This is a genomic window from Limimaricola hongkongensis DSM 17492, assembly GCF_000600975.2.
Classification (GTDB): domain Bacteria; phylum Pseudomonadota; class Alphaproteobacteria; order Rhodobacterales; family Rhodobacteraceae; genus Limimaricola; species Limimaricola hongkongensis.
Genome location: NZ_KK088649.1, coordinates 356,120 through 466,616, shown reverse-complemented (window position 1 = coordinate 466,616; position 110,497 = coordinate 356,120). Strand labels below are relative to the sequence as shown.

The following is a 110,497-nucleotide window of genomic DNA, read 5'->3' as shown; positions in this document are numbered from 1 at the left end:
CACACCGACATGACCGGCGCGCTCGACGCCAATATCGCGTTGTCGCGCAGGCGGGCGCAGGCGGTGCGGCAACGCCTGCTGGACACCGGCATCGCGCCGGACCGGCTCGGGGCCGAGGGCGCGGGCTGGCTCGCGCCGCGCGCCTCGAATGCCGATGCCGCGGGCCGCGCCGCCAATCGCCGGGTCGAGGCGGTGGTCTCGGGGGGTTGATTTCGCCGCCCCGCCGCTCTCCATTCGGGGACAGGAGGGCGCATGACGGAGCATCGGCACGGGCACGCCCATGGCGGCCATCACCACCACCATATCGACCCGAATGCGGGCGACCGGCGGGTCGCGGGCGCGATCGCGGTCAATCTCGCGCTCACCCTCGTCCAGATCGTGGGCGGGCTCGTCTCGGGCAGCCTCGCGCTGATCGCGGATGCGCTGCACAACCTGTCGGACGCGATGTCGCTGATCATCGCCTTTGCCGCGCGCCGGATCGCGCGGCGCCCGGCGGACGCGGCGATGACCTTCGGCTATGGCCGGGCCGAAGTGGTGGCGGCGCTGGTGAACTACACCTCGCTGATCCTGATCGGGCTCTACCTAGGGTCCGAGGCGATCGCGCGGATCTTTGCGCCCGAGCCGGTCATGGGCTGGATCATGGTCTGGGTGGCGGGGCTGGCGCTGCTCGTCGACCTGATCACCGCCGCGCTCACCTATTCCATGTCGAAGGACAGCGTGAACATCCGCGCGGCCTTTTTGCACAACCTCGCCGACGCTTTGGGATCGGTCGCGGTGATCCTGGCCGGGATCGCGGTGCTGGTCTTCGGCTGGGCCTGGGTCGACCCTTTGGTGACGCTCGCCATCGCGGGCTACATCCTGTGGATGTCGGTCGCCCAGATCGGCGGGGTAATCCGCATCCTGATGCTCGGCGCGCCGCCCGATCTCGACACCGCCGCCGTGCTCGACCACCTGCGCGGCATGGATGGCGTGGCCTCGGTCCACCACGTGCATTTGTGGCAGATGCAGGAAAACACCCCCGCGCTCGACGCGCATGTCGCGGTGCATGAAGGGCGCTGGTCCGAGGCCGACGGCATCAAGTCGCGGATCAAGGCGGCGCTCGGCGAGCGGTTCGGCATCGGCCACGTGACGCTGGAAATGGAATGCGCGGCGCATGCCTGCGAGGGCGCCGCCGCGATCGGCCACGGTTAGGCCGGCCATTGGCGCCAAAAAAGACGGCCCCGAAGGGCCGCCAAGGTCGAAAGCGGGATGCAGAAAACCGCTTTCGGGGCTACCAGATGTCGGGGCCCTTCTCGGCGAAGGCCTCGACGAGGAAATCGATGAAGGCGCGCACCTTGGGCTGGGTGAAGCGGCCCGGCGGATAGACCGCGTAGATGCCCTGCGTCTCCCCGGGCAGGTTCGGGATCGCCTCTTCCACCAGCCCCTTCTTGAGCGCGTCGGCATAGAGAAAGGACGGCAGATACGCGATGCCCAGCCCTCCGATGCAGGCGTTGAGCAGCGACTGCCCGTCATTGACGGTGAGCCATCCGGCGGTGCGCACCTGCCGCTTCTCGCCCGAGGGCGCCGTGAGCTTCCACACCGCGCCGTTCGAGGCGTTGGAGTAATGCAGAAGCTTGTGCTCGTTCAGATCGTCGATCCGCGCGGGCCGGCCATAGCGTTCGAAATAGGCGGGCGAGGCGATCATCTTCTTGGAGGTTTCGGTCAGCTTGCGCGCGCGCAGCGTGCTGTCCTCCAGCTCGCCGATCCGCACCGCCATGTCGAAGCCTTCGGAGATCAGCTCCACGAAACGGTTGTTGAGCACCATGTTGACGGTGATGTCGGGGAATTCCTGCAGGAAATCGCCCAGGACCGGGCTCAGGTGATTGACCCCGAAATCGGTCGCGACCGAGATCCGCAAAAGCCCCGAGGGCGCGGACTGCATCGAGGTGACCAGCGCGTCGGCCTCGCCCGCATCGTTGAGCACGCGCCGCGCCCGGTCGTAATAGGCCAGCCCGATCTCGGTCGGCGATACCCGCCGGGTGGTGCGGTTCAAAAGCCGCGCGCCCAGCCGCGCCTCGAGCGAGGAGACATGCTTGGAGACGGCGGACTTGGAAATGCCCATCTTGCGCGCCGCATCGGTGAACCCGCCCTGATCCACCACCGTGGCAAAGGCCTCCATTTCGGTCAGCCGGTCCATGGCCGTTCTCCACGCTTGTCGTTTCGGTTGTCTCCCTGTGTGACGCCGGATTCGGGCATGATTGGGTCGCCGCCCTGACAATAAAGCGGTTCAGAGGCGACCGATGCGCAGACGGAAACAGCTATAGCCGCGCCGCAAGCCGCGTGCCCTGATCGATGGCGCGCTTGGCGTCGAGCTCGGCGGCCACATCCGCGCCGCCGATCACATGCGTCTCCACCCCCTGCGCGATCAGTGCATCGGCCAGTGTCCGTTCGCTTTCCTGCCCGGCGCAGAGCACGATCGTGTCGGCCTCGATCAGCCGCGGCCCGTCGGCGGTGGTCACGTGCAGCCCCTGCGCGTCGATCCGCTCGTAGCGCACCCCGCCCAGCATCTCGACGGCGCGCATCTGAAGCCCGGCGCGATGCACCCAGCCCGTCGTCTTGCCCAGCCGCTTGCCCAGCTTTTCGGCCTTGCGCTGCAACAGCGTCACGCGGCGCGCCGCCGGGTCGGGGCGCGGGCCGTCGGGGGCGAGCCCGCCGCGCGCCTGCCATGGCGGCGCCACCCCCCATTCGGCGCGCCATGCGGGCGGGTCGATGGTGATGCTGTGATCGGTCACGAGATACTCGGCCACGTCGAAGCCGATGCCGCCCGCGCCGACCACGGCGACGCGGCCCCCCGCCTGCGACCGGCCCGACAGCAGTTCGGCATAGGAGATGACGTTCTCCCCCTCCTGCCCCGGAATGGCGGGATCGCGCGGGCGCACGCCGGTCGCGACGATCACCGCGTCGAATTGCGCGAGGCTATCGGCATCGGGCGTCTCGCCCAGCCGCAGCTCCACCGCGCTCGCCGCGACTTCGGCCTCGAACCAGTCGATCAGCCCGCGGAACTCTTCCTTGCCGGGGATGGCTGCGGCGTAGTGCAGCTGCCCGCCGATGCGGTCGGCGCGGTCGAACAGCGTGACCGCGTGGCCGCGCTCGGCCGCCGCCAGAGCCGCCGACAGCCCGGCGGGCCCGGCGCCGACCACCGCGAGACGGCGCGGCGCGGCCACAGGCTCCAGCACCAGCTCGGTCTCGTGGCAGGCGCGCGGATTGACGAGACAGGAGGTCAGCTTGCCCGAGAAGGTGTGGTCGAGACAGGCCTGGTTGCAGGCGATGCAGGGCGCGATTCGCGCCGCCGCGCCGCGCGCCGCCTTGGCGACGAAATCGGCATCGGCGAGAAAGGGCCGCGCCATGGAGATCATGTCGGCCTGACCGGTGTCCAGGATCTCCTCTGCGAGCTGCGGCGCGTTGATCCGGTTCGAGGCGATCACCGGCACCGACACCTCGGGCCGCAGCTTGGCGGTGAGATCCGCGAAGGCGGCGCGCGGCACCGATGTCACGATGGTCGGCACCCGCGCCTCGTGCCAGCCGATGCCGGTATTGAGCACATCGGCCCCGGCCTGCGTCACCGCGCGGGCCAACGTCACGATCTCGGACCAGTCCTGCCCCTCGGGCACGAGATCAATGAGCGAAATGCGGTAGATCAACAGCTTGTCAGGGCCCAGCGCCGCGCGCACCCGGCGCACCACCTCGACCGGCAGCCGCATCCGGTTTTCCAACGAACCGCCCCAGCGATCCTCGCGGCGATTGGTGCGCGGGGCGAGGAACTGGTTGAGGAAATATCCCTCGGACCCCATCACCTCGACCCCGTCATAGCCCGCCTCGGCCGAGCGCGCCGCAGAGGTGGCGATGTCGGCGATCTGTTTCTCGATCCCGTCCTCGTCGAGCGCGGTCGGGGTGAAGGCGCTGATCGGGGAGCGGATCGCCGAAGGCGCGACGCAATGCTTGGAATAGGCGTAGCGCCCGGCATGCAGGATCTGCATCGCGATGCGCCCGCCCGCGTCATGCACCGCGCGCGTGACGCGAGCGTGGTTGGCGATGTCGTCTTCGGTGAACAGCCCCGCAGCACCCGGATAGACGCCGCCTTCGCGGTTGGGCGCCATGCCCCCCGTCACGATCAGCCCGGCGCCGCCACGGGCGCGCGCGGCGTAGAAGGCGGCGACCCGGTCCCAGTCGCCGGTCTCCTCCAGCCCGGTATGCATCGAGCCCATCATCACCCGGTTGGGCAGGCTCACGGGACCGAGCGTGATCGGCGACAGAAGATTCGGATATTCGGACATGACGGGCCTCCCTCAGGGCGGGAGATTGACCGGGCTTGACCAGCACGTCACCTTCGACGCCGCGTCAACCGCGCCGGCTCAGAGCGCGGCGCGCAATCTCCGGGCGATAACGAGATCGCGAATTTCCATCCGAGCGGGCAGCGGCGCCTCGAAGATCAGGTCGATCCAGCCTTCGTCCACGCGTGCCGGATCGGTCTCGATCGGCCAGAGGTCGAACTCTGTGCCGGTCAGGTCGGTTTCGGGAAGGTCGCGCAGCAGCGCCTCGGCGTTGGGCCCCTGCCGCAGGTTGAGCCGGGCAAAGACGCGCGCTGGGCGGGCTTCGCCGAACGCCACGTCGATGCCGATCAGGTGGTGCCGTCCCAGCCCGGCCCGCGCCGCGGCGGGCAGGGCGATGGCAAGACTGAGAAAGCCGCCATCGAAGCGGGGCAGCTCGATGCCCAGAGGCCGCCCCGCCCCGCTACCGCCCACACGCCGCGCCGCCTGGATGTCGGGCGACTCCGCATCGTGAAACAGCCGCACCCCGTCCCCGAGATCGCAGCCCGCCGGGGCCAGTCGCGCCCCGTTTTCGGGCCCGCCCCCGGCCCAGGGGCCGGGGCGCCACGCCCAATCCGCGCCGGGCAGGCGCAGCGGCGCCGCCGCCGGCCCGGCGCCCGTGGCAGGCGCGCGCCACAGCCGGGCCAGGCGCGCCGCGGCGCGTCTCACTGGTCCATGTAGACGTGGCTTTCGCCGGTCGCACCGGGATGGGTCACCGCGCCCTTGCGGGCCGAGCCCACCAGCTGCGCGTATTTCCACAGCGCGCCGGCGGTGTAGTCATTGGTGCGCGCGCCGGTCCACGCGTCCTTGCGCTCAGCCAGCTCGGCATCCGACAGGTCAACCGAGATCTCACCGCGGGTTGCGTCGATGGTGATCATGTCGCCGGTCTGCAAAAGCGCGATCGGCCCGCCATGCGCGGCCTCGGGCCCGACATGGCCGACGCAGAAGCCGCGGGTCGCGCCCGAGAAACGGCCATCGGTGATCAACGCCACCTTCTTGCCCATGCCCTGCCCCGACAGCGCGGCGGTGGTCGACAGCATCTCGCGCATGCCGGGCCCGCCCGCCGGGCCTTCGTTGCGGATGACGATCACGTCGCCCTCGGCGTATTCGCGGCGGCGGACCGCCTCGAAGGCCTCTTCCTCGCATTCGAACACCCGCGCCGGGCCGGTGAAGACCTGATCCTCGGCCTTCATGCCGGCGACCTTCACGATCGCGCCGTCGGGGGCGAGGTTGCCCTTGAGCCCGACCACGCCGCCGGTCTTGGTGATCGGGTTGGCGACGGTGTGGATGACCTTGCCGTCCGCCTCGCGGTCGATCAGGTCCAGCTCCTCGCCAAGCGATTTGCCCGAGGCCGTGATGCAATCCTCGTGCAGCAGCCCCGCCTTGCGCAGCTCCTTCATCACCACCGGCACGCCGCCGACCTCGTGCAGGTCCTTGGCGACGTATTCGCCGCCCGGCCGCAGGTTCACGAAATACGGCGTGTCGAGGAAGATGTTGCAGACGTCGAGCAGGTCGAAATCGATCCCCGCCTCATGCGCGATGGCCGGAAGATGCAGGCCCGCATTGGTCGACCCGCCGGTGCAGGCCACCACGCGGGCCGCGTTCTCGAGGCTCTTGCGCGTGACGATGTCGCGGGCGCGGATGTTCTTCTCGATCAGGTTCATCACCGCCTGACCGGAGAAATCGCCATACTGGTCGCGGCTTTCATAGGGCGCGGGCGCGCCCGAGGAATTCAGGAGCGCGAGGCCCACGGCCTCCGACACGCAGGCCATGGTGTTGGCGGTGTATTGCCCGCCGCAGGCACCCGCCGAGGGGCAGGCCACGCGTTCGAGGATCGCAAGCTCGGCGTCGCTCATGTTTCCGGCGGCGTGCTGGCCCACCGCCTCGAACACGTCCTGCACCACGACGTCGCGGCCGTTGAGCTTGCCCGGCAGGATCGAGCCGCCATAGATGAACACCGACGGCACGTTGAGCCGGACCATCGCCATCATCATCCCCGGCAGCGACTTGTCGCAGCCCGCGAGGCCGACCAGCGCGTCGTAGCAATGGCCGCGCATGGTGAGTTCCACCGTGTCGGCGATCGCATCGCGCGAGGCGAGCGAGGAGCGCATGCCCTCATGGCCCATGGCGATGCCGTCGGTGACGGTGATGGTGGTGAACTCGCGCGGCGTGCCGCCGCCCTTCTTCACGCCCATCTTCACCGACTGCGCCTGCCGGTTGAGCGCGATGTTGCAGGGCGCGGCCTCGTTCCAGCAGGTGGCGACGCCGACCCAGGGCTGGTGAATCTCCTCTTCGGAGATGCCCATGGCATAGAAATAGCTCCGGTGCGGGGCACGCTCGGGCCCTTCGGTCACGTGGCGGCTGGGCAGTTTCGTCTTGTCGAAACGGGCGTTGGTCATGGGCTGTCCCTTCCGGAGTTGGCTGCGGCAGGGATAGACAGGCCCCGCCCCGACGGCAAGGCGGGATGGCGCATCGGCATCGCCCGATCGCGCAGATTCCGGCGCCGGACGACCCGCCGGGCGCAAGGAACGACCGCGCGGGCACCCCGGCAGGATAGATTGCGAAACCCCGGCGCCGCCTCGGGCTCCATAGGCGCGCGGCAACGCTTCCCTGTCGCACCGGGTCGCGCGCCCCGTGCGGTGCGATCCACCGCCCGAATTGCAATCCGTCGCGCCGGGGCGTATCTCGGGCCCGACCCGACGCGCGCCCGGAGCAGCAAGATGAACTGGATTTCCAACTACGTCCGTCCGCGGATCAACTCGATCTTCTCGCGCCGCGAGGTGCCCGAGAACCTGTGGACCAAGTGCGACGAATGCGGAACGATGCTGTTCCACCGCGAACTCGCGGACAATCTCAACGTCTGCACCAATTGCGATCACCACATGGCGATCACGCCGCGCGACCGGTTCAAGGCGCTGTTCGACGGCGGCGCCTTCACCGAGGTGAAGGTGCCCGAGCCGATCGCCGATCCGCTCAACTTCCGCGACCAGAAGAAATATTCCGACCGGATCAAGGAAGCCCGCCGCAAGACCTCTGAAAAAGAGGCGATGCTGGTGGCCGAGGGCGAGATCGGCCGCACCAAGGTCGTCACCGCCGGTCAGGACTTTTCGTTCATGGCGGGCTCTATGGGCATGTATGTCGGCAACGCGATCATCGCCGCCGCCGAACGTGCCGTGGAGATCAAGGCCCCGCTGGTGCTGTTCTCCGCCGCCGGGGGCGCGCGGATGCAGGAAGGCATCCTGTCGCTGATGCAGATGCCGCGCACCACCGTCGCGGTCGAGATGCTGAAAGAGGCAGGGCTGCCCTATATTGTGGTGCTGACGCACCCGACCACGGGCGGCGTCACCGCCTCCTACGCGATGCTGGGCGACGTGCAGATCGCCGAGCCGAACGCGCTGATCTGCTTTGCGGGCCCGCGCGTGATCGAGCAGACGATCCGCGAAAAGCTGCCCGAGGGGTTCCAGCGCGCGGAATACCTGCTCGATCACGGCATGCTCGACCGGGTGACGCCGCGCGGAAAGATGCGCGAGGAGCTGATTCAGGTGATCCGCATGCTGATGGGCCTGCCCGAAGCCGTCATGGCCGACCTGCCCGCGCCCGAGACGCCCGAGCCCGCCGCCGCCCGCGAAGCCGAGGCCGCCAAGGACAAGCCCGCCGAAACCCCGGCGGCCAAGCCCGCTCCGGCGGCGAAAAAGGCGGAGACGCCCAAGAAATGACGCCCGCACCCGGCTCCGACGCGATTCTCGCGCGGATGATGTCGCTGCACCCCAAGGTCATCGACCTGACGCTCGACCGGGTGTGGCGGCTTCTGGCGGCGCTGGATCACCCCGAGCGGCGACTGCCCCCGGTCATTCACCTTGCCGGCACCAACGGCAAGGGGTCGACCCAGGCGATGATCCGCGCCGGGCTGGAGGCGTCGGGCGACCGGGTCCATGCCTATACCTCGCCGCATCTGGCGCGGTTTCACGAACGCATCCGCCTCGCGGGGGAGCTGATCTCCGAAGAGGCGCTGACAAAGCTGCTCGACCGCACCCATGCGGCGAACGGTCCCGATTCCATCACCTATTTCGAAATCACCACCGCCGCCGCACTTCTGGCCTTTGCCGAAACGCCCGCCGAATGGACGCTTCTGGAAACCGGGCTGGGTGGCAGGCTCGACGCGACCAACGTGGTGGAGCGCCCCGCGCTCACCGTCATTACGCCCATCGATCTCGACCACCAGCAATATCTGGGCGAGACGATCGAGGAGATCGCGGGCGAGAAGGCGGGCATTCTCAAGCGCGGCGTCCCATGCGTGGTCGCCCCCCAGCACGAGGCCGCGCTCGAGGTGATCGAGGCGAAGGCGGCGCGGCTCGGCGTGCCGCTGATGGCGCATGGCCAGCACTGGCACGTGACCACCGAAGCCGGGCGGCTGGTCTATCAGGACGAGCGCGGCCTTTTGGACCTGCCGCTGCCACGGCTGCGCGGGCCGCACCAGATCGTCAACGCGGGCACCGCCATCGCGAGCCTGCGCGCGCTGGGCCGAAACGAGGCGGCGGCCGAGGCGGCGCTGCGCGCCGACTGGCCCGCCCGGATGCAGCGCCTGTCGCGCGGGCCTCTGGTCGATCTCGCGGGCGGGGCCGAGCTGTGGCTCGATGGCGGGCACAACCCGGCGGCGGGCGCCGCTCTGGCGCGCAGCCTGCGCGACATGCCTGGGCGGCCCGCGCAGCTGATCTGCGGCATGCTCAACACCAAGGACATCGCGGGCTACCTGCGCCCGCTTGCGCAGGTGGCCCAAGGCCTGCACGCCGTCTCGATCCCCGGCGAGGCCAACACCATCCCCGCCGCCGACACCGCGCACGCGGCCCGTGCCGCAGGGTTCGACCCGGTGGCCGAGGCGGATGACGTGGCGCAGGCCGTTCGCGACATCACTGCCCGCGACCCGGCGGCGCGGATCCTGATCTGCGGCTCGCTCTATCTCGCGGGGCAGGTGCTGCGCGACAACGGATGAGGCTCTGGCCCGCGCTTCTCGCGGCGCTGGCCGCCGGGCCCGCGCAGGCGGTGGAGCTGCATTTCTGCTGGCGCGGCGGCGCGGGCTACACGATGACCGGGACGATGGCGTTTCCCGACGCGCTGATGGATGCGCCGCTCGTCACCCAAGGCGATGTGACCCGATTCGAGATCACCGGCTGGCGGCATGGCGCGCGGATCGGGGCGTGGCGCCTTGATGCGCTGACGCCCGGCACATCGTGGCTTTTGACCTTCGATCCGCGCGAGAGGCGCTTTCCGATGTCCGGCATCGGCGTGTTCCAGGCGTGGAACGCCGATGGCGGCGTCGCCGATTGCGGGAATCCGGGCTTCGGCTTCAACGCGGGCAATGGCGGTCAGGATGTCTGCGTCGATGGGCGGTTCGTCACCGAATCGACGATTCCGTGGCAGACGCCGCTGCATGCGGGACCTGAGCCGGTTTCGCCAGACTGCGCCGCTCCGCTGGTGGTCTCGGCGATTCGCCCGGCATGAACCTGCGTTCGGCACGACGCGCCGCCGCGCATGCACGCGCGCGGGCCACCCGGCTTTCAGCAACGATCTTTGACACTCCGGAAAGGCTTCGAGACGTTACGAAACTTCGCCCTATGGTTGACCCTGCCCGATCGATCGCGTTTCTTGAAACACAGGGGAACGACGAGAAGATCCTGGCAAACAAGATCGGGACTTCAGTAGGTTAACGGGCAGTGAAGAAGGGGGTCTCGGGATGCGACCCCCTTCGTACCGTTCAGCTTCGCCCCCAGCCTTCGGCCTGCATTTCCTCCAGACGGCTCGCCGTGCGCTCGAACTCGAAGCTGCCCTCGCCCTCAAGGTAAAGATAGCCGGGCGCCGCCGATGCCGAGGCCACCAGCCGTGTCTTTGCCTCGTAGAGCGCGTCGACCAGCGTCACGAATCGCTTCGCCTCGTTGAAGTTCGACCGCGACAGGCTCGGAATGCCGTCGATCATCAGGAGTTTCACCTGTTCGGCCAGCGCAAGGTAATCCGCCGCGCCGAGCGGGCGGCCACACAGCTCGTGGAATCCCGCCCGGGCGATGCCGTTGCGGTATTCCGGCACCGTCACCTCGCGCCCGGAGACCCTGAGCACGAGCGGCTCTCCGTCCGGCGCGCCGGTCAGCTCCGCCCAGATCGCGTCGAGCTTGGCGCGGGCGCGCGAATCATTGGGCATGATCCAGCTTTCAGAGCCCTTGAGTCGCCCCTGCCGGTGGTCGGTCGGGCTTTCCAGCTCCAGCACCTCCATCCGTGCCTTCAGCCTGTCGATGAAGGGCACGAAGAGCTGCCGGTTCAGCCCGTCCTTGTAGAGATCGTCCGGCACCCGGTTCGAGGTGGTGACGATGGTGACGCCCTGCTCGAACAGCTTCTCGAACAGGCGGCCCACGATCATCGCATCGGTGATGTCGGTGATCTGCATTTCGTCGAAGGCGAGGAATCGCAGCTCGCCCGCCAGCCCTTCGGCCACCGGCGCGATGGCGTCATCGACGCCCCGCGCGCGGGCCTTGTTCATGTCGGCATGCACGCGCTGCATGAAGGCGTGGAAATGCCACCGCGCCTTGGGCAGGTCGATCTCGTCATAGAGCAGATCCATCAGCATCGACTTGCCGCGCCCGACCCCGCCCCAGAGATAGAGGCCCTTCACCGGCTCGGGGGCTTTCGGCTTGCGGAACCAGCCGCCGCGCTGCGGCGCGGGCTGGCGGGCGAGGTCGCGGGCCACGCGGTCGAGCGCGGGCAGCACGGCCTCTTGCGCCGGGTCGGGTTTCAGCGCGCCGGTTTCGATGCGCGCGCGGTAGGCGGTTTCGATGCTCATGGAGAGGCGACATAGCCGCCGCCCCGCCCATTGCAAAGATGCGCCGCCCGCGAAACGCCCCTGTCCCGTCGGCGAAACGCCCCCGCCCGGCGCGCTCCGGCAGGCAACTTTGTTCCCCAAATACGCATGCCCCGTCGGTGCCGCCCGAACGACGCTCGAATGACGCCCGAGATTGACACCCCCGCCCCGACGGCGCCTAGATCGCGCATGACCAGACAGCCTCTCTTCACCCCCGTCCTGATCGCCGGTTGCCTCATCGTGATGGTGGGGTTTGCCATCCGCGCGAGCTTCGGGGTGTTCCAGATCCCGATCGCCGAGGAGTTCGGCTGGCCGCGCGCCGAGTTCAGCCTTGCCATCGCGATCCAGAACCTCGCCTGGGGCTTTGGCCAGCCGCTCTTCGCGGCGATGGCGGAGAAGGTCGGCGACCGCAAGGCGATCGTGCTGGGCGCGCTGGCCTATGCGGCGGGGCTGGTGCTGTCGGCGGGGGCCACCTCGCCGATCCAGCACCAGGTGCTGGAGATCCTCGTGGGCTTCGGCATCGCGGGCACCGGTTTCGGCGTGATTCTCGCGGTGGTCGGGCGCGCCGCCTCGGACGACAACCGTTCCATGGCGCTGGCGGTGGCGACGGCGGCGGGCTCCGCCGGTCAGGTGTTCGGCGCGCCGATGGCCGAAATCCTGCTGGGTTACATGACGTGGCAGTCGGTGTTCATGGTCTTCGCGGCGATGATTCTCGCGGTGCTGCTGACGCTGCCGATGATACGGTCCACGCCGCCCGCCACGACTGCAGAACTGCAGGAGAGCATGGGCCACATCCTGGGCCGCGCCGCGCGCGATCCGAGTTATGCTTTGATATTCCTCGGATTTTTCTCCTGCGGCTACCAGCTTGCTTTCATCACCGCGCATTTCCCGGCTTTCGTGACCGAGATCTGCGCGCCGATCGCGGCGGGGGGCGTGCTGGCGTCGATGGGGGTCACGACGACGGCGGGGCTGGGCGCGGTGGCGATTTCGCTCATCGGGCTGGCCAACATCGCGGGCACCATCGCCGCGGGCTGGGCCGGCAAGCGCTACAGCAAGAAATACCTGTTGGCGGGGATCTACACGGGCCGGACGCTGGCGGCGGCGTGGTTCATCCTGACGCCGATGACGCCGACCACGGTGCTGATCTTCTCGGGCGTGATGGGCAGCCTGTGGCTCGCCACGGTGCCGCTGACCAGCGGTCTCGTCGCGCATCTCTACGGGCTGCGCTACATGGGCACGCTTTATGGCATCGTGTTCTTTTCCCACCAGCTGGGCAGCTTCATGGGCGTCTGGCTCGGCGGGCGGCTCTACGATGTCTATGGCAGCTACGAGGCGGTGTGGTGGATCGGCGTCGGTGTCGGCGCGCTGTCGGCGATCGTGCACCTGCCGATCCGCGAGCGCCGCGACCCGGTCGCGGCCCCCGCCTGACGCGGCCTAGCCGCGCGCGCCGAAGATCGCCGCGCCCACCCGCACATGGGTGGCGCCCTGTGCGATCGCGGTCTCGAAATCGCCGCTCATCCCCATCGACAGCTCCGCGAGGCCATTGCGCGCGGCCATCTCGCGCAGCGCCGCGAAATGCGGGGCCGGGTCTTGCTCGGCGGGCGGAATGCACATCAGCCCCATCACCGGCAGGTCGAGATCGCGGCACCGCGCGACGAACCCGTCGGCGTCATCGGGCAGCACCCCGGCCTTTTGCGGCTCGGCGCCGGTGTTGACCTGCACGAACAGCTCGGGACAGGCGCCGCGCTCCTGCGCCAGCCGCGCCAGCGTTTCGGCCAGCCGGGGGCGGTCGAGCGAATGGATCGCGTGGGCCAGCTCCATGGCGGCGCGCGCCTTGTTGGTCTGCAGCGGCCCGATCAGGTGGATCTCGGTGCCGGGGAATCGCGGGGCCAGCGCGCCCCAGCGGCCCTGCGCCTCCTGCACGCGGTTTTCGCCGAACACCCTGTGCCCGGCCTCGAGCACGGGCAGCACCCGCGCCTCGGGCTGGACCTTGGACACGGCGATGAGCGTCACCTCGTCGGGATCGCGCCCGGCCTTCCGGGCCGCGGTGGCAATGCTCTCGCGGATGCGGTCGATCGACATCGGCATCTCCTGAATGGTTCCAAGCGGCTGTCTGACATGTGTGTGACCCGGTTGCATCAATTTTTGGACAGGACCGGGAGGGGGGGCCAAACTCCTTGAGTGTGAAGGGCCTCGTGCGCAATGAAAACGTCAATGCTGGCTCGACTGGCATTCTCGGGAATGCAAATACGAGGGAAATCCATGAAACGCATCCTGCTCGCCTCGGCCTCGATCGTGGCCTTTGCCGGCGCTGCCGCCGCCGAAGTGTCCTTCTCCGGCGAAGCCACTCTGGGCTACAACGACACCGACACCGACAGCGAAACCGACGACGACCGTGGCTTCTACTGGGATGCCGAGCTCGGCATCACCCTGAGCCAGGAGCTCGACAACGGCCTGACCGCCGCCGCGACCGTCACCACCGACCTGGTCGACAACGAGCTGTCCGACGTGGCGCTCGAAGCCGACGGCTACGTGCTGTCGCTGACCTCCGAGACCGCCGGCCTGTTCTTCGGCGACACCGACATGGCCGCCAACCTGCGCTGGGATGGCGTGTCGGAAATGGCCCATGACGGCTTCTCCGAGACCGACGGCGAGACCGTGCTGCGCGGCGACTTCATGGCCTACGGCCTCGACGTTTCGGTTTCGGCCCTCGTGGACGACACCACCGACGGCAACGTGCCGGGCGACGACGACACCCTCGACCAGTACTCGGTCGGCGTAGCGGGCACCTTCGGCGCCTTCGAAATGTCGGCTGGCTACCAGGAAGAAGAGCGCGACTACTCCGAAGCCGTCGAGATCGACAACGGCGACTACAACCCGAACCAGATCTTCGGCATCGCCTTCGGCACCGCCTTTGCCGGCGCCGATATCGACGTGGCCTACGCCCGTGAAGAAGATGCCGCCGGCGACTCCGAGAGCTCGACCGGTATCGAGGTCGCCTACCCGGTCGGCCCCGTCACCCTCGGCGCGTTCTACGTCCACGAGTCGGATGACGAAGGCGACAGCTTCGGCCTGGCCGCCGACTACGTCTCGGGCCCGATCACCGTCTCGACCGCTTACGAAGAAGTTCGTGAAGGCGACGAGGACTGGGCGATCGAAGCCGGTTACGACATGGGCATGGGCCTGAACTTCTACGCCGGCGTCGCCGATGCGGGTGACGACTACTACGTCGCCAGCACCTACGATCTGGCCGAAGGCGCGCAGCTGCTCGTGTCCTTCGCCGAGGACGACGACAACGACTCCGAGGACGAGATCGGCGATCCCGAGTACCAGGACGGCACCACCGTCGAGGTCTCCTTCGAGTTCTGATCCAACCGGATCACGACTTCAGGCAGGGGCGGTCCTTCGGGGCCGCCCTTCGCTTTTGGGGCCCGGCATTTCTGCGCGCGGGAGTGGCACAGCGCGGCGATGTGCAGTATCACCGCCAGCGGGCCGAACCGCCCCGCCAGACCCGTGCCAGACCATCCGAGGAACCCGAACCATGTCGCGCTACACCGCCGCCGAGATCGAAGCCAAATGGCAGGCCGCCTGGGACGAGGCCGGCCTCTTTACCGCGCGGCGCGACGAGAGTCGTCCGAAATACTACGTGCTGGAGATGTTCCCCTACCCCTCGGGGCGGATCCACATGGGCCATGTGCGCAACTACACGATGGGCGACGTGATCGCGCGCCACAAGCTGGCGACGGGCCACAACGTGCTGCACCCGATGGGCTGGGACGCCTTCGGCATGCCCGCCGAGAACGCCGCGATGGCGTCTGGCGGCCACCCCAAGGAATGGACCTACAACAACATCGCCGACATGCGCGCGCAGATGAAGCCGCTGGGTCTCTCGATCGACTGGAGCCGCGAATTCGCGACCTGCGACCCGGAGTACTACGGCCAGCAGCAGGCGCTGTTCATCGACATGCTCGACAAGGGCCTCGTCTATCGCAAGAACGCGGTGGTGAACTGGGACCCGGTCGACATGACCGTGCTCGCCAACGAGCAGGTGATCGACGGCAAGGGCTGGCGCTCGGGCGCGGATGTCGAACGGCGCGAGCTGACGCAGTGGTTCTTCAGGATCTCGGAGTACAGCGACGAGCTTCTGGCGGCGCTGGACGGGCTCGACGACTGGCCCGCCAAGGTCAAGCTGATGCAGGCCAACTGGATCGGCCGGTCGCGCGGGCTGGAAATGGCCTTCGGCCTCACCGAACCCACCCATGGCCATGACCGGATCGAGGTCTACACCACCCGCCCCGACACGCTTCTGGGCGCGAGCTTCATCGGCATTTCGCCCGATCACCCTCTGGCCCGCGCGCTGGAGAGCGAGCGCGCGGACGTGGCCGCCTTCTGCGCCGAGGCCCGCCGCGGCGGCACCACCGAGGAGGCGCTGGAAACCGGCGAGAAGCTCGGCTTCGACACCGGTCTCACCGTGCGCCACCCCTTCGACCAGGGCCGCGACCTGCCGGTCTGGATCGCCAATTTCGTGCTGATGGATTACGGCACCGGCGCGATCTTCGGCTGCCCGGCGCATGACGGGCGCGATCTCGACTTCGCGCGCAAATACGACCTGCCGGTGATCTCGACCTTCGCCCCCGCCAATGATGACGGGCAGGCGCTGGCCGAGGATGGCGGTCCGGCTTTCGTGCCGCCCAAGACCGAGCCCGTGATCTATATCCGCGGCTTCGCGGGCGACACCGAGCAGACCGGCGAGCAGGCGATCGACGCCGCGATCGACTTTTGCGAGGCCAACGGCGTGGGCCGCGGCGTGACCCGCTTCCGCCTGCGCGACTGGGGCCTGTCGCGCCAGCGCTACTGGGGCACCCCGATCCCGATCGTGCATTGCGAGGACTGCGGCGCGGTGCCCGAGAAGAAGGAGAACCTGCCGGTCCGCCTGCCCGACGATGTGAGCTTCGACGTGCCGGGCAACCCGCTCGACCGTCACCCGACATGGCGCGACGCCCCCTGCCCGCGCTGCGGCAAGGCGGCGCGCCGCGAGACCGACACGATGGACACCTTCGTGGATTCGTCGTGGTACTTCGCGCGCTTCACCAGCCCCCGCGCCGAGACGCCGACCGATCTGGCCGAAGCCGAGTACTGGATGAACGTCGATCAATACATCGGCGGCATCGAGCACGCGATTCTGCACCTGCTCTATTCGCGCTTCTTCGCGCGGGCGATGCAGGTGACGGGCCACCTGCCCGAAAAGGCGATCGAGCCGTTCAACGCGCTCTTCACCCAAGGCATGGTCACGCACGAGATCTACCAGACCCGCGACGCCAATGGTCGCCCGGTCTACCACCTGCCCGAAAGCGTCGAGGACGGCGCGCTCAAGGCGACCGGCGAGACGGTCGAGATCATCCCTTCGGCCAAGATGTCGAAGTCGAAGAAGAACGTCGTCGACCCGGATGCGATCCTCGCGCAGTACGGCGCCGACACGGCGCGCTGGTTCGTGCTGTCCGACAGCCCGCCCGAGCGCGACGTCGAATGGACCGCCGCCGGCGCCGAGGCCGCGCACAAGCACCTCGCGCGGGTCTGGCGCATCGCCGACGAGATCGCCGAGGCGACGGGCGGCGATGCGGCGGCCGACGAGGATCTGATGCGCCAGCTGCACCGCGCGATCCGCGACGTGACGCTGGGGCTCGAAAGCTTCGGCTTCAACGCCGCGATCGCCAAGCTCTATGCCTTTACCTCCGTGCTGTCGAAATCGAAGGCCAGCGCCGAAACGCGGCGCGAGGCCGCGCGCGTGCTGGCGCAGCTGATGTCGCCGATGACGCCGCATCTGGCGGAAGAGATCTGGACCCGGCTGGGCGGCGAGGGCTTCGTGGCCGACACGCCGTGGCCGGTGGCCGAGGAGCGCTTTCTCGTCGAGGACAGCGTGACGCTGCCGATCCAGATCAACGGCAAGCGCCGCTCCGAGATCTCGGTCCCCAAGGCGATGGAGAAGGCCGAGATCGAGGCGCTGGTGCTGGCCGACGAGGCGGTGGCCAAGGCGCTCGACGGCGGCAGCCCGAAGAAGCTCATCGTGGTGCCCGGCCGGATCGTCAATGTGGTCGTCTGAGCCGACGCGCCGCGCGGCTTTGCTGGGCGCTCTGGCGCTTGGCGGCTGCGGCTTTGCCCCGGCCTACGGGCCGGGCAGCGATGCCGCGCGGCTGCGCGGCCGCGTCGCGGTGGAGGTGCCCGCCACCGTTTCGGGCTACCTGCTGCGGGCCCGGCTGATCGACCGGCTCGGCCCGGCGCGCGAGGCGGCCTACCGGCTCGACGTCGACACCTCCGAGCAAAGCGAGCAGGCCGCGATCAGCGCCGACGGCGCGGTGCTGCGCTACCGGTTGCTGGGCCGGGCCACCTTCGCGCTGCGCCCCGCCGGTGGCGGCACGGCGCTGGCCGAAGGCACGGTCGAGGCCTTTGCGGGCTATTCCTCCACGCTGGGGACCGTGGCCTCGGGTGCGGCGGAGCGCGATGCGCGCGAGCGGCTCGCGGTGCTGCTCGCCGATCAGGTCATGACCCGGCTGCTGGTCACGCCGGACCTGCCATGAAGCTTTCGGCGCGCGACGCGGCGGCGTTCTTTCGCAAGCCCGACCCCAAGATCGCCGGCGCGCTGATCTGGGGCGAGGACGTGATGCGCGTGGCGCAGCGCCGCGCGGAGGTGATCGCCGGCCTTGCCGGGCCCGACGCCGAAACCGAGATGCGGCTGGCCCGCCTGCCCGCCGCCGACCTGCGCCGCGACGGCGCCGCGCTGATCGACGCGGTAAAGGCGCAGGGGTTCTTTCCCGGTCCGCGCGTGGTCTTCGTCGAAGGCGCGACCGACGGGCTCGCGCCGCTTTTCACGGAGGCCTTCAAGGCCTGGAAGCCGGGCGATGCGCAGATCCTCGCCACCGCCGGGCAGCTGCCCGCCAAATCGGCGCTGCGCAAGCTGTTCGAGGCGCAACCCATGGCGGTGTCGATCGGCCTGTATGACGACCCGCCCGGCCCCGAGGAAATCGCCGCGATCCGCGCCGCGGCGGGCGTCCCCGAGCCCGACCCCGAGGGGCAGGCGCTGTTGCAGGAGCTGTCGCGCGCGCTCGATCCCGGCGCGTTCCGCATGACGATGGAAAAGCTCGGCCTCTACAAGCATGGCGAGACCACGCCGACGAGCGCCGACGACATCGCCGCCGTCGCCCCGCGCTCCACCGAGGCCGAGACCGACGCGCTGCTGGCGGTGGTGGCCGAGGGGCGCGCGCCGCAGATCGCGGCCTTGCTGCGCAGGCTCTACGCGCAGGGCACCACGCCGGTGTCGCTGTGCATCATGGCGCTCAGGCATTTCCGGCAGCTGCACGCCGTGGCGAGCGATCCGGGCGGGCCGGGACAGGGCATCGCGCGGCTGCGTCCGCCGGTCTGGGGCCCGCGCCGCGACGCGATGACCCGGCAGGCCGGGGGCTGGGGCCGCGACCGGCTGGAGCGGGCGGTGACGCTGTTGATCGAGACCGACCTGCAGCTGCGCTCGGCGAGCCGCGCCCCCGCGCAGGCGCTGGTGGAGCGGGCGCTGATCCGGCTGGCGATGATGGCGCGGCGCTGAGATCGCGCGGCCCACGCGCGCCCACCATACCCCCAAACGAAAAACGGCGGACCCGAAGGTCCGCCGTTTCCCGCATCCGGCCCGAAGGCCGGATGGTCCTGAAATCAGGAGTCGTCCGAAGCGGCCAGGGCGACCAGGCCGGCGACGGCGGCCAGCGGCAGAAGGAAGCCGAGGGGGCCGGCCAGCGAACCGCGGGCTTCCTGCTCGGGCTCGACCACGACGACCGGGGGCTCGACGATCTCGACGGCCAGGCCACCGGCGAGAGCCGAGGAAGCGGTCATGGTGCCGACGAGGGCGGCGGCGGCGATGGTCTTGGTGAGGCGCATGTCTCTACTCCAGTTGATAACAAAACGTTAGGTCGGCTATAGCCAAGATAGGTGTATCACACAAGCTGGATGACCAGTCCACGGCGGCGAGAAAGCGAAACTAAAGGCCGCTGCTGCGCAAATATGCAACAGTTTGCGTGACGAACTGACGCGACGACAAGATCCCGCCCGACGCGTCGAGCCAGTAGCGGTTCTCGAAGATCAGGCCGTCGCCCTGGCAGGTCTCGTCGAACCGGCGGGCATTCACCTTGCGGTTGCCCAGATCAATCGTCTCGCCCCCTCTTGCGGAGACCGTGCAATCGAACGTGCTGCGCACGATTCGATCCATCCCGTCCAGCGTTTCGTGCACCCGGCGCGCCGAACCGCCGCCGGCGCGCAGCGCAGCGCGGCTCTGGCGCGCATCGGCGGCCATCAGGTCGTGGCCCAGACCGCGGGTCGCGACCAGCATCCCGTCGCGCAACGTGTAGGTGAAGCCGCCCGGCCCCGAGAAGGTTTCGGAGGCTCCGTTGTCGACCACCCGGGTTGCCGTTCCGGACGCGCCGAGCGCCGCGATCCGGACGCTGCGCGCGGTCGCGGGGTCGACCGGGGTGGCGGCCCCGCCGCCGCGCGCGGCGGGCGCGGTCTGGGTGCCCACCAGCGGCGCGATGGCGCCCTGCACCGCCGCCGTGAGCCCCGCACCGCCGCCGCACCCCGCGAGCAGCACCAGCCCCGCCAGCGCCGCCGTCATCGTGATCCGCATCGTCATTTCCAGAACCGCCCCCAGCCGTCTTCGAGATCGTTCAGATGGCCGTCGCGGACCACCTCGTAGAGCCGCCCGTCGACGCGCAGCTTGGCACCGCCGTCGCGCTGCAGCGAGGCGAGCGCGCTCGACGCCTCGCGCCGGGTCGGCTGGCCCACCACGTAGTCGAGCGGGATCGTCACCCGGATGCCCTTGTCGAAGGAGCCTTCGCCGTAATCCTCGAACGGCACGTCGGTCAGGGTGAAATAGCCGCCGACGCTCCAGCCATTCTCGAATTCGCGGTCGAGCGTGAAGGTCGCGCCCCAATCCCCTGCGAGGTAGCGGCCGACATCGACCTGCCCGTAGAACCGGTTGTCGAAATCGTAATAGGCCGAGGCATGGCCGGTGACGACGTCGTAATCCTGAAAGCCGAAGCCGAGATCGAAATCGCGCTGGCGTGCGTAATTGACCTCGGCACCCAGCCCGAGCCGGCTGTCGGCGGGCTTCCACAGCACCTCGGTCGAAACGCCGCCATACATCTCTTCGAGATAGCCGGCCGTGGCGCGGGCAAAGACGTCCGGCGCGAGCCGGCCATATTGGGCCAGCGTCAGGTCGCGAATGCCGGTGGTGCCCTCCTTGGCATAGAGCGCCGCGTTGCGGCGCACCGGGTAGGGTTCGTCCCCCTCGGCCACGATCAGCTCGGGGTCGTCGCGATTGGTATAGAGCTGCTGGCGCAGCGTGCCCGAGGCGACGAGGCTGTCGGTGATCTCGTAGCTCGCCGTGACCTGCGCGCCGGCCTCGAACTGGAACGGCGCGTCGCCGTCGAACACGGTGATCCGCGCATAGGGCGCGAGCCCCCATGAGAACCGGTCGTCGACGCGCGGCAGCGGCGCCAGCCCTTGCGCCGGGCCCGCATCGTCGAGCACGCGGCGCTCCTCAAGCGCCTGCGTGCCGCCGGCGGTGTTCGCAAGCGCCTCGATGTCGGAGCGGCTCAGCGTCACCGCCGAAAGCGGCAACCCGCGCTGCATCGGCTCCAGCGTGAAACGTTCGATCGAATCGGGCAGGCCGAGGCTCAGCATCCGCGCGATGCGCCCCATCGCCTGCGCCTCGGCGCGGTAGCGGGTGTTGGTATAGCGCAGCCGCACGGCGCGGTCCGACAGCTGGATCGAGGACAGCTCCACCCCCTCGGCGGCGAGCGCCTGCTGCAGCGCCGTGCCGATCTGCGCCTCGGGCAGCGCCGCGCGGTTCCAGGTCTGCGCCGCGCGCGCGTCGCTGGCGCGGATCTTCACCGGCACCGGGGCCGGGTCGAGACCGGGGCCATAGGGCCGTTCGGTCGGGTCGATCAGGAAGGTCCCGGTGAGCGCCAGCTCCGAGCCATGCAGCCACGACGCGCCGAGCTGCACGCCCGGCAGCGGCCGGTAGACCGCCCCGAAATTGAGCGGCGTGTCGCGCTCGATCAGCCCCAGCTCGGTTTCGCGCGCATAGGCGTCCGAGGAATACTCGGCCTTGAGCGTCAGCTTGTCGGTGGGCGCGTATTCGACTCCGCCGAACAGCGCCGCGTCGCCCCGGAACAGCTGGTCGATCTCGAAGGTGCCGCCTTCGCCGAAATCGAGACCGGGCCGGGTGTCGAACTCCGAGGAGATCAGCCCCAGCGGGTTGTCGAAGCCGCCATCCGAGCCAAAGCGCCCCCAGCCCAGCCCCGCCGAGACGCGCAGCGTGTCGCCGAAGGTCTTGGTCGCGACGAGATATTCCGCGCCATAGGCGCCGGTGCCGAGGAAATCCTGCAACCCGATGGCAAAGGCGGGCATCCGCGCGGTTTCGTCGTTGAAGCGGTAGCGCAGATCGAAGCTGCGGTCGAAGTAATCGTCGACCTGTCCACGGCTGCCCGGCAGGGAGTAATCCTCGATCCGGCTGTAGCGGAAGCTGCCCGACAGCTTGGGCAGCAGCTGGAAGGTGAATGTCGTGCGGGTCTGGCCGTCGAAGCCACCGATGGTCGCGGCGATCTGCCCGTCCCTGGCGCTGAGCGCCGAGGGCATCTCGATCAGGCCCGGCGTGCCGTAGAGCGTGTAGCTCAGGCCGCGGTCGGACACCGTCTGGGCGCCCGAGGCCCCCGCCGCCAGAAGGGCCACGAGGCTCACGGCCCCGCCCCGGCGCATCGCTCGGATCGTCATGTCGTGCTGCTCTCCCTGCTCGCTTGCGGCACCCTAGCCGCGCGGCGGGCCGAATGAAAGCCGGGCCCCGGCGCGCTAGGGTCGATGCGCGGTCTTCGCCCAATCCGCGGCGGCGCGGCCCGCATGGCGGCCCGTGGCGAGGCAGGCGGTGATCAGGTAGCCGCCCGTCGGCGCCTCCCAGTCGAGCATCTCGCCCGCGGCGAACACCCCGGGCCGGTCGGCGCAGCATCAGGCCATCGTCGAGCGCATCGAAGCGCAAGCCCCCCGCCGTGGAGATCGCCTCGTCGATCGGGTGCGGCCCGGTGAGCGGTATCTCCAGCGCCTTGATCCGCGCCGCCAGCGCCGCCGGATCGCCCGGCAGGGGGCGGGCGCATTCGTGCAGCAGCGCCATGCGCACCGGATCGAGCCTGAGCGATTTGCGCAGATGGTTCGACAGGCTGGTCTTGCCGCGCGGCCGCGCGAGCCTGCGCGCCAGCTCGGCCGCGTCGAGATCGGGCACGAGGTCGAGCGCGAGCGGCGCACCGTCGCGCAGATCCGCCGACACCGCGTAGATCCCGCCGCCCTCCAGCCCGCGCGCCGAGATCACGCATTCGCCGCGCACCCGCCGCGCCCCGGCGATGAGCGCCACGGGTTTGACCGGCGCGCCGAAATGGGGCCGCATATGCGCCGACCAGTCGACGCCGAACCCCATGTTCGCGGGGCAAAACGGCGCGACCTGCCCGGCCAGCAGCGCCGCCCAGCGCCCGTCCGAGCCGAGCCGCGACCAGCTCGCCCCGCCCAGCGCCAGCACCGTGACATCCGCCGCGACGGCCCGTGCCCCCTCCGGCGTGTCGAACAGCGCCTCGCCATCCTTCCAGCCGTCGAACCGCCAGCGGGGGCGCAGGTCGACCCTCGCCCCCTGCAACCGCGCGAGCCATGCGCGCAGCAGCGGAGAGGCCTTCATGCCCGTCGGAAAGACCCGGCCCGTGGAGCCGGTGAACACCTCCTGGCCAAGGTCGCGGGCCCAGCCCTGCACCGCCTCGGCGCCGAAGGCGTCCAGCGCCGCGCGCAATGCGTCGGGCGTCTCGCCGAAGGCCGCGTCGAACTGCGCGCGCGGCTCGGACTTGGTGAGGTTGAGCCCGGATTTGCCCGCCATCAGCAGCTTGCGACCCATGGTGGGCATCTGCTCGGCCAGCGTCACCTCGCAGCCCGCCGCCGCCAGCTCTTCCGCCGCCATCAGCCCCGCCGGTCCGCCGCCGATCACCAGTGCCCGCGCCATGCACAGCCCTCCTGCGGCCCCGCGCCGCGCTTGCCGGGGCGCGGCCCGCGCCCCATCTGTTCCCCATGCCAAGCCGCCGCGAGAAACGCCAGACCGAGGCCGCCGCCATGGCCACGCCGCGCACCGACCCGGTCTGCGCGCTGTGCCGCCGCCCGATCCCGCCGGGGGTGCCGCAAAGCGCGCATCACCTGATCCCCAAGCTCAAGGGCGGCACGCATGGGCCGCAGGTGCTCTTGCACCACATCTGCCACCGCGAGATCCACGCGACGCTGTCGGAGGCGGAGCTGGCGCGCGCCTACCACACGCCGGACGCCTTGCGCGCGCATCCCCGGCTGGAGCGGTTCATCGCATGGGTGTCGAAGCGCCCGCCCGGCTTTGCCTCGAAGGTGCCGGGCAAGCGGCGCGGGCGCGGCTGAGCCTCAGCGCAGCCCGATACGGCGGCGAATCTCCTCGTCGCGCAGCGAGACCTCGTGGCCGACCTGGTCGTTGGCCTTGTCCGAGCACATCCAGACCAGCGCCTTTGCGGGCCATTCGGGCGGGATATGCACCGACCAGTCGAGCCGGCTCACCGCGTTGATGCCCGACGACTTGATCTCGCGCTGCATCTGGGTGGCGACGGTGCCGGGCGACAGCCCCATGGCGCGGATGCCGCGGCCGCGATATTCGAGATCGAGCGAGGCGGTCAGCATCGCCGCCCCGGCCTTGGAGGCGCAATAGGCCGACCAGCCCTCGACCGCGTTGTGCGCCGCGCCCGAGGACACGGTGATCATCGTGCCGCCGCCCTGCTCGAGCATCTGGGGCAGCGCCGCGCGCATGCCGTTAAAGACGCCCTTAAGGTTGATGTCGACCACCTTGCCCCAGGCATCGGGGTCGAGATCGCCCATCGCGCCGATCGGTTCGATCGCACCGGCGTTGTTGACCATCACGTCGAGCCGGCCGAACTCCTTGACGCAGGCCTCGACCGCCGCCTCGACCTCCCAGTAGCGGCTGACGTCGCAGGGGATCGCGAGACCGGCATCGCCTAGCTCCTTGGCGATGTCCGACAGCGCCTCGGCGCTGCGCGCGAGCAGCGCGACGCGGGCCCCCGCCTTGGCGAATTCACGGGCGCTCGCGGCGCCGATGCCACGGCTCGCCCCGGTGATCAGAACCGTTTTCCCCTGCATCGCACCCTCTCCGCGCTTTGATCTTTCGTCCAGCTTAACGGGGGCCTAGTCTCCGGTCCAGACGCGCAGGGAGAGCCCGCGCGACGGGCCCGGCCCGTGGAATTGCGATTGCGAGGAGGGTCCGAGATGGCCGCATTGTCGAAAACGGCGCCGATCGGCGCGCTGGCGCTGATGGCCGGGGCCGCGCAGGCCGACGTCACCGCCGAGCAGGTCTGGCAGGACTGGCAGGAGGGCGCGGCCCGGCTCGGTGAGACGCGGATCGAAACCGGCGCCGAGCAACGCTCGGGCGACCGGCTCACCATCACCGACCTGGTGCTGACGATGCAGGGCGAGGATGGCGAGCTCGTCGCCCGCCTGCCCGAGATCGTCTTCGCCGAAACCGGCGACGGGGCGGTCGAGGTGACGCTGTCCGACAGCTACCCGATCGAGATCTCGGGCACCGACGAGGATGGCGTGCAGACCGAGATCGAGCTTTCCATGCAGCAGACCGGGCTCGAAGTCACCGTGAGCGGCGATCCCGGCGCGATGCGTTACGACTATGCCGCCGACCGCTACGCGCTGGTGCTGGACCGGCTGGTCGAGGATGGGGAGACGATCCCGGCCGAGGCGATGCTCGCGCTCAATGCCGTGCGCGGCAGCTATTTGTCCGAAACCGCGGCCTCGGGGCTGCGCCGCACCGATTACGACATCACCGCCGAGACGCTCGACCTGATGATCGAAGGCGAGGATAGCGCCGGGGATGCCGGCGGGGACACCGGGGGCAGCATGGCGATCGATGCCAGCGTCGCCGAGATCGCCATCTCGGGCGCGCTGGCGCTGCCCGAGGGCATGGAAGAGGCCGAGGCGCTGCCGGACGACTTCTCGCTCGTGTTCGATTACGCCACCGGCCCGGCGCTGGTGGAGTTCGAGGGCGAGGGCGAAGATGGCCGCGCCGCGGGCACCGCGCGCACCGCGTCGAGCACGGTCGGCCTGTCGCTCGACCCGGCCCGCGTCAGCTATGCCTCATCGACCAAGGGGCTCGACCTGACGCTCACCGACGGGCCGATGCCCTTCCCGGTCGAGATCTCGGCCGCCGAGTACGGATTTGGGCTCGACGCGCCGCTGGCCGCGGGCGAGGCGGCGCAGGATCTCTCGGCGCGGATCACGCTCGACAGCCTGACGCTCGGCGATCCGGTCTGGGCGCTGTTCGACCCCGCCGAGGTGCTGCCGCGCACCCCCGCGACGCTGATCGCCGAATTGTCGGGCACGGCGCGGCTGCCGCAGGATCTCACCGATCCCGGCACCGCCGAGGCCATGGGCGAGGCCGTGGGCGACGGCGAAGGCGCCGCGATGGCCGAGGCCGCGCCCGAGATCGAAAGCCTGACGCTCGACCGGCTGGTGCTGCGGCTCGCCGGGGCGGAGCTTCTGGGCGATGGCGGCTTTACCTTCGACAACTCCGATTTCGAGACCTTCCCGGGCTTTCCGCGCCCCGAGGGCCGGATCGACCTGAAGATCGACGGGCTGAACGGGCTGATCGAGAATCTCTCGACGCTCGGCGTGATCCCGGCCGAGCAGCTGATGGGCGCGCGGATGATGCTGGGGCTGTTCACGACCTCGATCGGCAATGACGAGCTGACCTCGACCATCGAGATCAACCCCGAGGGCCACGTCATCGCCAACGGCCAGCGGATTCAGTGACCGGTCGCGCCCGCGCGCCACGTCGCGCGGGCGCGCCACTTTCCCGCCGGGCGCGGGCGCGCTAGATGCACGGGCGACAGCCCGAAAGGATCCGCCATGACCGCCTCGCTCGCAGACCTGACCGACCGGATGCTCGCGGCGGCCCGCCGCGCGGGCGCCGAGGCCGCCGACGCGGTGGCGGTGGACGGCACCGCGCTGTCGATCGACGTGCGCGAGGGCCGGCTGGAGCAGGCCGAACGCTCCGAGGGCATCGATATCGGCCTGCGGGTGCTGATCGGACGGCGGCAGGCGGTGGTGTCGTCCTCGGATGCGCGCGACGCCACAATCGACACCATGGCCGCCCGCGCCGTCGCCATGGCGCGCGAGGCGCCCGAGGACCCGCATGCCGGGCTCGCCGATCCCGGCCAGCTGGCCCGAGACACCGATTCGTCGCGGCTCGAGATGTACGACCCCGCCCCCGAGCCGGACCCCGCCGCGCTCGAGGAGGATGCGCGCCGCGCCGAGGCGGCGGCGCGCGCCGTCGAAGGCGTGACACAGGTGCAGGGCGCGAGCGCGGGCTATGGCCGCAGGCGCATCCATCTCGCCGCCAGCAACGGGTTTTCGGGCGGCTATGAGCGCTCGGACCGGGGGCTGCACTGCGTCGCGGTGTCGGGCAGCGGCACCGGGATGGAGCGCGACCATGACGGCGATGCCCGGATCTTCCAGTCCGAGCTGCGCAGCCCCGAGGATATCGGGCGCACCGCAGGCGAACGCGCCGCGGCAAGGCAGAACCCGCGCCGCCCGCGCACCGGCAAATACCCGGTGCTGTTCGACGAGCGCGTCTCCTCCTCGCTGATCGGCCACCTGCTGGCCGCCGCCAATGGCGGCGCCATCGCCCGCGGATCGAGCTGGCTATTGGGCCGCGAAGGCACGCAGGTTCTGCCCAAGGGCCTGTCGGTGATCGAGGAGCCGCACCGCCCGCGCGCCCCGGGCTCGCGGCTGTTCGATGGCGAGGGGCTGCCCACCGCCACGCGCGCGCTGGTCGATGACGGGGATCTGTCGGGCTGGATCCTCGACCTCGCCACCGCGCGCAAGCTGGGGCTGCAAAGCACCGGCAACGCTGCGCGCGGCACCTCGTCGCCGCCCTCGCCCGCGATCACCAACATCCGGCTGACCGAAGGCACGGCCACGCGCGACGATCTGATCGCGCAGATGGGCACCGGGTTGCTGGTCACCTCGATGATCGGTTCGACCATCAACCCCAACACCGGCGATTATTCGCGCGGGGCGTCCGGCTTCTGGGTCGAGAACGGCGAGATCATCCACCCGGTCAACGAATGCACCATCGCGGGCAACCTGCGCGACATGCTGATGACGCTGCTGCCCGCCAATGACGCGCGCCGGCATCTGAGCCGCGTCGTACCCTCGCTTCTGGTCGATGGCATGACCCTTGCCGGTGACTGATCCGCGGAACGATCTTCAGGTCGACCTGGCGCTTCTGGTCGCGGCGGCGCGCGAGGCGGCGGGCATCGCCACGGCGTTCCGCGCACCCGAGGTCTGGGACAAGCCCGACGGCGGGGGCCCGGTCTGCGAGGCCGATCTCGCGGTCGACGCGATGCTGCGCGCGCGGCTTGGTGCGGCGCGGCCCGCCTATGGCTGGCTGTCGGAGGAAACGGCGGACGCGCCCGAGCGGCTGGCGGCGGAACGCATCTTCATCGTCGATCCGATCGACGGCACCCGCGCCTATCTCGAAGGCAGCCAGGACTGGGCGCATTCGCTCGCCGTGGCCGAACGGGGCCGGATCGTCGCGGCCTGCGTGCTGCTGCCGCAGCGCGACCTGCTCTATACCGCCACGCTGGGCGGGGGGGCCATGCTCAACGATGCGCCGATCCGCGCCAGCGCCGAGACCGACCCCGAACGCGCGACCCTGCTCGGCCCGCGACTAGCCATGAGCCCCGAACACTGGACCGGCGGCGACGTGCCCCCGGTTCGCCGTGCCTTCCGCTCGGCGCTGGCCTGGCGGCTGTGCCTTCTGGCCGAGGCGAAGTTCGACGCGATGCTGACGATCCGACCCACCTGGGAATGGGACATCGCGGCGGGCAGCCTGATCCTGTCGGAGGCGGGCGGCACCGCCACCGACCGGCGCGGCGCGCGGCTGTCGTTCAACAAGCCGCAGCCGCAAAGCGACGGGGTGCTGGCGGGGGGCGCGCTGCATGGCGTGCTGCTGCCGCTCTTGGAGGCCGGTCCCGCCCCGCCCCCGGCTTGACCCGGACCCTTCGACGCGTAATTTGCCCGCCAAAGCCCCACCCCGCCCCAACCCCGAGGAATCCCATGACCCAGCGCCTGCATCTCGTCTTCGGCGGCGAGCTGACCGACCCGTCCAAGAACGTGTTCCGCAACACCGACGACATCCACATCGTCGGCATGTTCCCCGACTACGCCTCTGCCTACAACGCGTGGAAGACCGAGGCGCAGCGCACCGTCGACAACGCCCACATGCGCTACTTCATCGCGCATATCCACCGGCTGCGCGACGAGGAGGCCGCCGCCTCGCCGACCGAGGAACTCGGCAACTGAGCCCCGCCCGCGACGACCCCGCGGCGCGGCCAGACGGGCCGCTGGTCTGGGTGCATTGCCCGGACCCGGCACGCCGGGCCGCGGTGGTGGCGCTGGCACGCCGCTTCGAGGAGGACCGCGATCCGCTGTCGCTCCTGCTGACGGCGCCGGCGCGGCTGCGCGAGGCGCCGCGCAAGCTCATGCAGTGGCCGCCGCTGCCCGACAGCCGCGCGGCCACGCAGGAGTTCCTGTCGCGCTGGCGGCCCGACCTGCTGGTCTGGATGCGCGGCCCGGTGCAGCTTTCTGTGCTCTCCGAAACCGCCAAGGCCGGGCTGCCCGCGCGTGTGGTCCGATGGCCGAGGCCCGAGGCGATCGCGGTGGCGGGCGGCGGCTGGCGGCCTGGCGCCCGGCGCGCCGCCTACCGGCAGTTCGAGCGGCTGCTCGCCGCCGACGGCACCGCCGCGGCGCGGCTGCGCCGGATCGGCGTCGAGCCCGGCCGCATCGAGATCACCGGCCGGCTCGACGCGACCGGCCCGCTGCCCGAATGCCACGAGCGCGACCGCGAGGACATCGCCCACGCGATCGGGTCGCGCCCCGTCTGGCTCGTCGCGGGCGCGGTCGAGGCCGAGATCGACGCCATCGCCGCCGCCCAGAGACAGGCCAGCAAGCGCGCGCACCGCCTGCTGATGATCGCCGCCCCCGCGACCGAGTCCACGGCCCAGCCGCTTGCCGCCGCGCTGCGCGCGCAGGGCTTCAACGTGGCCGAGCGGCTCGATGGTGTCGAACCGGACGAGGCGACCGAGATCTATGTCGCCGACGGGCCGGGCGAGATCGGGCTGTGGTACCGGCTCGCGCCGATGACGATGCTGGGCGGCACGCTGTCGGGCCAGCCCTGCCGCGACCCGATGGAGCCCGCCGCGCTCGGATCGGCGGTGCTGCATGGCACCGAGGCCGCGACCCATGGCGCGGCCTTCGCCCGGCTCGCCGCCGCCGGGGCCTGCCGCGCGGTGCGCGGTCCCGCCGATCTCGGGCAGGCGGTCGAGACGCTGCTGGCGCCGGACCGCGCCGCGATGCTGGCGAAATCGGCATGGGAGGTGGCGACGGAGGGCGCGGAGGCGACCAACCGGACCGTCGAGCTGGTGCGCGCGGCGCTGGACCGGAACGCATGAGGCCGCCCGTCTTCTGGGATGGCGACCCCGCGCGCCCCGGCCCGCGCGCCCGCGCGCTGGCGCCGCTCGCCGCGCTCTATGCCCGCGCCACCGCCGCCCGCGTGGCGCGGCCCGGCTGGCGCGCGCCGGTGCCGGTGATCTGCGTCGGCAACCTCAACGCCGGTGGCACCGGCAAGACCCCCACCGCCATCGCGCTGATGCAGCACCTGTCCGCACGCGGCATCGCCGCGCATGTGGTGAGCCGCGGCCATGGCGGGCGGCTCGAAGGGCCGGTGCGGGTCGACGAGCGCCGCCACTCCGCCGCCGATGTCGGCGACGAGCCGCTGCTGCTCGCGGCCTTCGGGCCGGTCTGGGTCGCGCGCGACCGGGCGGCGGGGGCGCGCGCCGCCGTCGAGGCCGGGGCCGAGGCGCTGATTCTCGATGACGGGTTCCAGAACCCGGCCCTGACCAAGGATCTTTCGATCATCGTGGTCGATGCGGCGCGCGGTTTCGGCAATGGCCGGGTGATCCCGGCGGGGCCGCTGCGCGAACCGGTGGACCGGGGGCTCGCCCGCGCCGACATGGTGCTGTCGATCGGCGGCGCGGCGCAGCAGGCGCGCTTTGCGGCGCGCTGGGGCGCGGCGCTTGCCGGGCTGCCGCAGCTGACGGGCCGGCTCGCGCCGCTGGCCACGGGGATGGTCTGGGACCGGATGCCGGTTCTGGCCTTCGCGGGGATCGGCCACCCGGAGAAGTTCTTCGCGACCTTGCGCGGGCTCGGCGCCGATCTGCGCCGGGCCGAACCCTTGGGCGATCACCAACCGCTGACGCCGGCGCTGATGGCGCGGCTGGAGCAGGAGGCGCGCGCCCTGCCCGCGCAGCTGGTGACGACGGAAAAGGACGCGGTGCGCCTGCCCGCGTCCTTCCGGTCCAAGGTCCTGACCCTGCCGGTGCGGCTCGAATGGGGCGACGTGGCCCCGCTCGATGCCGCGCTCGACCGGATCGGCCTTACTCCTCGATGAGGCCGTCGATGATCTCGGCCATGTCGGCCCAGGCCATGTTCGAATGCTTTTCGCCGTTGATCACGAAGGTCGGGGTCGAGTTGATGCCGTCTTCCTTGGCGTTCTGCTCGAACCAGCCCACCAGCTCCTGCGCCTTGTCGCCATCGGTCAGGCAGGCTTCGAGCTGTGCCTCTTCGAGACCCGCCTTGAGACCGATCTCGCGCAGCTTGGTCGCGATCGCCGCCGGATCGCCGCCCGCGGCCCAGTCGCGCTGCTGGTCGTAGAGCATGTCGGAAATGCCGAAGAACTTCGCCTCGCCGCCGCAGCGCGCGATCATCGAGGCCCAGAGGCCGGGGCGGTCGAAATAGACCTCGCGGTAGACGAAGCGCACGCGGCCGTCGTCGATGTAGTCCTTGAGCTGCGGATAGCTGGTTTCATGCCAGTCCCGGCAATGCGGGCAGGTGAAGGAGGCGTATTCCATCACCGTCACCGGCGCATCCTCGGCGCCCTGCACCATCTCGACGATGCCTTCCTCGGCGGCGTTTTCGGCGGGGGCGGCTTCCGCCTCGGCGGTGGTGCCGGTCGCGGCCTCCATCCCGGCCGCATCCTCGCCGCCATGGCTGCCCATCCCGGTGGTCGCTTCGGCCTGCGTATCGGTCTCGGCCCCGGCGGCCTCCTGCGCCGAGAGCGGCGCGGCGAGGGCCATCCAGCCCAGCGCGGCGGTGAAGGCGATGGTCGAGCTTGCGAGTTTCATGTGTCTTCCTGTCTCAATTCCGGCGTTTGGACAGGACATTGGCAGCCAAGGCCTCGAGCGCAAGTCGCAATTCCGTGTCCGCCACGCCGTCGGCGGTCTTCGCCGCTTGCGCCTTCAGCTGCGGGTCGGGCCGGGGCGGTTCGGGTGTCGGGGCGGGGGCGAAGGCGGCCTGCCCTTCGGCGAAACCGGTCGGCGCGGTCTGGGTGATCCGCACCTTGGAGATCGCGCGGTAGCCGTAGCAGGCATTGACCCGCTCGCGGATCGTTTCGGCCTGCATCGACAGCATCGGCGCCTGCGCCCCGGTGGTCAAAAGCGTCAGCGTCGCGCCCAGCCCGTCGCGCCCGTAGCCGACCTTGACCGGCTGCGCGATCCGAGCCGTGTCCTCGCCGACGATCTCGGCCCAGTGGGTGAGAAGCCGCGTCACCGCGAATCCCCGCGCCTCGGAGGCGGTGCGGATGCGCGACTGCAACAGGCCCGAGGCCTGCGCAAAACCGCGTGTGGAGGAGTGGCGTCGCTGTTTCATGGCAGCGCCCACCCTACTAGATGGAGGGGGGGCCGGACCAGAGGGGACGACGTGCAGGATACCGAAATGACCGCCGCGCTGCTGGCGTGGTACGACCGCCACGCGCGCATCATGCCATGGCGCACCGGCCCGGCCGATCGCGCGGCGGGCCTTCGCCCCGATCCCTACCGCGTCTGGCTGTCGGAGGTGATGCTGCAGCAGACCACCGTGGCCGCCGTGCGAAAATACCACGAACGGTTCACCGCGCTGTGGCCGACGGTGGCCGATCTCGCCGCCGCGCCGGACGCCGATGTCATGGCCGAATGGGCGGGGCTTGGCTATTACGCCCGCGCCCGCAACCTGCTCAAATGCGCGCGCGCCGTGGTCGCCGAACACGGCGGGCGATTCCCCGACACGCATGACGCGCTGATCGCCTTGCCCGGGATCGGCCCCTACACCGCCGCCGCCGTGGCCGCGATCGCCTTTGACCGGCCCGAGACGGTGGTGGACGGCAATGTCGAGCGGGTCATGTCGCGGCTGTTCGACGTAAAAACGCCGCTGCCCGCCGCCAAGCCCGAGCTCACCGCCCATGCCGCGCGGCTGACCTCGCACGCCCGGCCCGACGACCACGCGCAGGCGGTGATGGATCTCGGTGCGACGATCTGTACGCCGAAGAGCCCCGCCTGCGGCATCTGCCCGCTGCGCGCGCCTTGCCTTGCCCGCCAGCGCGGCACCGAAGCGCAGCGCCCGGTCAAGGCGGCGAAGAAGCCCAAGCCCGAACGGCGCGGCTTCGCCTATGTCGGGCGGCGCGCCGACGGCGCGTGGTTGATGGAGACCCGGCCCGAAAAGGGGCTCTTGGGCGGGATGCTGGGCTTTCCCGGCTCGGACTGGAACGAGGCGCCCCGGCCCGCGCCCCCCGCCCCCGCCGCGTGGCGCGAGGTGGGCGAGGCGCGGCACGTCTTCACCCATTTCGCGCTGACCCTGACCGTCATGGTGGCCGAGCTGCCGCCCTCGAACCCCGAGCGCGGGCATTTCGTGTCGGCCTCCGCGTTCCGCCCCGGCGCGCTGCCCACGGCGATGCGCAAGGTGCACGACGCAGCGGCGCCGCATCTTGCCGTTGAGGGGTCGGGGGCCACTGGCTAGGCTCCGCGCATGAGCACCCTCCCCGCCCCTCGCGCGTCTCTCCTTGCCGCCCTGCCCTACTGGGTGTCGCTCCTGACATTGCCGCTGGCGGCCATCGCCGCGCTGATGGGCGGCTGGTGGGTGCTGCTGCTGCCGGCCTTCGCGTGGCTTTTGTTCGACATCCTCGATCTCGTCGGCGGGCTCGACCGGTCGAACCCCGACCCCGACACGCCCGAGAGCGCGCTGTTCTGGCACCGGCTCATCACAGTGATCTGGGTGCCCGCGCAGGCGGCGATGACCTTCGGCCTCGTCTTCTACGCCACCCGCGCCGGGCATCTGGGCGGCTGGGAGAAGATCGGGCTGTTCGTCGGCCAAGGCGTGATCTCGGGCGCGGTGGGCATCGTCTATGCGCATGAGCTGCTGCACCAGCGCGACCGGGTCGAGCGTTGGCTGGGCGACATCCTGCTCGCCATGGTGCTCTGGTCGCCGTTCCGCTCGCATCATTTGCGGGTGCATCACTTGCATGTCGGCACCCCCGCCGACGTGGTGACGGCGCGCTACAACGAAGGATTTCACCGCCATTTCTTTCGCGTGCTGTGGCAGATGCCGCGCGACGCATGGCGGGCCGAGGCGCGGATGCTGGCGCGCAGGGGGCTGACCATGCGCAGCCGCCAGAACCCGTTCTGGCGCTACGCGGCGCTACAGGCGGGGATGCTGGCGCTGGCGCTGGCGCTCGGTGGCGTCGAGGGGCTGATGTTCTTCGCGCTTCAGGCGGTCGTCGCGATCTGGCAGCTGGAGCTGGTCAATTACATCGAACATTACGGGTTGACCCGGAAGCATCTGGGCGATGGCCGCTACGAGCCGGTGCGCCCGCGCCATTCGTGGAACGCCGAGCACCGCGCCTCGAACCGGCTGCTGATCAACCTGCAGCGCCATTCGGATCACCACTACAAGCCCGACCGCCGCTATCCGCTGTTGCAGACCTATCCCGAGGACGAGGCGCCGCAGCTGCCGCAGGGCTACCCGGTCATGGGCGTCGCGGCGCTGATCCCGCCGGTCTGGCGGCGGATGATGAATGGCCGCGTGCGCGCATGGCGCAGGCGGTTCTACCCGGAGATTGCGGATTGGGGCCCATATAAACGCGGCGAGCTGCCGCGCCCGCGCGGCGCCTAGCCCTCGGCCATCTCCGCGCGGACCTGCTGGCGCAGAAGGTCGATCGGCACCGCCACGCCGTCGCGTTTGAAATGCCAGTAGGTCCAGCCGTTGCAGGAGGGCGCGCCTTCGAGCTGCGCACCGACCTGGTGGATCGAACCCTTGGCCTCGGACGAGACCAGCGTGCCGTCGGCGCGCACCCGCGCCTTGTGACGGCCGCCCAGGCTGTGCAGCACCTCGCCGGGGCGCAGCATGCCGCGTTCGACCAGCACGCCGAAGGCGACACGCGGTTCGGCCCGCTTGGAGGTCGAGACCTGCAGCGCCTCGGCGTCGTAGGGCTGCACGCGCGCAAGACGGGCCTTGGCGACCTTGCGGTAGCTTGCCTCGCGCTCGATGCCGATGAAATCACGGCCCATCGCCTTCGCGACCGCGCCGGTGGTGCCGGTGCCGAAGAACGGGTCGAGCACCACGTCGCCGGGATTGGTGGTGCCCAGAAGCACCCGGTGCAGCAGCGATTCGGGTTTCTGGGTCGGATGCGCCTTCTGGCCGTTCTCGTCCTTGAGCCGCTCGCCGCCCGTGCAGATCGGCAGCACCCAGTCCGAGCGCATCTGCACGCCTTCGTTCAGCGCCTTCAGCGCCTCGTAGTTGAAGGTGTATTTCGCGCCTTCGGATTTCGAGGCCCAGATCAGCGTCTCATGCGCGTTGGTCAGCCGCTTGCCGCGGAAATTCGGCATCGGGTTGGATTTGCGCCAGACCACGTCGTTGAGAATCCAGAAGCCCTGATTCTGCAACTCGGCGCCGAGCCGGAACACGTTGTGATAGGAGCCGATTACCCAGATCGCGCCGCCGGGCTTGAGCACCCGGCGCGCCTGTTTGAGCCAGGCGCGGGTGAAGGCGTCATAGGTCTTGAAGCTGGCGAAGCTGTCCCAGTCGTCATCCACCGCGTCGACGCGGGAATTGTCGGGACGCATGAGATCGCCCCGAAGCTGCAGGTTGTAGGGCGGATCGGCAAAGACCAGGTCGACGCTTTCATCCGGCAGCTTGCGCATCTGCGCGACGCAGTCGCCGGCCAAAACGGTGTTCAGGGGGAGCGTGGCCGCCCCCCGGCTTGTCGTCTTCGTGGTCATGGAAACGCCTCTGATCCGCGGCGGTGGCCCGCTTCGTGGTTGTGGATAAATATGAGTCAGAGGTGAGTCGGTGTCAAAATCTTTTTCGAATCAGTCGCTTGCGATTGCGGCTTGATACAAGATGTTGTGGATGGGCTTGAAACCCCGTCTATGGTGGGGCGTAACCCCCAGATCTAGCAGGGCGGCCTTGTGCTGGGCCGTTCCATAGCCCGCGTTGCGCTCCCAGCCATAGCCGGGATGGGCGCGGGCCAGATCGGCCATGAGCGCGTCGCGCGCCACCTTGGCGACGATCGAGGCGGCGGCGATCGACAGCGACCGGCCATCGCCGCCCACCAGCGTCTCGCAAGGGTGGTTGAGCCCGCGCGGCACCATGTTGCCGTCGACCAGCACGTGGCCGGGCGGTGCGGGCAGCCCGGCGATGGCGCGGATCATCGCGATATGCGCGGCACGCAGGATGTTGTGTGTCTCGATTTCCGCGACGCTGGCATGGGCGATCGAGACCTCGGCCACTTCGGCGATCTCGGCCGCCAGCGCGGCCCGGCGCCGCGCCGTCAGCCGCTTCGAATCGTCGAGCCCTTCGGGAATGCGGTCAGGGTCGAGAATCACCGCCGCAGCTGTGACCGGCCCGGCGAGCGGGCCGCGCCCGACCTCGTCGACGCCGCAGATACGGGAAAGCCCACGTGCGCGGGCGGCGGATTCGGCTGCGTAATCGGGTGGCATGGCGCGCTTCTGGCGCGGCATGGCGCGGCGATCAAGCCTCGTGGCGCGGCGTCGTGAATGAAATGGGGGGCGAAGGACATGACATCCCCCGCCCCCGAAGCGGATGCGGCAACTGGGGCAAAGGCCGCACCCATGCTCGACCGTTTTACCGGACGGCAACCCTGTAGCCACGATCGCGCAGGCACTGCGTGTCGTAGCCGGAAGTGATCCGACCTTCGGCCTGACCGGTGACGGCGCAATCGAGCGGAAAGCTCCGCGCCAGCACCGGGTAGTCGTCGAGACAATCGCCATCGACCACCGAGGCGGCTTCGAAACCGGCCTGCTGGCGGCGCAGGCAGGCAAAGGGGATCTCGCCCGTCGCCACCGGCGTGGTGGTCTCGGGCTGGCGCGGCGCGGGCGCGGGCTCCCAGTCGCGCAAGAGGTCGGCGGTGACCTCGTCGCGCGGCACCGGCGGCAGCGCCTCTGTCGCGCGCGGTGCGCTCCGCGCGTCGAGCCGGGCACGGGCCTCGGCGCGGCGACGCTCTTCGGCGTCGCGGGCAAGCTCGGCCAGCCGCGCCTCTTCGGCCTGCCGCACGATCTCGGCGCGGCGGGCCTCCGCTTCGGCTTGGGCCTGTGCTTCGGCTTCGGCCTGCGCGCGTTCACGCGCCTGCGCCTCGGCCTGCGCATCGCCCGGATCGAGGCCGAGTTCGCGGGTGATCGCCTCGATCCCGCCAGCGGCACCCTGCCCGGCGATGATCGCGCCCAGCGCGCCCAGCGCCGCGCGGGTGCGCGCATCGCCATCGCTGTCGCGCCGGTCCTCCTCGGCGTCGGTCAGCCGCTCGAGCTGTTCGTCGAGCCGCGCCTTGGCCTGTGCGCGGCGCTTCTCTTTTTCCTTGCGGGCTTTCCTTGCGGCCTGTCTCGCCTCCTTGCGCGCCTCTCTTTCCTCTTTCTCGGCGCGCTCTTCCTCTTTCTTTCGGTCCTTTTCGCGTTCGCGATGCGCGGCGGCGCCGATCACGCCAAGCGCCACCAGCCCGCCGATCAGGCGGCCCATGTTCTCGTCGTTCTGCGCCACGGCAGGCGCAGGCGCGAGGCCGGAAAGGCCCAGCGACAGCGAAAGCGTCGCGGCGATGAGGCGTCGTGCCATGGCGGTCTCCGTCATGCGGCTCCCGGGCGGAGCGGATACCCTGCGGCCGGCCGGTCTTGCGGGGCCGGGGGGAACAGGTCTTGCGGGCAAAGTTGGGGCAATGGCCCCGACAGGCAATAACGCGGCGGCGCGTGGGCCGCGTTATTGAATAGCGCGCGCCGACACAGCATGGTGCAGGGCATGAAAACCCTCGCCCTCACCCTTTGTGCCCTCGCCCTCAGCGCCGTTTCGGCGCAGGCGGCCTGCTACGCCGATTACAAGGCCAAGCGCGACGATCCGCTCAGGCTGCATTACGGCGTTGCCGAAATCTCCGCGCCATGCGACCAACCCGACGCCGCCGCGGACGAGCTGCGCCCGCGGCTCGGCTCGGATGGCTGGTCGCTCCTTGCCATCGTGAGCCTGTTCGGCGACGATGGTCTGGAGAAAAGGCGGGACAGTGCAGGCGATTACTACCTCCGCTACTGAAGCGAGACAGGCCGGCAACCGGATCGTGACGGCGGGGCTCGCCGCGATCGCGCTGTTGCTGGTCGGCGCGGCGATCCTGCTGTTCGTCAACCTGCCAGACGCCAACGCCTTCAACGCCCGGGTCGAGCGGCTGTTCGTCGAGAATGACGACCTGACCGCGCGGGCCGAGATCAAGCTTCTGGAAATCCTCGCGCAATCGGGCACCGCCTTTTCCGAGGTGCTGGCGAGCTATCGCTTCGTGATCTTCGTGCTGCTGACCTTCGCGCTGGCGATGCTGGTGGCGGCGGTGGCGTTCTTGCTGATGCTGGTCCAGCTCAACCGCCGCATGGGCCGGATCGAGCGCAAGGGGATCGAGGTCAATTCCCTCGTGATCGCCCGCGACCAGAACGCGGTGCGGCTCAATGATTTCGAGTTCAAGCTGACGGCGGCCGCGATCGAGACGCTGTCGGCGCTGGCCGAGGCGCGGATGGATGACGAGGTGCTGTCGGGGTCGGAGATCGAGGCGGTGATCTCGGGCCGCTCGGCCGCCGATTGCGACGAGGCGGCGGGCGCCACCCGGATCAAGCGGCTGCGCGACAGCCTGGGCAACCAGCTGGTCAGCGAGCTTCTGGTCAAGAACATCGCCAAGCGCGGCTATGTTCTGGCGATCGACAAATCGGTGATCCGGATGCTGTGAGGGCGCCGCCCGATCAGCCCTGCAACAGCCGCGCGTATTCCGCCTCCGGCACGCCGTAGCAGCCGCCGACCATCTGTTCGAGCCCGTCGCGGTCGAGAATGCGGATCAGCCCGCGCGTGGCCCGCACCAGCCCCTGCCCTTCGAGGATGTGCAGCGACACCGTCACCCCGGCGCGGCGCACGCCGAGCATCACCGACAGGAAACCATGCGTCAGCGGCACCTCGTCGCCGTCGATCCGGTCGTGGCACATCAAGAGCCAGCGCGCGAGGCGGGCGTCGAGCTTGAGCTTGGCATTGGCGAGCGCGGTATGCGCGGTCTGCACCGACAGCGCGTGGCAGTAATGCAAGAGCCGCTCGCGCAGCGCGTCCTGCTGCAACGCCGCGCGCAGCCGGTCGGCCTCCAGCCGGTAGCCCGCGCCGCCGATCTGCACCGTGGTCTGGTGCGGCGACCGGTCGGTCCCGAGCGCCAGCATCGCCCCCGACATGCCCTCGCGCCCGACCAGCCCCGCTTCGATCTGCGCGACGGCCCGGTCGCTCATCGCGACGATCGAGATCACGCCGGATGTGGGGAAATAGACATGCTCGACCGGTTCGTTCGGCTCTTCGAGGATCATGCCCTGCGGCAGGTCGACGGGCTCGAGATCGCCGAACACGAGATCGGCCAGCGCCGCGGGCATCCGGGCCAGCAGCTGGTTGCCCGTGTCTCCTGTGCCTTTTTCCTCGACCTTCATCGGCGCCTTCTCGTCGCGGGCGGTCGGACGACAGGTATCGCTCTCCCGGCGGATGCACCCGGTATTGTTTCGCAACCGCGATTTCGTGCTACGATCCCGACGTGGTAAATGCCAGTATGCAACATGGTTCCGTGCGGACCCGCACAATTGCGTGAGCGCGATCTGAAGGGAGGTGGCGACCCCGGCAGGACTCGAACCTGCAACCTATCCCTTAGGAGGGGATTGCTCTATCCAGTTGAGCCACGGGGCCATCCGCCTCTTCCATGCCCGGCTTTGCCCGGCCCGTCAACGCCGCTTGGACAAGCCCCGCGGCGCATCCTATAGCTCGCCCGAAATGCCCCCGATCGGATCCGCGCCTTCATGACCATTCCGCCCCGCCGCCCGCTCACGCTCCGCGACGTCTCCGAAGCCTCGGGGGTCAGCGAGATGACCGTGAGCCGTGTGCTGCGCAACAAGGGCGACGTCAGCGACGCGACCCGCGCCAAGGTGCGCGCCGCCGCCAAGAAGCTCGGCTACGTGCCGAACCGGATCGCGGGCTCGCTCGCGTCGAGCCGGGTCAACCTCGTCGCCGTCATCATCCCCTCCTTGGGCAACATGGTGTTCCCCGAGGTGCTGTCGGGCATCTCGGAAACGCTGGCGGGCACCGGGCTGCAACCGGTGGTGGGGGTGACCGATTATCTCCCCGACACCGAGGAGCGGGTGCTGTTCGAGATGCTGTCCTGGCGGCCCTCGGGGGTGATCGTGGCCGGGCTGGAGCACACCGAGGCAAGCCGGGCGATGCTGATGCGCGCCGAGATCCCGGTGGTCGAGATCATGGACACCGACGGCGCGCCGATCGACGCCTGCGTCGGCATCAGCCACCGCCGCGCCGGGCGCGAGATGGCCGAGGCGATCCTGCGCGAGGGCTATCGCCGGATCGGCTTTCTCGGCACCAAGATGCCCGCCGACCACCGCGCCCGCAAACGCTTCGAGGGCTTCACCCGCCACCTTGCCCGCGCCGGGGTCGAGATCGCCGACCAGGAATTCTATTCGGGCGGCTCGGCGCTCAAGAAGGGGCGCGAGATGACCGAGGCGCTGCTCCGCCGCACGCCCGATCTCGACTTCCTCTATTTCTCGAACGACATGATCGGCGCGGGCGGTCTGCTGTGGCTGCTCGAACAGGGCATCGACGTGCCCGGCCAGATCGGTCTTGCCGGGTTCAACGGGGTCGAGCTTCTGGACGGGCTGCCGCGCCAGCTGGCGACGATGGATGCCTGCCGCCGCGAGATCGGGCGCGAGGCGGCGCGAATCATCGCGGCGCGCTGCGCCAACCCCTCCGAGGGCGGCGCCGAGCGGGTCGAGCTGACGCCGTTGATCACCCGTGGCGAGACGCTGCGCCGGGCCTGATCCCGCCTCGCGCGAAGCTTTTCGCCGACCGGCGACGGAGCCCGCGATCTTTGCTTCGCATGCGCCCCGATTCGGCCTAGCCTCTTATCCACAGGGCCTCCCCGGGGAAGGATGGCCCGCACGAGGGAGACGCGCGCCGTGACGAAGATGCCGTTGCAGCTGTCGCCTCGGGAGGTCGACATGTTCATCGGCTTTCTCGACGATGGCTTTTGCACATGCGAGATGATCACCGATGCCGAGGGCCAGCCGGTCGATTACCGGTTTCTTCGCATGAACCCGCAATTCGAGGCGATGACCGGCCTTTATGGCGCGCAGGGGCGCACCGCGCTCGACATGGTGCCCGGTCTCGAACCGTTCTGGATCGAAACCTATGGCCGAATCGCGCTGCAGGGCGAATCGCGGCGCTTCCAACAGGAATCGGCCGCCATGGGCCGGCATTTCGATGTCTACGCCACGCCGATCGAACCGCATGGGCGCTTTGCCATCGTGTTTCGCGACATCACCGAGACCAAGCGCATCGAAGCCGAGCGGGAGGCGGCGCTGGCCGAGGCGCAGCAGCTGCTCGCCGAGCTGAACCACCGGGTGATGAACAGCCTCGGTACCATTTCGTCGATCATCGCCATGGAATCGCGCGCCCGCGCCGAGGGAGAGGGGCGCGAGGCGCTCGGGCGGATCCGGTCACGGGTCCACGCGGTGGCGAGCCTGTACCGACGGCTCAACGCGTCCGGCTCGATCGAAAGCGTCTGCTCGCGCGATTACCTCGACAAGATCGTCGAGGGGCTCGCCTCCTCGATCGGCCGCGACGGCATCGGGATCGAGGCGCGGATCGCCCCGGTGCGGCTGTCGACGCGAATCGCGGTGCCGCTGGGGCTCATCGTCAACGAGCTGGTGACCAACAGCCTGAAATACGCCTTCGCCCCCGGCACCACGGGCCGCGTGATCGTGGCGCTCGACGTGCTCGACCATGGCCGGTTGCAGCTTTCGGTATGCGATGACGGCTGCGGTCTCGGCCCGGCGGCGCGGTCCGACAGCGGCATCGGCCAGCAGCTGGTGCGCGCCTTTGCCGCCCAGCTCGGGGCCAGCCCCTCGACCGAAAGCGGTCCGGGCGGCACGACGGTGACGGTGCGGTTCGACAGCTAGGCCCGGCGCGGCAGCCCCATCGCCGCAACGCGGCAAGACCGCGGGCCGGATGGTGGCAGCAGGACGGCGGCAGGGGATGGATCAGCCATCGCGCCTCGGGCGCGCAGGATGCCGCGGGAGGGGGAGGCATGCGCTCCTGCCCCATCCGCGATCGATGATCCTGGAGTGATCAGTGGTGAGCCGTGCAGGATTCGAACCTGCGACCCACTGATTAAAAGTCAGTTGCTCTACCAACTGAGCTAACGGCCCACTGGGCGGCTATCTACGGTTAGTGGCGGGGGGGGTCAACCGCAAAATTACGCTTTTTCTGGATAAAGTTCGCGGGCTTTGCTATTGGCCCCGCCATGCAGGACAACACCCCTCCCGGCCTGCCGTTCATGAAGATGCACGGCCTTGGCAACGACTTCGTCGTCATCGACGCGCGCGCCCCCGTGGCCGACGTGACCCCCGACCTCGCGCGGGCCATCGCCGACCGGCATCGTGGCATAGGCTTCGACCAGCTGGCGACGATCCATGCCACCGATGGCGCCGATCTTCACCTTGTCTTCTGGAATGCCGACGGCTCGAAAATCGGGGGGCCTGCGGCAATGCCACGCGCTGCATCGCGGCATGGGAGATGGCGCGCACGGGCAAGACGGCGCTCGGCATCACCACCGAGCGCGGCCGCCTTTCGGCGCGCGCGGCCGAAGACGGGCTCGTCTCGGTCAACATGGGCCAGCCGCAGCTGGCCTGGGACGAGATCCCGCTCGCCCGCGAGATGGACACGCTGACGCTGCCGATCGAGGGCGCGCCGACCGCCACCGGCATGGGCAACCCGCATTGCAGCTTCTTCGTCGCCGATGCCGAGGCCGTCGATCTCGACGCCTTCGGCCCCGCGCATGAGCATCATCCGCTTTACCCCGAGCGCACCAACGTGCAGGTGGCGCAGATCACCGGGCCGGACCGGATTCGCATGCGGGTCTGGGAGCGCGGCGCGGGGCACACCCTCGCCTCCGGCTCGTCCTCCTGCGCCGTGGCCGTCGCCGCCGCGCGGCGCGGGCTGACCGGCCGCCACGTCACCATCGATCTCGATGGCGGCACGCTTCACATCGACTGGCGCGAGGACGGGGTCTGGATGACCGGCCCCACCGCGCATGTCTTCGACGGAGTCTGGAGGCTCTGATGGACCGCAAAGCACCGATCTTCGCCACCATGGGCTGCCGGCTCAACGCCTACGAGACCGAGGCGATGAAGGAGCTGGCGACCAGCGCCGGCGTCGAGGACGCCGTGGTGGTCAACACCTGCGCCGTCACCGCCGAGGCGGTGCGCAAGGCCGGGCAGGAGATCCGCCGACTGCGGCGCGAGAATCCGTCCGCGAAGATCATCGTCACCGGCTGCGCAGCCCAGACCGATCCTGCGCGCTTTTCGGAGATGGCCGAGGTCGACATGGTGATCGGCAACACCGAGAAGATGCAGCCCGAGACATGGAAAGGCATGGCGCCCGACCTGATCGGCGCGACCGAGCCGGTGCAGGTCGACGACATCATGTCGGTCACCGAAACCGCCGGGCACCTGATCGACGGCTTCGGCAGCCGCAGCCGCGCCTATGTGCAGGTGCAAAACGGCTGCGATCATCGCTGCACCTTCTGCATCATCCCCTACGGGCGCGGCAATTCGCGCTCGGTGCCCGCGGGTGTCGTGGTCGAGCAGATCAAGCGGCTGGTCGATCGCGGCTATGAAGAGGTCGTGCTCACCGGTGTCGACCTGACCTCGTGGGGCGCCGACCTGCCCGCGACACCGCGGCTCGGCGATCTCGTCATGCGCATCCTCAAGCTCGTCCCCGACCTGAAACGGCTGCGGATTTCCTCGATCGATTCGATCGAGGTGGACGAGAACCTGATGCAGGCGATCGCGACCGAGCCACGCCTGATGCCGCATCTGCATCTGAGCCTCCAGCATGGCGACGACCTGATCCTCAAACGGATGAAGCGCCGCCACCTGCGTGACGACGCGATCGCCTTCACCGAAGAGGCGCGACGGCTGCGGCCCGACATGACCTTCGGCGCCGACATCATCGCGGGCTTTCCGACCGAAACCGAGGCGATGTTCGAAAACTCGCTCAGGCTGGTCGAGGATTGCCACCTGACATGGCTGCACGTGTTTCCTTATTCGCCCCGCCCCGGCACCCCGGCCGCGAAGATGCCGCAGGTGAAGGGCCCGGCGATCAAGGCGCGCGCCGCGCGGCTTCGGGCGGCGGGTGAGCGGGCGGCGCAGGCGCATCTTGCGGCGCAGGTCGGGCAAACCCACCGCGTGCTGATGGAAAGCCCGCGCATGGGCCGGACAGAGCATTTCGCCGAGGTCGATTTCACCACCGACCGACCCGAGGGGCGGATCGTCGAGGCCGCGATCACCGGCGTCTCGGGCGCGCGGCTGGTCGCGGCCTGAAACGGCTCCGAGCTTCGGACGGGGCGCCCGGTCGCAGCCGGGCGCCATGCGTATTTGCGGAATGGTGAATTGGAGCGCCGCGCTGCCCTTTCACCATTCCAAAAATACGCAAACACCCCGGCTTCTGCCGGTGCGCGGCTCGAAGCATCGCCCTTGCGCCGCCACGCGCCCGCTGGTTGACTGCGCCGGATCAGCCGGAGTGTTCCACATGAAACTTCTCACCTCGCCCGCCTCGCCCTTTGCCCGCAAGGTCCGGGTGGTGCTGCATGAAACCGGTCAGGCCGATCAGGTGACGGAGGTTGCCGCCGCGACCAACCCGCTGGGCGATCCGGCGGAGGTGATGCACGCCAACCCGCTGGGCAAGATCCCGGCGCTGGTGCGCGATGACGGCCCCGCGCTTTATGACAGCCGGGTCATCACCCGCTATCTCGACGCCCGCGCCGGCGGGCGGCTCTATCCCGAGGCCCGGATCTGGGAAGTGCTGACGCTCGAGGCGACAGCCGACGGAATCATGGACGCCGCGCTCGCCATGGTGATGGAGCACCGGGTGCGCGACGAGGCGGCGCGGTCCGAAGCATGGGTCGAGGGCCAGTGGCGCAAGGTCGAGCGGGCGCTCGACGCGATCGAGGCGCGCTGGATCAGCCATCTCGAAGGCCATGTCGACATGGGCCAGATCGCGGTCGGCTGCGCGCTGGACTATCTCGACCTGCGCCATGGCGGGCGCGATTGGCGCGCGGCACGGCCGCAGCTGGCACGCTGGGCCGAACGCTTCGCGGCGCGCGACAGCATGACCGCCACCGCGCCGCCCGCCCCCTGAGGGTCAGAAGTTGAAGCTGACGCCGAGATTGAGCGCGTTGGTCACGATATCCGATTCCAGCGTGCCGCCGCCGACGAGATCGGCCTCGTTCTGGGAATAGGTGCCCTTGTACTCGCCGAACACCGACACGCTGTCGGTCACCGCATAGCTCGCCCCGGCCATCAGCGCGACCGCCGGGCCGGTGATCTGGTACTCGTCGGTGCGGCCTTCGCCGTCGTCGTATTCGACCCGCGGCGCCGCGATGCCCAGACCGCCGCCGACATAGGGCGTGAGACCGTAGGCGGCCTCGGGAAAGCGGCGATAGGCGTTCAGCGTCAGGATGTTGAGCCCGTCGGTGAATTCCAGAGTGTCGAGACCCTGCTCGGCGCGTGTCGAATCGTCGGAATAGACCTTGGCGTGATTGAGATCGACGCCGAAACCGAGATTGTCCTCGCGCCACCAGGTCGCGCGCAGGCCGTAATAGGGCGGCGCATCAAAGGAATTGCCCTCCCAGCCGGCGGTGAAATCGCGGTCGTTCGCGGCGCCGGGCCGGTCGACCTCGACGCCCGAATGTGGCGCGCCCTGCACCCCGCCGTAAAAGCTCAGCTCGACCTCGGCGTGGACGAGGGCGGGGGCAAGGATCATGAGCAGGGGAGCGGCAAGGCGGAACATCGGGCTGGGCTTTCGGACAGGCATGGGCAGAGGGTAGCGGCAGACACGCGCCATTATCACCCGATTCTAGGATCGACAGCGCCAAACTCCAACGCAACGCGAATTCACATCCGCGTTGTCACATCCTCGCAACGCGGCAGGCCGCGTCCCCCCCTTGCCGGACCGGCCCGCACGTCCTAGATGCCTCCGGCTGCGCGGTATTGTCCGCTGGACGGGCGCGGGATTGATGGCTAAACAGCGCCAAAACGCCAAGCGGGTCACGGCCCGCGGTCTTTTGCCGTCCGGGCGACGCCGCCCCAGCCATACCGGAGATCACCCCCCGTGTCACACGCAGACGATCATCAGGGCACCCGCCGCGATTTTCTCTACTATGCCACCGCCGGGGCGGGGGCCGTCGTGGCCGGCGCCGCCGTCTGGCCGCTGGTCAACCAGATGAACCCCTCGGCCGACGTGCTGGCCCTCGCCTCGATCCGGGTCGACGTCTCGGGCGTGCAGCCGGGCACCCAGCTCACCGTGCTGTGGCAGGGCAAGCCGGTCTTCATCCGCGCCCGCACCGAGGCCGAGATCGAGGAGGCCCGCGGGGTCGACATCGCCTCGTTGCCCGACCCGGTCGCGCAGAACGAGAACATCGCCGACGCCGCCCCCGCCACCGACGCGAACCGCGCGCTCGACGAACAGGGCGTCTGGCTCGTGCAGATGGGCGTGTGCACCCATCTGGGCTGCGTGCCCTTGGGCGAACAGGGTGATTTCGGCGGCTGGTTCTGCCCCTGCCACGGGTCGCATTACGACACCGCGGGCCGCATCCGCAAAGGCCCCGCGCCGCGCAACCTGCCCATCCCCGTCGCCGAATTCGTCGACGAGACGACCATCAAGCTCGGCTGAGGAGACCTCTGATGTCCGGTATTCCGCACGATCACTACGAACCCAAGACGGGCGGCGAGCGCTGGCTCAACAACCGCCTGCCGGTCCTCGGCCTGCTCTATGACACGCTGATGATCCCGACGCCCAAGAACCTCAACTGGATGTGGATCTGGGGCATCGTCCTGACCTTCACGCTGGCGCTGCAGATCGTCACCGGCATCGTGCTGGTGATGCATTACACGCCGCATGTCGACATGGCCTTCGCCAGCGTCGAGCACATCATGCGCGACGTGAATGGCGGCTTCATGCTGCGCTACATGCATGCCAATGGCGCCTCGCTGTTCTTCGTGGCGGTCTATGCGCATATCTTCCGCGGCCTCTATTACGGCTCGTACAAGTCGCCCCGCGAGGTGACCTGGATCATCGGCATCCTGATGTACCTGCTGATGATGGGCTCCGCCTTCATGGGCTACGTGCTGCCCTGGGGCCAGATGTCGTTCCACGGCACCGCCGTGATCACCGGCCTGTTCGGCGCCGTGCCCTTCGTCGGCGAAGCGATCCAGACCTGGCTCCTGGGCGCCTCGGCCGTCGGCCAGCCCGCGCTGAACCGCTTCTTCTCGCTGCACTACCTGATGCCCTTCATCATCGCGGGCCTCACCATCGTGCACATCTGGGCCTTCCACTCGACCGGCAACAACAACCCCACCGGGGTCGAGGTGCGCCGCGGCTCGAAGGAAGAGGCCAAGCGCGACACCCTGCCCTTCTGGCCCTATTTCGTGCTCAAGGACCTGTTCGCGCTCGCGATCATCCTGATGGTGTTCTTCGCGATCGTCGGCTTCATGCCGAACTATCTGGGTCACCCCGACAACTACATCGAGGCGAACCCGCTCGCGACGCCGGCGCATATCGTGCCCGAATGGTACTTCCTGCCCTTCTACGCGATCCTGCGCGCCTTCACCGCCGACGTCTGGGTCGTGATGTTCGCCAACTGGATCAGCTTCGGCATCATCGACGCGAAGTTCTTCGGCGTGATCGCCATGTTCGGCGCCATCGCGGTGATCGCGCTCGCGCCGTGGCTCGACACCTCGTCGGTCCGCTCGGGCCGCTATCGCCCGATGTTCAAGTGGTGGTTCGCCCTGCTGGTGGTCGACTTCATCGTCCTGATGTGGGTCGGCGCGATGCCCGCCGAGGGGATCTATCCCTACATCTCGCTGATCGGCGCCGCCTACTGGTTCGCCTATTTCCTGGTGATCCTGCCGCTTCTGGGCGTGATCGAGAAGCCGCTGCCGATGCCGGCGACGATCGAAGACGACTTCAACGCGCATTACGACCCCAAGACCGGCGGCACCCATACCGCCGTCAAGCCGGCCGAGTGAGAAAGGCAAGACACATGCTGAGAACCGTCACGCTTGCCGCAGCCGCGGCGATGGGCCTCGCCGGCACCGCCATGGCCGCCGAAACCGAAGTCCAGATCACCGATTACGACTTCCCCTACGAGGGCCCCTTCGGGGCCTTCGACGAAATGCAGCTGCAGCGCGGCCTGCAGGTCTACACCGAGATCTGCGCCGCCTGTCACGGGCTGCAATACGTCTCCTACCGCACCCTGTCGGACGAGGGCGGCCCCAACCTGCCCGAGGATCAGGTCCGCGCCTATGCCGCGCAGTTCGAGACCTTCGACGAGGAGCTCGACGATTTCCGCCCGGCCACCCCGGCGGACAAGTTCCCGCAAAGCGCGCTGCCCGAGGCGCCCGACCTGTCGCTGATGGCCAAGTCGCGCGCGGGCTTCCACGGGCCCTACGGCTCGGGGATGAACCAGCTGTTCAAGGGCATGGGCGGCCCGGAATACATCGCTTCGCTGCTGACCGGCTACGAAGAGGCGCCTGCCTGCGCCCCCGAGGACTTCCCGGGCTACTACAACGTCGCCTTCGGCACCGGTGGCTATCCCGAGGAATGCATCGACGAGCACGGCCATCACGAGGTGCCCGGCTCCTGGATCTCCATGCCGCCGCCGCTTCTGGGCGACGACGTGGTCTACGAGGATGGCCACGAGACCAGCATCGAGGAGGAGGCCAAGGACGTGACCGCCTTCATGATGTGGACCGCCGAGCCCAAGATGATGGCCCGCAAGCAGGCCGGCTTCACCGGCGTGCTGTTTCTCGGCCTGCTCGCCGTGCTGCTCTACCTGACCAACAAGCGGGTCTGGCACCGCGTGAAGCATGGCCAGCGCGACGAGTGATCGCCGGTCCATGACACCGAGAAAGGGCGTCCCAACCGGGGCGCCCTTTTTTCATGCGCCCCTCCGGCCCGGCGCGGCGGCATCTGCGTATTTGAGGAGCGGTGAAGGCCAAACGCGCCCTCCCCTCTTCACCATTCCGAAAATACGCATGACGACCGGCCCGGGACGCGCGCGCCGACAGGCCGGAACGCGCCCACTGGCGCCCCTAGCGGCCCAGATAGGCCCTGAGCGCGGGCGGCGGGGTCTCCAGCAATGGTCCGGCGGGGGCGGGCGCCGCGGCGCGGCCCGCATCCACCAGGACGATGTCGCTGGCAATGCGCGCGGCGTCCTCGGGGGCGTGGCTCACCATCATGAGCGTCCGCCCCTCCCCCGCCAGCACCTCGCGCGCGAGGTCGAGCATCTCCATCCTGAGCCCCGGCCCCAGCGCGGCAAAGGGCTCGTCCAGAAGCACGAGGGGCCGGTCCATCAACAGCACCCGCGCCAGCGCCGCGCGGCTTTGCTGCCCGCCCGACAGCGCGGCCGGCCTGCGCGCGCCCATGGCGTGCAGACCCACCCGGTCGAGCACCGCCTCGATTTCGCGTCGCCGCGCCGCGTCGAGCCGACCTTTCGGATCGATCCCGAGCGCGAGATTGCGCTCCACCGTCAGGTGCGGGAACAGGTTGTTGTCCTGAAACAGGATCGAGATCGGCCGCGCGGCGGGCGGCAGCGCGGTCAGGTCGCGCCCGTCCCAAGACACCCGCCCCGCCCGCGGCGCGAGAAACCCCGCGATCGCGGCGAGCAGCGTCGACTTGCCGCCGCCCGAAGGCCCCATGACGGCGCAGACCGATCCGTCGGCCAGCGCCCAGTCGGCATCGAGCGCGAAATCGCCCTGCCGGATTTCCAGCCCCTCAAGCCGCAGCATCGGCGCGCCCTCCCCTGTCGAAGATCCAGAACAGCGCGAGGCTGAGCGCCAGCAGCACCAGCGCCACCCCCGCGGCCTGCTCCATCCGGTAGGCCGACATCAGCCGCACCATCAGGAGCGGCAGCGTTGCCTCGCCATCGCCCGCGAACAGCGCGATCACGCCCAGATCGCCCATCGACAGCGCCGCCGTCAGCCCGGCGGCAAAGCCCATGGGCCGCCGGATGCGTGGCAGGATCAGCCAGCGCAGCCGCGCCCAGCCCCGCAACCCCAGCGATGTCGCAAGGCGCCCATGCGCGGCCTCGGCCTGCGCCACCGCCGGTCCCAGCACCCGCGCGGCAAAGGGCAATGCCATCGCCGCGTTGGCCAGCGCCGTCACCGGCAGCGCCAGATCACGCGGCGAGGCCAGCGGATACAGCACGATGAACAGCCCCGTCCCCATGACGAGACTGGAGGCGGCCAGCGGCAACAGCGCCGACAGCCGCGCCAATGTGCCATCGCGCAAGACCAGCGCCAGCGTCAGCACAAGTGTCAACGCCGTCGCCCCCAGCGCCACCGAGACCGAGCGCAGCGCGGCGGCCCAGAGCCCGCCCGGCAGATCGAGCAGCCCAGGCACGCCGCGCGCCACGATCATCGCCAGCGGCGCCATGAGAAACAGCGCCGCCAGCCCCACGGCGCCCGCATCGCGCCAGCGGCCGCCCGTCTCGAACCGCTCGACCACCCGGTCGAGCCCGGCCCCGAGCGTCTCCGGCGCACCCGCCGCCTGCACCATCAGCGCGGCGGCGGCGCACAGGCCGAACTGCACCATCGCCAGCACCGACGCCCGGCCAAGATCGAAATCGAACCTCAGCGACTGGTAGATCGCCAGCTCCACCGTCGTGGCGCGCGGCCCGCCGCCAAGCGTCAGCGCCACGGCAAAGCTGGTCAGACAGATCAGGAAGATGACGGCAAAGGCGCCGGGCGCCACGGCGCGCAGCATCGGCCACTCCAGAAGCCGCCCGACAGGCGCGCCGAGCGACGCGGCGAGCCGGAACCGCTCGGCGGGAATCGCGATCCAGCCCTGCAGGATCAGCCGCACCGCCAGCGGCAGGTTGAAGAAGACATGCGCCAGCACCACCCCGTGCCAGCCATAGACCGACACCGGGCCGAGCCCCGCGAGGCCCAGCGCGTCGTTGAGCAGCCCGCCGCGTCCGAACACGCCGATCAGCCCGATCACCGCGACGATCACCGGCAGGATGAAAGGCGCGCCCAGAAGCGTCACCAGCGCGCCGCGCCCGGCAAAGCGCCGCCGCGCCAGCGCGCGCGCCACCGGCACGGCGAAGGCCACCGAAAGAGCCGCCGACAGCGCCGCCTGCCAGGTGGTGAACCAGATCGCCGAGAGATCCGCAGGGCCGAGCCGCAGCGCGAAGCCCGCGCGCCACGCCACCGCGCCGAGCGTGCCCAGCGTCAGCGCCAGCACCAGCCCGGCGGCGATCCCGCCGGGCCACCGTGCCATCGCGACTATTGCGACAGCCCCTGCCGCCACGCCTCTATGGCGGGCGCGCGCTTGGCGGCGGCGGCGTCCTCGGGCAGCCAGATCGCCTTTTCGGGCATGGCGATCTCGCGGAACCCCTCTGGCCAGTCGCTTTCGGGCAGCGCCGCCGGATAGGACCAGTTCGAGGTCGGGATCAGCGACTGGAAGGCCGGGCTCGTCACGAAGCGCATGAACTCCTGCGCGAGATCAGAATCATCGGTCCCCACCAGCTGCGCCGCCAGCTCGATCGTCATGTAGTGCCCTTCCTCGAAGATCGCCGCCGACACGCTGTGATCGCCCTCCGCGATCGAATGGTAGGCAGGCGAGGTGGTGTAGCTCAGCACCATGTCGACCTCGCCTTCGGTGAACAGCCCGTAGGATTCCGACCAGCCCGGCGTGACGGTGGTGATCTTGGGCGCAAGCTCGGCCCATTTGGCCTCGGCCTCGTCGCCGAACACCTGATCGGCCCAGAGCACCAGCGACAAGCCCGACACCGAGCTGCGCGGATCCTGGATCGCGATGCGCAGATCGTCGGGCGCGCTGACCAGCGCCTCGAAGCTGGTCGGCACGTCGTTCAGTGCCTCGTTGTCGTAGACAAAGGCGAGATAGGACCAGTCGAAGGGCAGGAACACCTCGTCCTGCCAGTCGATCGGCAATGTGAGATCGGCGGTCTCGACGCCATGCGGGGCGAACAGCCCGGTTTCGCGCGCCTTCTTCATCTCGGTCGAATCGAAGCCGATCGCGACATCAGCCTCGCTGCGCGTCCCTTCGAGCAAAAGCCGCGGCAGCAGGTCGCCGGTCTGGTACTCGAGCGTGCAACCGCAGTTTTCCTCGAAGACCTGCTTGATCACGGGGCCGGGCCCCCATTCGGAGGCGAAGTAATCGGGCGCATAGACGGTGAGGGTCCGGTCCTGCGCGAGGGCCGGGCTGGCCAGAAGCGCAAGAGCGAGACCCGCAGGCAGGCGATGGGTCATAGTCGTCCTCCAATGCGGGCGAAGAGCAAGGAGGAGCATGTGTCCCGTACCTTCCCTCCGCCGGTGTGATCCGGTTCAGGTTCAACGGGTCCGCGCGACGCGCATCTCAGCCAGTGGCCCCCCGAGGTGGGCGCGACACTACGCCATCGCGGGCCGCGCGCAAGCCCCCCGCCCTTTCCCCGGCGCGCGCCCCGCGCTACACCGGCCCCGCCACAAGGAGAGCGCCCATGTCCCTCAACAGCTTCGGCCACCTGTTCCGCGTCACCACATGGGGCGAAAGCCACGGGCCCGCGCTCGGCGCCACGGTCGATGGCTGCCCGCCGGGGGTGGAGATCACCGAGGAGGCCCTGCAGGTCTGGCTCGACAAGCGCCGCCCCGGACAGAACAAGCACACCACGCAAAGGCGCGAGCCCGACGCGGTGGAGATCCTGTCGGGCGTGTTCGAGGGCAGATCGACCGGCACGCCGATCCAGCTGATGATCCGCAACACCGACCAGCGCTCCAAGGATTACGGCGACATCGCCGAAACCTTCCGCCCCGGCCATGCCGACATCGCCTACCACCTGAAATACGGTCTGCGCGATTATCGCGGCGGCGGCCGGTCGAGCGCACGCGAGACGGCGGCGCGTGTCGCGGCGGGCGGCGTGGCGCGCGCGGCGCTCTCCGCGCTGCTGCCGGATCTGAAGATCACCGGTTACATGGTGCAGATGGGTGAGAAGAAGATCGACCGCACCCGGATCAACATGGACGAGGTCGCGCGCAACGACTTCTGGTGCCCGGACGCGACCGCCGCCGCCGAATGGTCCGATTATCTCGACGCGCTGCGCAAGGATCACAACTCCGTCGGCGCGATGATCGAGGTCACGGCCTCGGGCGTGCCCGCGGGCCTCGGCGCGCCGGTCTACGGCAAGCTCGACACCGATCTCGCGGCGGCGATGATGTCGATCAACGCCGTGAAGGGCGTCGAGATCGGCGAGGGCATGGCGGCGGCGGCGCTGACGGGCCGCGACAATGCCGACGAGATCTTCATGGGGCCGAACGGGCCGGAATACGGCTCGAACCACGCGGGCGGGGTCTTGGGCGGGATCAGCTCGGGGCAGGATGTGGTGCTGCGCTTCGCGGTGAAGCCGACCTCCTCGATCCTGTTACCCCGCCGCTCGATCAAGCTCGACGGCAGCGCGACCGAGGTGGTCACCAAGGGCCGCCACGATCCTTGCGTCGGCATCCGCGCGGTGCCGGTGGCCGAGGCGATGATGGCCTGCGTGCTGCTCGACCATTACCTGCTCGACCGCGGCCAGACCGGGAGCAAGCGCGGCACCATCGGCTGAGGCGTCGCGCCGCTGGCCCCGCGCCACCAAGCTGCTAGGCTCGGGGCGTGCCGCATGGGGGCCAGCGCCGTGATGATCACCGATATCGAGGACTTCTTTTCCAAGGGGTGCGGACGCTGCGCCCGCTTCGACACGCCCGATTGCGCGGCCCTGCGATGGCAGGCGGGGTTGCGCGACTTGCGTCGGATCTGTCTCGACATGGGGTTGGTCGAAACCGTGAAATGGGCGCATCCGTGCTACATGCATGCCGGTCGCAACATCGCGCTTCTCGGGGCGCTGCGCGCGGAAATCCGGCTCGGCTTCTTCAACCCGGCGCTTCTGAGCGATCCCGAAAAGGTGCTCGAGCGCAACGGGCCGAACACCCGCCATCCTGACATGATCCGATTGCGGAGCAGCGCAGAGGTCGCCGGGATGGAGCCGGTCATCCGCGCCTATCTGGCAGAGGCGATGCGCCATGCCGAGCTTGGAACACGCCCTCCCAAGGTGCAGGACGATCTGGAGCTGCCCGAGGAGCTGCGTGCGGCGATCGACGCGGACCCGGAGCTGGCCGGGGCGTTTTCCGACCTGACGCCGGGGCGACGGAAAAGCTACGTGATCGCTCTCGCCTCCGCCAAGAAACCCGAAACGCGGATCGCGCGCATCGAGAGATTTCGCGGCAGGATCCTCGCGGGCAAGGGCGCGCAAGAGCGCTAGAAGCCGGATAGAGTCGGGGCCACCTCCGCAGCGCCCCGGCTCGCGACGCGTGTTTCAGATCCAGTAATAGGGCGCGCCGTAATGGGCATAGGCCGCCTCCTCCCAGCGCCGGTCCTCGTACCAGCGCTCAGGCCGCTCGGGCGCGCCCCTGAGCTGCTCCTCGGTGATGTCGGTGCGGTAGCCATTGAGCCCGGTGTCGTAATCGAGCTTGGCCCAGGGGATCGGGTGATGCTCTTCGCCCATGCCGAGAAACCCGCCAAAGCCCATCACCGCGTAGGTGATCTTGCCGGATCTCTTGTCGATGACGAGGTGGTCGATATGGCCGACCTTCTCGCCGCCCTTGCCATAGACCTCGGTGCCGTTGACGCGGTCGGACGAGATCGTGCTGTGACTGTCGCTGTAGTCGAACATGATGTCCTCCTGTGCTGTGGGAGCAAAACCAGCAGCCCCGCCCGGCTGTTCCACCGGCTGCATCGCTCGGCCATCTTTCGCCGCTGGCTTGCGCGCGCGCTGCACCGCGAGGATGCCCGCCGCCACCACGGCGACGCCGAGCGCATCGGTGCCGCCCAAGGTTTCGCCCAAAAGCACGGCGGCGATGACGACACCGAAGACCGGGTTGAGGAAATGGAAGGTCGCCGCCTTCACCGCGCCGATCCGTTCGACCAGCACGAACCACACCAGCGTCGCCAGCACGCCGGGCACCAGAACGGTATAGGCGAAGGCCACGATGAGCGGCCATGACCAGTCGACCGCCCATGTCTCCAGCGCCAGCGCCGGCAGCGCCAGCGCCGCCGCCCCGACCAGCATCTGCAGCCCGACCACCATCATCAGGTTGCCGCCCGAGGCCGCGCCGCGCACCGCCAGCGTGGCCGTCGCCAGCGCCAGCGCCGCCACCGCGCAGAGCGCCACCGCCACGAGATCGAGCCCGCCCGCCATCCGGCCGCCCATGATGATCGCCACGCCCGCGAACCCCGCCACGAGCCCCGCCGCCGCCACCGGCGGCAGCCGGTCGCGCAGCAGCGCCCAGCCGATCAGCGCCACCAGAAGCGGCATGGTCGAGGCGATGATCGAGGCGACCGAGGCGCCGATCCACTGCATCGCCACGAAGTTCAGCCCCAGATAGAGCGCGTTCTGGCACAGGCCGAAGATCACCACGCCGCGCCACTGCGCAGGGCTGAGCCGCGCCGTCTGCCGCAGCGCCAGCGCGATGGAAATGGCGATGGCCCCGGACACCACGAAGCGCAGCGTCAGCGCCGTGAGCGGCGGCGCATGGGCCACCACCACCCGCGCCGAGGTGAAGGCCGAGGACCACATCAGCGCGAAGGCGAGACCGAGCCCCAGTGACCTGACATCCATCGACAGCCTCCGCATGCAATCAGAGGGCGCAAACGAAAAGGGCCGCCCCTCCGGGGCGACCCTTTCCGCAAATCGTCCGAACCGCAAGAGCGCGGCCCGCGGCGGCGTCACTCCTCGTTGACGCTGTCCTTGAGCGCCTTGGCGATGGTCATCTTGACCACCTTGTCGGCGTCCTTCTTGATCTGCTCGCCCGTCGCGGGGTTGCGGACCATGCGCTCGGGGCGCTCGCGGCAATAGATCTTGCCGACATTCGGCAGGGTCACGGCGCCGCCTTGCGACACTTCGCGGGTGATGATGGCGACCAGCGCGTCCAGATGGGCGCCGGCGGTCTTCTTGTCGCCGCCGGTCTCGTCGGCGATGGCGCTGACGAGCTGCGCCTTGGTCATCGGTTTGGCCATTCCAGGTCTCCTTACCACAGCCCGCTTGGGGCGTATTCCTGCGCCGCTTGGGACGGCGTGTTGCCTAGACCCACAATGAAAACAGCATCATTGCAAGCAAAAACCGCTATTTCCTTACGGTATCGGCGGAATTCAGAGAAAGGCCGTCTCCTCGAAGCTACGCAGCTTGCGGCTGTGAATGCGCTCCAGCGGCATCTCGCGCAGCCGCTCCATCGCCCGGATCCCGATCATCAGGTGGCGCGCCACCTGCGTCTTGTAGAAATCCGATGCCATGCCCGGCAGCTTCAGCTCGCCATGCAGCGGCTTGTCCGAGACGCACAAAAGCGTGCCGTAGGGCACCCGGAACCGGAACCCGTTGGCCGCGATCGTCGCGCTCTCCATGTCGAGCGCCACCGCGCGCGACTGCGAAAGCCGCTGCACCGGGCCCGACTGGTCGCGCAACTCCCAGTTGCGGTTGTCGATCGTCGCCACGGTGCCCGTCCGCATGATCCGCTTGAGCTCGTAGCCCTCCAGCTCGGTGACCTGCTCCACCGCGTCCTCGAGCGCGATCTGGATTTCGGCCAGCGCCGGGATCGGCACCCAGACCGGCAGGTCGTCGTCGAGCACGTGGTCCTCGCGCAGATAGCCATGCGCCAGCACGAAATCCCCGAGCCGCTGGCTGTTGCGCAGCCCGGCGCAGTGCCCGACCATCAGCCAGGCATGCGGGCGCAGCACCGCGATGTGGTCGGTCGCGGTCTTGGCGTTGGAGGGGCCGACGCCGATATTGACCAGCGTGATCCCCTGCCCGTTCGCCCGCTTCAGGTGATAGGTCGGCATCTGCGGCATCTTGGCGGGCACGTGCATCGCGCCCTCGGGGTCGGTGATCACCTGGTTGTTCGGGCCGACGAAGGCGGTGTAGCCGCTGTCGGGATCGGCCAGCACGTGCCGGGCATAGGCCTCGAATTCCTCGACGTAGAACTGGTAGTTGGTGAACAGCACGTGGTTCTGAAAATGCGTCGGGTCGGTCGCGGTGTAATGCGCCAGCCGCGCCAGCGAATAATCGATCCGCTGCGCCGTGAAGGGCGCAAGCGGCATCGCCCCGTCGGGATAGGTGAAGCCGTTGCCATTGACGATGTCGTCATGCGTGGTCGCAAGATCCGGCACGTCGAACACGTCGCGCAGGTGGAACTCCATCGCCCCGTCCTGCGGCACCGTCACCGACGGGTCATTGGCCACCGCGAAATGCACCGGCATCGGCGTCTCCGACGCGCCGATCACCACCGGCACGCCGTGGTTCTCGATCAAAAGCCGCATCTGCTGCATCAGGTAATTGCCGAACAGCCCCGGCCGCGTCACGGTCGTCGAATAGGTGCCCGGCCCCGCCACATGGCCAAAGCTCAACCGGCTGTCGGCCAGCGCGAAGGTCGCGGTCGAAAAGCGGATCTCGGGGTAGAAGGCGCGAAACCGCGCCTCGGGCACACCGCCACCCAGCGTTTCGGTGAATTTCTCGCACAAGAAGCGCGAGGCGGTGTCGTAGATCTCCTTGAGCCGCGCCAGCGCCGCCTCCGGGTCGGTGAAGGCTTCGGCCGCGGGGACCGGCGGCGTCTGGAGTCTCAGCGTCTTTTCCATCTGGTTCAGTCCTGTCCCTCGAAAAGTGTCGTGATCTCGAACCGGCTGACATCCACCAGCCCCAGATCCGAGATGCGCAGCTCGGGGATCACCACGAGCGCGAGCAGCGAATGCTGCATGTAGGCGTTGTTGAGCGTGCAGCCAGCCTCGCGCATCGCCGCGACCATGCCATCGGCGGCCGCCGCGACGTCACGCGCCGGTGCGTCCGACATCAGCCCCGCGATCGGCAGCCGCACCAGCGCCCGCTCGGCCCCGTCGCGCCAGACCGAAACACCGCCGCCGACCTCGCCCAGCCGGTTCGCCGCCGCCGCCATCATCTCGGCGTCGGTGCCGACCACGATCATGTGGTGGCTGTCATGCGCGACCGTGGAGGCGATCGCCATGTGCCCCTCATAGCCGAACCCCTCGACAAAGCCGTTGGTCACGCCGCCGGTGCCGCGATGCCGCTCCACCAGCGCGATCCGCGCCACGCCGTCCGCGGGCATCACCGCGCCATCCTCTACGGGAAGCGCGCGGATGAGCGCCCGTGTCGGCGCCTGGTTCTCGACCACGCCGATCACCTTCGCCCGGATCTCCTTCGCGCCCTCGGGCGCTGCGACGCGGAAATCATGTGCCACCAGCTCCCGACCCAGATGCACGGTCTGCCGTGCGCGTTCGGGCCAGTCGTAATGCGGGCATGTAACACGCAGATCACCGTTTTCGGCCACAAGCTGGCCCCGCGCGAAGACCGTCTCGATCGGCAGGGTCTTCAGGTCGGATGTCAGGATCACGTCGGCGCGCCGCCCCGGCGCGATGGAACCCAGCTCGCGCTCCATGCCGAAATGCGTGGCCGAGTTGATCGTCGCCATCTGCAGCGCCACCACCGGGTCGCAGCCGCAGTCGATGGCGTGGCGCACCACCCGGTCCATGTGGCCGTCATTCACCAGCGTGCCGGAATGGCAGTCATCGGTGCACAGCACGAAGTTGCGCGGATCGAGCCCCTTTTCGGTGACGGCGGTGATCTGGCTTTCGACGTCGTACCACGCCGAGCCCAGCCGCAGCATCGAGCGCATGCCCTGCCGCACCCGGTCGATCGCATCGCTTTCGCGCGTGCCCTCGTGGTCATCCGCCGGGCCGCCCGCCACATAGGCGTGGAACGGCACGCCGCGATCGGGGCTGGCGTAATGCCCGCCCACGGTCTTGCCCGCGCGCATGGTGGCCGCGATCTCGGCCAGCATCTTGGGATCGCCCGCGACGACGCCGGGATAATTCATCATCTCGCCAAGGCCGACGATGCCGGGCCATTGCATCGCCTCGGCCACGTCCTCGGGAGAAATCTCGTGACCCGTCGTCTCAAGCCCCGGCGCGGAGGGCGCGCAGGACGGCATCTGGGTGAAGATGTTCACCGGCTGCATCAACGCCTCGTCATGCATCATCCGCACGCCGTCGAGCCCGAGCACGTTGGCGATCTCGTGCGGGTCGGTGAACATCGTCGTGGTGCCGTGCGGGATCACGGCGGCGGCGAATTCGGCCGGGGTGAGCATGCCGCTCTCAATATGCATATGCGCGTCGATCAGGCCGGGGATCAGGTAGCGGTCGCCGGCGTCGACAACCTCGGTGCCCTCGCCGATGCAATGGCTGGCATCGGGGCCGACATAGGCGAACCGCCCCTCGGCCACCGCCACCTCCCAGCCATCGAGGATCTCGCGGCTCTGCACGTTCACCAGACGCCCGCCGCGGATCACGAGATCGGCGGCGTCGCGGCCCGCGGCCACGGCGACGAGACGGGGGGCAACCTCGGCCCAGGGTCTGAAGGCATGTTCCATTTTCGGATTTCATACCAACCGGCGAAGCGCCGCAACCCCCGCCCCGCCGCATGGCGTCGGCGCCGCGCCCTGCGTATTTGCGGAATGGTGAAACAGGGCGCAGCCATGGCCGCGACACCTCGCCCGGGAACGGCGCGGGGCCGATGCGCGTTTCGAAGACCGAGGAGATCCGCTATGCCGCCCCCCGCCAGCCTCGTCTATTATCCCGATTCCGAACCCGGCATCACCCGCCGCCGCCGCGGGCGCGGCTTTACCTATACCGCGCCCGACGGCACCACCATCGCGCGCGGCCCCGAACGGCGGCGGATCGAGGCGCTGGCCGTGCCGCCCGCCTATGAAAAGGTCTGGATCTGCCCCGCGCCGCATGGCCACCTGCAGGCCACCGGTCTCGACGCCCGCACCCGCAAGCAGTACCGCTACCACCCCGACTGGCGCGCCTGGCGCGAGGCGCACAAGTTCGACCATCTCGCCGAATTCGGTGCGGCCCTGCCCGCGATCCGCCGCCGCATCCGCCGCGACCTGTCGGGCGAGGCGGGCGAGCTCGATTTCGCCATCGCCGCCGTGCTGGCGCTGATCGACCGGGTGTCGATCCGCGTCGGCAACCCCGAATACGCCGCCGAGAACCGCACCTATGGCGCCACCACCCTGACGGGGCGGCACATCCGGCTCACCGGTGACGAGATGCGGCTGCGCTACAGGGCCAAGGGCAACAAGCAGGTGAACCGCAGGCTGAAGGACAAATCGCTGATGAAGGTGCTGGGGCAGTTGCACGACCTGCCCGGAAAGGAGCTGATCGGCTGGATCGACGAGGACGGCACGCCGCGCGGCGTCTCCTCCGGGCAGGTCAACGACCGGCTCGCCGAGATCACCGGCTCGGACCACATCACCGCCAAGACCTTCCGCACATGGGCGGGCTCGGAGGCGGCGCTGTCCTGCGCGCTGCGCGAGGAGGAGCTGACCATCAAGAGCATGAGCGAGGCCGCCGCCGAACGGCTGCACAACACGCCCACCATCGCGCGCAACAGCTACATCCACCCCCGCGTGATCGCGCTGCACGAGGCGGATGCCAGGGACCGCGCCGCGTTGCTCGACGACCTGCCCGAAACCGCCGGGCTGCGGCAGGCCGAGCGCGCGTTGCTGAGGCTACTGTCATGAGCCTCGATCGCTTCGTCAACGCGCAGAAGGACAGCTACGCCACCGCTCTCTCCGAGATCGAGACGGGGCGAAAGCGCAGCCACTGGATGTGGTATGTCTGGCCGCAACTGCGCGGCCTTGGCCGCTCGCCCATGGCGCAGCATTACGGCATCGCGGACGCCCAAGAGGCACGCGCCTATCTCGCCCATCCCGTCCTCGGACCGCGCCTCGTCGAGATCAGCCGCGCCATGCTCGCCCATCGCGACCGCGCGCCCGAGGAGATCCTCGGTGGCATCGACGCGCTGAAACTGCGCAGCAGCGCCACGCTCTTTGCCGCGCAGCCCGGCACCGACCCGGTCTTCTCGAAAATCCTCGACGCCTTCTATGACGGCCCGGACGCGCGCACCCTCGCCCTGCTGGACCGCTAGCGCCGCATCGGGCACATATCCCTCATGAAAACGCTGCTCTCCTTTGGCCACGGCTATTCCGCCCGCGCCCTCGCCCGCCTCCTGCCCGACGACTGGCGCGTCATCGGCACCACCCGTTCGGACGACAAGGCCGAGGCGCTGCGCGCGACGGGCGTCGAACCTGCGATCTGGCCCGGCAGCGACCTGACGCCCGCGCTCGACGCGGCCACGCACCTGCTGATCTCCGCCGCGCCCGACGCGGATGGCGACCCGGTGCTGCGCGACTGGCAGGGCGCCATCGCGGCGCGGGCAAACCGCCTCGCATGGGTGGGCTACCTCTCCACAACCGGCGTCTATGGCGACCGCGACGGCGGTTGGGTCGACGAGGACAGCGAGCTGCGCCCGGCGACCAAGCGCGGCAAGGCCCGCGTCGAGGCCGAGGCCGCATGGCGGGCGGTCCCCGGCCTGCCTTTGCACATCTTCCGCCTTGCGGGCATCTACGGCCCCGGCCGCGGTCCCTTTGCCAAGGTCCGCGCGGGCACGGCCCGGCGCATCGTCAAGCCCGGCCAGGTCTTCAGCCGCATCCATGTCGACGACATCGCGCAGGTGCTGAAGGCGAGCATCGACCGCCCGAACCCCGGCGCGATCTACAATTTGTGCGACGACGACCCCGCCCCGCCGCAGGACGTCATCGCCCATGCCGCCGAGCTGCTCGGCCTGCCGGTGCCGCCCGAACTGGACTTCGAAAAGGCCGAGATGACGCCGATGGCGCGCAGCTTCTACGCGGAATCGAAAAAGGTTCGAAACGACCGGATCAAGGACGAGCTGGGCGTGCGGCTGATCCATCCCGATTACCGCTCAGGGCTCGCCGCGTTGTTATCGCGAAAGCCGGAGAAATAGCTGGACCCGGCTTGGGCAGGCAACCTAGGGTAAACCTGTGTTGCAAGCTTTCCCCTAGATCTGGTTACCGGCCATGCGTTTGTTTTCGGTTGGCTTCGGCGGGACTTTCTCGCCGTCTCGGTCGCAGCGCTCCGATCCGCATTCTCGCGACCGGGTTTTCGACATCGCGCGCGGCCTCGCGATTCTGGTCATGGTGTCAGGACATATCCTGCCACAGCCCTACTCGCTTCTCGCCTATGTTCTGAACATGCCGTTCTTCTTCTTCGTGGGCGGCTATCTCTTCCGTGGGCACGAACCGTTTGGCGAATTCCTTCATCGGAAAGCGCATCAATTTCTGGTGCCCTATTTCGGCCTGCTGCTGCTGCTGCACGCGGTGAAAATCGCTCTCGACGGGGGCACGGATGACCTGCACACCCTGACCTGGCGCATGCTCTATGGCGGCGAGCTGTTGCAAGGATGGTTCGCGGTCTTCTGGTTCCCGCCTTGCTACTTTGCGACGTTGGTCTGCTACCATTGGCTCAACCATCGCGTCTCCAGCCGCGCGCTCTGGGCGATCATGGCGGGCAGCACCGGCCTGGCGCTGTTGAACCAATGGGCCGCGCCTGCATTTCACCTGCCACTGGCGCTCAACGTCGTCGCGATGGCGCTGCCCATCTATCATCTCGGCGCGATGGCTCGAAGGCTGCGCATTCACGCCACCAGGCAGGGCGTGCTTACCCTTCTGGCGGCCCTGATCACTCTGGCCTACATCGCCGCGGCGCTGCACTTTCAGGCGCCGCCCCTTGCCATGAAACGGGCCAGCTATGGCTGGCCGCTGGTGTCGGTGCTGGCGTCGCTCAGCGCCTGCCTGCCTTTGCTGTTCATTGCGCATGTCGCGGCTCAGCTGCCCGGCCTGAATTCGCTGCTCCAGCAGGTCGGCGTGGCGGCGCTCACGGTGATGTACCTGCACCAGCCGCTACAATACGTGATCGCCGATCATTTCGGCCTGCATCACCCATTCGCCCGGTACTGCCTGTCGGTGGCGCTGGCGCTGGCCGCACACCGGCTGATCGAACGGAACGAAGCCGCACGCTGGCTGTTTCTCGGCACGCGGCGGGCGCCGGTACTGGCGACAAGCGCGCCCCCCGTGAAACCGGGTTGAAGCCGGGTCAGGCGCGCTTGCCGATCACCTCGACACCCAGCACCGAGAGCACCTTTTCCTCGATGTGCCGCGCCGAAAGCTGCGCCGTTTCGTACATGTCCGCCGGGCTGGCCTGATCGATGAAGATATCGGGCAGCACCATGGAGCGGAACTTCAGGCCGTGGTCGAACACGCCCTCATCCGCGAGAAGCTGCGCCACATGGCTGCCAAAGCCGCCGACGGCGCCTTCCTCGATGGTGATCAGCGCCTCGTGATCCGCCGCCAGCCCCAGGATCATCTCGCGATCCAGCGGCTTGGCGAAGCGGGCATCCGCAATGGTCGGCGTGATGCCGCGCGCGGCCAGCGCCTCGGAGGCCTTCGTGACCTCCGACAGCCGCGTGCCAAAGGACAAAAGCGCCACGCGGCTGCCCTCCTGCACGATCCGGCCCTTTCCGATCTCGATGGGCTGCGCCTCGGCGGAGATCTCGACGCCGACGCCTTCGCCGCGCGGAAAACGAAAGGCGATCGGGCCTTCGTCATGCGCCGCCGCCGTGACCACCATGCGCGCCAGCTCCGCCTCGTCGGCGGCGGCCATCACCACCATGCCCGGCAGGTTGGCCATGAAGCCCACGTCGAACGATCCGGCATGGGTCGCGCCATCGGCCCCGACGAGACCCGCGCGGTCGATCGCGAAGCGCACCGGCAGCCGCTGGATCGCCACGTCATGCACGACCTGATCGTAGCCGCGCTGCAGGAAGGTCGAGTAGATCGCGCAGAACGGCTTCATGCCCCCCGCCGCGAGACCGGCGGCAAAGGTCACGGCGTGCTGCTCGGCGATGCCGACGTCGAAGCAGCGGCTGGCATAGCGGTCCATGAACCGCGCAAGCCCCGTGCCGTCGGGCATCGCCGCCGTCACGGCGACGATCTTGTCGTCGGTCTCCGCCAGCTTGACGAGGCTGTCGGAAAACACCGAGGTGTAGGAGGGTGCGTTGCTCTTGGCCTTGGATTGCTTGCCCGACACCATGTCGAACTTGGCGGTCGCGTGACCCTTGTCCGAGGCCGTCTCGGCAGGGGCATAACCCTTGCCCTTGCGGGTGATCGCGTGGATCAGCACCGGCCCGTCGGCGCGCGCCTTCACGGTGCGCAGCACCGAAAGCATCTGCTCCATGTCGTGCCCGTCGATCGGACCGATATAGGAAAAGCCCAGCTCCTCGAACAGCGTGCCGCCGACGGTCATGTGCTTGAACACGTCCTTGGCACGCTTGGCCCCCTCCTGGAAGGGCGGCGGCAGGAAGCTCACCGCCCCCTTGGCCAGCGCCTTGAACTCCTGGAACGGCGCGCCGGCGTAGAGCCGCGAGAGATAGGAGGACATCGCGCCCACCGGCGGCGCGATCGACATCTCGTTGTCGTTGAGGATGACGATGAGCCGCTTGCCCAGATGGCCCGCATTGTTCATCGCCTCATAGGCCATGCCCGCGCTCATCGCGCCGTCGCCGATCACCGCGATGCAGTCGCCGACGCTTTCGCCCTCGATCCCGCGCCCGCCGAGATCGCGCGCCGTCGCCAGCCCCAGCGCCGCCGAGATCGAGGTGGAGCTGTGGGCGGCGCCGAACGGGTCATAGGCGCTCTCCGAGCGCTTGGTGAAGCCCGACAGACCGCCCTTCTGGCGCAGGGTGCGGATCCGGTCGCGCCGCCCGGTCAGGATCTTGTGCGGGTAGGACTGGTGGCTCACATCCCAGATCAGCCGGTCGCGCGGCGTGTCGAACACCGCGTGCAGCGCCACGGTCATCTCGACCACGCCGAGGCCCGCGCCCAGATGCCCGCCGGTCTCGCTCACCGCCGAGATCGTCTCGGCGCGCAGCTCGTCGGCGAGCCGCTTGAGCTCGGCGTCGCTCAGCCGCTTCATGTCGGCGGGGATCTTCACCCGGTCGAGGATGGGCGTGACGGGGCGGTTCGGCGTCTGGGTCATGGCGAGCCCCCTGATGTTCAGTTGTCGCGCGCGATAACGAAGCGGGCCGCCTCGCGCAAGGTTGCCGCGCCCGCGCCATAGGGCGACAGCGCATCGCAGGCGGTCTCGACCAGATCGCGCGCGCGGGTTTTCGCCGCGCCGAGCCCGAGCAGCGACACGAAGGTCGCCTTGCCCGCGCCCGCATCCTTGCGCACCGCCTTGCCCATCCTGACCGCGTCCCCCTCCACGTCGAGGATGTCGTCCGCGATCTGAAAGGCAAGGCCCAGAGCCGCGGCATAGCGCCCCAAGGGCCGGGTATCGGCCCCGGCCATCACCGCGCCCGCCTCGGCCGACCAGCGGATCAGCGCCCCGGTCTTGCCCTGCTGCAGCTCGGTGATCTGCGCCAGATCGAGCGGTGTCTCGGCGCTTTCGGCCATGATGTCGCGCGCCTGCCCGCCGACCATCCCCGCGATGCCACCCGCCCGCGCGAGCGCGAGGCACAGATCGGCGCGGTGCGGCCCGACCGCCGGATCGGCGCAGAGCTCGAAGGCAAGGCTTTGCAGCGCGTCGCCCGCGAGGATCGCGGTCGCCTCGTCCCACGCGACATGCACGGTGGGCCGGCCCCGGCGCAGATCGTCGTCATCCATGGCGGGCAAATCGTCATGCACGAGGGAATAGGCGTGCAGCGCCTCGATCCCGGCGGCGGGCAAAAGCGCCGCCTCGCGCGCCACGCCGTGCAGCTTCGCGCCTTCGAGCACGAGAAAACCGCGCAGCCCCTTGCCGCCGGTGACGGCGTGCTCCATCGCGCGGGCCACGGGCAGGTCATGCCGCCCGAGCCGCGCCGAAATCAGCGCCTGCGCATCGCGCCCCGCCTGCGCCAACGCGGCGCGGAACGCCTCAGCCATCGAGCGGCGCGGTGCCCTGCGCCTCGCCATCGGGGCCTTGGGTGATCTTGGCGACCTTCTCCTCGGCATCGGCGAGCTGCTTTTCGCAGCGCGCCTTCAGCTCGGCGCCGCGCTGGTAGAGCGCGATGGAATCGTCGAGCGCGACATCGCCGCGCTCCAGCTTGCCCACCACCTGCTCCAGCTCGCGGATCGCCGCCTCGAAGCTCATCTCGTTCACGGGTGTCGCGTCGCTCATCGTCCGCGTTCCTCCAATATCCTGACATGGGCCGCCGCCGAGGCGCCCAGCGCGTTCAGGTCATAACCGCCTTCGAGCGCGGAGACCACGCGCCCCGCACACAGATCGTCGGCCAGATCGCAGATCCTGGACGTGATCCGCGCGAAATCCTCGGTCTCGAGCATCAGCCCGGCCAGCGGGTCTTCGCGGTGCGCGTCGAACCCGGCAGAGACGAGGATCAGTTCGGGCCGATGCGCCGCGACCCTCGGGAATACCTTGTCCTCCAGAGCCGCCAGCAGCCCCGCCCCGTCCGTGCCCGCGCGCAGCGCCACGTTGACCACCGTGCCATGCGGGCCGGTCTCCGACGGATCGCCCGTGCCCGGATAAAGCGGCATCTCGTGGGTCGAGCAGAACAGGATGCGCGCATCATCCTCGACCAGATCCTGCGTGCCGTTGCCGTGATGCACGTCGAAATCGACGATCGCCACGCGGTCCAGCCCGTGATGGTCGAGCGCGTGCTTCGCCGCCGCCGCGACATTGCCCAGAAGGCAGAACCCCATCGCGGTCTCACGCTCGGCGTGGTGGCCGGGCGGGCGCATCGCGCAAAAGGCGTTGGCCGCCTCGCCCCCGAGCACCATGTCCACCGCCCGGATCGCCGCCCCCGCGCCGCGCCACGCCGCGCCGAGGCTGCCGGGCGAGAGCCAGGTGTCGGCGTCGAGCTGGCGGCGGCCATGTTCGGGCGCATCATTGCGCAGGTCGTCGAGATAGGGCTTGGGGTGCACGCGCAGCAGGTCGGCCTCGGCCGCGAGCGGCGCCTTGACGCGCAACAGCTCGATGCCGCCGAGCGCGTCGAGCACGGCCTGCAGCCGGGCGACCTGCTCGGGATGGCCGGGCGGGGTGTCGTGGTCAAAGCCGTCGGGATGGGTGAGAAGCGCTGTGGTCATCCCCGCAGGCAAGCGCAGATCGGGGCCAGGTGCAAGCGCGGGACGATCACCGTCGCGCGGGCCGAAACGGGCGGGATTTGCGTATTTGCGGAATGGTGAAAGGCAAATGGCGCGCCCGGCTGTTTCACCATTCCGCAAATACGCAAATCCCGCCGCGTCAGTCCGGGGCCAGCATGTAGCCCTCGCCGCGCACCGTCTGCAAATAGCGCGGCTGGCGCGGGTCGGCTTCGAACTTGCGCCGGAGCCGCGTGATCTGCACGTCGACCGCGCGCTCCTGGCTCTGGCCGCCGCCGCGGCCCAGCTCCTCGACGAGGCTGGCGCGGCTCACCGCTTCGCCGGGGCGGGCGGCGAAGATCCGCATCAATTGCGATTCGGTCGCGGTCAGCCGGATCCGGCTCTCGCCCTCCCACATCTCGCCACGGGTCACGTCGTAGCGCACCGGGCCGAGCTCCAGCGTGGTGGGCCGCTCCGGCACCGGGTCGGGCGCGGGCTGGCGGCGCAGCACCGCGTTGATCCTGAGCAGAAGCTCCTTGGGATCGAAGGGCTTGGCGATGTAGTCGTCCGCCCCGGCTTCGAGCCCCATGATGCGGTCCTCGGTCTCACCGCGTGCGGTCAGAAGCAGGATCGGCACCGGCAGCTTCTCGCGCAGGGCCCGGCACAGCGTGATGCCATCCTCGCCGGGCATCATCACGTCGAGCACGATCAGGTCGAAATCGAGCCCGGTCAGCAGCCGGCGCGCATGGGCGGCGTCGCGCGCCCCGGTGACGAGATAGCCGTGCCGGGCAAGGAATTTCTGCAACAGCGCGCGCAGCCGCGCGTCGTCATCCACCACGAGAATATGCGCAAGCTCGGTGCTCATCAGCCGCCCCTCCCGGCCAACGCCTCGTATTGACGGCGGCTTTCCTCGTCCATCATCGCCTCGAGCACCTGCCGGAATCCGGCCACGGCCACCGGCCCGGCGGTGCGGTAGGCGGCGCGCATCCGCTCGCGCTGGGCATCCGACAGCTCGCGCTCCAGCGCCGCCCCCTCCGGCGTCAGGTGCAGGTTGCGCTCGCGCCGGTCGCGCCGCCCGACCCGCACCTCGACCAGCCCTTCGGCGATCAGCGCCCTGAGCACCCGGTTCAGCGACTGCTTGGTGACGCCCAGAAGCGCCATCAGGTTCGACACGGTGGTGCCGGGGGAACGGTGGATGAAATGGATCGCCCGGTGATGGGCGCGGCCCATCTCGCGTCCCTCGAGGATGCGGTCGGGATCGGCGGTAAAGCCGCGATAGGCAAAGAACATCGCCTCGATGCCCTTCCTGAGCTGTTCGTCCGTCAGGAAGAGAAGGCTCGATCCTCCCTGCGGCAGCGGTGCCTCGGCCATGCGGTCTGTCCCCTTCGGTCTTGCCCTTCGGGACACAATACGTCAGCCTTGTTGACATTCCAAGGGCGAAGGTCTAGCGATTTGCCCCATGAGGCGCAATTTTCGGTCTCGAGGTCCGAATCCGCGCCCGGCATCTTGACAGGGAGGCACGCCATGGCGGGCGGCTACGACGATCGCGACGGGAAGATCTGGCTCGACGGGAAGCTGGTGGAATGGCGGGAGGCCAATGTCCACATCCTGACCCACGCGCTGCACTATGCCTCCTCGGTGTTCGAGGGCGAGCGGTGCTACAATGGCCGGATCTTCAAGGGCATGGCGCATTCCGAACGGCTGCGCCGCTCGGCCGAGCTTCTGGATTTCGAGATCCCCTACACGGTCGACGAGATCGGCGCCGCGAAATACGCGGTGCTCGAAGCCAATGGCTGGAAGGACGCCTATGTGCGCGCCATCGCCTGGCGCGGCGCCGGCCCCGACATGGGCGTGGCCTCGCAGCGCAACCCGGTCCGGCTCGCGATCGCGGCGTGGGAATGGGGCAGCTATTACGGCGACGCCAAGATGAAGGGCGCCAAGCTCGACATCGCCAAGTGGAAGCGCCCCTCCCCCGAGACCGCGCCGTCCCAGGCCAAGGCCGCCGGTCTTTACATGATCTGCACCATGTCCAAGCACGCCGCCGAGGCCAAGGGCTGCTCGGACGCGCTGATGTTCGACTATCGCGGCTACGTGGCCGAGGCGACCGGCGCCAACATGTTCTTCGTCAAGGATGGCGAGGTGCACACGCCGCTGGCCGACTGCTTCCTCAACGGCATCACCCGGCAGACCGTGATCGGCATGCTGCGCGAAAAGGGGCTGACCGTGCATGAGCGCCACATCATGCCCGAGGAACTCGAAGGCTTCGAGCAGTGCTGGCTCACCGGCACGGCGGCCGAGGTCACGCCGGTGGGGCAGATCGGCGATTACAATTTCGAGGTCGGCGCGCTGACCCGCGACATCGCCGAAAGCTACGAGAAGCTGGTCCGCGCCTGACCGGCCCGATCCGTTCGAACGTGCCTTCATGGGGGGCGGCGCCACGCGGCGTCGCCCCTTTTTCGTGCCGCCGCACGCCGGGGCGGGACCCGCGCGGGCACCGCCCCCGCTTTCCTCGGGCCGGTCGCGTCATAGCTGTACCGTCAACGCCCCCCTCGAGGAGACCGCATGACCGACGCGCACCGCAGCACCGACAAGGACAGGACCGCCCCCGCCCAACCGCGAGAGAGCGCCCCGACCGCGAAGGTCCGCAGCCATCAGGAGGACGAGGCCGTCTCGCGCGCGGGACACCTGTCGCCGCGGCTCGTCTATCACGTGGTGTTGCGCGCGGGCGAAGAGGAGCTGATGCGCCCGACCTCTTCTCTGGTGTTCTCGGGCATCGCCGCGGGCATGCTGATCTCGATGTCGGTGCTGGCCGAAGCGGTGTTTCGCGCCTACCTGCCCGAGGCGGGCTGGCGGCCCCTGGTCGAGAATATCGGCTACACGATCGGGTTTCTGCTGGTGATCCTGAGCCGGATGCAGCTGTTCACCGAGAACACGATCACCACCGTCCTGCCGCTGCTGACCCGTCCGGGCCCGCGCTGCGCCCGTGGGCTGGCGCGGCTGTGGGGCATCGTGCTGGGCGCCAACTTGATCGGTTGCTTTGCCGCCGCCGCCTTCTATGCGCTGACCCAGGCGATCCCGCCCGAGGTCGCCGCGGCCATGGCCGAGCTGTCGCATCACGCCACCGGCGCGGGCGCCGCCGCGGGTTTCGCCAAGGCGATCCCGGCCGGCATCCTGATCGCGGCGCTGGTCTGGATGCTGTCCTCGGGCGATCAGGAGCATTTCTGGATCATCTTCATCTTCACATGGCTGATCGCCGCGGGCGATTTCACCCATATCGTCGCCGGCGCGGTCGAGATGGCCTACCTGCTGATCCTCGGCGAGCTGGCGCCGGGTCCGGCGATCCTGTCGTTCTTCCTGCCGGTGCTGGCGGGCAACGTGGTCGGCGGCACGGTGGTGTTCACGCTGACCGCATGGGGGCAGGTGCGCGAGGAGATTGCACCGGACACCGCCCAAACCCGCGCCGATGACCGCCGCGCCCGGTGACCGGACGGGCAACCGGGCCCCGGGCCACGGACCCCGCTCCCCCGGACACGGGCCCGCGCAGGGCAGGCGCCGCGCGGCCGACGGGCAATGACAACCCGGACCGGTCGCTCTGCGCCGCGCCGACCACCTCCGGGACACATCGCACGGCTCGGAGAATCATCCGTTAACGTGTAGGCTATGATGGCGCATCGCATGTCTCATTGTTTCCCGTTGTTTTTGTTGAAAGGTCTCCCATGAGCGTGATTTCCGTATCCGGCACGTCGCTTGCCGAGGGGCAAAGCAGCTACCAAGCCCTGATCTTCAACCTGACTCTCGACCGGATCTCGACCGATACGATCACCGTGCCATGGCAGATCACCGGCGGATCGGTCACCGGGAAGACCGATCTTTTCTCGGGCGGCAGCTATTCGAGCGGGGTCGTCACCTTCCGTCCCGGCGAAACGCTCAAGGAGGTCAGGGCCTATCCCTTCGGCGATGCGCTGGTCGAATCCGACGAAAGCGTCGTGATCGAGCTGCTCACCCCGTCGCGCGCCACGCTCGAGGATGGCGCGGCTTCGCTGCGGGCCGTGGGCTGGGTGCTCGACGATGACGGTCTCGCCATGCCGCGGGCGATCTCGGTCAGCGATCCGCGCATGAACGAAACCGGCACCGCGGAGTTCGAGCTGTCGCTGTCGCGCCCGGCGATGTCGGAGCTGCGCATTCCCTACAGCTTTGGCGGGTCCGCCCGCGCCGGCGAGGATCATGCCGGCAAGGCGGGCACGCTGGTCATCGCGCCGGGCGAGACCGAGGCGCGCATTCGCGTGCCCCTCAAGGGGGATCGCGTCCTGGAATCGCTCGAGACCATCGAGCTGCAACTCGACCTGCCGGACGGGATCAGCCAAGCCGATGGCGGCCGGGCGCTGTTGATCGACGACGACGCGGGATCGGGCCCCTATGTGCTGGCGCGGGGCGGCAGCCTGACCGAGGGCGACAGCAGCTACAACACGCTGACATATCTGGTCAGCCTGACCGAACCCAGCAGCGAAACGGTCACGGTGGGCTGGCGGCTCGCGGCGGGTCTGGCCCAGCCCGGCACCGACCATTTCAGCGGCGGCAGCTACTCGGCGGGCACACTGACCTTCCGCCCCGGCGAAATGGTCAAGCAGGTCTCGGTCTTTCCCTATGGCGATCTCGACCCCGAAACCGATGAAAGCGTGGTTCTGGAATTGCTCGAACCGACCGGGGCGCTGCTGCCGGGCCGGGCGACGGTCACGCAGGCGGTGGGCTGGGTTCTCGACAATGACAGCGCCGGCAACACGCTTGCGCTGCATGTCTCCGACCCGACGGTTCTCGAGCATGACGACGCCCGCGTCACCGCCAGCTTCGAGATGGAGCTGTCCCGACCGGCGCCCTTCGACATCGACATCTCCTACAGGACCCGCGGCGACGGCGCCACGGCCGGGCGCGACTTCGTCCAGACCAGCGGCACGGTGACGATCCACGAAGGCCAGCGCACCGCCACCGTCGGCGTCGAGGTGATCGGCGACAATGGCTACGAGGCGGACGAAGACTTTTCGCTCGGCCTGTTCGTGCCGGGGGTGATCGAGGCGTATTCGGGGGGCCGTGCGACGATACTCAACGACGACGCGTTGACCGACGTGCTGCGCCTGTCCGGCACCGGTGGCAATGACCGCATCTCGGGCGAGGCCTATAACGACCGGATCGAGGGCCGCGGCGGCAATGACCGGCTTCTCGGGCTGGCGGGGGATGACACCCTTCTGGGGCAGAAGGGCAACGACGTGCTGCTCGGCGGCGGCGGCGACGACACGCTGCTCGGGGCGAGCGGCGGCGACGTTCTGACCGGCCAGGGCGGTCGCGACACGCTCAAGGGCGGCGGCGGCGACGATGTCCTGAACGGGCAGGCCGGTGTCGACATCCTCAAGGGCGGCGGCGGCAACGACCGGCTGACCGGCGGCAATCGCGGCGACCTTCTCGACGGCCAGGGCGGGCGCGACACCCTGATCGGCGGCGGCGGCGGCGACGTGCTGACCGGCGGCAAGGGCAATGACAGGCTGACCGGGAATGCCGGTCGCGACATCTTTGTCTTTCACAAGGGGTCGGGAACGGACGCGGTGACGGATTTTCGTGTCAATATCGACCTGATCGAAATCCAGAGCGGCGCCAACGGCTTTCGCAAGCTCGATCTTTCGCAGGCCGGGGACGACACGATCATCGCCTTCGGCGACCAGTCGATCCGCCTGCTCGACGTGGCGCAAAAGCGGATCGATGCGGATGATTTCCTGTTCACCTGACCCCGGCGGCGGCGCGACCGCTCAGCCGTTCGGGCTCATCGCGCGCCGCCCGCGGCCCCGCTCCAGCCCGAGCCTGCGTTCACGCCAGATGATCGCGATGCCCGCCGCGATGATGATCGCGGCGCCGCCCAGCATCGCCCATGTCGGCACCTCGTCGAAGACGAAATAGCCCACGCCCAGCGCCAGCAGCATCGAGGCGTATTCGAACGGCGCGATCAGCGAGGCGTCGGCATAGCGGTAGCTCGACGTCAGGAAGATCTGCCCGATGCCGCCCAGTATCCCCGCCAGCACCAGAAGTGCGGCGGTGCCCGGCCCCGGCAGCACCCAGCCGAAGGGCAGCGTGAACAGCGCCAGCACGCTCGCCGTCATGGAAAACCAGAACACGATCGCCGCGGTGCCCTCGGTGCGGGTGAGCTTGCGCACGAAAACCTGCGCCAGCGCCGCGCAGAGCGCGCCGCCCAGCGCCACCACCGCGCCCAGCGTTTCGGCCATGCTGAGCGGATCCGACGTCACCGACAGCCGCGGCGACATGACGATCAGCACGCCGATCAACCCCACCCCCACCGCCGAGAGCCGGAACAGCCGGACGTTTTCCCCCAGGAACATCGCCGCCAGCACCACCACCATCAGCGGCGCGGCATAGCCGATCGCCGTCACCTCGGGGAAGGGCAGCAACCCCAGCGCCGTGAAGCCGAGCCCCATCGCGGCGGTGCCGACGAGCCCGCGCCACAGATGCCCCATCGGGTTGGGCGTCTTGAGCCCGTGGCGCAACTCGCCGCGCCAGACCAGCCATGCGACGATCACGGGCAGCGCGAAAAAGGATCGAAAGAACACCGCCTCGCCGGGCGGCACGACGCCGGAGGTCGCCTTGATGATCGCGGCCATGGCGACGAAGACGCAGACCGAGGCGACCTTGAAGGCGATGCCGCGCATCGGCTGTTGCGGCGGCGGGCTGGCCGCGGCCTGCGAAGGGGTGGGGCGGGACATGGGGCTTCCTTTCGCCCCGACCCTAACCGCGCGCGCGGCAAGGGCAAGCGCGGCGGCGCGCCGCCCGGCCCGCCGCCTGCCTTCGCCCGTCTAGAGGGTCGAAACCGTCAGGCCTCGTGACCGCGCTCGATCCGCAGAAACTGGCGCAGCCGGGTGGCGCCGCGGGCGCCGAGGCTGCGGGCATGCAGCCGCCTGACCGAACGATGCAGCCCGCCCTCGCGCTCGAGCCGGGCGTATTCGCGGGTCTTGATGGCAGAGCGGTCCTTGGGCTTGTCGATCACGTGCTTGGTCATCGATATGTCCTCCCTTGGGGATATCGCGGACCCGCAACCTAGCCGATCACGGCGATTCGATCTGCCCCTTTCGTGCCGCGCCCCGACATAGGCCATCCGGCGCCGGGACGCGGTCCTTCAAAGATCAGGATTTCGGCGACATGCGCAGGATCGCGCCCGCCTCGCTGTCGATCAGGAACAGCACCGATCCGTCCCCGGCGATCTCCACGTCGCGCACCCGGCCATTGCCGCTTGCAAGCGCCTCCTCGCCGGCCACGCGGCCCGCGTCGTCGATGTCGAGCCGCACGATTTCGCCGGGCGCGAGCGAGGCGATGATCAGGTCGCCTTCCCACCCCTCGAAGGCGTCGCCTTCGTAGAACGCCATGCCGCCGGGCGCGATCACCGGATCCCAGTAATAGACCGGCTCCTCCATGCCTTCGGCCCGCGGCGCGCCGGTGCCGATCGGGGCGCCGTCATAGCGGATGCCGTAGCTCACCTCGGGCCAGCCGTAATTGGCGCCCGGCTGCGGCCGGTTGAGCTCGTCGCCGCCAGCGGGCCCGTGCTCGATCGCCCAGTAATCGCCGGTGGCAGGCTGGATCGCCGCGCCCTGGATGTTGCGGTGACCATAGGACCAGATCGCGTCCTCGCCGTCGCGGCCCACGAAGGGATTGTCCTCCGGCACCGAGCCGTCGGGGTTGAGCCGCACGATCTTGCCATAGGTGTTGTCGAGCTTTTGCGCGAGCTGGCGGTTCTCGTCGGTGAAATGCTCGCCCGTGGTGATGAAGACGTGGCCTTCGCCGTCGAAGGTGATGCGCGAGCCGTAATGCATCGGCGCGTCCGAGGGCGGCCCCTGGACAAAGATGTCCTCGACGCTGTCGAGCGCGGTCATGTCCTCTGAGAGCGTGCCGCGCGCGGCCGCCGTGGCGACGCCGCCATCGACCGGCTTGGCATAGGTGAAATAGACCATGCGATCGGTGCCGAAATCGGGAGAGAGCGTCACGTCCAGAAGGCCGCCCTGCTTGCGCGCATCGATCTCGGGGAGGCCGGTGATCGGCTCGTGCACCTCGCCCGTGGCCGAGACGTGGCGCAGCCGCCCGGGGCGTTCGGTGACGAGATAGCCGCCTTCGGGCAAGGTCGCGATGCCCCATGGACGTTCGAGCTCTTCGGCGAAGGTTTCGATGGTGACCTCGGTGGCCTCCATCTGCGGCGCCATTTCCTGTTCGGGAAAGGCGGGCTCGTATTCGGCGTTGGGCGGGCCGCGATCGACCGGCTTGGACTCGGTGTGCTGTTCGGCGAAGGCCGCGCCGGGCAGCAGCGCCGCGAGCACGATCGGGGAAAGCGTTCTCATCTCGGTCTCCTCTCCTGATTGTCAGGAAAGCGAGCTAGCCCCGTCCCCCTGCCCTTCCAGCCGCCTCACGGCCCATTGACCGGCCTCGGCCAGCACCGGGTCGGGCTCGGCCGCGAGATCGCGGGCCGTCGGCAGCAGGCCCGGATCGCCGGAATTGCCGATGGCATAGGCGACGTTGCGCAAGAACCGGTCGCGCCCGATCCGCTTGATCGGGCTGCCCGAAAACATCTCGCGGAAGGCCGCATCGTCGAGCCGTGCCAGGTCGGCCAGCGGTGGCGCGTCGACCTTGCCGAAATAGCGCATCTCGGTCGCGTCCTGCGCGAACTTGTTCCACGGGCAGACCGCGAGACAGTCGTCGCAGCCATAGATGCGGTTGCCCAAGGCTTCGCGGAATTCCTCGGGCACCGGCCCCTTGTGCTCGATGGTGAGGTAGGAAATGCAGCGCCGCGCATCGAGCTGGAACGGCGCCGGAAAGGCGCGGGTCGGGCAGATGTCGAGACAGCGCGTGCACGAGCCGCATTTTTCGCGCGCGGGCGCGTCGACGGGCAGCTCGGCGGTGGTGAAGATCGCGCCCAGGAAGACCCAGTTGCCGACCGTCCGGCCCAGAAGATTGGTGTGCTTGCCCTGCCAGCCGAGGCCTGCGGCCTGCGCCAGCGGCTTTTCCATGACCGGCGCGGTGTCGACGAAGACCTTGATCTGTTCTTCGGGCAGCTGTTCCAGCAGCCAGCGCCCGACCCGCTTCAGCCGTTTCTTGACGAGATCATGGTAGTCGCGGCCATGGGCGTAGACACTGATCGCGGCGCGGTCGGGGTGACCGAGCACCTCGAGAGGGTCATGCCGGGGCGTATAGGCTTCGGCCAGCATGATGACGGAGCGCGCCTCGGGCCAGAGCGCGGCGGGATCGCCGCGCCAGTGCATCCGCTCCTCCATCCAGCCCATCTGGCCGTGGCGGCCTTCCTCCACATAGGTGGCGAGCCGCCCGGCGGCCTCGGGGATGGCATCGGGGCGGCAGATTCCCATCTCGGCGAATCCCTCGGCCAGAGCCGTCTCGCGCAGCCGGTCCTTGAGCGATGCTGGGGTCACCGGAACCTCCCGGAACATGGATGGCGGCGCCCGGTGGACGCGGCGGGATCTGCGTATTTGGAGAATGGTGAAACAAGGGCGCGCGCCCCCCCTTTCACCATTCCCCAAATACGCATTCGAAGCATCGGCCCCGAGCGATCCGCTTCAGAAATCGAGATCCGCGTAATGCGCGGGCTGCGGAAAGCCCGGCAGCTGATCGGCGAGCAGCGAGCGGAAGGCCGGGCGCGACTTGATCTTGGCGTACCAGTCCTTGACCGTCTCCGAGCGGTTCCAGTCCACGTCCGAGATGTAGTCGAGGCAGGACAGGTGCGAGGCCGCCGCGAAATCGGCGAGCGACAATTCGTTGCCCGCGAGCCAGCGGCGCTGATCGAGCAGCCACGCCATGTAGTCGAGGTGATACTTGATCGCCCGTGCCCCGGCCTTGACGTTGGTGCTGTCGGGATAGCCGCCGCCCATGACCTTCTTGAACACCCGCTCGCCGAGGAGCTTGGAGGTCACCTCTCGGTTGAACTTGTCGTCGAACCAGCCGACGAGACGGCGCACCTCGAAGCGGGCATCGACCGATTGCGGCAAAAGCGGCGGATCGGGCTGCACCTCTTCGAGGTATTCGCAGATCGCCGTGCTTTCGGACATCATCCGGTTGCCGAGCTTGAGGACCGGCACCTTCCCCGCCGGGTTGCGGCGCATGAACTCGGGATCCTGTTCCCAGTAGCGCTCCTCCACCAGCTCGACCTCGATTCGCTTCTCGGCAAGGCTGAGCCGCACCTTCCGCGAGAAGGGCGACAGGGGGAAATGATAGAGGCGATGGGTGGCGGGACGGGTGTTTTGCATGCCCCCTATCTGCCGCAACTGCCGTGCCGCTTCAATCCCGCGCGGATCACTCGAAGCAGTCGTCGCGCCCGTCCCGGCGGATCGTGGCCGCGCCGTCGAGGATCTGCGCGGCACGCCCGCGCACGAAATCCGACGGGTTGGCCGCCGAGCGCCCCTTGGGGTCGGGCAGGATCGCGGCGAGCCGCGCGGCCTGCACGTCGCTCAGATCGGCGGCGGCGACGCCGAAGTAATGCGGCGCGGCGCGGCCCACGCCGAACACGCCCTCGTCGAACTCGGCGACGTTGAGATAGGTCTCGAGAATGCGCCGCTTGGTCCAGACCGCCTCGACCGGCGGCGTCATCGCGGCCTCCAGCGCCTTGCGCAGCCAGCTGCGCCCCTGCCAGAGATAGACGTTCTTGACGACCTGCTGGCTGATGGTGGAGGCGCCGCGATTGCCGCCCTGCGCCATCGCGGTGCGGATCGCCTTGAGATCGAGCCCCCAGTGCAGGCAGAAATTCGCATCCTCGGCGGCGACGGCGGCGCGGGCCATGACCGGGGCGATCTCCTCCATCGGCACCCAGTCATGGGCGATCTCGCCCAGCCGCGCGCGTTCGGACATCATGTAGGGGGTGATCGGCGGGTTCACGGTCGAAAACAGCAGGATCGCCGCCCCCGCGAGGCCGACCAGCCCGAGCCCGGCCCAGAGCAGGACGCGCGTGATGCGCGCGGCCAGCCGGGCGCGCGGCGCGGCAGAGGCCGGTTTGGCGGCGCGGGCGCCCTTGCGGCCCCGGCGGGCGGCGGGGCCGGATCTGGAGGTGTTCACGGGCTTGGCCATGCCGTCATAGACCGCGCCCGCCGGGGGTGGGTCAAGCCGAACATGGCGGCGCGAAAAAGGGCCGGTGCGTCACCGCACCGGCCCTTTCGCGTCGGCTTCCCTGACCGGGGATCACTCGGCGGGCAGCGCCACCTCCTCGACCGTGAGCGGGTGCGGGATGTGGCGCAGCATCTCCTTGGGGCAGACCTGCAGGAAATTGTGCTTCTCGCTGTCCCAGTGCTGCAGGATCTCGGCGGCCTTGCGGGAGCCGGTCTCCAGCTGGTGACGCTCGATCAGCCCGTGCAGCTCGGCCTCCCAATGATCGACGGTGACCGGGCAGGTGACGAGCGTTTCGGTGTTCATCAGCGGCTCGGCGAGGCCTTCGGGGTCGTAGAGATAGGCCATGCCGCCGGTCATGCCCGCGCCGAAATTGGCGCCGATCGAGCCGAGGATCACCGCCACGCCGCCGGTCATGTATTCGCAGCCATTGGTGCCGCAGCCCTCGATCACCACATGCGCGCCCGAGTTGCGCACGCCGAAGCGTTCGCCCGCGCGACCGGCGGCAAAGAGGTAACCGGCGGTCGCGCCGTAAAGCACGGTGTTGCCGATGATGGTGTTCTCGGAGGCGACCAGCGGGCTGGCCATGGCCGGGCGCACCACGATGGTCGCGCCCGACAGGCCCTTGCCGACATAGTCGTTGGCGTCGCCCGAGACCTCGATCTTCAGCCCCGGCGCGCCGAAGGCGCCGAGCGACTGCCCCGCCGAGCCGGTCAGCTTGACCGTCAGGTGGTCGGGCTGCAGCTGGTTGCGCATCCCGAAATTCTCGACGATGTGCGCCGAGATGCGGGTGCCGATGGTGCGGTGCGTGTTCTGCACCGCGTATTGCAGCTGCATCTTTTCGCCGTCTTCGAGGAAGCGCTTGGCATCCTTGACGATTTCGGCGTCGAGCGTGTCGAGCACCTCGTTGCGCGGCTTGGCCCGGTCGTAGCGGATGCTCTTGGTGCCATCGACCTTGGTGCCGTCGACGGTGATCAGCAGCGGGTTGAGGTCGAGATCGTCGAGATGCGCCGAGCCGCGCGACACCTGCGTCAGCAGGTCGGCCCGGCCGATCACCTCATCGAGCGAACGCGCACCGATGCTTGCCAGGATCTCGCGCACTTCCTGCGCGTAGAAGGTGATCAGGTTCACCACCTTGTCGGCGTTGCCGGTGAACTTGCCGCGCAGCTCCTCGTCCTGCGTGCAGACCCCGACCGGGCAGGTGTTGGACTGGCACTGGCGCACCATGATGCAGCCCATGGCAATGAGGGCCGCGGTGCCGATGCCGTACTCCTCGGCCCCCATCATCGCCGCCATGACGATGTCGCGCCCCGTCCGCAGACCGCCATCCGTGCGCAGCGTGACGCGGCTGCGCAGGTTGTTCATCGAGAGCACCTGATGCGCCTCGGTGAGACCCATTTCCCACGGCAGGCCCGCATATTTGATCGAGGTCGCGGGGCTGGCCCCGGTGCCGCCATTGTGGCCCGAGATCAGGATCACGTCGGCCTTGGCCTTGGCCACGCCCGCCGCGATGGTGCCGACGCCCGACGACGACACCAGCTTCACCGTCACCTTGGCGCGCGGGTTGATCTGCTTGAGGTCGTAGATCAGCTGCGCGAGATCCTCGATCGAGTAGATGTCGTGATGCGGCGGCGGCGAGATCAGCGTCACGCCTTCGGTCGAATGCCGCAGCCGCGCGATCAGCTTGGTCACCTTCATGCCCGGAAGCTGGCCGCCCTCGCCGGGCTTGGCGCCTTGGGCCACCTTGATCTCAAGCTCTTCGCAGGCACCGAGATATTCGGCGGTGACGCCAAAGCGGCCCGACGCCACCTGCTTGATCTTGGCGCTGGGGTTGTCGCCATTGGCCTCGGGCAGGAAATGCGCCGGATCCTCGCCGCCCTCGCCCGAATCCGACTTGGCGCCGATCCGGTTCATCGCAACGTTGAGCGTCTTGTGCGCCTCGGGAGAAAGCGCGCCCAGGGACATGCCGGGCGTGACGAAGCGCTTGCGGATCGCGGTGATGCTTTCCACCTGCTCGATCGGGATCGCCTCGCCCATCGGCTTGATCGCCAGAAGGTCGCGCAGATGGATCGGCGGGTTGGCCTGCATGGTCGAGGCGTATTGCTTCCACAGCTCGAAGGAGGCGCGGTCGCAGGCGGCCTGCATCATGTGCATGGTGGTCGCTTCCCAGGCGTGCTTCTCGCCCGAGCGGCGCGACTTGTAAAAGCCGCCGATCGGCAGCGCGCCGAGATCGGCGCCGGGCTTGGTCCAGCCCTGCGCGTGCACCTCTTCGAGCTTCTTCTGGATGCCGGTCAAGCCGATACCGGAAATGCGGCTGTGCATGCCGGGGAAATATTCGGCGCACATGGCGCGCGACAGGCCCACGGCCTCGAAGTTGAGACCGCCGCGATACGACGAGATGACCGAGATGCCCATCTTGGCGATGATCTTCAGCAAGCCCGCATCCACCGCGTCGCGGTAGCGGCGCATGATGTCGGTCAGCGTGCCTTCGAGCAGGCCGCGGTTCAGCCGGTCGGCAAGGCTGTCCTGCGCCAGATAGGCGTTCACCGTGGTCGCGCCCGAGGAGATCAGCACCGCGAAGTAATGCGGATCGATGCATTCGGCGGAGCGGACGTTGACCGAGCAGAAGGTGCGCAGACCCTTGCGGGTCAGCCACGAATGCACGGCGGAGGTGGCGAGGATCATCGGCATGCCGATGCGGTCCTCGTCCTGGTGCTGGTCGGTGAGCACGATGTGCCCCGCGCCCGAACGCACCGCGTCCTCGGCCTCGGCGCGGATCCGCTCGAGCCCCGCGCGCAGCCCGTCGGCGGCGCCGCCCGCCGGGAAGGTGCAGTCGATGAAGGCCACCTGGTCGCCGAACTGCTCGACCATGGTGTCGAACTCGGCATTGGCGATGAACGGGCTTTCCAGCACCAGGATCTCGGCCTGGCTGGAGCTTTCGTCGAGCACGTTCTTGAGGTTGCCGAACCGGGTCTTGAGCGACATCACCCGGCTTTCGCGCAAAGAATCGATCGGCGGGTTGGTGACCTGGCTGAAGTTCTGCCGGAAGAAATGCGACAGCGGGCGGTACTTGGTCGACAGCACCGCCGAGGGCGTGTCGTCGCCCATCGAGGCGATCATTTCCTTGCCGTCCTCGGCCATCGGCGCCAGCACCTGCTCCAGCTCCTCGATCGAGTAGCCGGCGGCGATCTGGCGGCGGCGCAGCTCGGGGCCTTCGAACAGCGGCTCCTCGGGGATCTCGCGCAGGATGTCGTTGAGGTTCACGACCTTCTCGATCCACTCGCCGAAGGGCTGGGAGGCGGCGAGCTTGTCCTTGATCTCGCCGTCGTGGAACAGCTTGCCCTCGGCCATGTCGACGGCGATCAGCTGGCCGGGGCCGAGCGCGCCCTTCTCGATCACGCTGGCCTCGTTTACGGGGACCATGCCTGCCTCGGAGCCCGCGACCAGAAGCCCGTCGCCGGTGACGACGTAGCGCATCGGGCGCAGGCCGTTGCGGTCGAGACCGGCGCAGACCCAGCGGCCATCGGTCATGGCCAGCGCCGCGGGGCCGTCCCACGGCTCCATCACGGCATTGCAGTAGGAATACATGTTCTGCCACGCCTCGGGCATCTCGACCCGGCTCTTGGACCAGGCCTCGGGCACCAGCATGGTCTTGGCCATCGGCGCGTTGCGACCCGCGCGCACCAGCACCTCGAACACCGAATCGAGCGCGGCGGAGTCCGAGCTGCCCTGCGGTACGATCGGCTTGATGTCCTCGGCCATCTCTCCGAAGGTCGAAGAGGCCATGCGGATCTCGTGGCTCTTCATCCAGTTGACGTTGCCCTTGAGCGTGTTGATCTCGCCGTTATGGGCGAGCATGCGGAAGGGCTGGGCCAGCCACCATTGCGGGAAGGTGTTGGTGGAATAGCGCTGGTGATAAAGCGCGAAGGCGCTTTCGAAGCGCGGGTCCATCAGGTCGGGGTAGAACACCGCCACCTGCTCGGCCAGCATCATGCCCTTGTAGATCACGCTGCGGCACGACAGCGAGGCGAGATAGAGCTCGCGCACGCCCGCGGCGACCGAGGCGCGCTCGATCCGGCGGCGGATGATGTAGAGCTCGCGCTCGAACTGCTCCTCGTCGATGTCCTTTTCGCAGCGGATCAGGATCTGTTCGATCTCGGGGCGGGTGGCGTTGGCCTTTTCGCCGAGACAGGTCACGTCGACCGGCACGTGGCGCCAGCCATAGATGTAGTGCCCCATGCGGAGCACCTCGGTCTCGACGATGGTGCGGCAGGTTTCCTGCGCGCTGAAATCGTTGCGCGGCAGGAAGACCTGCCCCACCGCGATGCGGCGCTCGGCCATCGGCTCGTGGCCGGTGCGGCGGATCTGGTCCTCGAAGAAGGCGCGCGGGATCTGCACGTGGATGCCTGCGCCGTCACCGGTCTTGCCGTCGGCATCGACCGCGCCGCGGTGCCACACCGCCTTCAGCGCGGCGATGCCCTTTTCGACCACCGAGCGCTGCGGCTTGCCGTCGATCGACACGACGAGGCCGACGCCGCAGGAAGCGTGCTCGTCGTCTTCGCGGTAGAGGCCGTGCTCGGCCATGTAAGCGCGCTTGGCCTCTTCCGAGGCGACCCAGGCGTCATCATAGGTGGTCATGGAAGAACTCCTTCGCGGTGGAGGCGGGCGCCGACGACATGGTCGCGCCGCAGCCGTGTTTGGGGTTGGGCGACAGGAAACCCGTCTCGCCCGGGAACATGAATTCGACGGGGCTGTCATCGGAGGTGAAGCTGCCTTCGGCGTTCGTCACCTCGCTGGTCCCCGACAGGAAGATGCGGCGGTCGCGGTCGATGAACTCGGAGCCGGCGCTGCGCCACAGCGGTTCGCCATCGGGGCCGATGGCGCGGACCTCGTATTCGGTGCGCTCCAGCTCGACGCCGTCGATGGTGACGGTCTCGCCGGTCAGGCTGTCGAAACCGACATAGCGGGTCCGGCCCACCTGCTCCGAAAGGGTGGCGAAATCGAAGCTGTCGGCGCCGGTCTCGACCAGCTCGGTGAAGGAGGCCGGATCGGCGGGATCGGGGCCGAGACGCTCGGCCCGGTCGGCGCGCGGATAGACGCTCTCGACCCATTGGGCCTCGCGGTCGATCGCGCCGAAATAGCTGACCCCGTCGAGGTCGAGATCGACCCGGCGGCGCCAGCCCTCGGGATCGGCCTCGCAGGTGAAATGATGCGACACGGTGCAGCTGGAGGCCTGCACGGTCATCTCGGCGGTGCAGCCTTCGGGCAGCGTCACCTCTCTGGGCGCCTGCGCCGCGGCCATGGCGGGCCATGCGCAGATCAACAGGGCGATGGGCGTCTTCATGGATGTCTCCGTGATCGGGACGTGAATGACGGGGTCGAAGCGCCCCGCCGCCCCGGCGGGGGCGAGGCGGATGCGGGGCGCCCCACCGGGGCGGCCCGCGCCGGGTCTCACTCGGCGGCGACGCCGGCGCTGGCGCTCTCGTCGAGATACTGCACGATCGCGGCCGCGCTGTCGCGCCCGTCGCGGATCGCCCAGACCACGAGCGAGGCCCCGCGCACGATGTCGCCCACCGCGAACACCCCGTCGAGCGAGGTGGCACCGGTGCCGAACTCGGCCCGCACCGTGCCCCAGCGGGTCACCTCGAGCGCGTCCACGCCCCACAGCGTCGGCAGGTCCTCAGGCTCGAAGCCGAGCGCCTTGATCACCAGATCGGCCTGTTCGACGTAATCGGCGCCCTCGATCTTCTCGGGCATGCGGCGGCCCGTCGCGTCCGGCGTGCCGAGCCGCATCTTGTGGACATGCACGCCCTCGACGCCGTTCGCGCCGCAGTCGAAGCCCTTGGGGGCCGAAAGCCAGACCAGCTCGACGCCCTCTTCCTCGGCGTTCGCCACCTCGCGCTGGGAGCCCGGCATGTTGGCGCGGTCGCGGCGATACAGGCATTTGACGCTTTCGGCGCCTTGCCGGATCGCGGTGCGCACGCAGTCCATCGCCGTGTCGCCGCCGCCGATGACGACGACCTTCTTGCCCGCCGCGTTCAGCTCGCCACTGTCGAATTCGGGCACGTCGTCGCCGAAGTTGCGGCGATTCGAAGCGGTGAGATAGTCGATCGCGCGGACCACGCCGCCATGATCGCTGTCGGGCAGGTCGCGCGACTTGTAGACGCCGGTGGCGATCAGCACCGCGTCGTGCTTGCCGCGGATCGCGTCGAAGGAGATGTCCTCGCCGACCTTGCAGTTGAGCACGAACTCGACGCCCGACTCCTCGAACTGCTTGGTGCGGCGGTCGACGATCTCCTTTTCGAGCTTGAAGCCCGGAATGCCGTAGGTCATCAGCCCGCCGACCCGGTCGTAACGGTCATAGACCGTGACCTGCACGCCGGCGCGGCGCAGGTAATCCGCCGCCGCGAGGCCACCGGGGCCCGCGCCGATGATGCCGACGCTTTCGGGGCGCTCGCGGGCGGCGCGGATCGGCTGGACCCAGCCCTCCTCCCAGGCGGTGTCGGTGATGTATTTCTCGACCGAGCCGATGGTGACGGTGCCGTGGCCCGACTGCTCGATCACGCAGTTGCCTTCGCAGAGCCGGTCCTGCGGACAGATCCGGCCACAGATCTCGGGAAAGGTGTTGGTGGCCTGGGAGACCTCGTAGGCCTCCTGCAGGCGGCCCTGCGCGGTCAGGCGCAGCCAGTCGGGGATGTTGTTGTGCAGCGGGCAATGCGTCTGGCAATAGGGCACGCCGCACTGGCTGCAGCGGCTCGACTGCTCGGCGGCCTTGTCGCGCGCGAACTCGGCATAGATCTCGTTGAAGTCCTCGCGCCGTGCGGCCGCCAGACGCTTTTCCGGCATGTCGCGCGGCACCGACACGAATTTCAGCATCTTGTTTTCGGCCATGGCTCGTCTCCCTCTGGCTGGGCTTGACGAGGGGATAGCCAATGGCCGGCGGCATGAAAAGTCAGCACGACTGACCTATTAGCTGCTTTTCCGGGGTTTGCCGCGAAAAACTCCGACTGCAGGCGATAATTTAGGTCAGCAATAGATACCTATCACCTCACCCGGCCAGAAAAAGCCCGGCCAGGGCGATGCCGCCGATCACGATTCGCCACCAGCCGAACAGCGCGTAGCCATGCCGGGACACGTAGCCCAGCAGCCATTTCACCACGACCGCCCCCGCCACGAAGGCCATGGCAAAGCCGATGGCGATCTCGTGGATCGCCGACAGGTCGAGCACGGCGCGGTTCTGAAACAGGTCGTAGGCCACCGCCCCGGCCATGGTCGGCATCGACAGAAAGAACGAGAATTCCGCCGCCGCGCGCTTGTCCACGCCCATCAGCAGCCCGCCGACGATGGTCGCGCCCGAGCGCGACACCCCCGGCACCATCGCCAGGACCTGGAAGAAGCCGATGGTCAGCGCGGTCGGGACCGGCAGCCGCATCGCGTCGCCATGGCGGGGCGTCGGCGCCATGCGATCGACGAACAACAGCACGATGCCGCCCAGCACCAGCATGACGGCGATCAGCATCGGCGTCTCGAAGAGCACCGTCTTGATGATGTCATGCGCCATCACGCCGATCACCGCCGCGGGCAGAAACGCGATCAGCACCGCGGCGACGAAGCGCCGCGCCTGCGGATCGCGCGGCGCGGCGCGCAACACGCCCCACAGCCGCCCGAAGTAAATCGTCAGCAGCGCCAGGACCGCGCCGAGCTGGATCACCACCTCGAAGGTCTTGCCCGCGCTTTCGAAGCCGAGAAAATGCCCCCCCAGCAGCAGGTGGCCGGTCGAGGAGACCGGGATGAACTCCGTCAGCCCCTCCAGAAGGCCAAGCAGGAGCGGCAGGAGAATCGTTTCTCCGGTCATGGTGAACCCCGTTGCTCGGTGGTCAGTGCTTGCGCAGGTGCTGCGCCGATTCCTTGATCGCGAGATACTGCCCCGAGGGACGGAAGCGCCACAGGTAGTCGGGCAGCACCGCCTCCATCGCAATCGGGCTGACGCCGAGATCGGCGAATCCCTTGGCGCCGGGGCTCACGACGTTGTCGCGCTGCAAATTGGCGACCTGGTCGGCGGTGATCGGCGCGCGCACCAGCCCGAGACTCAGCGCCTGCACCATGCCGCCGACAGCCGCCATCAGCCGGCCCACCCCGAAGGGCAGCGACAGCACCAGACGGCGGCGGCGGATCATCTGCAGCATCTGCGAGATCAGCTCGCGGAATGTATGCACGTCCGGCCCGCCCAGCTCGTAGACGCCCGGCGCCGCCTTGCCCTCGATCGCCAGCGCCGCGGCCTGCGCCACGTTGTCGACATGCACCGGCTGGAACCGCGTGTCGGCGCCCACCACCGGGATCACCGGCGAGATCTGCGCCATGGAGGCGAAGCGGTTGAAGAACGCGTCCTCGGCCCCGAACAGGATCGACGGGCGCAGGATCACCGCCTGCGGCATGTGCCGCAGCACGCCCGCCTCGCCCGCCGCCTTGGTGCGGGCATAGGCGCTCGGGCTGTCGGCATCGGCACCGATCGCCGAGACATGCACCATCCGCGCCACGCCTTCGGCGGCGGCGATCCGGGCGATCCGCTCGGGCCCGTCCTCCTGCACCGCCTTGAAGGTGTTGCGGCCGTTCTCGGCCAGCACGCCGACGCAGTTCACGACCGCGTTGGCACCCAGCATCGCCGCGCGCACGCTGTCATCGTCGCGGATGTTGCAGAAGATCGGCTCGACCTGCCCCACCACGCCATAGGTGCGCACGAACAGCGCCTCTTCGGGCCTGCGGCAGGCCACGCGGATCCGCCAGCCCTGCTGCGCCAGCCGGCGCGCGATATAGCGCCCGAGGAAGCCCGATCCGCCGTAGATGGTCACAAGTCCGGTCATCGGCCCCGCCCTGATAAGGTGAATTGACGCCTCGCGGTTTACCCGCCGGGGCGGGCGCGGACAAGCGCCGATCCGGGACCGGGTCACGCGCCATTGCCACATGCGTCACCGCGCTCCCCTCATACGCGCCTCCGCACGCCCTCCCCAGCTCCTCCACGCGCGCCCGCCCGGCATCATCCTTCCGCGCACCGTCCGACCGGCTTCCGCAGCGGCAAGCGAAAATCATGTGCATTTGCCCGTTGACACCCCCCGCGGCATTCCGTAGATCGCCCCTCACACGACCTGCCCAGGTGGTGGAATTGGTAGACGCGCTGGCTTCAGGTGCCAGTGTCCGCAAGGACGTGGAGGTTCGAGTCCTCTCCTGGGCACCATCCCTCCTCGTAGATCGAAAGCGAGGAGCGCCGTGGCAAACCATCTCTACCAGAGCGACATTCCCGACGATCTCGACCTCGGCCCGGTCGTGGCGATCGATTGCGAAACCATGGGGCTCAACCCGGTGCGCGACCGGCTGTGCCTCGTGCAGATGTCGGGCGGCGACGGGCATTGCCACATGATCCAGGTCAGGCCCGGCCAGACCCGGGCGCCCAACCTCGTCAGGCTTCTGGAAAATCCCGACATCCTCAAGCTGTTCCATTACGGCCGCTTCGACATCGCCGCGATGCGCCACGCCTTCGGCGCCACCGCCCGGCCCGTCTACTGCACCAAGATCGCCTCGAAGCTGGTGCGCACCTATACCGACCGGCACGGGCTCAAGCAGCTGTTGCAGGAGCTGGTCGGCGTCGACATCTCCAAGCAGCAGCAGCAATCCGACTGGGGCGCCGAGGAGCTGACCAACGCCCAGCTCGACTATGCCGCCTCGGACGTGCTGCACCTGCACCGCCTGCGCGACGCGCTCGATGCGCGGCTGGCGCGCGAGGGCCGCGCCGAGATGGCGCAGGCCTGCTTCGATTTCCTGCCCGTTCGGGCGACACTCGATCTCGCGGGCTGGCCCGAGACCGACATCTTCTCGCACTGACATGGCCGCCCCCGCCCAACGCCCCGACGATCTCGACACCGCGCGCCAGGTGATCGCCGACGAGGCCGCCGGTCTCGCGGCGCTGTCGCGCGGGCTCGATGGCGGTTTCCTGCGCGCCCTCGAGGCGATCCGCGCGGCACCGGGCCGGGTGATCGTGTCGGGCATGGGCAAATCGGGCCACATCGCCCGCAAGATCGCCGCCACCCTCGCCTCCACCGGCACGCCCGCCTCCTTCGTGCACCCCGCCGAGGCCAGCCATGGCGATCTGGGCATGATCTCGCGCGGGGACGTGGTGCTGGTGCTGTCGAATTCGGGAGAGACGCCCGAGCTGGCCGATCTCGTGGCGCATACGCGGCGCTTCGGCATCCCGCTGATCGGCGTCGCGGCGCGGCCCGACAGCACGCTGATGAAGCAGGCCGATATCGGCATCGTGCTGCCCGCGCTGGCCGAGGCCTGCGGCATCGGCGTGGTGCCTACCACCTCGACCACCATGACGCTGGCGCTGGGCGATGCCATCGCCATCGCGCTGATGCGCGGGCGCGGCTTCACCGCCGAGGATTTCCGCGCCTTTCATCCCGGCGGCAAGCTCGGGGCGCGGCTGGCGCGGGTGCGCGACCTGATGCACGGCGCCCACGAGCTGCCGCTCGTGGCCCATGACGCGCCGATGGCCGACACGCTGCTGGCGATCACCGGGGCGGGCTTCGGCGTGGTCGGCGTCACCGATGCGGATGGCGGGCTCATGGGCATCGTCACCGATGGGGATTTGCGCCGCCACATGGAAGGGCTGCTCGATCACGTGGCCGGCGAAGTCATGACCCCGCGCCCGCGCACCATCCGCCCCGACGCGCTCGCCGCCGAGGCGCTGGCGCAGATGAACGAACGCAAGATCACCTGCCTGTTCGTCGTCGACGAGGCCGATGCCGGGCGCCGCCCTCTCGGCATCCTGCACATCCATGACTGCCTGCGCGCCGGCGTGGCCTGAATGCACGCGCGCGACAACGCCTATTCGCGCTTCATCGGTCTCGCCAAGGTGCTGTTGCCACTGGTCGGGCTGGTGCTGCTGTCGACGCTGTTCCTGATCGCGCGTGGTCCGGGCGGGTCGGGCGAGATCCCCTTTGCCGAGATCGAGGCCATCGCCGCCGAACAGCGGGTCAGCGCCCCGCGCTTTGCCGCCCGCACCGAAAACGGCGCCTCGATCGCGCTGGCCGCCGACACGGTGCGCCCGCGCGACGGCGCCGAAGGGGTCTTTGCCGTCGAAGCGCCGCGCGGCACCATAGACGGCCCCGGCGACGCCCGGATCGAGCTGCGCGCCGGGCGGGGCGAGGTCGAGCCGGGGCGCAGCCTGCTGCGGCTCGACGGGCCGGTGTCGGTGCACAGCACCAATGGCTACAGCGTTGAGACGCCCACGCTCGAAGCCGACCTGTCGACCGGCGGGCTGGTCTCCACCGGCGAAATCGCCGTGACGGCCCCCTTTGGCGATCTCACCGCCGGGGCGATGCGCACCGCCCTGTCGGAGACCGGCGATCCGCGCATGGTGTTCTCCGGCGGCGTCAGGCTGCTATATGATCCGGCGAACCAAGGAGTGCGCCGATGACCCGCCTGACCGCCCGCCTGCCGCTGATCGCCCTGCTTTTGGCCGCCTTCGTCCCCGGCCTCGCCGCCGCCCAGACCCAGATGGCGCTGGGCGGGCTCGACGCCGACCCCGACGCCCCGGTCGAGATCACCGCCGAAAGCCTCAGCGTCGATCAGGCCACGGGCCGCGCCACCTTCACCGGCGAGGTGCTGATCGGACAGGGCGGCATGAAGATCTCGGCCGCCACGGTCGAGGTGATCTATGACGAGGCCAGCGGCGACATCTCGCGGCTCGAAGCGATGGGCGGCGTCACCTTCGTCACGCCCACCGAGGCCGCCGAGGCCGACCGCGCGGTCTATGACATCGCGGGCGGCAATCTCACCCTCACCGGCGACGTGCTGCTGACGCAGGCGCGCACCGCGCTGTCGTCGCAAAGCATGGTGATCGACCTCGCGGCGGGCACGGCACAGCTCGACGGCGAGGTCCGCACCGTGATCGAGCCCGCGCAGTGAGCGCGGCGCAGGATCTCGGCGTGACGCCGGGCACGGGCGGGCTGCGCGTCACCGGCCTGCGCAAGAGCTACCGCAAGCGCCCGGTGATCCGCGACGTGTCGCTGCATCTCGACCGCGGCGAGGTGGTGGCGCTTCTGGGCCCCAACGGTTCGGGCAAGACCACCTGTTTCTACTCCATCGCCGGGCTGGTCAGCCCCGAGGGCGGGCAGGTGACGATCGACGGGCGCGACGCGACGCTTCTGCCGATGTATCGCCGCGCCCGGCTCGGCATCGGCTACCTGCCGCAGGAGATGTCGGTGTTCCGCGGGCTCAACGTCGAGGACAACATCCTCGCCGTGCTGGAAATCGCCGAGCCGGACCGCACCTCGCGGCGCGAGCGGCTCGAGGAGCTCTTGTCGGATTTCTCGATCGCCCATCTGCGCCGCGCCCCGGCGCTGGCGCTGTCGGGCGGCGAACGCCGCCGGGTCGAGATCGCGCGCTGCCTCGCGGCAAACCCGCGCTACGTGCTGCTCGACGAGCCCTTTGCCGGGGTCGATCCGATCGCGGTGGGCGACATCCGCGATCTCGTCGCGGCGCTCAAGACGCGGGGCCTGGGCGTGCTGATCACCGATCACAACGTGCGCGAGACGCTCGGCATCGTCGATCGCGCCTATATCCTGCATGATGGCCGGGTGCTGATGTCGGGCACCACCGACGAGGTGGTGCGCGACGAGAACGTGCGCCGCGTCTATCTCGGCCAGGGCTTCCGCATCGGCTGAGCCGCGCTGCAACGGCAGCGTTGACAAGCGGGCCGGCGATCGGGCGAGATGGGAGTCGATGACGCAGGCCCACCACCCTTGCCCACAGAACCGGACGGCCCCGACGCGACGGGCCGGGCGCCTCTTGGACAGGCGGGCCGCGGCCCATCCCCACCCCCTGCCGGACCCGGACCGCCGCCCATCGCGGGCGCGCGTCGCGGTGCCGTGCCTCTGAAGGAGACGTCCATGCGCTACCAGATCACCGGCAAGCAGATCGAGATCGGCGAGGCGCTGCAGACCCATGTGCAGACCGAGCTTGGCAGCACGCTGGGCAAATATGCCGGCCGCCCGACCGACGCCAATGTCGTGTTTTCGCGCTCGGGCCACGAGCATGTCTGCGAGGCCGTGGTGCATCTGTCGACCGGTCTCAACGCCCAGGCCTCGGGCCGCGCCAACGAGATCTACGCCGCCTTCGAGGCCTGCTGCGAAAAGATGGACAAGCAACTCCGGCGGTACAAGCGGCGACTGAAGGACCACCACAAGGCACGCGCGAACCCGGTTGAACAATCCGCCGCGGGCTCCTATATCCTCGCCGCATCGGGTGAGAACGACGAATCCGAGCAAGATGGCCTGGCCCCGATGATCGTGGCCGAGATGGAATCGAAGATTCCCGAGCTCTCGGTCGGTGAAGCGGTGATGCAGCTTGAACTGGCGGATGCGCCGGTCCTGGTGTTCCGAAACGAGAAGCATAGCGGGATCAACGTGGTCTATCGCCGCGACGACGGCAATTTCGGGTGGATCGACCCGCGCAACATCGGCTAGGAGGGCGCCAGATCCTGGCTCTCCGAGCCTGCCTCGCAGACAGGGGACTCCCTATGCAGATTTCCGAGATCCTGCCGTCGGACGGCGTGAAGATGCTGGCCTCCACCAGCTCCAAGAAACGCCTGTTCCAAGATCTCGGGGATCTCGCCGAGAGCTGCTACGGCCTCGCGCCCGCGCGCGTGGTCGAAGCGCTTCTGGACCGCGAGGGGCTCGGCCCGACCGGCGTCGGCCATGGCGTGGCGCTGCCGCATGCCCGGATGGAGGGGCTCGAGCAGGTGCGCGGGCTGTTCATCCGGCTCGAAAAGCCGCTCGAATTCGATTCGATCGACCGCCAGCCCGTGGATCTCGTGTTCTGCCTGCTCGCCCCCGATGGCAGCGGCGTCGAGCATCTCAAGGCGCTGGCGCTGGTGTCGCGCACGCTGCGCGACGCCGCCATCTGTCAAAAGCTGCGCGCCAACGGCGAAATCGGCACGCTGCACGCCATCCTGACCGAAGGCCCGGCGATCCAGGCCGCCTGATCCGGCCGGCTTCAGCCGGTCAGCGGGCGCCAGTCCTCGAAGCCGAATCGCTCGTAATCGCGCGCATAGGCCGCGCGCGCCGCCCGTTCGACCTGCGCGTCGTAAATCGCGGCGAGCGCGTACTGCCGCGGCCCCGTTTCGGGCACCCAATCGGGCGCCGCACGGCCCATCTGCCCCGCGATCCACGGCAGGTCGCGCGCCAGATCCGCCTCGCGCAGCACCGCGTCGGGGCTGTCGACCCCGGCCACGCCCTGCAGCAACGCGCTCTGGCTGGCCCAGGCGGCATCGACCCGGATCGCGGTCTGCCCGCCGAGATTGGACTTGAGAAACTCCAGAAAGCTCAGGAACGCCGCGCGGTGGCGCGCGGGGTCCGGGTCGGGGCCGCTGGCCCGCGCGTCGATCGGCAGCGCGTGGCGGCGGCGCAGCGTCTCGCGGATCTCGCCAAAGCGGCCCGGCCCGTCCGACAGGATGCGCTCGCAAAACGCCGCATGGGCGCGCGCCACCGGGTGGCGCAGCACCGCGAAACTGCGATGGCCGGGATGGCGCCCGCGCCAGTCGCGCAACGTCTTTTGCGTGAACCCGTCCAGCACCGGCGCCCCGTCCAGCGCCGCGAGCCAGCGCCGAAGCCCCGCCTCGGGTCCCGAGGTCAGCGGCAGGCAGATCAGCCCGGTTTCGGCGGCGGCGATGTAGCGCGGCACCATCGCGCCGCGCCGCGGTTCGACATTCGGGCTGCGGCCAAGATCGAACCGGTCGATCCGCGACAGCGCCTGCTGCATCTCGTCGAAATTCTCGACCTTCTCGGAGAGCTGGCCGGGGTTCTGCTTCTTGAGGCTGCGATCGAGCCCGTCGAGCCGCGCCGCCGCCCCGAGCCACGCCGCGAGACCGTTGAGCACCTCCACGTCGCGCAGATCCTCGTAATCGACGTAGAACGCCGTCTGCCCGCTTTTCTGCAGCGCGCCCATGATGCGGATCTGCGTGTCCTGAAGCCGCTGCAGATGCGCCTCGAACCCCTCCGGCTCGAACCGGATCCGCGCCGCGCGGGCGTGGCGGGCCTCGGTCAGCTTCCATTGCCCGGTGGCCGCGGCGATGCGGTGGCTGACGTAAGAGTCGAGCGGGTTGCGGGTCAGCACGATCTTGGCGATGCCCGGCGCGGCCATGATGGGGGCGAAGATCCGCGGGTCGTGATCGCCGAAATAGCGAAACCCGTTGAGACCGGGTGCGGCGCGCAGCCGCGCCAGAAGCGCCAGCGGATCGGCGTCGCGCGTCTCCCGGTCGATGCCGAGGATCGGCGCGTCACCGGGGCTGCCGATGAAATGCGGGTTGAACGCCTCGCCATGGCAGCGCAGCCCGTCGAGCGCGTTGAGATTGGCTTCGAGGAAGTTCGAGCCGGTGCGCATCTCGGCGAGCACCACGAAGCTGTCGAAGTCAGGCATGGGGTCTCACGAGATAGGGCCGCGGCGCGGACGGGCGCTGCGCGGGCGGCGTGGCGGGAATGTCGCCGGTCAGGTACGGGTGCATGCCGAGATTGCGCATGTCCTGCAAGAACCGCCCGAACCCGTCGAGCGGCACCAGAGGCGGCGGCGCGGGGGCGGGCCCGTCCCGGCCCGGCGCGATATCCGACAGCATCAGCGCCAGCGCCGCGGCGGGGGCTTCGAGAAATTCGGCCAGCGTCCAGATATGCACCCGCGCCTTGGCATGGGGCGAGCGCAGCGCCGCGAGGTGGTCGGCCTCGATCTTCTGCAGCTCCGCCGCCCGGTCGCGCAGCCGCGCCACCGGCAGGCCCGAGGCAAAGAGCGGCACCGCCCATGCCCCCGTGATCACGCCGATCCGGGCGTTGGGGTCCTTGGCGATGTCCCAGCTCACATGCTGGCTGTCGCGCGGGCCGAACTGGAACACCTGCCGCTCACCGCGCCCGTTCCAGATCAGGTTGGTGAGAAAGCGCCGCGCGTCGTGGTCGCGCAAGGCCGGTGCCGCCGAGAGCGCGCCGCGCCAGACCGGCCCGGCCCCGGCGAATTCGGCGCCCTCGGGCGCGAAGAGATGGCCATGCACCACCGCGCCGCTGGCGCGCGCGAACCACGCGGCGAAATCCTCGTGCAGCTCGGCGAAACCTTCGAGCACGCCGTAAGGTGCGGCCGAGACCCCGTTTTCCCAGCCCTCACGCGGCATCCGGCCCTGCATGTAGAGCCCCGACCGGCCCCGCACCCGCCGCTCGGTCGCCTCGGCAAAGACCCGGTCGATGCGCGCGGGCGCGGGCTCGGCCGCCCCCGCCGGGTGGCCGCCCGCCTCCATCTGCGCATAGATCGCCTCGGCCCGCGGCCAGATCTTGCGCGCCACGAAACACTCCGAACGGCGCAAGCAGCGGCAGGTGATCATTGTAGAACAGGTGCGGCTTGCCCTGGAAATCGAACTTGCACATGGTCAGCGACCGGCTTTCGATCCGGGCCGACCAGCGCCGCGCGAGGCTCTGGAAATAGCTTTCGTCGGGGATCCAGACCCGCGCGAAATAGCGGTCGAGCGCGGGCCGTTGCGGGTCGGTCAGGATCGCGCGCAGCGTCGCCGCCGTCAGGCACCACCATTGCGACCCCATATGCGGCTCCAGCCCCGAAGGCAGGCGGCGGCGCACCCGCAGGCGGCGCTGCAGCGCGACATGACGGTCGAACAGCCAGCGCTGCCGCTTCCACGAAAACGGAAAGCGCAGCGTGAACCGTTCCTCCGACAGCCCGCCGACGGTCCACGGCACCTGCGACACGCGGGCGCTTTCGATGAAATCGGTGCCGGGGCGCGCCGCGAGATAGGCGCCGAGCTCGGCCACCGGGCGCAGCGGCACGCAAGAGCCCGAGGCGAGATAGACATGGCCCAGATCGGGAAACCGGTCGAGCAGCAGCGACGCCCCCGACTGCGTTGCCGCGACGATGCCCCAGCCGCCCCATTCGCAGCGGTGCCGGTCGCAAAACAGCACCCTGTCGGCAATGTCGTCGAAGCCCGCGCGGAACCGCTGGTACCGGGCGGGACGCATGGCCGCATCGACATGCACCACCACCGGGCAGCCCGCCTGCGCCCAGTGCCGGATCACCTGCGCCGCCCGCCCCAGCGCGGTGTGCACGAGGATCACGACGCCAAAGCTCATGTCCAGTTGCCGCGCGACATCAGCCCCAGCGCTTCGAGCTGTCGCCAGTTGATGTATCTTTCGCTCCATGGGCACCACAGCTCCGGGTCCGCCTCCAGCCCGGCGGCATAGGCCTTGTACTCGGCGCTTGCGGCGTAATGTTGGCGGCGTTGCAGCTCCTCTCGGGCCTTGTGTGCAAAGCCGTCGAGAAACTTGGTATGCAGCAGCATCCCGCAGGTCTTCTCGCCGCCCCATTCGTCGTAGACGAGGTTGAGCCCGCGCGGCAGCAGCATGTGGGTCGAGCTGACATAGGCGTAGCGGCGGTCCCATTTCACCAGCGGGATCTTGTTAAGCGCGGGCGCGCGGTCGGGGCGGTCGGGAAAGAACACCCGCGCCCGCGGCCCGCCCTGGATCCACAGGTTGCCGTAACGGGCATTGCGCGACTGGCTGTAATTGCCCGGATCGAACCAGCAGGCGATGTCGAGCGGGTCGTCGCCGCGCGCGTAAACCTGCGCCCCGATCGGCCCCTTGGGGTAAAGATCGAGCAGCATCGCCCCGAAGCTGCGGATCGACGAGGCGTCGAGCCAGTCGGTCAGCGCCTTGAGCGGCCGCGTGTCGCAAAACGGGTAGACCAGCAGCTCGTCGGGATCGACGGTAAGACACCAGTGCCCGTGGCCATGCCGGCGCATCAGCCAGTTGAGCCAGTCGACCCCGAAGCGGGCGCGCCTGTAGCTCGCCTCGCTGCGCCACAGCGACACGTCGGGCTGCGCGGCGAGAAACTCCGCCCCGCCATCGTCGCTGCCATTGTCGACCATGAGGAAATGCTGCACGCCCATCCGGCGGTAATGATCGAGAAAATGCGGCAGCCGCGCGTTTTCGTTGCGCAGCGTGGTGAAGACGAGGATATCGGCGGGCCGGATCTCGGTCGTGCGGTCGCGCACCACCGACAGCTCGCGCCGCTTGCGCCGGGCCCGAAGCCGCCAGCGCTGGCGCTGCAGTCTGAGCTTGTAGGTCTGCCAGGCCTTCACGCGCCGGTTCCTTTTCGCGGCCCGTGCGTCACAGCCCGTCGAGGGCGCGGGCGACATGCGTGTCCCAAGAGGGCGGGGTCATGGGGGACGGTCTCGCGATGCGCGCCTGCGCCCGGATCGCCTGCTCCCACTGGTAGCGGTCGGCCGGATCGCAGTAAACGGCCCGGTCCCCGAGCAGCTCGCGGCAAATGGCAAGATCGCCACAGATCACCGGGCAGCCCAGGGCCAGCGCCTCGAGCGGCGGCAGGCCGTAGCCCTCGGCCAGCGACGGAAAGACCAGCGCGCGGGCCCGCGACAAGAGCGCCGCCACCGCCCCGTCCGGCAGGCCGGGCAGCTCGGTCACCCCCGCCACGCCGCGATCGAGCCGGTCGAACACCGCCGCGTTGTTCCAGCCGCGCGCGCCGCAGATCAGCAGGCGCGGCGCCGCCGTCCCCATCCGCTCCCACACGTCGAGCAGCAAGGCATGGTTCTTACGCGGCTCGATGGTGCCGAGCGCGACCATGTAGGGCCGGTCGAGATCGAGCCCCGGCGGCAGCGCGCCGAAATCGGGCCGGGCCGGGGTCACGCCGAGCGGGGCGACGACGATCCCGGGCAGCCGGCCCCGCGCCGAGAGCCGCGCTTCGATGGTGTCGGCGGTGGCCCGTGCCGTGGCGATCACCCGGTCGGCATGGCGCGCCACGACATCGAGCCGGTCGGCAAAGCTCTCGACCGTGCCGGGCCGCGCCGCCCATGGCAGGTCGAGCGGGATGGTGTCGTGCAACAGCACGGCCACGCGCGCGCGCGCGCCGTGCACCGCGCGCATCACCTGGTCGTCGAGATTGGCATGGCCGGTGTTGAGATACAGCGCGCCGGGGGCGAGATGGCGGCGCAGCATCCGCCCCAGGCCGGGCCGCGCGGCGCGGGCGACCGCGCCCCGGCGCAGATGGCCCTGCGCCGCGCGGCGCGGCGGGTCGAGCCTGCGGTAAAGCCCCGCCACGGCCCCCGGCGCGCCCCAGTCATCGGCGTCGAAAGCGGCGGCGAACCCCGCCATGCCGTCCCGGTCGAGCAGCACGAAACCCAAGGGCGTGCGCGCAAGGCCGAAGACCGGTCGCGGATCGGCGAGGCAGGCCGCGAGCCAGGCCCGTTCGACCCGGTCGACACCCGTGCGGGTGCGCCCCGCGCGGCTCGCGAGCCGGGTCAGGTCCAGCAGGAACGCCGATGGGGCGGGCAACCGCTTACTGGGCGGCGTCGCGGACGGCCATGACCTCGTGCAGATACTGGCTGAACTCGTCGCGCAGCTCGTCGCGGGCGAGACCGAAGGCCACGGTGGCCTGCAGGAAGCCCGCCTTGGAGCCGCAATCGTAACGCTCGCCCGAGAAGCGGTAGCCATGAACGCCGCGCGGGCCCGCGATTTCCTTGGCGATCGCGTCGGTGAGCTGGATCTCGCCGCCCGCGCCCTTTTCGCCCGAATCGAGATGGCCCATCACCTCGGGCGACAGGATGTAGCGGCCGATCACCGCGAGATTCGACGGCGCCTCGGCGGGGTCGGGCTTTTCGACCATGCCGCGCACCTTCATCGCGTCGCCCTGCCCCGGCTCGACATCGAGCACGCCGTAAGACTTGGTGCGCTCGTTGGGCACCTCCATCGCCGCGACCATGCAGCCCCCGGTGTCGCGATGTGCCTCGACCATCTGCTGCAGACAGGGCTTTTCGGCGGCGATCACGTCATCGGGCAGGATCACCGCGAAGGGCTCGTCGCCGATCAGGTTGCGCGCGCACCACACGGCATGGCCGAGCCCCAGCGCCTGGTGCTGGCGGATATAGGCGATGGCGCCCGAGGGCATGTAGGTCGATTTCAGCGTCTCGAGCAGCTGCGCCTTGCCATCCTCCTCGAGCCGCGATTCCAGCTCGGGGGCGTGGTCGAAGTAATCCTCGAGCGCCGATTTGCCGCGCGCGGTGACGAAGATGAATTCCTCGATCCCGGCGGCGCGGGCCTCGTCGATCGCGTATTGAATCAGCGGCTTGTCCACGAGGGTCATGATTTCCTTCGGCACCGACTTGGTCGCCGGAAGGAAACGTGTTCCAAGTCCTGCCACGGGAAAAACGGCCTTGGTCACGCGTTGTGTCATCTGTCCTGGTCCTTTGAGTCGCGGCTCCGGCATAACGGAGGCGTATACAACTTTACGGTGTTTCTTGAACACGATTTGATGGCGTCTTGAAGCGCATTATTCACAATTCAACACGGCATGACCATGCGGGTTTCAGTCTTTCGGCGGCGCGGCGCTTGCGTTCGATAGCGCACTGGGATCGCGCAGGCCACGCTGCCGGGCCTCCTCGAAGGCCGCCCTTTCGTCGAAGCGCCAGTAGCGAACCCTCGGATCGCCCGGCAGTGCGGGACCGTACAGCCCGCCCGACTGCACCCAGACGCCGGGCGGATCAAAGCGCAACCTGTGGCGCCGCGCATCGGGCCACAGCACCAGAAGCGTCGCCACGTGCCCCTGAGCGGCCAGCGCCGCCGCCTCGGCCATCCGGGCCCGCGCGGCCTGCGGCCAGGCGGCCATCCAGACCGCGGGCCGGTCCGGCATCTCGTCGTGAAAGGTCGCAAAGGGCGGCGGCGGCTCGTCGAGCGGCACCAGCCGCTCCAGCGGCCTGAGCCGCCCCTCGGAGACGCCCGCATCGAAGCTCGCCATCAACCGCCCCACATCGCCCGGCGCGATCCGGCCCCAATGCAGATGATGCAAGAGCCGCCGCCGCTGGGTCGCGCGCTCGGCCTCGATCCGGGCATTGCCGTCGAGCCGGGCGCCATGGCGGCGCAGGAACACCGCGAGGCTCGCGCCGATATCGCCCAGATCGCGCGGCACCCGGTCGGCCCGGCGGCGCGGGCTGGCGAGATAGCCGTGATGCACCTGCGCCAGCGGCACGATCGCGGTGCGCGCGCCCTGCGCGGCCAGCCGCAGGTTCAGGTCGGTCTCGTCGAGATAGAACCGGTAGGCCGGATCGAAACCGCCCAGCGCGGTCAGCACCGAACGGCGCACCGCCATGTTGGTGCCCTCGGTCTTGATGCCGCGCCCGAGCCGGGCGCGCAGCACCACCGGCGCATCGCCCTCCAGCACCAGATCGCGGCTGCTGCCATCGGCAAAGGCCGCCCGCGCCCGCCATTGCCAGCCCAGGTGACCGGGGCCGCGCACATAGCCGCCCGCCGCCGCGACATCCTCGTCCTCGAACGGCGCGGTGAGCGCGGCAAGCCAGCCCGGCTCGGGCAGCGCGTCATCATCGAGAAAGGCGACGATCGCGCCGGCGGCCGCCTCGATGCCGATGTTGCGGGCGCGGCTGATATTGGCCTCGTCGCAGCGCCGCAGCCGGATCCGGTCGCCCCACGGCGCAAGCGCAGCCTCGCCTTCGGCATCGGTGACGACGATCACCTCGAAGGCGGGGTGGCGGTTTTGCGCCAGCGCGGTCAGGCACAGCCGCAGCGCGCCGGGGCGGCCGCGGCTGACGATGACGACGCTGACGCGGATCGGCGTCACGCCACCTGCATCTCGGCCAGCATCGCCTCGATGCGTGGCACGTCCGAGGGGTTGTTCAGCTCCCAGAACTGCCGCCCGCGCGCCTCCACCTCGACGCACAAAAGCGGCACCCGGCGTTCGAGAAAGCGCAGCTGCTCGAGCCCTTCGAGCGTCTCCAGCGGTCCTTGCGGCCAGCGCGCATAGGCGCCCAGCGCCGAGGGGCGGTAGGCATAGACGCCGACATGGTGGAACACCGGGGTGCCCTCCTCCGCGCCGTAATCCTCGCGCCCCGTATAGGGAATCACCTCCTTGGAGAAGTAGAGCGCGGTGTTGTCGGCGCCGAACACGGCGGTGGTGCCGCCGACCCGGCCCGCGCGCCGATCCTCGCGGAACCCCGCGAGCGCGGCGGCATCGGCGCGCAGCACCGGCGTCGCCACCTCGGCCACCTCATGCGCGCGCAGATCCTCGATCAGCCGTTCGACGAACCAGGGCGGCGTCAGCGGCGCGTCGCCCTGCAGGTTGACGACGATCTCGAAGCCGCCGCCCAGGGCGTCGAACGCCTCGGCGCAGCGCTCTGTGCCGTTGCGGCAGGTTTGGGAGGTCATCACCACCTCGGCGCCGAAGCCCGCCGCGTGGTCGCGGATACGGTCGTCATCGGTGGCGACGACGACGCGGGGATTGCCCGACACCTCGCGCGCCGCGTCCCACGAGCGGCGGATCAGGCTGCGCGCCTCGCCCGTGGCGCCCGTAAGCTCGACCAGCGGCTTGCCGGGATAGCGGGTCGAGGCATAACGGGCGGGAATGACGATCAGGACCGACATCAGGGCTTGGCCAGGTCGACGCCCGGCGCATGGGCGATGAAGAACGGGTTCTCGAAGCCCGGCTTGCCATAACCGAGCGGGGTATGGTCGTCGAAGCGCACGACATGACCGCCGGCGCCCGAAAGCACGGCATGGCCCGCGGCGGTGTCCCACTCCATCGTGCGCCCGATCCGCGGATAGAGATCGGCCTCGCCAGTCGCCACCAGACAGAACTTGAGCGAGGAGCCCGCGCTCTTGAGGTCGGCGATCTGGTATTTGCCGATATAGGCGTCGGTGGCGGCGTCGCGGTGGCTCTTGGAGGCGACGACGCGCAGCGCGGCCTCGGGCGCCGCGACCCGGATCGGCACGGTGGCGCCGGGGGTAGCGGCGTCGAACGGGCCCTGCTCCTCGACCGAAACGCCCGCGGCATCGGTGTAGAACAGCCGTTGCTTTGCGGGGGCATAGACCACGCCGCGCGTCGGGCGGCCATCCTCGACCAGCGCGATGTTGACGGTGAAGTCGCCGCGGCGCTGCACGAATTCCTTGGTGCCGTCGAGCGGGTCGACGATCAGGAAGGTGGAGACAGATTGCGCGTGGCTGTCGGCCTGCTCCTCGGTGACAAGCGGCAGATCCGGGAAGGCCGCGCGCAGCCCTTCGGAGATCAGCGCGTCGGCAGCCTCGTCGGCGGCGGTGACGGGGCTGTCATCGCCCTTGGCGCGCACCTCGAAATCGGGGCCGTCATAGATCTCCATGATCTTCTCGCCCGCCTCGATGGCGAGCTGGCGCATCACCTGTGCCAGCCTGTCGAAATCCATAACGCACCCATCCCTATCTGCCTTGTGCCGCCCCGAAATCGCCATCTGCGCCGTGCAATATTGATCGGCGGGGGCGATCTCCTTATGGTATCCCACCTTGGGATCGGCAAGGAATTCGTCGCCCATATGCCGACCGCAAAGCGAGGTCAGATGTTCCAAACCGAGCGCCCCCGCGGCACGGGACGACGCGCGGCCGGGCTGGCCGAGCTGGTCTACCACACCACCGTGCGCGAGATCCGCAAGGATCACCGCAACGCGCTGGCCGGGCTGGCGATGAACATCGCGCAGACGGTGATCTTCGTGCTGGCCTTCTATCTGATGTTCACCCTGATCGGGGCGCGCGGCGCCGGGCTCAGGGGCGATTTCCTGCTCTACCTGATGTCGGGGATCTTCCTGTTCCTGACCCACACCAAGGCGGTCGCGGCGGTGGTCCGGGCCGATGGCCCGGCCTCGGCGATGATGAAGCACGCGCCGCTGAACACCGCCGTGACGATCTCGGCGGCGGCGCTGGGATCGCTCTATGTCCAGGTGCTGTCGCTTCTGGTGGTGCTGTTCTTCTACCACGTGCTGGTGACGCCGGTGGTGATCGACGATCCGGTGGGCGCGATGGCGATGGTTCTGGTGTCGTGGTTCTCGGGCGTCGGCGTCGGCATGATCTTCATGGCGATCAAGCCATGGCTGCCCGAACTCACCCAGATCGGCGTATCGGTCTATTCGCGCACCAACATGATCGCCTCGGGCAAGATGTTCGTCGCCAACACGCTGCCGGGCTACATGCTGCCGGTGTTCGACTGGAACCCGCTGTTTCACGCGATCGACCAGGCGCGGGGCGAGATCTTTCTCAACTACACGCCGCATTTCACCTCGGCGCTCTATCCGCTCTGGGTCGGGCTGGCGCTGGTGGCGATCGGCCTGATGGCCGAGTTCTTCACCCGCCAGCGCGCGTCGGTGAGCTGGGGCGCGGGGCGGTGAAACGGCTGGCGCTGGTCCTGCTCGTCTGGGCCGCGCCGGCAGCGGCCACGGTCGAGGGCTGGCCCGCGCTGTTCGACGTGGCGCGGGTCGCCGGGAATGACACGCTCAACATCCGCTCCGGTCCGGGCACGGGCCACGCCATCCTCGGCCGGATCGAGCCCGATGCGCGCGGCATCGAGGTGATCGAGATGTCGCGCGACGGGCGTTGGGGCCGGGTCAATGTGGGCGAGGGCACGGGTTGGGCCGCGCTGGCCTTTCTCGACCGGCGCCCCGGCCAATGGCACGGCGCGATCCCGCCCCTCGCCGCCTGCTTCGGGACCGAGCCGTTCTGGCGGCTGGAGACAGGCGCGGCATGGCGGATGCAAACGCCGGAGGGGACGCTGTTCGAGGCGCCCGCCCCGGCGCTGATCGGCAGCCCGTCGCATCGCGGCCATTTCGCCGGGGCGGCGATCGCGGGGGGCACCGCCTGGACGCTGTCGGTGATCAACCGGCATTGCTCGGACGGCATGTCCGCGCGTCGCTACGGCTTCGAGGCGCTGCTGCTGCGCGCGGATACCGAGCCGCAACTCTGGTCCGGCTGCTGCACGCTGGCCGAATAGGCCGCATTCCTTGCAAGGAATGCGACGAAACTCTTGCAAGAGTTTCGCTACCGCACCACCCGCAGCGTCACGTTGATCCGCCCGCCGCCCGGGATCAGCGTCGATGACCCTTCGCGCAGCCGGTCGATGCCGTGATGCACCAGCCGCGCCGCGCCGCCCATCACCGCCACGTCGCCCGAGCGCAGCCAGATCGACGCCGTCCTGCCGCCCTTCTCGACCGACCCCACCCGGAACAGCGCCTCGTCGCCGAGCGAGATCGACACCACCGGAAAGCCGAAATCGCCCTCGTCGCGATCCTGGTGCAGGCCCATCTTCGCGCCGTCGCGGTAAAGATTGACGAGGCAGCTGTCGGGATCGACGCGCGTGTCCGAAACCGCACGCCAGACCGCGAGCACGCTGGCCGGAATCGGCGGCCATGGCGCGCCGGTCTCGGGGTGGCGGGGCTCATAGCGGTAGCCGCGCCGGTCCGCGACCCAGCCCAGCCGGCCCGCGGAGGTGATCCGCACGCTCATCGGCCCGGCCCGCGTGACGGGGCGCATCACCGGTGCGGCGCGCGCCACCTCGCGCAGATCGGCGAGCATGGCCGCCTGCGCCTCGGGGCCGAGCAATCCCGGCAGCACGCGCACCCCGCGCAGGTCGATCTCGGGTTCTGCCATGTCGCGGCTCCGGTTTGCGGTTCCTATCCGGGGGCAAAATGGCGCCTCTGTGCCACCTCTGCCAGTTGCAGCCCGAAAACGCCCTCCCTATATAGCCCAGTGATCCGCGGCGGGGCCTGCTTCGCCGCAAAACTCCTGTCCGGGGCTGATGCCTCAACGGGTCCGCACCGGAAAACCGCCTAGAGCTAGAGGGTTTTGAACATGGCTAAAGTAATCGGCATCGACCTCGGGACCACCAATTCCTGCGTCGCGATCATGGACGGCTCGCAGCCCCGCGTGATCGAGAACTCCGAAGGCGCGCGCACCACCCCGTCGATCGTCGCCTTCACCGACGATGAACGGCTCGTCGGCCAGCCCGCCAAGCGGCAGGCCGTCACCAACCCGTCCAACACCATCCACGCGGTCAAGCGTCTGATCGGCCGCCGCATGTCCGACGCCGCGGTCGAAAAGGACCGCAAGCTGGTCCCCTACCAGATCGTCGATGGCGGCAATGGCGACGCCTGGGTCGAGGTGAAGGGTGAGAAGTACTCCCCGTCGCAGATCTCGGCCTTCACGCTGCAGAAGATGAAGGAGACCGCCGAGTCCTATCTCGGCGAAGAGGTGACGCAGGCCGTCATCACCGTCCCCGCCTATTTCAACGACGCCCAGCGTCAGGCCACCAAGGACGCCGGCAAGATCGCCGGTCTCGAGGTGCTGCGCATCATCAACGAGCCGACCGCCGCGGCGCTGGCTTACGGTCTCGACAAGAAGGACAGCAAGACCATCGCCGTCTACGACCTCGGCGGCGGCACCTTCGACGTCACCATCCTCGAGATCGATGACGGGCTGTTCGAGGTGAAGTCGACCAATGGCGACACCTTCCTCGGTGGCGAAGACTTCGACATGCGGATCGTGAACTACCTCGCCGAGGAGTTCAAAAAGGAGCATGGCAGCGATCTCACGCAGGACAAGATGGCCCTGCAGCGTCTCAAGGAAGCCGCCGAGAAGGCCAAGATCGAGCTGTCCTCCTCGAACCAGACCGAGATCAACCAGCCCTTCATCTCGATGGACGGCAAGACCGGCACGCCGCTGCACCTCGTGATGAAGCTGACCCGCGCCAAGCTGGAAAGCCTCGTCGGCGACCTGATCAAGGCCTCGATGAAGCCCTGCCAGGCGGCGCTCAAGGATGCCGGCATCTCGACCTCCGAGATCGACGAGATCGTGCTGGTCGGCGGCATGACCCGCATGCCCAAGGTGGTCGAGGAAGTGACCAAGTTCTTCGGCAAGGAGCCGCACAAGGGCGTGAACCCCGACGAGGTCGTCGCCCTCGGCGCCGCCATCCAGGCCGGCGTGCTGCAAGGCGACGTCAAGGACGTGGTGCTGCTCGACGTGACGCCGCTTTCGCTCGGCATCGAGACGCTGGGCGGCGTGTTCACCCGGCTGATCGACCGCAACACCACCATCCCGACCAAGAAAAGCCAGATCTTCTCCACCGCCGAGGACAACCAGAACGCGGTGACGATCCGGGTCTTCCAGGGCGAGCGCGAGATGGCCGCCGACAACAAGATGCTCGGCCAGTTCAACCTCGAGAACATCCCGCCCGCGCCGCGCGGCATGCCGCAGATCGAGGTGACCTTCGACATCGACGCCAACGGCATCGTGTCGGTCTCGGCCAAGGACAAGGGCACCGGCAAGGAGCAGAAGATCACCATCCAGGCGTCGGGCGGTCTGACCGATGACGACATCGAGAAGATGGTGCGCGAAGCCGAGGAGAACGCCGAGGGCGACAAGAAGCGCCGCGATCTGGTCGAGGCCAAGAACCAGGCGGAGAGCCTGATCCACTCGACCGAGAAGTCGATGGAAGAGCACTCCGACAAGGTCGACCCCTCGACCATCGAGGCGATCGAGCTGGCGCTGGCCGCGCTCAAGGACGAGCTGGAGGGCGACAACCCCGACAAGATCCGCGCCGGCATCCAGAACGTCTCTGAATCGGCGATGAAGCTGGGCGAGGCGATCTACAAGGCGACGCAGGCCGAAGCCGGCGAGGAGGAGCCCGCCGAGGCGGACACCAAGTCGCGCGACAATGACGATGACGGCATCGTCGATGCCGACTTCGAGGATCTGGACGACGACAAGCGGGGCCGCTGAGGCATCGCGATCGCTCTAGTCCAAGGAGCCGGCCCGTCGACCGGGTCGGCTCCTTTCCGTTTCTGATAGATGGACGATCCCATGGCAAAACGCGACTACTACGAAACGCTCGGGGTCTCGAAGGGCGCGTCCGCCGACGAGATCAAGAAGGCCTATCGCCGCAAGGCGAAGGAGCTGCACCCCGACCGCAATTCCGACAATCCCAACGCCGAGGAACAGTTCAAGGCCGCCAACGAGGCCTATGACGTTCTGAAGGACGCCGACAAGAAGGCCGCCTATGACCGCTATGGCCACGCCGCCTTCGAAGGCGGCATGGGCGGGCGGCCGGGCGGCGGCGCGGGCGGCTTCCGCGGCCAGGGCGATTTCGCCTCGGCCTTCTCGGACGTGTTCGACGACCTGTTCGGCGATTTCATGGGCGGCCAGCGCGGCGGCGGCCGCAGCCGCGCCGCGCGCGGCAACGACCTGCGCTACAACCTGCGCATCAGCCTCGAGGACGCCTTTGCCGGGCTGCAGAAGACCGTCACGGTGCCGACCTCGGTCAGCTGCGACAAATGCCAGGGTTCGGGCGCGTCCGACGGCTCCGAGCCCGCCACCTGCCCGACCTGTTCTGGCATGGGCAAGGTGCGCGCGCAGCAGGGCTTCTTCACCGTCGAGCGGACCTGCCCGACCTGCAACGGCATCGGCCAGATCATCAAGGATCCCTGCCGGGCCTGCCAGGGCGCGGGCCGCGTCGAGAAGGAGAAATCCCTCTCGGTCAACATCCCCGCCGGCGTCGAGACCGGCACCCGCATCCGGCTCGCCGGCGAGGGCGAGGCGGGGCTGCGCGGCGGTCCCTCGGGCGATCTCTACATCTTCATCGACGTGGCCGAGCACCAGCTGTTCAAGCGCGACGGTCACGATCTTTACTGCCGCGTGCCCGTTTCCATGGCGGCGGCGGCGCTGGGCGGCGACATCGAGGTGCCGACCATCGATGGCGGCAAGTCCCGCGTGAAGATCCCCGAGGGCAGCCAGTCGGGCCGGCAGATGCGCCTGCGCGGCAAGGGCATGCCCGCCCTGCGCGGCGGCCAGCGCGGCGACATGTTCATCGAGCTTGCCGTCGAGACACCGGTGAACCTCACCGGGCGGCAGCGCGAGCTTCTGCGCGAATTCGACGAGCTGGGCGAGAAGAACAACCCGCAAAGCTCGAACTTCTTCTCCGCCGTGAAGGGGTTCTGGGATTCGATGAAGGGCTGAGACGCTCTTAACGCCGCCTTAACCATGCCCGCGACAGGCTCGCGGGCATGGCCCCCGATCCCTCCTTCGCCGAACGCCCCCTGCCCTTCGATCATGACGAGGTGGCCGAGGCCGTGCCGCTGCCGAAGGGGCGCATTCCCTCCTACATGGCCGATCACCGCCGCCGCCTGCGCGAGCGGTTCCTGTCGGGCGGCGCCGACGCCATGCCCGATTACGAACTGCTGGAGCTTTTGCTGTTCCGCGCCATCCCGCGGCAGGACGTGAAGCCGCTGGCGCGGCGGCTGATCGACGCCTTCGGCGATCTCAACCGCGTGCTCGCCGCCCCCGCCCCCCGCCTGACCGAAATCGACGGGGTCGGCCCCGCCGTGCTGTGCGAGATCAAGGTGGTCGAGGCCGTGGCGCATCGCATGGCACGGGCGCGGGTGATCGCGCGGCCCGTGCTGTCGGGCTGGGAGCCGCTTCTGGATTACTGCCGCACCGTGATGGCGCATCGCGACACCGAACAGTTCCGGGTGCTGTTTCTCGACCGGCGCAACGTGCTGATCGCCGACGAGGCGCAGGGGCGCGGCACGGTCGATCACGTGCCGGTCTATCCGCGCGAGGTGGTGAAACGGGCGCTGGAGCTCAACGCCTCGGCGCTGATCCTCGTGCACAACCACCCCTCCGGCGACCCGACCCCGTCGGAGGCCGACATCGCCATGACCGCGCAGATCGACGCGGCGGCGCGGGCGCTGAACCTCACGCTGCACGATCATCTCGTGATCGGAAAATCGCGCGAGACCAGCTTTCGCGCCGACGGGCTGCTCTAGCGCAGCGGCCCTTCCCACAGCTCGACCCGGCGGTTGATGCCGCGGCCCGTCTCGGTGTCGTCGCAGCCCATCGGCATCGCCTCACCGAAGGCCGCCACCTCGAGCGTCACGTCGGGCGGCAGGGCACCGCCGAGCAGCGCCAGCACCGAGGCGCGCACCGCGCGGGCCCGCTCCAGCGACAGGTCGTGATTGGCCATCGGTCCGCCACGTCCGTCGCTGAACCCCGCCAGAAGCAGCGAATGCCCGGCATGGCGCCCGTCGCGGATCGCCTGTGCCAGCTGCACCACCCGGCTGCGCGACACCGCGTCGAGCGCCGCCTCTCCCGCCTCGAAGCGGAAGGTGGTCGACAGCCGCAGCCGCGGCTCCAGCACCCGCAGCATGCGCTGCAGCTCCGCCAGCCCGACATCCTCGCCCGCCGACAGCACCGCCCCCGCGAGACGGCGGCCCTGCGCCTCGATCGGGATGGGCAGCGGCGCGAGACCGGTCACCCCCGCCCGCCGCAGCACGAGCTGCGCCTCGGCGGTGGCGATCCAGCCGAGAAAGGCCTCCGCCCGTTCGGGCAGGCGGCGCATCGGGCGATAAAGCACCAGCGGCAGGGTGATCGGGAAATCCCCTGTCACCACGGTCTCGGGCGCGGCATGGCTGCGCAGCCCGCACGGCCCCCCAAGCGCCAGCGGCTGCGCCACACCGGTGCGCCCGAAGGGCAGCATGCCGATCGCGCCGGGATCTGCGGCGACGGCAGCGGCCAGCCTTTCGGTGTCGGGATGGCGGGTCACCTCCGCCGACAGTTCTTTTCCCGCCAGCCCCCGCATCATGGCCTCGAAGCCCTGCATCTGGCCGCTCGCCTCGGGGCCCAGATGCAGCCGCACCGGCAGCTCCGGCCCGCCCAGCCCGGACCAGTCGGCAATCTCGCCGCTATAGAGACGCGCCAGCTGCGACGGCGACAGCGCCTCGATCCGCCGTCCCGGCGCCACCACCGGCACCAGCGCGTCGAGCCCGATCAGCTGCAGCCGTCCCGGCGCGTCGAGCCGCCCCAGCCCCGCATCGCGCGCCAATGTCAGCTCCTCGGCGTCGAGCAGCCGCTCGGCCATGGCAAGATCGGCCTCGTCGGCCAGAAGATCGGCGAAACCATCCTGCGTCGAGGTCAGCCGGAACGACACCCGCAGCCGCGTCGCGCCGTCCTCGGGAGAGACAAGGCTGTAGGTCCGGTGCGTGCTGTCGGTCTCGGCGATCTCCAGCGCCAGCCCCCGGTCGCGCGCATAGCCGTCCACCAGCGCCGGCAGCACCAGCTCGCCCATCCGCGCGGCCCCCGACAGCCGCAGCTCGGGCACCCAGGTGTCGGGGTCGGGACAGGCCGCGCCCTCGCAGACCACACCGGCCAGCGGCAGCGTCAGTTCGCCATGCTCGGTGGCGACCCGCAGGTAGCGGCCATCATAGCCCAGAAGGCTGCCCGACAGGGCGAGCGTGCCGCTGCGCGAGGTCAGCCGCACCTCGCGGTCGGGCGCCTGCGCGGTACTGATCGTCGGCGCAACGGCCAACGCGGCCCAGAAGGCCGCGCCGGACAGGATCGAGAAAAACGGGAAGGTTGCGGATCGGTTGGGCGTCATCTCGCCGCGAGTGTCCGCCCCGCTTCGAGGTTTTGCAAGACGAGAAGCTCGCCCACCGCGTCACAGCCCGGAAGCGTGACCTCGAGGTCGGTGCTGGTGAGCCCGCCCGCCGCATCGGCCTGCACCAGCTCGGCCATCACCGCCGCGCCGCAATTGCGCGCGGCCACGTCGATCTCGACGCTGAGCGTGGCGGCGTCCTGCGCCGGGGCGCTGTAGATTTCGGCCAGCCGCGCCTCCGGCACCGCCGGGTGCCCCAGCGCCACCATCGAGGGCCCATTGCCCGCGGCGACCGGCGTGGCACGGCTGACATGGCCCGCGGCGCCATGGCGCGCGCCCGGCGCCAGCGCATGCAGCGACAGCCCGTCGCCATCGCGCCATTGCAGCGCCACGCGCCGCCACTGCGCCATGTCGGGCAGCACCGTCCGGGCGACCGCCGTGACGCCCGCCGCCTCGGCCATGAACACCGCCTCGCGCGACAGCGCCGGGAACAGCGCCTCGGCTTCGCCCTCCGCATCGGTGAGCAGCGTCACGGTCAGCCCCTGATGGTGCAGCGTGACGCGGGCCTCGGGCGCGCAGGGCGCGGTGAACCGCAGCGCGGCGATGGCGCCGGGGCGCGGCGTCGCGGTCAGACGGCTTTGGCAGCCATCGGCGGCGGAGGTGGCGACATGGGTGTCGAGACCGGGCAGCCGGTCGGGGCTGCGCGACAGGTTCGGCCGGTCGAAGACCGCCGTGGCGACCGGGGCGGGCTCCGTCGCCGCGGCGATCAGCATGGGCGCTTCGGCAAAGGTCTGCGGCAGGTCGACCGGCGTCGCGGCGGCGCGCGAGACGCCGCTTTCCATGAAATGCCCGATGGCGAAGGCCGCGCCCGCGCAGGCGGTCGCGGTGGCGAGAAAACGCAAGACGGCCATGACCCGATCCTTATTCAACTCGCCCGATCATGACCGGGCGACAAGGCCCGCGCGCGACCGCAACCCGGCAGCACGGGGGAGTCATCCGGGCACAAATGCGGCATGCGCCTTGGCCCGGATGTCCGCGGCAGGATCAGAGCTTGCCGTGGCAGTGCTTGAACTTCTCCCCCGAGCCGCAGGGGCAGGGACCGTTGCGCGAGGGCGAGCCCCAGCTCGACGGGTCGGTCTCGTCGAAGCCGGGCGCCGGGGCGGCGGCGGCTTTCGGCGCCGCCCCGGCGGCGGCCAGCTCGGGCGCCTCGCGGCGCGGAGCCGGGGCGGGCTGCGCCGCGGCACCGCTGGCGGCGGCCCCCGTGGCGGCACCGCCCG

The 110,497-nt window shown here is 69.3% G+C and carries 102 protein-coding genes, 3 tRNA genes, 4 pseudogenes and 1 riboswitch (2 of these 110 cut by a window edge); of the genes and pseudogenes, 51 read left to right on the top strand and 58 right to left on the bottom strand.

What is annotated here, in order from left to right; genetic code table 11:
• Together LOKHON_RS04285 and LOKHON_RS04280 are read left to right on the top strand one after the other, a co-directional pair.
• Nucleotides 1–210: the final stretch of an OmpA family protein gene (locus LOKHON_RS04285; protein ID WP_017927634.1), read on the top strand. The gene continues 714 nt to the left of window position 1, outside the view; 210 of the gene's 924 nt are visible here — the last part of the coding sequence; its start codon lies off the left edge, out of view; it ends in the stop codon at nucleotides 208–210.
• 42 nt (nucleotides 211–252) lie between these two features.
• Nucleotides 253–1,191: a cation diffusion facilitator family transporter gene (locus LOKHON_RS04280; RefSeq protein ID WP_017927635.1), complete on the top strand. Its 939-nt coding sequence runs from the start codon at nucleotides 253–255 to the stop codon at nucleotides 1,189–1,191.
• 79 nt (nucleotides 1,192–1,270) lie between these two features.
• Here the strand turns inward: LOKHON_RS04280 and LOKHON_RS04275 are convergent, their stop codons facing one another.
• From LOKHON_RS04275 to ilvD, 4 genes are all read right to left on the bottom strand, one after another.
• On the bottom strand, nucleotides 1,271–2,176 hold the full coding sequence (locus LOKHON_RS04275; protein WP_017927636.1) for a LysR family transcriptional regulator: 906 nt from the start codon (nucleotides 2,174–2,176) through the stop codon (nucleotides 1,271–1,273).
• A gap of 121 nt (nucleotides 2,177–2,297) precedes the next feature.
• Entirely contained in the window at nucleotides 2,298–4,313 is a 2,016-nt protein-coding gene (locus LOKHON_RS04270; RefSeq protein ID WP_017927637.1) for an NADPH-dependent 2,4-dienoyl-CoA reductase, read from the bottom strand.
• A 78-nt stretch (nucleotides 4,314–4,391) separates the two neighbouring features.
• A complete protein-coding gene (locus LOKHON_RS04265; protein WP_017927638.1) occupies nucleotides 4,392–5,015 on the bottom strand; it encodes a DUF6478 family protein in 624 nt (207 codons plus the stop codon).
• The gene (gene ilvD, locus LOKHON_RS04260; RefSeq protein WP_017927639.1) at nucleotides 5,012–6,745 is read right to left on the bottom strand and encodes a dihydroxy-acid dehydratase; all 1,734 of its coding nucleotides are present in this window, start codon (nucleotides 6,743–6,745) and stop codon (nucleotides 5,012–5,014) included. The genes LOKHON_RS04265 and ilvD overlap by 4 nt, the downstream gene beginning before the upstream one ends.
• A 321-nt stretch (nucleotides 6,746–7,066) precedes the next feature.
• Here ilvD and accD point away from each other — a divergent pair, with 321 nt between their 5' ends.
• Genes accD through LOKHON_RS04245 form a run of 3 tightly spaced genes read left to right on the top strand, consistent with a single transcriptional unit; the run spans nucleotide 7,067 to nucleotide 9,845 of the window.
• The gene (gene accD, locus LOKHON_RS04255; protein ID WP_017927640.1) at nucleotides 7,067–8,062 is read left to right on the top strand and encodes an acetyl-CoA carboxylase, carboxyltransferase subunit beta; all 996 of its coding nucleotides are present in this window, start codon (nucleotides 7,067–7,069) and stop codon (nucleotides 8,060–8,062) included.
• Nucleotides 8,059–9,336, top strand: a complete 1,278-nt coding sequence (locus LOKHON_RS04250; protein WP_017927641.1) for a bifunctional folylpolyglutamate synthase/dihydrofolate synthase — start codon at nucleotides 8,059–8,061, stop codon at nucleotides 9,334–9,336. Before accD ends, LOKHON_RS04250 begins: the two co-directional genes overlap by 4 nt.
• The gene (locus tag LOKHON_RS04245; RefSeq protein ID WP_017927642.1) at nucleotides 9,333–9,845 is read left to right on the top strand and encodes a hypothetical protein; all 513 of its coding nucleotides are present in this window, start codon (nucleotides 9,333–9,335) and stop codon (nucleotides 9,843–9,845) included. The genes LOKHON_RS04250 and LOKHON_RS04245 overlap by 4 nt, the downstream gene beginning before the upstream one ends.
• Before the next feature lie 253 nt (nucleotides 9,846–10,098).
• On the opposite strand, the gene zapE is transcribed toward LOKHON_RS04245, so the two are convergent.
• Entirely contained in the window at nucleotides 10,099–11,172 is a 1,074-nt protein-coding gene (zapE, locus tag LOKHON_RS04240) for a cell division protein ZapE (protein WP_017927643.1), read from the bottom strand.
• A 207-nt stretch (nucleotides 11,173–11,379) separates the two neighbouring features.
• Here zapE and LOKHON_RS04235 point away from each other — a divergent pair, with 207 nt between their 5' ends.
• Nucleotides 11,380–12,618 (top strand): MFS transporter, encoded by a 1,239-nt coding sequence (locus LOKHON_RS04235; RefSeq protein WP_017927644.1) that lies wholly within the window; start codon nucleotides 11,380–11,382, stop codon nucleotides 12,616–12,618.
• A 6-nt stretch (nucleotides 12,619–12,624) separates the two neighbouring features.
• On the opposite strand, the gene LOKHON_RS04230 is transcribed toward LOKHON_RS04235, so the two are convergent.
• Nucleotides 12,625–13,272: a YggS family pyridoxal phosphate-dependent enzyme gene (locus LOKHON_RS04230; protein ID WP_017927645.1), complete on the bottom strand. Its 648-nt coding sequence runs from the start codon at nucleotides 13,270–13,272 to the stop codon at nucleotides 12,625–12,627.
• A 180-nt stretch (nucleotides 13,273–13,452) separates the two neighbouring features.
• Here LOKHON_RS04230 and LOKHON_RS04225 point away from each other — a divergent pair, with 180 nt between their 5' ends.
• The 4 genes from LOKHON_RS04225 to holA all read left to right on the top strand — a co-directional run bounded on the left by LOKHON_RS04225 (nucleotide 13,453) and on the right by holA (nucleotide 18,784).
• Nucleotides 13,453–14,559: a porin gene (locus tag LOKHON_RS04225; protein ID WP_017927646.1), complete on the top strand. Its 1,107-nt coding sequence runs from the start codon at nucleotides 13,453–13,455 to the stop codon at nucleotides 14,557–14,559.
• Nucleotides 14,560–14,731: 172 nt separating this feature from the next.
• Entirely contained in the window at nucleotides 14,732–17,290 is a 2,559-nt protein-coding gene (gene leuS, locus LOKHON_RS04220) for a leucine--tRNA ligase (protein ID WP_017927647.1), read from the top strand.
• Complete coding sequence (lptE, locus tag LOKHON_RS04215; RefSeq protein ID WP_017927648.1) at nucleotides 17,277–17,765, top strand: LPS assembly lipoprotein LptE; 489 nt, start codon at nucleotides 17,277–17,279, stop codon at nucleotides 17,763–17,765. The genes leuS and lptE overlap by 14 nt, the downstream gene beginning before the upstream one ends.
• Nucleotides 17,762–18,784, top strand: coding sequence for a DNA polymerase III subunit delta (gene holA / locus LOKHON_RS04210; protein ID WP_017927649.1), 1,023 nt, complete (start codon nucleotides 17,762–17,764; stop codon nucleotides 18,782–18,784). Before lptE ends, holA begins: the two co-directional genes overlap by 4 nt.
• 104 nt (nucleotides 18,785–18,888) lie before the next feature.
• On the opposite strand, the gene LOKHON_RS04205 is transcribed toward holA, so the two are convergent.
• The 4 genes and pseudogenes from LOKHON_RS04205 to LOKHON_RS04190 all read right to left on the bottom strand — a co-directional run bounded on the left by LOKHON_RS04205 (nucleotide 18,889) and on the right by LOKHON_RS04190 (nucleotide 23,257).
• The gene (locus tag LOKHON_RS04205) at nucleotides 18,889–19,110 is read right to left on the bottom strand and encodes a hypothetical protein (protein ID WP_017927650.1); all 222 of its coding nucleotides are present in this window, start codon (nucleotides 19,108–19,110) and stop codon (nucleotides 18,889–18,891) included.
• 100 nt (nucleotides 19,111–19,210) lie between these two features.
• Entirely contained in the window at nucleotides 19,211–19,849 is a 639-nt protein-coding gene (locus tag LOKHON_RS04200; RefSeq protein WP_051059635.1) for a YjbF family lipoprotein, read from the bottom strand.
• Nucleotides 19,850–19,851: 2 nt separating this feature from the next.
• Nucleotides 19,852–21,999, bottom strand: a complete 2,148-nt coding sequence (locus LOKHON_RS04195; protein WP_033315437.1) for a YjbH domain-containing protein — start codon at nucleotides 21,997–21,999, stop codon at nucleotides 19,852–19,854.
• A 75-nt stretch (nucleotides 22,000–22,074) separates the two neighbouring features.
• Nucleotides 22,075–23,257 (bottom strand): annotated as a pseudogene (locus LOKHON_RS04190) (TIGR03862 family flavoprotein).
• A 65-nt stretch (nucleotides 23,258–23,322) separates the two neighbouring features.
• On the opposite strand from LOKHON_RS04190, the gene LOKHON_RS04185 reads away from it, so the two are divergent.
• Nucleotides 23,323–23,673: an HNH endonuclease family protein gene (locus LOKHON_RS04185; protein WP_017927654.1), complete on the top strand. Its 351-nt coding sequence runs from the start codon at nucleotides 23,323–23,325 to the stop codon at nucleotides 23,671–23,673.
• A 3-nt stretch (nucleotides 23,674–23,676) separates the two neighbouring features.
• Here the strand turns inward: LOKHON_RS04185 and LOKHON_RS04180 are convergent, their stop codons facing one another.
• Nucleotides 23,677–24,420, bottom strand: coding sequence for an SDR family oxidoreductase (locus LOKHON_RS04180; RefSeq protein WP_017927655.1), 744 nt, complete (start codon nucleotides 24,418–24,420; stop codon nucleotides 23,677–23,679).
• Between the two features lie 126 nt (nucleotides 24,421–24,546).
• Here LOKHON_RS04180 and LOKHON_RS04175 point away from each other — a divergent pair, with 126 nt between their 5' ends.
• From LOKHON_RS04175 to lpxK, 6 genes are all read left to right on the top strand, one after another.
• Entirely contained in the window at nucleotides 24,547–26,097 is a 1,551-nt protein-coding gene (locus LOKHON_RS04175; RefSeq protein WP_017927656.1) for a DUF2125 domain-containing protein, read from the top strand.
• Nucleotides 26,098–26,193: 96 nt separating this feature from the next.
• On the top strand, nucleotides 26,194–27,540 hold the full coding sequence (locus LOKHON_RS04170; RefSeq protein ID WP_017927657.1) for a TldD/PmbA family protein: 1,347 nt from the start codon (nucleotides 26,194–26,196) through the stop codon (nucleotides 27,538–27,540).
• Entirely contained in the window at nucleotides 27,533–28,342 is an 810-nt protein-coding gene (locus tag LOKHON_RS04165) for a 3'(2'),5'-bisphosphate nucleotidase CysQ (RefSeq protein ID WP_017927658.1), read from the top strand. Before LOKHON_RS04170 ends, LOKHON_RS04165 begins: the two co-directional genes overlap by 8 nt.
• 65 nt (nucleotides 28,343–28,407) lie before the next feature.
• Nucleotides 28,408–28,653: a DUF4170 domain-containing protein gene (locus LOKHON_RS04160; RefSeq protein ID WP_017927659.1), complete on the top strand. Its 246-nt coding sequence runs from the start codon at nucleotides 28,408–28,410 to the stop codon at nucleotides 28,651–28,653.
• Nucleotides 28,650–29,801, top strand: a complete 1,152-nt coding sequence (locus LOKHON_RS04155) for a 3-deoxy-D-manno-octulosonic acid transferase (RefSeq protein ID WP_281177644.1) — start codon at nucleotides 28,650–28,652, stop codon at nucleotides 29,799–29,801. The genes LOKHON_RS04160 and LOKHON_RS04155 overlap by 4 nt, the downstream gene beginning before the upstream one ends.
• Nucleotides 29,798–30,799, top strand: coding sequence for a tetraacyldisaccharide 4'-kinase (lpxK, locus tag LOKHON_RS04150; protein WP_017927661.1), 1,002 nt, complete (start codon nucleotides 29,798–29,800; stop codon nucleotides 30,797–30,799). The genes LOKHON_RS04155 and lpxK overlap by 4 nt, the downstream gene beginning before the upstream one ends.
• On the opposite strand, the gene LOKHON_RS04145 is transcribed toward lpxK, so the two are convergent.
• Both LOKHON_RS04145 and LOKHON_RS04140 read right to left on the bottom strand, forming a co-directional pair.
• Nucleotides 30,786–31,532 carry a DsbA family protein gene (locus LOKHON_RS04145; RefSeq protein ID WP_017927662.1) on the bottom strand — a complete coding sequence of 249 codons (747 nt, stop codon included), beginning with the start codon at nucleotides 31,530–31,532 and terminating at the stop codon, nucleotides 30,786–30,788. The genes lpxK and LOKHON_RS04145 overlap by 14 nt on opposite strands.
• Before the next feature lie 13 nt (nucleotides 31,533–31,545).
• On the bottom strand, nucleotides 31,546–32,055 hold the full coding sequence (locus LOKHON_RS04140; RefSeq protein WP_026147373.1) for a DUF721 domain-containing protein: 510 nt from the start codon (nucleotides 32,053–32,055) through the stop codon (nucleotides 31,546–31,548).
• A 66-nt stretch (nucleotides 32,056–32,121) separates the two neighbouring features.
• Here LOKHON_RS04140 and mutY point away from each other — a divergent pair, with 66 nt between their 5' ends.
• Together mutY and LOKHON_RS04130 are read left to right on the top strand one after the other, a co-directional pair.
• Complete coding sequence (mutY, locus tag LOKHON_RS04135) at nucleotides 32,122–33,177, top strand: A/G-specific adenine glycosylase (protein ID WP_017927664.1); 1,056 nt, start codon at nucleotides 32,122–32,124, stop codon at nucleotides 33,175–33,177.
• 9 nt (nucleotides 33,178–33,186) lie between these two features.
• Nucleotides 33,187–34,329, top strand: a complete 1,143-nt coding sequence (locus tag LOKHON_RS04130; RefSeq protein ID WP_026147374.1) for an alkane 1-monooxygenase — start codon at nucleotides 33,187–33,189, stop codon at nucleotides 34,327–34,329.
• Here LOKHON_RS04130 and LOKHON_RS04125 read toward each other — a convergent pair.
• The 3 genes from LOKHON_RS04125 to LOKHON_RS04115 form a co-directional block, all read right to left on the bottom strand.
• Nucleotides 34,326–35,435 (bottom strand): site-specific DNA-methyltransferase, encoded by a 1,110-nt coding sequence (locus LOKHON_RS04125; RefSeq protein ID WP_017927666.1) that lies wholly within the window; start codon nucleotides 35,433–35,435, stop codon nucleotides 34,326–34,328. The genes LOKHON_RS04130 and LOKHON_RS04125 overlap by 4 nt on opposite strands.
• A 90-nt stretch (nucleotides 35,436–35,525) precedes the next feature.
• Nucleotides 35,526–36,176 carry a ribonuclease HII gene (locus LOKHON_RS04120; protein ID WP_017927667.1) on the bottom strand — a complete coding sequence of 217 codons (651 nt, stop codon included), beginning with the start codon at nucleotides 36,174–36,176 and terminating at the stop codon, nucleotides 35,526–35,528.
• Between the two features lie 124 nt (nucleotides 36,177–36,300).
• Nucleotides 36,301–37,278 (bottom strand): hypothetical protein, encoded by a 978-nt coding sequence (locus LOKHON_RS04115; protein WP_162561752.1) that lies wholly within the window; start codon nucleotides 37,276–37,278, stop codon nucleotides 36,301–36,303.
• A gap of 180 nt (nucleotides 37,279–37,458) precedes the next feature.
• Between LOKHON_RS04115 and LOKHON_RS04110 the strand changes: the two genes are divergently transcribed.
• On the top strand, nucleotides 37,459–37,743 hold the full coding sequence (locus tag LOKHON_RS04110) for a hypothetical protein (RefSeq protein WP_017927668.1): 285 nt from the start codon (nucleotides 37,459–37,461) through the stop codon (nucleotides 37,741–37,743).
• A 25-nt stretch (nucleotides 37,744–37,768) separates the two neighbouring features.
• Complete coding sequence (locus LOKHON_RS04105) at nucleotides 37,769–38,419, top strand: winged helix-turn-helix domain-containing protein (protein ID WP_017927669.1); 651 nt, start codon at nucleotides 37,769–37,771, stop codon at nucleotides 38,417–38,419.
• A 13-nt stretch (nucleotides 38,420–38,432) separates the two neighbouring features.
• On the opposite strand, the gene LOKHON_RS04100 is transcribed toward LOKHON_RS04105, so the two are convergent.
• Together LOKHON_RS04100 and LOKHON_RS04095 are read right to left on the bottom strand one after the other, a co-directional pair.
• The gene (locus LOKHON_RS04100; protein WP_017927670.1) at nucleotides 38,433–39,149 is read right to left on the bottom strand and encodes a Crp/Fnr family transcriptional regulator; all 717 of its coding nucleotides are present in this window, start codon (nucleotides 39,147–39,149) and stop codon (nucleotides 38,433–38,435) included.
• A 173-nt stretch (nucleotides 39,150–39,322) separates the two neighbouring features.
• Nucleotides 39,323–39,399 (bottom strand) — tRNA-Arg (locus LOKHON_RS04095).
• Nucleotides 39,400–39,509: 110 nt separating this feature from the next.
• On the opposite strand from LOKHON_RS04095, the gene LOKHON_RS04090 reads away from it, so the two are divergent.
• Together LOKHON_RS04090 and LOKHON_RS04085 are read left to right on the top strand one after the other, a co-directional pair.
• Nucleotides 39,510–40,535 carry a LacI family DNA-binding transcriptional regulator gene (locus LOKHON_RS04090; RefSeq protein ID WP_017927671.1) on the top strand — a complete coding sequence of 342 codons (1,026 nt, stop codon included), beginning with the start codon at nucleotides 39,510–39,512 and terminating at the stop codon, nucleotides 40,533–40,535.
• Between the two features lie 147 nt (nucleotides 40,536–40,682).
• Complete coding sequence (locus LOKHON_RS04085; protein ID WP_245631428.1) at nucleotides 40,683–41,675, top strand: PAS domain-containing sensor histidine kinase; 993 nt, start codon at nucleotides 40,683–40,685, stop codon at nucleotides 41,673–41,675.
• Between the two features lie 173 nt (nucleotides 41,676–41,848).
• On the opposite strand, the gene LOKHON_RS04080 is transcribed toward LOKHON_RS04085, so the two are convergent.
• Nucleotides 41,849–41,924, bottom strand: a tRNA-Lys gene (locus tag LOKHON_RS04080).
• A gap of 47 nt (nucleotides 41,925–41,971) precedes the next feature.
• Complete coding sequence (locus LOKHON_RS16430; protein WP_245631430.1) at nucleotides 41,972–42,214, bottom strand: hypothetical protein; 243 nt, start codon at nucleotides 42,212–42,214, stop codon at nucleotides 41,972–41,974.
• On the opposite strand from LOKHON_RS16430, the pseudogene dapF reads away from it, so the two are divergent.
• The 3 genes and pseudogenes from dapF (at nucleotide 42,107) to LOKHON_RS04065 (ending at nucleotide 44,916) form a co-directional block, all read left to right on the top strand.
• Nucleotides 42,107–42,837, top strand: a pseudogene (gene dapF / locus LOKHON_RS04075) (diaminopimelate epimerase). The gene LOKHON_RS16430 and the pseudogene dapF overlap by 108 nt on opposite strands.
• Nucleotides 42,837–44,099, top strand: coding sequence for a tRNA (N(6)-L-threonylcarbamoyladenosine(37)-C(2))-methylthiotransferase MtaB (gene mtaB, locus LOKHON_RS04070; RefSeq protein WP_017927674.1), 1,263 nt, complete (start codon nucleotides 42,837–42,839; stop codon nucleotides 44,097–44,099). Before dapF ends, mtaB begins: the two are co-directional and overlap by 1 nt.
• A gap of 208 nt (nucleotides 44,100–44,307) precedes the next feature.
• On the top strand, nucleotides 44,308–44,916 hold the full coding sequence (locus tag LOKHON_RS04065; protein WP_017927675.1) for a glutathione S-transferase: 609 nt from the start codon (nucleotides 44,308–44,310) through the stop codon (nucleotides 44,914–44,916).
• Nucleotides 44,917–44,919: 3 nt separating this feature from the next.
• Here the strand turns inward: LOKHON_RS04065 and LOKHON_RS04060 are convergent, their stop codons facing one another.
• Nucleotides 44,920–45,567, bottom strand: a complete 648-nt coding sequence (locus LOKHON_RS04060) for an outer membrane protein (RefSeq protein ID WP_017927676.1) — start codon at nucleotides 45,565–45,567, stop codon at nucleotides 44,920–44,922.
• Nucleotides 45,568–45,888: 321 nt separating this feature from the next.
• Here LOKHON_RS04060 and petA point away from each other — a divergent pair, with 321 nt between their 5' ends.
• From petA to LOKHON_RS04045, 3 genes are read left to right on the top strand one after another with little or no spacing between them, the layout of a single operon-like run.
• Nucleotides 45,889–46,449: a ubiquinol-cytochrome c reductase iron-sulfur subunit gene (gene petA / locus LOKHON_RS04055; protein WP_017927677.1), complete on the top strand. Its 561-nt coding sequence runs from the start codon at nucleotides 45,889–45,891 to the stop codon at nucleotides 46,447–46,449.
• An 11-nt stretch (nucleotides 46,450–46,460) separates the two neighbouring features.
• Entirely contained in the window at nucleotides 46,461–47,804 is a 1,344-nt protein-coding gene (locus tag LOKHON_RS04050; RefSeq protein ID WP_017927678.1) for a cytochrome b, read from the top strand.
• Nucleotides 47,805–47,818: 14 nt separating this feature from the next.
• On the top strand, nucleotides 47,819–48,664 hold the full coding sequence (locus LOKHON_RS04045; protein WP_017927679.1) for a cytochrome c1: 846 nt from the start codon (nucleotides 47,819–47,821) through the stop codon (nucleotides 48,662–48,664).
• 205 nt (nucleotides 48,665–48,869) lie between these two features.
• On the opposite strand, the gene LOKHON_RS04040 is transcribed toward LOKHON_RS04045, so the two are convergent.
• Genes LOKHON_RS04040 through LOKHON_RS04030 form a run of 3 tightly spaced genes read right to left on the bottom strand, consistent with a single transcriptional unit; the run spans nucleotide 48,870 to nucleotide 52,049 of the window.
• Entirely contained in the window at nucleotides 48,870–49,565 is a 696-nt protein-coding gene (locus LOKHON_RS04040) for a thiamine ABC transporter ATP-binding protein (protein WP_017927680.1), read from the bottom strand.
• Nucleotides 49,552–51,057: a thiamine/thiamine pyrophosphate ABC transporter permease ThiP gene (locus LOKHON_RS04035; RefSeq protein WP_017927681.1), complete on the bottom strand. Its 1,506-nt coding sequence runs from the start codon at nucleotides 51,055–51,057 to the stop codon at nucleotides 49,552–49,554. Before LOKHON_RS04035 ends, LOKHON_RS04040 begins: the two co-directional genes overlap by 14 nt.
• 5 nt (nucleotides 51,058–51,062) lie before the next feature.
• Nucleotides 51,063–52,049 (bottom strand): thiamine ABC transporter substrate-binding protein, encoded by a 987-nt coding sequence (locus tag LOKHON_RS04030; protein WP_017927682.1) that lies wholly within the window; start codon nucleotides 52,047–52,049, stop codon nucleotides 51,063–51,065.
• 35 nt (nucleotides 52,050–52,084) lie between these two features.
• Nucleotides 52,085–52,183: riboswitch (TPP riboswitch) on the bottom strand.
• Nucleotides 52,184–52,276: 93 nt separating this feature from the next.
• Between LOKHON_RS04030 and aroC the strand changes: the two genes are divergently transcribed.
• Both aroC and LOKHON_RS04020 read left to right on the top strand, forming a co-directional pair.
• A complete protein-coding gene (gene aroC / locus LOKHON_RS04025; protein WP_017927683.1) occupies nucleotides 52,277–53,377 on the top strand; it encodes a chorismate synthase in 1,101 nt (366 codons plus the stop codon).
• Nucleotides 53,378–53,431: 54 nt separating this feature from the next.
• The gene (locus LOKHON_RS04020) at nucleotides 53,432–54,070 is read left to right on the top strand and encodes a YdeI/OmpD-associated family protein (RefSeq protein WP_017927684.1); all 639 of its coding nucleotides are present in this window, start codon (nucleotides 53,432–53,434) and stop codon (nucleotides 54,068–54,070) included.
• Between the two features lie 54 nt (nucleotides 54,071–54,124).
• On the opposite strand, the gene LOKHON_RS16295 is transcribed toward LOKHON_RS04020, so the two are convergent.
• The 5 genes and pseudogenes from LOKHON_RS16295 to ade form a co-directional block, all read right to left on the bottom strand.
• Nucleotides 54,125–54,481: a PRC-barrel domain-containing protein gene (locus LOKHON_RS16295; protein ID WP_169333463.1), complete on the bottom strand. Its 357-nt coding sequence runs from the start codon at nucleotides 54,479–54,481 to the stop codon at nucleotides 54,125–54,127.
• A gap of 78 nt (nucleotides 54,482–54,559) precedes the next feature.
• Nucleotides 54,560–55,426, bottom strand: a pseudogene (locus LOKHON_RS04015) (DMT family transporter); the annotation flags it as partial.
• 107 nt (nucleotides 55,427–55,533) lie between these two features.
• Nucleotides 55,534–55,824 carry an HU family DNA-binding protein gene (locus LOKHON_RS04010; protein WP_017927686.1) on the bottom strand — a complete coding sequence of 97 codons (291 nt, stop codon included), beginning with the start codon at nucleotides 55,822–55,824 and terminating at the stop codon, nucleotides 55,534–55,536.
• A gap of 132 nt (nucleotides 55,825–55,956) precedes the next feature.
• Nucleotides 55,957–57,432, bottom strand: coding sequence for an AMP nucleosidase (locus LOKHON_RS04005; protein WP_017927687.1), 1,476 nt, complete (start codon nucleotides 57,430–57,432; stop codon nucleotides 55,957–55,959).
• Between the two features lie 5 nt (nucleotides 57,433–57,437).
• Nucleotides 57,438–59,237 (bottom strand): adenine deaminase, encoded by a 1,800-nt coding sequence (gene ade, locus LOKHON_RS04000; RefSeq protein ID WP_017927688.1) that lies wholly within the window; start codon nucleotides 59,235–59,237, stop codon nucleotides 57,438–57,440.
• Nucleotides 59,238–59,411: 174 nt separating this feature from the next.
• Between ade and LOKHON_RS03995 the strand changes: the two genes are divergently transcribed.
• The 4 genes from LOKHON_RS03995 to LOKHON_RS03980 all read left to right on the top strand — a co-directional run bounded on the left by LOKHON_RS03995 (nucleotide 59,412) and on the right by LOKHON_RS03980 (nucleotide 62,819).
• Nucleotides 59,412–60,392 (top strand): DNA topoisomerase IB, encoded by a 981-nt coding sequence (locus LOKHON_RS03995; RefSeq protein ID WP_017927689.1) that lies wholly within the window; start codon nucleotides 59,412–59,414, stop codon nucleotides 60,390–60,392.
• Complete coding sequence (locus LOKHON_RS03990; RefSeq protein WP_017927690.1) at nucleotides 60,389–60,799, top strand: DUF1810 domain-containing protein; 411 nt, start codon at nucleotides 60,389–60,391, stop codon at nucleotides 60,797–60,799. Before LOKHON_RS03995 ends, LOKHON_RS03990 begins: the two co-directional genes overlap by 4 nt.
• A gap of 24 nt (nucleotides 60,800–60,823) precedes the next feature.
• On the top strand, nucleotides 60,824–61,678 hold the full coding sequence (locus LOKHON_RS03985) for an SDR family oxidoreductase (RefSeq protein WP_017927691.1): 855 nt from the start codon (nucleotides 60,824–60,826) through the stop codon (nucleotides 61,676–61,678).
• A 73-nt stretch (nucleotides 61,679–61,751) separates the two neighbouring features.
• Nucleotides 61,752–62,819, top strand: coding sequence for an acyltransferase family protein (locus LOKHON_RS03980; RefSeq protein ID WP_017927692.1), 1,068 nt, complete (start codon nucleotides 61,752–61,754; stop codon nucleotides 62,817–62,819).
• Nucleotides 62,820–62,826: 7 nt separating this feature from the next.
• Here the strand turns inward: LOKHON_RS03980 and dxs are convergent, their stop codons facing one another.
• The 6 genes from dxs to LOKHON_RS03950 form a co-directional block, all read right to left on the bottom strand.
• The gene (dxs, locus tag LOKHON_RS03975; protein ID WP_017927693.1) at nucleotides 62,827–64,767 is read right to left on the bottom strand and encodes a 1-deoxy-D-xylulose-5-phosphate synthase; all 1,941 of its coding nucleotides are present in this window, start codon (nucleotides 64,765–64,767) and stop codon (nucleotides 62,827–62,829) included.
• Nucleotides 64,768–64,784: 17 nt separating this feature from the next.
• Complete coding sequence (locus LOKHON_RS03970) at nucleotides 64,785–65,651, bottom strand: polyprenyl synthetase family protein (RefSeq protein ID WP_017927694.1); 867 nt, start codon at nucleotides 65,649–65,651, stop codon at nucleotides 64,785–64,787.
• Nucleotides 65,644–65,886 (bottom strand): exodeoxyribonuclease VII small subunit, encoded by a 243-nt coding sequence (locus tag LOKHON_RS03965; protein WP_017927695.1) that lies wholly within the window; start codon nucleotides 65,884–65,886, stop codon nucleotides 65,644–65,646. Before LOKHON_RS03965 ends, LOKHON_RS03970 begins: the two co-directional genes overlap by 8 nt.
• Nucleotides 65,883–66,809, bottom strand: coding sequence for a histone deacetylase family protein (locus LOKHON_RS03960; RefSeq protein ID WP_017927696.1), 927 nt, complete (start codon nucleotides 66,807–66,809; stop codon nucleotides 65,883–65,885). The genes LOKHON_RS03965 and LOKHON_RS03960 overlap by 4 nt, the downstream gene beginning before the upstream one ends.
• A gap of 157 nt (nucleotides 66,810–66,966) precedes the next feature.
• Nucleotides 66,967–67,668, bottom strand: a complete 702-nt coding sequence (locus LOKHON_RS03955; protein ID WP_017927697.1) for a response regulator — start codon at nucleotides 67,666–67,668, stop codon at nucleotides 66,967–66,969.
• Entirely contained in the window at nucleotides 67,668–68,174 is a 507-nt protein-coding gene (locus tag LOKHON_RS03950) for a MarR family winged helix-turn-helix transcriptional regulator (protein WP_017927698.1), read from the bottom strand. Before LOKHON_RS03950 ends, LOKHON_RS03955 begins: the two co-directional genes overlap by 1 nt.
• A gap of 153 nt (nucleotides 68,175–68,327) precedes the next feature.
• Here LOKHON_RS03950 and LOKHON_RS03945 point away from each other — a divergent pair, with 153 nt between their 5' ends.
• The 3 genes from LOKHON_RS03945 (at nucleotide 68,328) to LOKHON_RS03935 (ending at nucleotide 72,577) form a co-directional block, all read left to right on the top strand.
• The gene (locus tag LOKHON_RS03945; protein WP_017927699.1) at nucleotides 68,328–69,197 is read left to right on the top strand and encodes a branched-chain amino acid aminotransferase; all 870 of its coding nucleotides are present in this window, start codon (nucleotides 68,328–68,330) and stop codon (nucleotides 69,195–69,197) included.
• A 168-nt stretch (nucleotides 69,198–69,365) separates the two neighbouring features.
• A complete protein-coding gene (locus tag LOKHON_RS03940; RefSeq protein WP_017927700.1) occupies nucleotides 69,366–70,286 on the top strand; it encodes a formate/nitrite transporter family protein in 921 nt (306 codons plus the stop codon).
• Between the two features lie 233 nt (nucleotides 70,287–70,519).
• Nucleotides 70,520–72,577, top strand: a complete 2,058-nt coding sequence (locus LOKHON_RS03935) for a Calx-beta domain-containing protein (protein ID WP_017927701.1) — start codon at nucleotides 70,520–70,522, stop codon at nucleotides 72,575–72,577.
• A gap of 21 nt (nucleotides 72,578–72,598) precedes the next feature.
• Here the strand turns inward: LOKHON_RS03935 and LOKHON_RS03930 are convergent, their stop codons facing one another.
• The 11 genes from LOKHON_RS03930 to LOKHON_RS03880 all read right to left on the bottom strand — a co-directional run bounded on the left by LOKHON_RS03930 (nucleotide 72,599) and on the right by LOKHON_RS03880 (nucleotide 86,809).
• Nucleotides 72,599–73,564 carry a DMT family transporter gene (locus LOKHON_RS03930; RefSeq protein WP_017927702.1) on the bottom strand — a complete coding sequence of 322 codons (966 nt, stop codon included), beginning with the start codon at nucleotides 73,562–73,564 and terminating at the stop codon, nucleotides 72,599–72,601.
• Nucleotides 73,565–73,671: 107 nt separating this feature from the next.
• Nucleotides 73,672–73,857: a hypothetical protein gene (locus LOKHON_RS03925; protein ID WP_017927703.1), complete on the bottom strand. Its 186-nt coding sequence runs from the start codon at nucleotides 73,855–73,857 to the stop codon at nucleotides 73,672–73,674.
• Between the two features lie 124 nt (nucleotides 73,858–73,981).
• Entirely contained in the window at nucleotides 73,982–75,184 is a 1,203-nt protein-coding gene (locus tag LOKHON_RS03920) for a PQQ-dependent sugar dehydrogenase (protein ID WP_017927704.1), read from the bottom strand.
• A 21-nt stretch (nucleotides 75,185–75,205) separates the two neighbouring features.
• Complete coding sequence (queG, locus tag LOKHON_RS03915; protein WP_017927705.1) at nucleotides 75,206–76,285, bottom strand: tRNA epoxyqueuosine(34) reductase QueG; 1,080 nt, start codon at nucleotides 76,283–76,285, stop codon at nucleotides 75,206–75,208.
• Between the two features lie 126 nt (nucleotides 76,286–76,411).
• Nucleotides 76,412–77,098 carry an FtsZ-binding protein FzlA gene (gene fzlA / locus LOKHON_RS03910; protein WP_017927706.1) on the bottom strand — a complete coding sequence of 229 codons (687 nt, stop codon included), beginning with the start codon at nucleotides 77,096–77,098 and terminating at the stop codon, nucleotides 76,412–76,414.
• Between the two features lie 46 nt (nucleotides 77,099–77,144).
• Nucleotides 77,145–77,912, bottom strand: a complete 768-nt coding sequence (mtgA, locus tag LOKHON_RS03905; protein WP_017927707.1) for a monofunctional biosynthetic peptidoglycan transglycosylase — start codon at nucleotides 77,910–77,912, stop codon at nucleotides 77,145–77,147.
• Nucleotides 77,913–78,023: 111 nt separating this feature from the next.
• The gene (gene gltB / locus LOKHON_RS03900) at nucleotides 78,024–82,586 is read right to left on the bottom strand and encodes a glutamate synthase large subunit (protein WP_017927708.1); all 4,563 of its coding nucleotides are present in this window, start codon (nucleotides 82,584–82,586) and stop codon (nucleotides 78,024–78,026) included.
• A complete protein-coding gene (locus LOKHON_RS03895) occupies nucleotides 82,573–83,292 on the bottom strand; it encodes a hypothetical protein (protein ID WP_017927709.1) in 720 nt (239 codons plus the stop codon). The genes gltB and LOKHON_RS03895 overlap by 14 nt, the downstream gene beginning before the upstream one ends.
• Before the next feature lie 107 nt (nucleotides 83,293–83,399).
• On the bottom strand, nucleotides 83,400–84,839 hold the full coding sequence (locus LOKHON_RS03890; RefSeq protein WP_017927710.1) for an NAD(P)-dependent oxidoreductase: 1,440 nt from the start codon (nucleotides 84,837–84,839) through the stop codon (nucleotides 83,400–83,402).
• A gap of 157 nt (nucleotides 84,840–84,996) precedes the next feature.
• Nucleotides 84,997–85,803: an undecaprenyl-diphosphate phosphatase gene (locus tag LOKHON_RS03885; RefSeq protein ID WP_017927711.1), complete on the bottom strand. Its 807-nt coding sequence runs from the start codon at nucleotides 85,801–85,803 to the stop codon at nucleotides 84,997–84,999.
• 22 nt (nucleotides 85,804–85,825) lie between these two features.
• Nucleotides 85,826–86,809, bottom strand: a complete 984-nt coding sequence (locus LOKHON_RS03880) for a complex I NDUFA9 subunit family protein (RefSeq protein ID WP_017927712.1) — start codon at nucleotides 86,807–86,809, stop codon at nucleotides 85,826–85,828.
• 284 nt (nucleotides 86,810–87,093) lie between these two features.
• Between LOKHON_RS03880 and LOKHON_RS03875 the strand changes: the two genes are divergently transcribed.
• The 8 genes from LOKHON_RS03875 to LOKHON_RS03840 all read left to right on the top strand — a co-directional run bounded on the left by LOKHON_RS03875 (nucleotide 87,094) and on the right by LOKHON_RS03840 (nucleotide 91,986).
• Nucleotides 87,094–87,180 (top strand) — tRNA-Leu (locus LOKHON_RS03875).
• 32 nt (nucleotides 87,181–87,212) lie between these two features.
• Nucleotides 87,213–87,824 (top strand): ribonuclease D, encoded by a 612-nt coding sequence (locus tag LOKHON_RS03870; RefSeq protein WP_017927713.1) that lies wholly within the window; start codon nucleotides 87,213–87,215, stop codon nucleotides 87,822–87,824.
• A 1-nt stretch (nucleotide 87,825) separates the two neighbouring features.
• Entirely contained in the window at nucleotides 87,826–88,806 is a 981-nt protein-coding gene (locus tag LOKHON_RS03865; RefSeq protein WP_017927714.1) for a KpsF/GutQ family sugar-phosphate isomerase, read from the top strand.
• Nucleotides 88,807–89,418, top strand: a complete 612-nt coding sequence (gene lptC, locus LOKHON_RS03860) for an LPS export ABC transporter periplasmic protein LptC (protein WP_017927715.1) — start codon at nucleotides 88,807–88,809, stop codon at nucleotides 89,416–89,418.
• Nucleotides 89,415–89,909, top strand: coding sequence for an LptA/OstA family protein (locus tag LOKHON_RS03855; RefSeq protein WP_017927716.1), 495 nt, complete (start codon nucleotides 89,415–89,417; stop codon nucleotides 89,907–89,909). Before lptC ends, LOKHON_RS03855 begins: the two co-directional genes overlap by 4 nt.
• A complete protein-coding gene (gene lptB, locus LOKHON_RS03850; protein ID WP_017927717.1) occupies nucleotides 89,906–90,667 on the top strand; it encodes an LPS export ABC transporter ATP-binding protein in 762 nt (253 codons plus the stop codon). Before LOKHON_RS03855 ends, lptB begins: the two co-directional genes overlap by 4 nt.
• Nucleotides 90,668–90,892: 225 nt before the next feature.
• Nucleotides 90,893–91,468, top strand: coding sequence for a ribosome hibernation-promoting factor, HPF/YfiA family (gene hpf / locus LOKHON_RS03845; RefSeq protein WP_017927718.1), 576 nt, complete (start codon nucleotides 90,893–90,895; stop codon nucleotides 91,466–91,468).
• A 53-nt stretch (nucleotides 91,469–91,521) separates the two neighbouring features.
• Nucleotides 91,522–91,986, top strand: coding sequence for a PTS sugar transporter subunit IIA (locus tag LOKHON_RS03840; RefSeq protein WP_017927719.1), 465 nt, complete (start codon nucleotides 91,522–91,524; stop codon nucleotides 91,984–91,986).
• Nucleotides 91,987–91,997: 11 nt separating this feature from the next.
• Here the strand turns inward: LOKHON_RS03840 and LOKHON_RS03835 are convergent, their stop codons facing one another.
• From LOKHON_RS03835 to cysQ, 8 genes and pseudogenes are all read right to left on the bottom strand, one after another.
• The gene (locus LOKHON_RS03835) at nucleotides 91,998–93,419 is read right to left on the bottom strand and encodes a hypothetical protein (protein ID WP_017927720.1); all 1,422 of its coding nucleotides are present in this window, start codon (nucleotides 93,417–93,419) and stop codon (nucleotides 91,998–92,000) included.
• A pseudogene (locus tag LOKHON_RS03830) lies at nucleotides 93,412–95,113 on the bottom strand (DUF5927 domain-containing protein). Before LOKHON_RS03830 ends, LOKHON_RS03835 begins: the two are co-directional and overlap by 8 nt.
• Nucleotides 95,110–96,120, bottom strand: a complete 1,011-nt coding sequence (locus tag LOKHON_RS03825) for a glycosyltransferase family 2 protein (protein WP_017927722.1) — start codon at nucleotides 96,118–96,120, stop codon at nucleotides 95,110–95,112. The pseudogene LOKHON_RS03830 and the gene LOKHON_RS03825 overlap by 4 nt, the downstream one beginning before the upstream one ends.
• Before the next feature lie 28 nt (nucleotides 96,121–96,148).
• Entirely contained in the window at nucleotides 96,149–97,330 is a 1,182-nt protein-coding gene (locus tag LOKHON_RS03820) for a glycosyltransferase family 4 protein (protein WP_017927723.1), read from the bottom strand.
• A 4-nt stretch (nucleotides 97,331–97,334) separates the two neighbouring features.
• Complete coding sequence (gene galU / locus LOKHON_RS03815; protein WP_017927724.1) at nucleotides 97,335–98,228, bottom strand: UTP--glucose-1-phosphate uridylyltransferase GalU; 894 nt, start codon at nucleotides 98,226–98,228, stop codon at nucleotides 97,335–97,337.
• Between the two features lie 132 nt (nucleotides 98,229–98,360).
• On the bottom strand, nucleotides 98,361–99,626 hold the full coding sequence (locus LOKHON_RS03810; protein ID WP_017927725.1) for a glycosyltransferase family 2 protein: 1,266 nt from the start codon (nucleotides 99,624–99,626) through the stop codon (nucleotides 98,361–98,363).
• The gene (locus tag LOKHON_RS03805; RefSeq protein WP_017927726.1) at nucleotides 99,623–100,426 is read right to left on the bottom strand and encodes a 3-deoxy-manno-octulosonate cytidylyltransferase; all 804 of its coding nucleotides are present in this window, start codon (nucleotides 100,424–100,426) and stop codon (nucleotides 99,623–99,625) included. The genes LOKHON_RS03810 and LOKHON_RS03805 overlap by 4 nt, the downstream gene beginning before the upstream one ends.
• Entirely contained in the window at nucleotides 100,426–101,220 is a 795-nt protein-coding gene (gene cysQ, locus LOKHON_RS03800) for a 3'(2'),5'-bisphosphate nucleotidase CysQ (protein WP_017927727.1), read from the bottom strand. The genes LOKHON_RS03805 and cysQ overlap by 1 nt, the downstream gene beginning before the upstream one ends.
• Nucleotides 101,221–101,370: 150 nt before the next feature.
• Between cysQ and LOKHON_RS03795 the strand changes: the two genes are divergently transcribed.
• Nucleotides 101,371–102,192 carry an ABC transporter permease gene (locus tag LOKHON_RS03795; protein WP_026147384.1) on the top strand — a complete coding sequence of 274 codons (822 nt, stop codon included), beginning with the start codon at nucleotides 101,371–101,373 and terminating at the stop codon, nucleotides 102,190–102,192.
• Nucleotides 102,189–102,791 (top strand): SH3 domain-containing protein, encoded by a 603-nt coding sequence (locus LOKHON_RS03790; RefSeq protein WP_017927729.1) that lies wholly within the window; start codon nucleotides 102,189–102,191, stop codon nucleotides 102,789–102,791. The genes LOKHON_RS03795 and LOKHON_RS03790 overlap by 4 nt, the downstream gene beginning before the upstream one ends.
• Before the next feature lie 47 nt (nucleotides 102,792–102,838).
• Here LOKHON_RS03790 and LOKHON_RS03785 read toward each other — a convergent pair whose 3' ends face one another.
• Nucleotides 102,839–103,447 carry an alpha-ketoglutarate-dependent dioxygenase AlkB family protein gene (locus LOKHON_RS03785; protein WP_017927730.1) on the bottom strand — a complete coding sequence of 203 codons (609 nt, stop codon included), beginning with the start codon at nucleotides 103,445–103,447 and terminating at the stop codon, nucleotides 102,839–102,841.
• 201 nt (nucleotides 103,448–103,648) lie between these two features.
• Here LOKHON_RS03785 and dnaK point away from each other — a divergent pair, with 201 nt between their 5' ends.
• The 3 genes from dnaK to radC all read left to right on the top strand — a co-directional run bounded on the left by dnaK (nucleotide 103,649) and on the right by radC (nucleotide 107,616).
• Nucleotides 103,649–105,574, top strand: coding sequence for a molecular chaperone DnaK (gene dnaK, locus LOKHON_RS03780; protein ID WP_017927731.1), 1,926 nt, complete (start codon nucleotides 103,649–103,651; stop codon nucleotides 105,572–105,574).
• Between the two features lie 81 nt (nucleotides 105,575–105,655).
• Complete coding sequence (gene dnaJ, locus LOKHON_RS03775; RefSeq protein WP_017927732.1) at nucleotides 105,656–106,807, top strand: molecular chaperone DnaJ; 1,152 nt, start codon at nucleotides 105,656–105,658, stop codon at nucleotides 106,805–106,807.
• A 47-nt stretch (nucleotides 106,808–106,854) separates the two neighbouring features.
• Nucleotides 106,855–107,616, top strand: a complete 762-nt coding sequence (gene radC, locus LOKHON_RS03770) for a RadC family protein (RefSeq protein WP_017927733.1) — start codon at nucleotides 106,855–106,857, stop codon at nucleotides 107,614–107,616.
• Here radC and LOKHON_RS03765 read toward each other — a convergent pair.
• The 3 genes from LOKHON_RS03765 to secA form a co-directional block, all read right to left on the bottom strand.
• Entirely contained in the window at nucleotides 107,613–109,223 is a 1,611-nt protein-coding gene (locus tag LOKHON_RS03765) for a substrate-binding domain-containing protein (protein ID WP_017927734.1), read from the bottom strand. The two genes, radC and LOKHON_RS03765, sit on opposite strands and share 4 nt — an antisense overlap.
• Nucleotides 109,220–110,131: a hypothetical protein gene (locus tag LOKHON_RS16040; RefSeq protein WP_017927735.1), complete on the bottom strand. Its 912-nt coding sequence runs from the start codon at nucleotides 110,129–110,131 to the stop codon at nucleotides 109,220–109,222. The genes LOKHON_RS03765 and LOKHON_RS16040 overlap by 4 nt, the downstream gene beginning before the upstream one ends.
• A 133-nt stretch (nucleotides 110,132–110,264) precedes the next feature.
• Nucleotides 110,265–110,497, bottom strand: the end of a protein-coding gene (gene secA, locus LOKHON_RS03755; RefSeq protein WP_017927736.1) for a preprotein translocase subunit SecA. 2,581 nt of this gene lie beyond the right edge of the window; 233 of the gene's 2,814 nt are visible here — the last part of the coding sequence; the start codon falls outside the window, past its right edge; the stop codon is at nucleotides 110,265–110,267.

What these genes read in the sequence shown, in the direction of transcription:
- LOKHON_RS04280 (WP_017927635.1), top strand. Translation starts at nt 253, where the DNA reads ATGACGGAGCATCGGCACGGGCACGCCCATGGCGGCCATCACCACCAC.
- LOKHON_RS04275 (WP_017927636.1), bottom strand. Translation starts at nt 2,176, where the DNA reads ATGGACCGGCTGACCGAAATGGAGGCCTTTGCCACGGTGGTGGATCAG.
- LOKHON_RS04270 (WP_017927637.1), bottom strand. Translation starts at nt 4,313, where the DNA reads ATGTCCGAATATCCGAATCTTCTGTCGCCGATCACGCTCGGTCCCGTG.
- ilvD (WP_017927639.1), bottom strand. Translation starts at nt 6,745, where the DNA reads ATGACCAACGCCCGTTTCGACAAGACGAAACTGCCCAGCCGCCACGTG.
- accD (WP_017927640.1), top strand. Translation starts at nt 7,067, where the DNA reads ATGAACTGGATTTCCAACTACGTCCGTCCGCGGATCAACTCGATCTTC.
- LOKHON_RS04250 (WP_017927641.1), top strand. Translation starts at nt 8,059, where the DNA reads ATGACGCCCGCACCCGGCTCCGACGCGATTCTCGCGCGGATGATGTCG.
- LOKHON_RS04245 (WP_017927642.1), top strand. Translation starts at nt 9,333, where the DNA reads ATGAGGCTCTGGCCCGCGCTTCTCGCGGCGCTGGCCGCCGGGCCCGCG.
- zapE (WP_017927643.1), bottom strand. Translation starts at nt 11,172, where the DNA reads ATGAGCATCGAAACCGCCTACCGCGCGCGCATCGAAACCGGCGCGCTG.
- LOKHON_RS04235 (WP_017927644.1), top strand. Translation starts at nt 11,380, where the DNA reads ATGACCAGACAGCCTCTCTTCACCCCCGTCCTGATCGCCGGTTGCCTC.
- LOKHON_RS04230 (WP_017927645.1), bottom strand. Translation starts at nt 13,272, where the DNA reads ATGTCGATCGACCGCATCCGCGAGAGCATTGCCACCGCGGCCCGGAAG.
- LOKHON_RS04225 (WP_017927646.1), top strand. Translation starts at nt 13,453, where the DNA reads ATGAAACGCATCCTGCTCGCCTCGGCCTCGATCGTGGCCTTTGCCGGC.
- leuS (WP_017927647.1), top strand. Translation starts at nt 14,732, where the DNA reads ATGTCGCGCTACACCGCCGCCGAGATCGAAGCCAAATGGCAGGCCGCC.
- lptE (WP_017927648.1), top strand. Translation starts at nt 17,277, where the DNA reads ATGTGGTCGTCTGAGCCGACGCGCCGCGCGGCTTTGCTGGGCGCTCTG.
- holA (WP_017927649.1), top strand. Translation starts at nt 17,762, where the DNA reads ATGAAGCTTTCGGCGCGCGACGCGGCGGCGTTCTTTCGCAAGCCCGAC.
- LOKHON_RS04205 (WP_017927650.1), bottom strand. Translation starts at nt 19,110, where the DNA reads ATGCGCCTCACCAAGACCATCGCCGCCGCCGCCCTCGTCGGCACCATG.
- LOKHON_RS04200 (WP_051059635.1), bottom strand. Translation starts at nt 19,849, where the DNA reads ATGCGGATCACGATGACGGCGGCGCTGGCGGGGCTGGTGCTGCTCGCG.
- LOKHON_RS04195 (WP_033315437.1), bottom strand. Translation starts at nt 21,999, where the DNA reads ATGACGATCCGAGCGATGCGCCGGGGCGGGGCCGTGAGCCTCGTGGCC.
- LOKHON_RS04185 (WP_017927654.1), top strand. Translation starts at nt 23,323, where the DNA reads ATGCCAAGCCGCCGCGAGAAACGCCAGACCGAGGCCGCCGCCATGGCC.
- LOKHON_RS04180 (WP_017927655.1), bottom strand. Translation starts at nt 24,420, where the DNA reads ATGCAGGGGAAAACGGTTCTGATCACCGGGGCGAGCCGTGGCATCGGC.
- LOKHON_RS04175 (WP_017927656.1), top strand. Translation starts at nt 24,547, where the DNA reads ATGGCCGCATTGTCGAAAACGGCGCCGATCGGCGCGCTGGCGCTGATG.
- LOKHON_RS04170 (WP_017927657.1), top strand. Translation starts at nt 26,194, where the DNA reads ATGACCGCCTCGCTCGCAGACCTGACCGACCGGATGCTCGCGGCGGCC.
- LOKHON_RS04160 (WP_017927659.1), top strand. Translation starts at nt 28,408, where the DNA reads ATGACCCAGCGCCTGCATCTCGTCTTCGGCGGCGAGCTGACCGACCCG.
- lpxK (WP_017927661.1), top strand. Translation starts at nt 29,798, where the DNA reads ATGAGGCCGCCCGTCTTCTGGGATGGCGACCCCGCGCGCCCCGGCCCG.
- LOKHON_RS04145 (WP_017927662.1), bottom strand. Translation starts at nt 31,532, where the DNA reads ATGAAACTCGCAAGCTCGACCATCGCCTTCACCGCCGCGCTGGGCTGG.
- LOKHON_RS04140 (WP_026147373.1), bottom strand. Translation starts at nt 32,055, where the DNA reads ATGAAACAGCGACGCCACTCCTCCACACGCGGTTTTGCGCAGGCCTCG.
- mutY (WP_017927664.1), top strand. Translation starts at nt 32,122, where the DNA reads ATGACCGCCGCGCTGCTGGCGTGGTACGACCGCCACGCGCGCATCATG.
- LOKHON_RS04130 (WP_026147374.1), top strand. Translation starts at nt 33,187, where the DNA reads ATGAGCACCCTCCCCGCCCCTCGCGCGTCTCTCCTTGCCGCCCTGCCC.
- LOKHON_RS04125 (WP_017927666.1), bottom strand. Translation starts at nt 35,435, where the DNA reads ATGACCACGAAGACGACAAGCCGGGGGGCGGCCACGCTCCCCCTGAAC.
- LOKHON_RS04120 (WP_017927667.1), bottom strand. Translation starts at nt 36,176, where the DNA reads ATGCCGCGCCAGAAGCGCGCCATGCCACCCGATTACGCAGCCGAATCC.
- LOKHON_RS04115 (WP_162561752.1), bottom strand. Translation starts at nt 37,278, where the DNA reads ATGGCACGACGCCTCATCGCCGCGACGCTTTCGCTGTCGCTGGGCCTT.
- LOKHON_RS04110 (WP_017927668.1), top strand. Translation starts at nt 37,459, where the DNA reads ATGAAAACCCTCGCCCTCACCCTTTGTGCCCTCGCCCTCAGCGCCGTT.
- LOKHON_RS04100 (WP_017927670.1), bottom strand. Translation starts at nt 39,149, where the DNA reads ATGAAGGTCGAGGAAAAAGGCACAGGAGACACGGGCAACCAGCTGCTG.
- LOKHON_RS04090 (WP_017927671.1), top strand. Translation starts at nt 39,510, where the DNA reads ATGACCATTCCGCCCCGCCGCCCGCTCACGCTCCGCGACGTCTCCGAA.
- LOKHON_RS04085 (WP_245631428.1), top strand. Translation starts at nt 40,683, where the DNA reads ATGCCGTTGCAGCTGTCGCCTCGGGAGGTCGACATGTTCATCGGCTTT.
- mtaB (WP_017927674.1), top strand. Translation starts at nt 42,837, where the DNA reads ATGGACCGCAAAGCACCGATCTTCGCCACCATGGGCTGCCGGCTCAAC.
- LOKHON_RS04065 (WP_017927675.1), top strand. Translation starts at nt 44,308, where the DNA reads ATGAAACTTCTCACCTCGCCCGCCTCGCCCTTTGCCCGCAAGGTCCGG.
- LOKHON_RS04060 (WP_017927676.1), bottom strand. Translation starts at nt 45,567, where the DNA reads ATGTTCCGCCTTGCCGCTCCCCTGCTCATGATCCTTGCCCCCGCCCTC.
- LOKHON_RS04050 (WP_017927678.1), top strand. Translation starts at nt 46,461, where the DNA reads ATGTCCGGTATTCCGCACGATCACTACGAACCCAAGACGGGCGGCGAG.
- LOKHON_RS04045 (WP_017927679.1), top strand. Translation starts at nt 47,819, where the DNA reads ATGCTGAGAACCGTCACGCTTGCCGCAGCCGCGGCGATGGGCCTCGCC.
- LOKHON_RS04040 (WP_017927680.1), bottom strand. Translation starts at nt 49,565, where the DNA reads ATGCTGCGGCTTGAGGGGCTGGAAATCCGGCAGGGCGATTTCGCGCTC.
- LOKHON_RS04035 (WP_017927681.1), bottom strand. Translation starts at nt 51,057, where the DNA reads ATGGCACGGTGGCCCGGCGGGATCGCCGCCGGGCTGGTGCTGGCGCTG.
- LOKHON_RS04030 (WP_017927682.1), bottom strand. Translation starts at nt 52,049, where the DNA reads ATGACCCATCGCCTGCCTGCGGGTCTCGCTCTTGCGCTTCTGGCCAGC.
- aroC (WP_017927683.1), top strand. Translation starts at nt 52,277, where the DNA reads ATGTCCCTCAACAGCTTCGGCCACCTGTTCCGCGTCACCACATGGGGC.
- LOKHON_RS04020 (WP_017927684.1), top strand. Translation starts at nt 53,432, where the DNA reads ATGGGGGCCAGCGCCGTGATGATCACCGATATCGAGGACTTCTTTTCC.
- LOKHON_RS16295 (WP_169333463.1), bottom strand. Translation starts at nt 54,481, where the DNA reads ATGTTCGACTACAGCGACAGTCACAGCACGATCTCGTCCGACCGCGTC.
- LOKHON_RS04010 (WP_017927686.1), bottom strand. Translation starts at nt 55,824, where the DNA reads ATGGCCAAACCGATGACCAAGGCGCAGCTCGTCAGCGCCATCGCCGAC.
- LOKHON_RS04005 (WP_017927687.1), bottom strand. Translation starts at nt 57,432, where the DNA reads ATGGAAAAGACGCTGAGACTCCAGACGCCGCCGGTCCCCGCGGCCGAA.
- ade (WP_017927688.1), bottom strand. Translation starts at nt 59,237, where the DNA reads ATGGAACATGCCTTCAGACCCTGGGCCGAGGTTGCCCCCCGTCTCGTC.
- LOKHON_RS03995 (WP_017927689.1), top strand. Translation starts at nt 59,412, where the DNA reads ATGCCGCCCCCCGCCAGCCTCGTCTATTATCCCGATTCCGAACCCGGC.
- LOKHON_RS03990 (WP_017927690.1), top strand. Translation starts at nt 60,389, where the DNA reads ATGAGCCTCGATCGCTTCGTCAACGCGCAGAAGGACAGCTACGCCACC.
- LOKHON_RS03985 (WP_017927691.1), top strand. Translation starts at nt 60,824, where the DNA reads ATGAAAACGCTGCTCTCCTTTGGCCACGGCTATTCCGCCCGCGCCCTC.
- LOKHON_RS03980 (WP_017927692.1), top strand. Translation starts at nt 61,752, where the DNA reads ATGCGTTTGTTTTCGGTTGGCTTCGGCGGGACTTTCTCGCCGTCTCGG.
- dxs (WP_017927693.1), bottom strand. Translation starts at nt 64,767, where the DNA reads ATGACCCAGACGCCGAACCGCCCCGTCACGCCCATCCTCGACCGGGTG.
- LOKHON_RS03970 (WP_017927694.1), bottom strand. Translation starts at nt 65,651, where the DNA reads ATGGCTGAGGCGTTCCGCGCCGCGTTGGCGCAGGCGGGGCGCGATGCG.
- LOKHON_RS03965 (WP_017927695.1), bottom strand. Translation starts at nt 65,886, where the DNA reads ATGAGCGACGCGACACCCGTGAACGAGATGAGCTTCGAGGCGGCGATC.
- LOKHON_RS03960 (WP_017927696.1), bottom strand. Translation starts at nt 66,809, where the DNA reads ATGACCACAGCGCTTCTCACCCATCCCGACGGCTTTGACCACGACACC.
- LOKHON_RS03955 (WP_017927697.1), bottom strand. Translation starts at nt 67,668, where the DNA reads ATGAGCACCGAGCTTGCGCATATTCTCGTGGTGGATGACGACGCGCGG.
- LOKHON_RS03950 (WP_017927698.1), bottom strand. Translation starts at nt 68,174, where the DNA reads ATGGCCGAGGCACCGCTGCCGCAGGGAGGATCGAGCCTTCTCTTCCTG.
- LOKHON_RS03945 (WP_017927699.1), top strand. Translation starts at nt 68,328, where the DNA reads ATGGCGGGCGGCTACGACGATCGCGACGGGAAGATCTGGCTCGACGGG.
- LOKHON_RS03940 (WP_017927700.1), top strand. Translation starts at nt 69,366, where the DNA reads ATGACCGACGCGCACCGCAGCACCGACAAGGACAGGACCGCCCCCGCC.
- LOKHON_RS03935 (WP_017927701.1), top strand. Translation starts at nt 70,520, where the DNA reads ATGAGCGTGATTTCCGTATCCGGCACGTCGCTTGCCGAGGGGCAAAGC.
- LOKHON_RS03930 (WP_017927702.1), bottom strand. Translation starts at nt 73,564, where the DNA reads ATGTCCCGCCCCACCCCTTCGCAGGCCGCGGCCAGCCCGCCGCCGCAA.
- LOKHON_RS03925 (WP_017927703.1), bottom strand. Translation starts at nt 73,857, where the DNA reads ATGACCAAGCACGTGATCGACAAGCCCAAGGACCGCTCTGCCATCAAG.
- LOKHON_RS03920 (WP_017927704.1), bottom strand. Translation starts at nt 75,184, where the DNA reads ATGAGAACGCTTTCCCCGATCGTGCTCGCGGCGCTGCTGCCCGGCGCG.
- queG (WP_017927705.1), bottom strand. Translation starts at nt 76,285, where the DNA reads ATGTTCCGGGAGGTTCCGGTGACCCCAGCATCGCTCAAGGACCGGCTG.
- fzlA (WP_017927706.1), bottom strand. Translation starts at nt 77,098, where the DNA reads ATGCAAAACACCCGTCCCGCCACCCATCGCCTCTATCATTTCCCCCTG.
- mtgA (WP_017927707.1), bottom strand. Translation starts at nt 77,912, where the DNA reads ATGGCCAAGCCCGTGAACACCTCCAGATCCGGCCCCGCCGCCCGCCGG.
- gltB (WP_017927708.1), bottom strand. Translation starts at nt 82,586, where the DNA reads ATGACCACCTATGATGACGCCTGGGTCGCCTCGGAAGAGGCCAAGCGC.
- LOKHON_RS03895 (WP_017927709.1), bottom strand. Translation starts at nt 83,292, where the DNA reads ATGAAGACGCCCATCGCCCTGTTGATCTGCGCATGGCCCGCCATGGCC.
- LOKHON_RS03890 (WP_017927710.1), bottom strand. Translation starts at nt 84,839, where the DNA reads ATGGCCGAAAACAAGATGCTGAAATTCGTGTCGGTGCCGCGCGACATG.
- LOKHON_RS03885 (WP_017927711.1), bottom strand. Translation starts at nt 85,803, where the DNA reads ATGACCGGAGAAACGATTCTCCTGCCGCTCCTGCTTGGCCTTCTGGAG.
- LOKHON_RS03880 (WP_017927712.1), bottom strand. Translation starts at nt 86,809, where the DNA reads ATGACCGGACTTGTGACCATCTACGGCGGATCGGGCTTCCTCGGGCGC.
- LOKHON_RS03865 (WP_017927714.1), top strand. Translation starts at nt 87,826, where the DNA reads ATGGCCGCCCCCGCCCAACGCCCCGACGATCTCGACACCGCGCGCCAG.
- lptC (WP_017927715.1), top strand. Translation starts at nt 88,807, where the DNA reads ATGCACGCGCGCGACAACGCCTATTCGCGCTTCATCGGTCTCGCCAAG.
- LOKHON_RS03855 (WP_017927716.1), top strand. Translation starts at nt 89,415, where the DNA reads ATGACCCGCCTGACCGCCCGCCTGCCGCTGATCGCCCTGCTTTTGGCC.
- hpf (WP_017927718.1), top strand. Translation starts at nt 90,893, where the DNA reads ATGCGCTACCAGATCACCGGCAAGCAGATCGAGATCGGCGAGGCGCTG.
- LOKHON_RS03840 (WP_017927719.1), top strand. Translation starts at nt 91,522, where the DNA reads ATGCAGATTTCCGAGATCCTGCCGTCGGACGGCGTGAAGATGCTGGCC.
- LOKHON_RS03835 (WP_017927720.1), bottom strand. Translation starts at nt 93,419, where the DNA reads ATGCCTGACTTCGACAGCTTCGTGGTGCTCGCCGAGATGCGCACCGGC.
- galU (WP_017927724.1), bottom strand. Translation starts at nt 98,228, where the DNA reads ATGACACAACGCGTGACCAAGGCCGTTTTTCCCGTGGCAGGACTTGGA.
- LOKHON_RS03805 (WP_017927726.1), bottom strand. Translation starts at nt 100,426, where the DNA reads ATGTCGGTCCTGATCGTCATTCCCGCCCGTTATGCCTCGACCCGCTAT.
- cysQ (WP_017927727.1), bottom strand. Translation starts at nt 101,220, where the DNA reads ATGGATTTCGACAGGCTGGCACAGGTGATGCGCCAGCTCGCCATCGAG.
- LOKHON_RS03795 (WP_026147384.1), top strand. Translation starts at nt 101,371, where the DNA reads ATGTTCCAAACCGAGCGCCCCCGCGGCACGGGACGACGCGCGGCCGGG.
- LOKHON_RS03785 (WP_017927730.1), bottom strand. Translation starts at nt 103,447, where the DNA reads ATGGCAGAACCCGAGATCGACCTGCGCGGGGTGCGCGTGCTGCCGGGA.
- dnaK (WP_017927731.1), top strand. Translation starts at nt 103,649, where the DNA reads ATGGCTAAAGTAATCGGCATCGACCTCGGGACCACCAATTCCTGCGTC.
- dnaJ (WP_017927732.1), top strand. Translation starts at nt 105,656, where the DNA reads ATGGCAAAACGCGACTACTACGAAACGCTCGGGGTCTCGAAGGGCGCG.
- radC (WP_017927733.1), top strand. Translation starts at nt 106,855, where the DNA reads ATGGCCCCCGATCCCTCCTTCGCCGAACGCCCCCTGCCCTTCGATCAT.
- LOKHON_RS03765 (WP_017927734.1), bottom strand. Translation starts at nt 109,223, where the DNA reads ATGACGCCCAACCGATCCGCAACCTTCCCGTTTTTCTCGATCCTGTCC.
- LOKHON_RS16040 (WP_017927735.1), bottom strand. Translation starts at nt 110,131, where the DNA reads ATGGCCGTCTTGCGTTTTCTCGCCACCGCGACCGCCTGCGCGGGCGCG.